97 protein-coding genes and 7 tRNA genes (2 of these 104 running past the window's edge) are annotated in these 114,336 nt (G+C 67.0%); 40 read left to right on the top strand and 64 right to left on the bottom strand.

Features of this window, described 5'->3' with window-relative positions:
* From DIS04_RS07985 to DIS04_RS07935, 11 genes are all read right to left on the bottom strand, one after another.
* Positions 1-1,363, bottom strand: partial view of a SpoVR family protein gene (locus tag DIS04_RS07985; RefSeq protein WP_111413233.1) — the 5' portion only. It extends 194 nt beyond the left edge of the window; 1,363 of the gene's 1,557 nt are visible here — the first part of the coding sequence; it begins with the start codon at positions 1,361-1,363; its stop codon lies beyond the left edge, outside the window.
* A gap of 17 nt (positions 1,364-1,380) precedes the next feature.
* Positions 1,381-2,664 (bottom strand): YeaH/YhbH family protein, encoded by a 1,284-nt coding sequence (locus DIS04_RS07980; protein ID WP_111413232.1) that lies wholly within the window; start codon positions 2,662-2,664, stop codon positions 1,381-1,383.
* Positions 2,665-2,687: 23 nt separating this feature from the next.
* Positions 2,688-4,610: a PrkA family serine protein kinase gene (locus tag DIS04_RS07975; RefSeq protein ID WP_111413231.1), complete on the bottom strand. Its 1,923-nt coding sequence runs from the start codon at positions 4,608-4,610 to the stop codon at positions 2,688-2,690.
* A gap of 404 nt (positions 4,611-5,014) precedes the next feature.
* Positions 5,015-6,958, bottom strand: a complete 1,944-nt coding sequence (locus DIS04_RS07970; protein WP_479688582.1) for an oxidoreductase — start codon at positions 6,956-6,958, stop codon at positions 5,015-5,017.
* Between the two features lie 287 nt (positions 6,959-7,245).
* A tRNA-Asp gene (locus DIS04_RS07965) sits at positions 7,246-7,322 on the bottom strand.
* Between the two features lie 3 nt (positions 7,323-7,325).
* Positions 7,326-7,402, bottom strand: a tRNA-Val gene (locus DIS04_RS07960).
* Between the two features lie 72 nt (positions 7,403-7,474).
* Positions 7,475-7,551, bottom strand: a tRNA-Asp gene (locus DIS04_RS07955).
* 28 nt (positions 7,552-7,579) lie between these two features.
* Positions 7,580-7,656 (bottom strand) — tRNA-Asp (locus DIS04_RS07950).
* A 28-nt stretch (positions 7,657-7,684) separates the two neighbouring features.
* Positions 7,685-7,761, bottom strand: a tRNA-Asp gene (locus DIS04_RS07945).
* Between the two features lie 38 nt (positions 7,762-7,799).
* Positions 7,800-7,875: transfer RNA gene (locus tag DIS04_RS07940), tRNA-Val, on the bottom strand.
* Positions 7,876-7,997: 122 nt separating this feature from the next.
* Complete coding sequence (locus tag DIS04_RS07935) at positions 7,998-8,684, bottom strand: alpha/beta family hydrolase (RefSeq protein WP_340148167.1); 687 nt, start codon at positions 8,682-8,684, stop codon at positions 7,998-8,000.
* A 222-nt stretch (positions 8,685-8,906) separates the two neighbouring features.
* Between DIS04_RS07935 and ccoN the strand changes: the two genes are divergently transcribed.
* The 11 genes from ccoN (at position 8,907) to fnr (ending at position 20,039) form a co-directional block, all read left to right on the top strand.
* Entirely contained in the window at positions 8,907-10,334 is a 1,428-nt protein-coding gene (gene ccoN, locus DIS04_RS07930) for a cytochrome-c oxidase, cbb3-type subunit I (protein ID WP_111413228.1), read from the top strand.
* A gap of 22 nt (positions 10,335-10,356) precedes the next feature.
* Positions 10,357-10,965 (top strand): cytochrome-c oxidase, cbb3-type subunit II, encoded by a 609-nt coding sequence (ccoO, locus tag DIS04_RS07925; RefSeq protein WP_111413227.1) that lies wholly within the window; start codon positions 10,357-10,359, stop codon positions 10,963-10,965.
* Between the two features lie 2 nt (positions 10,966-10,967).
* Entirely contained in the window at positions 10,968-11,207 is a 240-nt protein-coding gene (locus tag DIS04_RS07920; RefSeq protein ID WP_111413226.1) for a cbb3-type cytochrome oxidase subunit 3, read from the top strand.
* Entirely contained in the window at positions 11,204-12,133 is a 930-nt protein-coding gene (gene ccoP, locus DIS04_RS07915; protein ID WP_111413225.1) for a cytochrome-c oxidase, cbb3-type subunit III, read from the top strand. The genes DIS04_RS07920 and ccoP overlap by 4 nt, the downstream gene beginning before the upstream one ends.
* A gap of 129 nt (positions 12,134-12,262) precedes the next feature.
* Positions 12,263-13,702, top strand: coding sequence for a cytochrome c oxidase accessory protein CcoG (ccoG, locus tag DIS04_RS07910; protein ID WP_111413319.1), 1,440 nt, complete (start codon positions 12,263-12,265; stop codon positions 13,700-13,702).
* Between the two features lie 5 nt (positions 13,703-13,707).
* A complete protein-coding gene (locus tag DIS04_RS07905) occupies positions 13,708-14,217 on the top strand; it encodes a FixH family protein (RefSeq protein ID WP_422667664.1) in 510 nt (169 codons plus the stop codon).
* 35 nt (positions 14,218-14,252) lie between these two features.
* Positions 14,253-16,727, top strand: a complete 2,475-nt coding sequence (locus DIS04_RS07900; RefSeq protein WP_111413223.1) for a heavy metal translocating P-type ATPase — start codon at positions 14,253-14,255, stop codon at positions 16,725-16,727.
* Positions 16,724-16,954, top strand: a complete 231-nt coding sequence (ccoS, locus tag DIS04_RS07895) for a cbb3-type cytochrome oxidase assembly protein CcoS (RefSeq protein WP_111413222.1) — start codon at positions 16,724-16,726, stop codon at positions 16,952-16,954. Before DIS04_RS07900 ends, ccoS begins: the two co-directional genes overlap by 4 nt.
* Positions 16,954-17,655, top strand: coding sequence for a sulfite exporter TauE/SafE family protein (locus DIS04_RS07890; protein WP_111413221.1), 702 nt, complete (start codon positions 16,954-16,956; stop codon positions 17,653-17,655). The genes ccoS and DIS04_RS07890 overlap by 1 nt, the downstream gene beginning before the upstream one ends.
* A gap of 103 nt (positions 17,656-17,758) precedes the next feature.
* Positions 17,759-19,174 carry an oxygen-independent coproporphyrinogen III oxidase gene (gene hemN / locus DIS04_RS07885; protein WP_245904520.1) on the top strand — a complete coding sequence of 472 codons (1,416 nt, stop codon included), beginning with the start codon at positions 17,759-17,761 and terminating at the stop codon, positions 19,172-19,174.
* 118 nt (positions 19,175-19,292) lie between these two features.
* Positions 19,293-20,039 (top strand): fumarate/nitrate reduction transcriptional regulator Fnr, encoded by a 747-nt coding sequence (gene fnr, locus DIS04_RS07880; RefSeq protein ID WP_111413219.1) that lies wholly within the window; start codon positions 19,293-19,295, stop codon positions 20,037-20,039.
* A gap of 79 nt (positions 20,040-20,118) precedes the next feature.
* Here fnr and ttcA read toward each other — a convergent pair whose 3' ends face one another.
* The 3 genes from ttcA to DIS04_RS07865 all read right to left on the bottom strand — a co-directional run bounded on the left by ttcA (position 20,119) and on the right by DIS04_RS07865 (position 23,655).
* On the bottom strand, positions 20,119-21,054 hold the full coding sequence (gene ttcA / locus DIS04_RS07875) for a tRNA 2-thiocytidine(32) synthetase TtcA (RefSeq protein WP_111413318.1): 936 nt from the start codon (positions 21,052-21,054) through the stop codon (positions 20,119-20,121).
* A gap of 90 nt (positions 21,055-21,144) precedes the next feature.
* Complete coding sequence (locus DIS04_RS07870; RefSeq protein ID WP_111413218.1) at positions 21,145-21,774, bottom strand: 3'-5' exonuclease; 630 nt, start codon at positions 21,772-21,774, stop codon at positions 21,145-21,147.
* 48 nt (positions 21,775-21,822) lie between these two features.
* Complete coding sequence (locus tag DIS04_RS07865; protein ID WP_111413217.1) at positions 21,823-23,655, bottom strand: putative nucleotidyltransferase substrate binding domain-containing protein; 1,833 nt, start codon at positions 23,653-23,655, stop codon at positions 21,823-21,825.
* Positions 23,656-24,355: 700 nt separating this feature from the next.
* Here DIS04_RS07865 and DIS04_RS07860 point away from each other — a divergent pair.
* The 4 genes from DIS04_RS07860 to DIS04_RS07845 all read left to right on the top strand — a co-directional run bounded on the left by DIS04_RS07860 (position 24,356) and on the right by DIS04_RS07845 (position 31,070).
* On the top strand, positions 24,356-24,616 hold the full coding sequence (locus DIS04_RS07860; RefSeq protein ID WP_111413216.1) for a DUF4212 domain-containing protein: 261 nt from the start codon (positions 24,356-24,358) through the stop codon (positions 24,614-24,616).
* A 6-nt stretch (positions 24,617-24,622) separates the two neighbouring features.
* Positions 24,623-26,419, top strand: coding sequence for a sodium:solute symporter family protein (locus DIS04_RS07855; protein ID WP_111413215.1), 1,797 nt, complete (start codon positions 24,623-24,625; stop codon positions 26,417-26,419).
* Between the two features lie 92 nt (positions 26,420-26,511).
* Complete coding sequence (locus DIS04_RS07850; protein WP_111413214.1) at positions 26,512-27,027, top strand: hypothetical protein; 516 nt, start codon at positions 26,512-26,514, stop codon at positions 27,025-27,027.
* A 95-nt stretch (positions 27,028-27,122) separates the two neighbouring features.
* Positions 27,123-31,070, top strand: coding sequence for a hybrid sensor histidine kinase/response regulator (locus DIS04_RS07845; protein ID WP_111413213.1), 3,948 nt, complete (start codon positions 27,123-27,125; stop codon positions 31,068-31,070).
* A gap of 70 nt (positions 31,071-31,140) precedes the next feature.
* On the opposite strand, the gene DIS04_RS07840 is transcribed toward DIS04_RS07845, so the two are convergent.
* Complete coding sequence (locus tag DIS04_RS07840; RefSeq protein WP_111413212.1) at positions 31,141-31,803, bottom strand: response regulator; 663 nt, start codon at positions 31,801-31,803, stop codon at positions 31,141-31,143.
* 324 nt (positions 31,804-32,127) lie between these two features.
* Here DIS04_RS07840 and DIS04_RS20995 point away from each other — a divergent pair, with 324 nt between their 5' ends.
* From DIS04_RS20995 to DIS04_RS07825, 3 genes are all read left to right on the top strand, one after another.
* Entirely contained in the window at positions 32,128-32,421 is a 294-nt protein-coding gene (locus tag DIS04_RS20995; RefSeq protein ID WP_111413211.1) for a con-10 family general stress protein, read from the top strand.
* A gap of 149 nt (positions 32,422-32,570) precedes the next feature.
* Positions 32,571-33,407 (top strand): manganese catalase family protein, encoded by an 837-nt coding sequence (locus DIS04_RS07830; protein ID WP_111413210.1) that lies wholly within the window; start codon positions 32,571-32,573, stop codon positions 33,405-33,407.
* A 39-nt stretch (positions 33,408-33,446) separates the two neighbouring features.
* The gene (locus DIS04_RS07825) at positions 33,447-33,965 is read left to right on the top strand and encodes a ferritin-like domain-containing protein (protein ID WP_111413209.1); all 519 of its coding nucleotides are present in this window, start codon (positions 33,447-33,449) and stop codon (positions 33,963-33,965) included.
* Positions 33,966-34,119: 154 nt separating this feature from the next.
* Here the strand turns inward: DIS04_RS07825 and DIS04_RS07820 are convergent, their stop codons facing one another.
* Entirely contained in the window at positions 34,120-36,162 is a 2,043-nt protein-coding gene (locus DIS04_RS07820; RefSeq protein ID WP_179951237.1) for a CocE/NonD family hydrolase, read from the bottom strand.
* 17 nt (positions 36,163-36,179) lie between these two features.
* Positions 36,180-37,469: an ATP-grasp domain-containing protein gene (locus DIS04_RS07815; protein ID WP_111413207.1), complete on the bottom strand. Its 1,290-nt coding sequence runs from the start codon at positions 37,467-37,469 to the stop codon at positions 36,180-36,182.
* A gap of 290 nt (positions 37,470-37,759) precedes the next feature.
* Here DIS04_RS07815 and ligD point away from each other — a divergent pair, with 290 nt between their 5' ends.
* From ligD to ku (DIS04_RS07795), 4 genes are read left to right on the top strand one after another with little or no spacing between them, the layout of a single operon-like run.
* Positions 37,760-40,309 (top strand): DNA ligase D, encoded by a 2,550-nt coding sequence (gene ligD, locus DIS04_RS07810; protein ID WP_111413206.1) that lies wholly within the window; start codon positions 37,760-37,762, stop codon positions 40,307-40,309.
* Between the two features lie 25 nt (positions 40,310-40,334).
* Positions 40,335-40,520 (top strand): hypothetical protein, encoded by a 186-nt coding sequence (locus DIS04_RS07805; RefSeq protein WP_111413205.1) that lies wholly within the window; start codon positions 40,335-40,337, stop codon positions 40,518-40,520.
* Entirely contained in the window at positions 40,520-41,296 is a 777-nt protein-coding gene (gene ku / locus DIS04_RS07800) for a non-homologous end joining protein Ku (RefSeq protein WP_111413204.1), read from the top strand. The genes DIS04_RS07805 and ku (DIS04_RS07800) overlap by 1 nt, the downstream gene beginning before the upstream one ends.
* A complete protein-coding gene (ku, locus tag DIS04_RS07795; protein ID WP_111413203.1) occupies positions 41,289-42,485 on the top strand; it encodes a non-homologous end joining protein Ku in 1,197 nt (398 codons plus the stop codon). The genes ku (DIS04_RS07800) and ku (DIS04_RS07795) overlap by 8 nt, the downstream gene beginning before the upstream one ends.
* Positions 42,486-42,566: 81 nt before the next feature.
* On the opposite strand, the gene acs is transcribed toward ku (DIS04_RS07795), so the two are convergent.
* Together acs and DIS04_RS07785 are read right to left on the bottom strand one after the other, a co-directional pair.
* On the bottom strand, positions 42,567-44,513 hold the full coding sequence (gene acs, locus DIS04_RS07790; protein WP_111413202.1) for an acetate--CoA ligase: 1,947 nt from the start codon (positions 44,511-44,513) through the stop codon (positions 42,567-42,569).
* 151 nt (positions 44,514-44,664) lie between these two features.
* Positions 44,665-45,234, bottom strand: a complete 570-nt coding sequence (locus DIS04_RS07785; RefSeq protein ID WP_111413201.1) for a SprT family zinc-dependent metalloprotease — start codon at positions 45,232-45,234, stop codon at positions 44,665-44,667.
* Positions 45,235-45,318: 84 nt separating this feature from the next.
* Between DIS04_RS07785 and DIS04_RS07780 the strand changes: the two genes are divergently transcribed.
* Positions 45,319-45,969, top strand: coding sequence for a YecA/YgfB family protein (locus DIS04_RS07780; RefSeq protein ID WP_111413200.1), 651 nt, complete (start codon positions 45,319-45,321; stop codon positions 45,967-45,969).
* Between the two features lie 77 nt (positions 45,970-46,046).
* Here DIS04_RS07780 and DIS04_RS07775 read toward each other — a convergent pair whose 3' ends face one another.
* Positions 46,047-47,168, bottom strand: a complete 1,122-nt coding sequence (locus tag DIS04_RS07775) for a phospholipase D-like domain-containing protein (RefSeq protein WP_111413199.1) — start codon at positions 47,166-47,168, stop codon at positions 46,047-46,049.
* A gap of 124 nt (positions 47,169-47,292) precedes the next feature.
* On the opposite strand from DIS04_RS07775, the gene plsB reads away from it, so the two are divergent.
* Positions 47,293-49,737, top strand: coding sequence for a glycerol-3-phosphate 1-O-acyltransferase PlsB (gene plsB, locus DIS04_RS07770; protein ID WP_111413198.1), 2,445 nt, complete (start codon positions 47,293-47,295; stop codon positions 49,735-49,737).
* Between the two features lie 33 nt (positions 49,738-49,770).
* On the opposite strand, the gene DIS04_RS07765 is transcribed toward plsB, so the two are convergent.
* The 6 genes from DIS04_RS07765 to ampD all read right to left on the bottom strand — a co-directional run bounded on the left by DIS04_RS07765 (position 49,771) and on the right by ampD (position 57,815).
* On the bottom strand, positions 49,771-50,466 hold the full coding sequence (locus DIS04_RS07765; protein ID WP_111413197.1) for a class I SAM-dependent methyltransferase: 696 nt from the start codon (positions 50,464-50,466) through the stop codon (positions 49,771-49,773).
* Positions 50,463-51,164, bottom strand: coding sequence for a tRNA (adenosine(37)-N6)-threonylcarbamoyltransferase complex dimerization subunit type 1 TsaB (gene tsaB / locus DIS04_RS07760; protein WP_111413196.1), 702 nt, complete (start codon positions 51,162-51,164; stop codon positions 50,463-50,465). The genes DIS04_RS07765 and tsaB overlap by 4 nt, the downstream gene beginning before the upstream one ends.
* A 120-nt stretch (positions 51,165-51,284) precedes the next feature.
* The gene (gene adk, locus DIS04_RS07755; protein WP_111413195.1) at positions 51,285-51,941 is read right to left on the bottom strand and encodes an adenylate kinase; all 657 of its coding nucleotides are present in this window, start codon (positions 51,939-51,941) and stop codon (positions 51,285-51,287) included.
* A gap of 235 nt (positions 51,942-52,176) precedes the next feature.
* A complete protein-coding gene (aceF, locus tag DIS04_RS07750) occupies positions 52,177-54,186 on the bottom strand; it encodes a pyruvate dehydrogenase complex dihydrolipoyllysine-residue acetyltransferase (RefSeq protein WP_111413194.1) in 2,010 nt (669 codons plus the stop codon).
* 61 nt (positions 54,187-54,247) lie between these two features.
* A complete protein-coding gene (gene aceE, locus DIS04_RS07745) occupies positions 54,248-56,920 on the bottom strand; it encodes a pyruvate dehydrogenase (acetyl-transferring), homodimeric type (RefSeq protein ID WP_111413193.1) in 2,673 nt (890 codons plus the stop codon).
* 298 nt (positions 56,921-57,218) lie between these two features.
* Entirely contained in the window at positions 57,219-57,815 is a 597-nt protein-coding gene (ampD, locus tag DIS04_RS07740; protein ID WP_111413192.1) for a 1,6-anhydro-N-acetylmuramyl-L-alanine amidase AmpD, read from the bottom strand.
* A 77-nt stretch (positions 57,816-57,892) separates the two neighbouring features.
* Between ampD and nadC the strand changes: the two genes are divergently transcribed.
* Positions 57,893-58,747: a carboxylating nicotinate-nucleotide diphosphorylase gene (gene nadC / locus DIS04_RS07735; protein WP_111413191.1), complete on the top strand. Its 855-nt coding sequence runs from the start codon at positions 57,893-57,895 to the stop codon at positions 58,745-58,747.
* A 21-nt stretch (positions 58,748-58,768) separates the two neighbouring features.
* On the opposite strand, the gene DIS04_RS07730 is transcribed toward nadC, so the two are convergent.
* The gene (locus tag DIS04_RS07730) at positions 58,769-59,305 is read right to left on the bottom strand and encodes a GNAT family N-acetyltransferase (protein WP_111413190.1); all 537 of its coding nucleotides are present in this window, start codon (positions 59,303-59,305) and stop codon (positions 58,769-58,771) included.
* Positions 59,306-59,394: 89 nt separating this feature from the next.
* Between DIS04_RS07730 and tsaA the strand changes: the two genes are divergently transcribed.
* A complete protein-coding gene (gene tsaA / locus DIS04_RS07725) occupies positions 59,395-60,129 on the top strand; it encodes a tRNA (N6-threonylcarbamoyladenosine(37)-N6)-methyltransferase TrmO (protein WP_245904519.1) in 735 nt (244 codons plus the stop codon).
* Positions 60,130-60,143: 14 nt separating this feature from the next.
* Here tsaA and DIS04_RS07720 read toward each other — a convergent pair whose 3' ends face one another.
* The 13 genes from DIS04_RS07720 to dapA all read right to left on the bottom strand — a co-directional run bounded on the left by DIS04_RS07720 (position 60,144) and on the right by dapA (position 74,456).
* The gene (locus DIS04_RS07720; RefSeq protein WP_111413188.1) at positions 60,144-61,019 is read right to left on the bottom strand and encodes a helix-turn-helix transcriptional regulator; all 876 of its coding nucleotides are present in this window, start codon (positions 61,017-61,019) and stop codon (positions 60,144-60,146) included.
* A 106-nt stretch (positions 61,020-61,125) separates the two neighbouring features.
* Positions 61,126-61,722, bottom strand: coding sequence for a nucleotidyltransferase family protein (locus tag DIS04_RS07715; protein WP_111413187.1), 597 nt, complete (start codon positions 61,720-61,722; stop codon positions 61,126-61,128).
* Complete coding sequence (locus DIS04_RS07710; RefSeq protein ID WP_111413186.1) at positions 61,712-62,686, bottom strand: XdhC family protein; 975 nt, start codon at positions 62,684-62,686, stop codon at positions 61,712-61,714. The genes DIS04_RS07715 and DIS04_RS07710 overlap by 11 nt, the downstream gene beginning before the upstream one ends.
* A gap of 39 nt (positions 62,687-62,725) precedes the next feature.
* Complete coding sequence (locus DIS04_RS07705; RefSeq protein ID WP_111413185.1) at positions 62,726-64,003, bottom strand: benzoate/H(+) symporter BenE family transporter; 1,278 nt, start codon at positions 64,001-64,003, stop codon at positions 62,726-62,728.
* A 41-nt stretch (positions 64,004-64,044) separates the two neighbouring features.
* Positions 64,045-64,848: an enoyl-CoA hydratase/isomerase family protein gene (locus DIS04_RS07700; RefSeq protein WP_111413184.1), complete on the bottom strand. Its 804-nt coding sequence runs from the start codon at positions 64,846-64,848 to the stop codon at positions 64,045-64,047.
* A 26-nt stretch (positions 64,849-64,874) separates the two neighbouring features.
* Complete coding sequence (locus DIS04_RS07695; protein ID WP_111413183.1) at positions 64,875-66,404, bottom strand: AMP-binding protein; 1,530 nt, start codon at positions 66,402-66,404, stop codon at positions 64,875-64,877.
* Positions 66,397-66,924 (bottom strand): (2Fe-2S)-binding protein, encoded by a 528-nt coding sequence (locus DIS04_RS07690; RefSeq protein ID WP_111413182.1) that lies wholly within the window; start codon positions 66,922-66,924, stop codon positions 66,397-66,399. Before DIS04_RS07690 ends, DIS04_RS07695 begins: the two co-directional genes overlap by 8 nt.
* Entirely contained in the window at positions 66,908-67,753 is an 846-nt protein-coding gene (locus tag DIS04_RS07685) for an FAD binding domain-containing protein (RefSeq protein ID WP_111413181.1), read from the bottom strand. Before DIS04_RS07685 ends, DIS04_RS07690 begins: the two co-directional genes overlap by 17 nt.
* Positions 67,750-70,740, bottom strand: coding sequence for a xanthine dehydrogenase family protein molybdopterin-binding subunit (locus DIS04_RS07680; RefSeq protein WP_111413180.1), 2,991 nt, complete (start codon positions 70,738-70,740; stop codon positions 67,750-67,752). The genes DIS04_RS07685 and DIS04_RS07680 overlap by 4 nt, the downstream gene beginning before the upstream one ends.
* 242 nt (positions 70,741-70,982) lie before the next feature.
* Positions 70,983-71,696 (bottom strand): phosphoribosylaminoimidazolesuccinocarboxamide synthase, encoded by a 714-nt coding sequence (gene purC, locus DIS04_RS07675; protein WP_111413179.1) that lies wholly within the window; start codon positions 71,694-71,696, stop codon positions 70,983-70,985.
* 45 nt (positions 71,697-71,741) lie between these two features.
* The gene (locus DIS04_RS07670) at positions 71,742-72,548 is read right to left on the bottom strand and encodes an MBL fold metallo-hydrolase (RefSeq protein ID WP_111413178.1); all 807 of its coding nucleotides are present in this window, start codon (positions 72,546-72,548) and stop codon (positions 71,742-71,744) included.
* Entirely contained in the window at positions 72,548-73,519 is a 972-nt protein-coding gene (locus DIS04_RS07665; RefSeq protein WP_245904518.1) for a lipoprotein, NlpB, read from the bottom strand. Before DIS04_RS07665 ends, DIS04_RS07670 begins: the two co-directional genes overlap by 1 nt.
* A 52-nt stretch (positions 73,520-73,571) precedes the next feature.
* Positions 73,572-74,456, bottom strand: a complete 885-nt coding sequence (gene dapA, locus DIS04_RS07660; RefSeq protein WP_111413176.1) for a 4-hydroxy-tetrahydrodipicolinate synthase — start codon at positions 74,454-74,456, stop codon at positions 73,572-73,574.
* A gap of 183 nt (positions 74,457-74,639) precedes the next feature.
* On the opposite strand from dapA, the gene DIS04_RS07655 reads away from it, so the two are divergent.
* On the top strand, positions 74,640-75,116 hold the full coding sequence (locus tag DIS04_RS07655; protein WP_111413175.1) for a peroxiredoxin: 477 nt from the start codon (positions 74,640-74,642) through the stop codon (positions 75,114-75,116).
* Positions 75,117-75,164: 48 nt separating this feature from the next.
* Here the strand turns inward: DIS04_RS07655 and DIS04_RS07650 are convergent, their stop codons facing one another.
* Both DIS04_RS07650 and DIS04_RS07645 read right to left on the bottom strand, forming a co-directional pair.
* Positions 75,165-76,274, bottom strand: coding sequence for an AI-2E family transporter (locus tag DIS04_RS07650; RefSeq protein ID WP_111413174.1), 1,110 nt, complete (start codon positions 76,272-76,274; stop codon positions 75,165-75,167).
* Positions 76,271-76,519 carry a sulfurtransferase TusA family protein gene (locus DIS04_RS07645; RefSeq protein ID WP_111413173.1) on the bottom strand — a complete coding sequence of 83 codons (249 nt, stop codon included), beginning with the start codon at positions 76,517-76,519 and terminating at the stop codon, positions 76,271-76,273. The genes DIS04_RS07650 and DIS04_RS07645 overlap by 4 nt, the downstream gene beginning before the upstream one ends.
* A 149-nt stretch (positions 76,520-76,668) precedes the next feature.
* Between DIS04_RS07645 and DIS04_RS07640 the strand changes: the two genes are divergently transcribed.
* Positions 76,669-78,123 (top strand): M48 family metalloprotease, encoded by a 1,455-nt coding sequence (locus tag DIS04_RS07640; protein ID WP_111413172.1) that lies wholly within the window; start codon positions 76,669-76,671, stop codon positions 78,121-78,123.
* A 219-nt stretch (positions 78,124-78,342) separates the two neighbouring features.
* Here the strand turns inward: DIS04_RS07640 and nadA are convergent, their stop codons facing one another.
* The 6 genes from nadA to radD form a co-directional block, all read right to left on the bottom strand.
* Positions 78,343-79,371 (bottom strand): quinolinate synthase NadA, encoded by a 1,029-nt coding sequence (nadA, locus tag DIS04_RS07635; RefSeq protein WP_111413171.1) that lies wholly within the window; start codon positions 79,369-79,371, stop codon positions 78,343-78,345.
* Between the two features lie 264 nt (positions 79,372-79,635).
* Positions 79,636-79,711: transfer RNA gene (locus DIS04_RS07630), tRNA-Lys, on the bottom strand.
* Between the two features lie 77 nt (positions 79,712-79,788).
* Entirely contained in the window at positions 79,789-80,646 is an 858-nt protein-coding gene (rluB, locus tag DIS04_RS07625; protein ID WP_111413170.1) for a 23S rRNA pseudouridine(2605) synthase RluB, read from the bottom strand.
* Entirely contained in the window at positions 80,643-81,506 is an 864-nt protein-coding gene (gene scpB / locus DIS04_RS07620) for an SMC-Scp complex subunit ScpB (protein ID WP_111413169.1), read from the bottom strand. Before scpB ends, rluB begins: the two co-directional genes overlap by 4 nt.
* Positions 81,503-82,474 carry a segregation and condensation protein A gene (locus DIS04_RS07615; RefSeq protein WP_111413168.1) on the bottom strand — a complete coding sequence of 324 codons (972 nt, stop codon included), beginning with the start codon at positions 82,472-82,474 and terminating at the stop codon, positions 81,503-81,505. Before DIS04_RS07615 ends, scpB begins: the two co-directional genes overlap by 4 nt.
* A gap of 94 nt (positions 82,475-82,568) precedes the next feature.
* Entirely contained in the window at positions 82,569-84,353 is a 1,785-nt protein-coding gene (radD, locus tag DIS04_RS07610) for a DNA repair helicase RadD (protein WP_111413167.1), read from the bottom strand.
* 656 nt (positions 84,354-85,009) lie between these two features.
* On the opposite strand from radD, the gene DIS04_RS07600 reads away from it, so the two are divergent.
* A complete protein-coding gene (locus DIS04_RS07600; RefSeq protein WP_162623038.1) occupies positions 85,010-85,507 on the top strand; it encodes a hypothetical protein in 498 nt (165 codons plus the stop codon).
* A 113-nt stretch (positions 85,508-85,620) separates the two neighbouring features.
* Here the strand turns inward: DIS04_RS07600 and purL are convergent, their stop codons facing one another.
* Positions 85,621-89,556 (bottom strand): phosphoribosylformylglycinamidine synthase, encoded by a 3,936-nt coding sequence (gene purL / locus DIS04_RS07595; RefSeq protein ID WP_111413165.1) that lies wholly within the window; start codon positions 89,554-89,556, stop codon positions 85,621-85,623.
* A gap of 155 nt (positions 89,557-89,711) precedes the next feature.
* On the opposite strand from purL, the gene mltF reads away from it, so the two are divergent.
* Entirely contained in the window at positions 89,712-91,178 is a 1,467-nt protein-coding gene (mltF, locus tag DIS04_RS07590) for a membrane-bound lytic murein transglycosylase MltF (RefSeq protein ID WP_111413164.1), read from the top strand.
* Positions 91,179-91,253: 75 nt separating this feature from the next.
* On the opposite strand, the gene tadA is transcribed toward mltF, so the two are convergent.
* A complete protein-coding gene (gene tadA / locus DIS04_RS07585; RefSeq protein ID WP_111413163.1) occupies positions 91,254-91,745 on the bottom strand; it encodes a tRNA adenosine(34) deaminase TadA in 492 nt (163 codons plus the stop codon).
* Between the two features lie 63 nt (positions 91,746-91,808).
* Between tadA and DIS04_RS07580 the strand changes: the two genes are divergently transcribed.
* Positions 91,809-92,621, top strand: a complete 813-nt coding sequence (locus DIS04_RS07580; RefSeq protein WP_111413162.1) for an acyl-CoA thioesterase — start codon at positions 91,809-91,811, stop codon at positions 92,619-92,621.
* A gap of 73 nt (positions 92,622-92,694) precedes the next feature.
* Here DIS04_RS07580 and DIS04_RS07575 read toward each other — a convergent pair whose 3' ends face one another.
* On the bottom strand, positions 92,695-94,407 hold the full coding sequence (locus tag DIS04_RS07575; RefSeq protein WP_111413161.1) for a methyl-accepting chemotaxis protein: 1,713 nt from the start codon (positions 94,405-94,407) through the stop codon (positions 92,695-92,697).
* A 624-nt stretch (positions 94,408-95,031) separates the two neighbouring features.
* On the opposite strand from DIS04_RS07575, the gene DIS04_RS07565 reads away from it, so the two are divergent.
* Entirely contained in the window at positions 95,032-96,720 is a 1,689-nt protein-coding gene (locus tag DIS04_RS07565; RefSeq protein ID WP_340148166.1) for a methyl-accepting chemotaxis protein, read from the top strand.
* 56 nt (positions 96,721-96,776) lie between these two features.
* On the opposite strand, the gene DIS04_RS07560 is transcribed toward DIS04_RS07565, so the two are convergent.
* On the bottom strand, positions 96,777-97,649 hold the full coding sequence (locus DIS04_RS07560; RefSeq protein ID WP_245904517.1) for a bifunctional nuclease domain-containing protein: 873 nt from the start codon (positions 97,647-97,649) through the stop codon (positions 96,777-96,779).
* A 154-nt stretch (positions 97,650-97,803) separates the two neighbouring features.
* On the opposite strand from DIS04_RS07560, the gene DIS04_RS07555 reads away from it, so the two are divergent.
* Positions 97,804-99,087 (top strand): MgtC/SapB family protein, encoded by a 1,284-nt coding sequence (locus DIS04_RS07555; RefSeq protein ID WP_111413159.1) that lies wholly within the window; start codon positions 97,804-97,806, stop codon positions 99,085-99,087.
* On the opposite strand, the gene DIS04_RS07550 is transcribed toward DIS04_RS07555, so the two are convergent.
* The 3 genes from DIS04_RS07550 to DIS04_RS07540 are packed head-to-tail and all read right to left on the bottom strand — an operon-like array spanning position 99,084 to position 101,104.
* A complete protein-coding gene (locus DIS04_RS07550) occupies positions 99,084-99,446 on the bottom strand; it encodes a DUF1428 domain-containing protein (RefSeq protein ID WP_111413158.1) in 363 nt (120 codons plus the stop codon). The two genes, DIS04_RS07555 and DIS04_RS07550, sit on opposite strands and share 4 nt — an antisense overlap.
* 43 nt (positions 99,447-99,489) lie before the next feature.
* A complete protein-coding gene (locus DIS04_RS07545; RefSeq protein WP_218938136.1) occupies positions 99,490-100,737 on the bottom strand; it encodes an RNA polymerase sigma factor in 1,248 nt (415 codons plus the stop codon).
* 7 nt (positions 100,738-100,744) lie between these two features.
* The gene (locus DIS04_RS07540) at positions 100,745-101,104 is read right to left on the bottom strand and encodes a YciI family protein (RefSeq protein ID WP_111413156.1); all 360 of its coding nucleotides are present in this window, start codon (positions 101,102-101,104) and stop codon (positions 100,745-100,747) included.
* Positions 101,105-101,320: 216 nt separating this feature from the next.
* Here DIS04_RS07540 and DIS04_RS07535 point away from each other — a divergent pair, with 216 nt between their 5' ends.
* A complete protein-coding gene (locus DIS04_RS07535; RefSeq protein WP_162623037.1) occupies positions 101,321-101,632 on the top strand; it encodes a cupin domain-containing protein in 312 nt (103 codons plus the stop codon).
* Here the strand turns inward: DIS04_RS07535 and DIS04_RS07530 are convergent.
* Positions 101,629-102,270, bottom strand: a complete 642-nt coding sequence (locus DIS04_RS07530; protein ID WP_111413154.1) for a nitroreductase family protein — start codon at positions 102,268-102,270, stop codon at positions 101,629-101,631. The genes DIS04_RS07535 and DIS04_RS07530 overlap by 4 nt on opposite strands.
* A gap of 15 nt (positions 102,271-102,285) precedes the next feature.
* A complete protein-coding gene (locus DIS04_RS07525) occupies positions 102,286-103,224 on the bottom strand; it encodes a DMT family transporter (protein ID WP_111413153.1) in 939 nt (312 codons plus the stop codon).
* A 70-nt stretch (positions 103,225-103,294) separates the two neighbouring features.
* Between DIS04_RS07525 and DIS04_RS07520 the strand changes: the two genes are divergently transcribed.
* Entirely contained in the window at positions 103,295-103,786 is a 492-nt protein-coding gene (locus DIS04_RS07520; RefSeq protein WP_111413152.1) for a MarR family winged helix-turn-helix transcriptional regulator, read from the top strand.
* Positions 103,787-103,799: 13 nt separating this feature from the next.
* Here DIS04_RS07520 and ogt read toward each other — a convergent pair whose 3' ends face one another.
* Both ogt and DIS04_RS07510 read right to left on the bottom strand, forming a co-directional pair.
* Positions 103,800-104,327, bottom strand: a complete 528-nt coding sequence (gene ogt, locus DIS04_RS07515) for a methylated-DNA--[protein]-cysteine S-methyltransferase (RefSeq protein WP_111413151.1) — start codon at positions 104,325-104,327, stop codon at positions 103,800-103,802.
* Positions 104,311-105,225: a DNA-3-methyladenine glycosylase family protein gene (locus DIS04_RS07510; RefSeq protein WP_162623036.1), complete on the bottom strand. Its 915-nt coding sequence runs from the start codon at positions 105,223-105,225 to the stop codon at positions 104,311-104,313. Before DIS04_RS07510 ends, ogt begins: the two co-directional genes overlap by 17 nt.
* Positions 105,226-105,440: 215 nt before the next feature.
* On the opposite strand from DIS04_RS07510, the gene DIS04_RS07505 reads away from it, so the two are divergent.
* Genes DIS04_RS07505 through DIS04_RS07495 form a run of 3 tightly spaced genes read left to right on the top strand, consistent with a single transcriptional unit; the run spans position 105,441 to position 107,278 of the window.
* Positions 105,441-105,905, top strand: coding sequence for a GNAT family N-acetyltransferase (locus tag DIS04_RS07505; protein ID WP_111413149.1), 465 nt, complete (start codon positions 105,441-105,443; stop codon positions 105,903-105,905).
* Between the two features lie 12 nt (positions 105,906-105,917).
* Positions 105,918-106,529: an FMN-binding negative transcriptional regulator gene (locus DIS04_RS07500; RefSeq protein ID WP_111413148.1), complete on the top strand. Its 612-nt coding sequence runs from the start codon at positions 105,918-105,920 to the stop codon at positions 106,527-106,529.
* The gene (locus DIS04_RS07495; protein ID WP_245904516.1) at positions 106,526-107,278 is read left to right on the top strand and encodes a GNAT family N-acetyltransferase; all 753 of its coding nucleotides are present in this window, start codon (positions 106,526-106,528) and stop codon (positions 107,276-107,278) included. The genes DIS04_RS07500 and DIS04_RS07495 overlap by 4 nt, the downstream gene beginning before the upstream one ends.
* A 4-nt stretch (positions 107,279-107,282) precedes the next feature.
* Here DIS04_RS07495 and pdxR read toward each other — a convergent pair whose 3' ends face one another.
* The 4 genes from pdxR to DIS04_RS07475 form a co-directional block, all read right to left on the bottom strand.
* Positions 107,283-108,812 (bottom strand): MocR-like pyridoxine biosynthesis transcription factor PdxR, encoded by a 1,530-nt coding sequence (gene pdxR / locus DIS04_RS07490; protein ID WP_111413147.1) that lies wholly within the window; start codon positions 108,810-108,812, stop codon positions 107,283-107,285.
* Positions 108,796-109,743: a GGDEF domain-containing protein gene (locus DIS04_RS07485; protein ID WP_245904515.1), complete on the bottom strand. Its 948-nt coding sequence runs from the start codon at positions 109,741-109,743 to the stop codon at positions 108,796-108,798. Before DIS04_RS07485 ends, pdxR begins: the two co-directional genes overlap by 17 nt.
* Positions 109,744-109,877: 134 nt before the next feature.
* Entirely contained in the window at positions 109,878-110,372 is a 495-nt protein-coding gene (locus DIS04_RS07480; protein WP_111413145.1) for an SRPBCC family protein, read from the bottom strand.
* 17 nt (positions 110,373-110,389) lie between these two features.
* On the bottom strand, positions 110,390-111,013 hold the full coding sequence (locus DIS04_RS07475; RefSeq protein ID WP_111413144.1) for a LolA family protein: 624 nt from the start codon (positions 111,011-111,013) through the stop codon (positions 110,390-110,392).
* Positions 111,014-111,128: 115 nt separating this feature from the next.
* On the opposite strand from DIS04_RS07475, the gene nfo reads away from it, so the two are divergent.
* Together nfo and DIS04_RS20455 are read left to right on the top strand one after the other, a co-directional pair.
* Complete coding sequence (nfo, locus tag DIS04_RS07470; RefSeq protein WP_111413143.1) at positions 111,129-111,977, top strand: deoxyribonuclease IV; 849 nt, start codon at positions 111,129-111,131, stop codon at positions 111,975-111,977.
* 194 nt (positions 111,978-112,171) lie between these two features.
* A complete protein-coding gene (locus DIS04_RS20455) occupies positions 112,172-112,330 on the top strand; it encodes a hypothetical protein (RefSeq protein WP_162623035.1) in 159 nt (52 codons plus the stop codon).
* Between the two features lie 3 nt (positions 112,331-112,333).
* Here the strand turns inward: DIS04_RS20455 and DIS04_RS07465 are convergent, their stop codons facing one another.
* A protein-coding gene (locus DIS04_RS07465; protein ID WP_111413142.1) for a DEAD/DEAH box helicase crosses the window boundary here: on the bottom strand, positions 112,334-114,336 show its 3' portion. It continues 2,335 nt past the right edge of the window; 2,003 of the gene's 4,338 nt are visible here — the last part of the coding sequence; its start codon lies off the right edge, out of view; the stop codon is at positions 112,334-112,336.

Raw genomic sequence — 114,336 nt, 5'->3', positions numbered from 1 at the left:
TGTTGGCCTCGTAGACCTGGATGTTGGGCTCACGCAGCGACAGCGCATACTGCTGCGCCAGCGCCTCGCGGATCCGGCGATAGCCACGCTCGTCGTGGATGGCCGTGACCTCGAGCATCTCCTCCTGATCGTCGTCGACGATGCTGAACAGCTTGAGGTCGCGCATCACCTTGGGTGACAGGAACTGCTGGATGAAGGACTCGTCCTTGAAGTTGCGCATGGCGAAGTGCACCGCCTCGAGCCAGTCGCTGCCCGCGGTGTCGGGGAACCACTCGCGGTCCTCGTCGGTGGGGTTCTCGCACATGCGCTTGATGTCGCTGAACATGGCGAAGCCCAGCGCGTAGGGATTGATGCCGCTGTAGAAGGGGCTGTCGAAGCCGGGCTGGCTGACCACCGCGGTATGCGACTGCAGGAACTCCAGCATCAGCCCCTCGTCGACCAGCCCCTCGTCGTAGAGCCGGTTCATCAGCGTGTAGTGCCAGAACGAGGCCCACCCCTCGTTCATCACCTGGGTCTGGCGCTGGGGATAGAAGTACTGCGCCAGCTTGCGCACGATGCGCACGATCTCGCGCTGCCAGGGGGCCAGCAGCGGCGCGTTCTTCTCGAGGAAGTAGAGCAGGTTCTCCTGCGGCTCGGGGGGATAGCGTCCCCCCGCATGCAGCCCCAGCGGATCGTCCTCGCTGTCGGCGCTGCCGGCCAGGAGATCCGACTGCGGGCGCCCCGGGATGGTACGCCACAGGGTGTTGACCTGGGCCTGAAGATACTCCTCGCGCTCCGCCTGGCGCCGCACCTCCTCCTCGGCGGAGATCGGCGAGGGGCGTTTGTAACGGTCGACACCGTAGTTCTGCAGCGCATGGCAGGCGTCGAGCAGTTGCTCGACGGCAGTGACGCCGTGGCGCTCCTCGCATTCGGCCACGTAGCGGCGGGCGAACACCAGGTAGTCGACGATCGAGCTGGCGTCGGTCCAGGTGCGAAACAGGTAGTTGCCCTTGAAGAACGAGTTGTGGCCGTAGCAGGCGTGGGCCATCACCAGCACCTGCATCATCAGCGTGTTTTCCTCCATCAGGTAGGCGATGCAGGGGTCGGAGTTGATCACCAGCTCGTAGGCCAGCCCCATCTGGCCGCGCCGATAGGCCTGCTCCACCGCCAGGAACTGCTTGCCGAACGACCAGTGGTGGTAGCCCACCGGCATCCCCACGCTGGCGTAGGCGTCCATCATCTGCTCGGTGGTGATGATCTCGATCTGGTTGGGATAGGTGTCCAGCCGGTACTCATCGGCCAGCCTCGCCAGCTCATGCTCGTACGCCTCGAGGATCTCGAAATTCCAGTCGGAACCGGTGGCGATCGGCTTGCGTCGGGTCATGATGCCTCCTCGTCGCGTCAATGGGCGGCACGGCGCTTGAACAGCTCGCGGAACACCGGATAGATATCGCCCGCCTCGACAATCTGGCGCATGGCGAAGCGGTCGGGGAACTCGGCGGCCACTGTCTCGTACTCCTCCCACAGCGCCTGGTGGGCATGGGGGGTGATCTCCACGTAGGTGTAGTACTGCAGGCGCGGCATCAGCGACTTCATCAGCCGTTCGCGGCAATTCACCGAGTCGTCGTCCCAGTTGTCGCCGTCCGAGGCCTGGGCCACGTAGAGGTTCCACTGGGTCGGCGGATAGCGCCGGGTGATGATCTCGTCGACCAGGGTCAGGGCACTGGAGACGATGGTGCCGCCGGTCTCGCGCGAGTAGAAGAACTCCTCTTCGTCGACCTCCTTGGCCGCGGTGTGGTGGCGCACGAAGACCAGCTCGACCTTCTCGTAGTTGCGCTCGAGGAACAGGTACAACAGCAGGAAGAAACGCTTGGCGATGTCCTTGTGGGCCTGGGTCATGGAGCCCGAGACGTCCATGACGCAGAACATCACCGCCTTGCTCGAGGGTTGCGGCTGGTTGATCAGGTTGTTGTAGCGCAGGTCATAGGTGTCGATGAAGGGCACCGCCTCGAGCCGCTTCTCGAGGCGCTCGATCTCGGCCTTGAGTTCGGCGATGCGAGATGGGTTGCGCAGCACCGGGTCCTTGCGCTCCTCCTCGTCCAGCGCCTCCTGTGCAGCGCGCAGCGCGCGGCGCAGGGGCGCGCGCATGGCGATGCGCCGGGCATAGGCCTCGCGCATGGAGCGTACGATGTTGATCCGCGCCGGCACGCCATCGCGGGTCACCCCGGCGCGTACCGGCTTCACTTCGTCCAGGTCCTTGAGCGCCTTGCGCTCGAGGTGCGGCAGCTCCAGGCCGTCGAAGACGAAGTCGAGGAACTCCTCACGGGTGAGGCTGAAGGCGAACTCGTCCATGCCCTCGCCCTGGTTCGAGGCCCCGCCCTCGCCGGCGCCATCCCCGCCGCCGCCGCCGCTGGGGCGGCGCAGGCGATCGCCCTCGACGAACTCCTTGTTGCCGGGGCTGACGATGGTGCGCTTGCCGCCCGGGCCGTGCTGGAACACCGGCTCGGAGATGTCGCGCGTCGGGATCGAGACCTTCTCGCCGCGCTCCATGTCGGTGATCGAGCGGCGGTTGACGGCTTCCTCGACCGAACGCTTGATGTGCGTCCGGTAGCGATCGAGGAAGCGCTGACGGTTCACGGCGCTCTTGTTCTTGGCGTTGGCGCGTCGATCGATGAAATAGGTCATGTTGACCTCCTGGCTCGCGCCACTTATTGCGATTTACGCACCCGCAGATACCACTCCGAGAGCAGCCGCACCTGCTTCTCGGTATAGCCACGCTCCTTCATGCGCGCCACGAAGTCCTCGTGCTTCTTCTGGTCCGCGGTCGAGGCCTTGGCGTTGAACGAGATCACCGGCAGCAGTTCCTCGGTGTTGGCGAACATCTTGTGCTCGATCACCCCGCGCAGCTTCTCGTAGGACTGCCAGCTCGGGTTCATGCCGTTGTTCTGGGCGCGCGCGCGCAGCACGAAGTTGACCACTTCGTGGCGGAAGTCCTTGGGGTTGGAGATGCCGGCCGGCTTCTCGATCTTCTCCAGTTCCTCGTTGAGCGCCTGGCGGTTGAACAGCTCGCCGGTCTCGGGGTCGCGGTACTCCTGGTCCTGGATCCAGAAGTCGGCATAGGTGACGTAGCGGTCGAAGATGTTCTGGCCGTACTCGGAGTAGGACTCGAGATAGGCGGTCTGGATCTCCTTGCCGATGAAGTCGACGTAGCGCGGCGCCAGGAACTCCTTGATGTAGCGCAGGTAGCGCTCGAAAGTCTCCTTCGGCAGGTGCTCCTGCTCGAGGCGCTGCTCCAGCACGTAGAGCAGATGGACCGGGTTGGCGGCGATCTCGTGGTTGTCGAAGTTGAACACCTTCGACAGGATCTTGAAGGCGAAGCGGGTGGAGAGCCCGTCCATGCCCTCGTCGACCCCCGCCGCGTCGCGGTACTCCTGGATCGACTTGGCCTTGGGGTCGGTGTCCTTGAGGTTCTCGCCGTCGTAGACGCGCATCTTTGAGTAGATGCTGGAGTTCTCCGGCTCCTTGAGGCGCGAGAGCACCGAGAACTGCGCCAGCATGCGCAGGGTATCCGGGGCGCAGGGCGCCTCGGCCAGCGAGGAGTGCTCGAGCAGCTTCTTGTAGATGTTGATCTCCTCGGTCACGCGCAGGCAGTAGGGCACCTTGACAATGTAGACGCGATCGAGGAACGCCTCGTTGTTGCGGTTGTTGCGGAATGCCTGCCACTCGCTCTCGTTGGAGTGGGCCAGCACGATGCCCTCGAAGGGGATCGCCCCCATGCCCTCGGTGGGGTTGTAGTTGCCCTCCTGGGTCGCGGTCAGCAGCGGGTGCAGCACCTTGATCGGCGCCTTGAACATCTCGATGAACTCCATCAGGCCCTGGTTGGCCTTGCACAGCCCGCCGGAGAAGCTGTAGGCGTCCGGGTCGTCCTGGGAATAGAGTTCGAGCTGGCGGATGTCGACCTTGCCCACCAGCGAGGAGATGTCCTGGTTGTTCTCGTCGCCCGGCTCGGTCTTGGAGATGGCGATCTGGTTGAGCCGGGAGGGGTACAGGCGTACCACCTTGAACTGCGAGATGTCGCCGCCGTACTCCTTGAGTCGCTTGGCCGCCCAGGGCGACATCACGCTCTTCACGTAGCGGCGCGGGATACCGTACTCCTTCTCGAGCAGCTCACCGTCCTCCTCGGGCGAAAAGAGCCCCAGCGGCGACTCGTAGACCGGCGAGCCCTTGATGGCATAGAACGGGATCCGTTCCATCAGCAGCTTGAGCCGTTCGGCCAGCGACGACTTGCCGCCCCCCACCGGGCCCAGCAGGTAGAGGATCTGCTTGCGCTCCTCGAGCCCCTGGGCGGCATGCCGAAAGTAGGCCACGATCTGCTCGATCGCCTCCTCCATGCCGTAGAACTCGGAGAAGGCCGGATAGCGACGAATCACCTTGTTGGAAAAGATACGGGAGAGCCGCGGATCCTTGGCGGTGTCGATCACCTCGGGTTCGCCGATGGCCTTCAGCATCCGCTCGGCGGCGCTGGCGTAGGCCATGGGGTCCTCACGACACAGCTCCAGGTACTCCTGCAGGCTCATTTCCTCCTGCTGGACACGAGAGAAGCGGTTCTGCACATGATCGAAGATGCTCATCGAAGCCTCCTGTTTGCCTACCCCGTTGGCCACCCGGTCGGAGTAGCCGCCGTGGGTTACTCATCAGCCTAGACACTTCGGGCCAGAGTGGGTGGCAAAGAATCAACGCAAGGTAAGGATAATCATGAGAACGCCGGAGGCGACAAGGGTTCGATCGCTGCGCGGCCGGGGATTAAACGTTGTTAGGACGCAGCGCGACGTCGCCGCGCTGCGCCCTAGCGAGGGCAGGGCTGTCGGCAGCGCTGGGGCCAGCGCGGCCGCAGTCTCGCCAGCCCCCCAGCACCGGTGAACAACGGCACTCCGACCGGCAGGGCATGCGACCAGCGGGACGACTGAAGGGAAAGCGGCCAGCAGCAGATCCCTTCAGCGTAGCTGCCCGGGGGATTTCACGGTCAACGCTGGCGCTAGAGCCCGGCCGCCACCCTTGTGCCCTGGTCGATGGCCCGCTTGGCGTCGAGCTCGGCGGCTTCGTCGGCGCCGCCGATCAGGTGCACCGCCACGCCGGCCTCCTGAAGGGGCTCGAGCAGGTCGCGCACCGGGTCCTGGCCGGCGCAGATCACCACGCTGTCGACCGCGAGCAGGCGCGGCTCCTCGTGGTGGCGAATGTGCAGCCCCTCGTCGTCGATGCCGACGTACTCGCAGCCGGCCAGCGCCTCGACGCCGCGATGGCGCAGCGACGCCCGGTGCACCCAGCCGGTGGACTTGCCGAGCCCCTTGCCGGGCTTGGAGTGCTTGCGCTGCAGCAGGAAGACCTGGCGCGGCGTGTCGGGACGCTCGGGCGGCCGCAGGCCACCGCGCTCGGAGACGGCGAGGTCCACGCCCCATTCGGCGCACCACGCCTCGCGGTCGAGCGAGGGATGGCCCACGTGGGTGAGCAGCTCGGCCACGTCGAAGCCGATACCGCCGGCGCCGATGATGGCGACGCGCCGGCCGACCCGCTCGGGGTGCCGGATCGCCATGGGATAGCTCAGCACCTTGGGGTGCTCGATACCCGGCAGCTCGAGGCGGCGCGGACGCACGCCGGAGGCCAGGATCACCGCGTCGAAGCCGCGCAGGGTCTGCACGTCGGGCTCGCTGCCGAGCCTCACCGCCACGCCGTGCTTGTCGAGCATCACCTTGAAGTAGCGCAGGGTCTCGTCGAACTCCTCCTTGCCCGGGATCTTGCGTGCCAGGTTGAACTGGCCGCCGAGCTCGCCGGTGCGCTCGAACAGCACCACGTGGTGGCCGCGCCGGGCGGCGGTGAGCGCCGCCGCCATGCCCGCCGGGCCGCCACCGATCACGGCGACCTGGCGCGGCGTCTCGGCCGGTTCGATGACCAGCTCGGTCTCGTGGCACGCCTGGGGGTTGACCAGGCAGGAGGTGAGCTTGCCCTGGAAGGTGTGATCGAGGCACGCCTGGTTGCAGGCGATGCAGGTATTGATCTCGTCGTCGCGCCCTTCCGCCGCCTTGGCCACCCAGGCCGGATCGGCGAGGAAGGGGCGTGCCATGGAGACCATGTCGGCATGCCCTTCGGCAAGCACCCGCTCCGCCACCTCGGGCATGTTGATGCGGTTGGTGGTGATCAGCGGGATGCTGAGTTCGGCCTTCATGCGCCGGGTCACCTCGGTGAAGGCCGCTCGCGGCACGCTGGTGACGATGGTGGGTACGCGCGCCTCGTGCCAGCCGATGCCGGTGTTGATCAGGCTCGCCCCGGCGGCCTCGATGGCGCGCCCCAGGGTCACGACCTCCTGCCAGGTGCTGCCCTCCTCCACCAGGTCGATCATCGACAGGCGGAAGATGATCAGGAAGTCGTCGCCCACCGCCGCGCGAATGCGCGAGACGATCTCGACCGCAAGGCGCATGCGGTGCTCCAGCGGCCCGCCCCAGCGGTCGTCGCGCTGGTTGGTGCGCAGGCACAGGAACTGATTGATCAGGTAACCCTCGGAGCCCATCACCTCGACGCCGTCGTAGCCGGCCTCGCGAGCCAGGGAGGCGCAGCGCACGAAGTCGTCGATCTGGCGCTCCACCTCGGCATCGCTGAGCTCGCGCGGCACGAACGGGTTGATCGGCGCCTGGATCGGCGACGGTGCCACCAGTTCGGGAGAGTAGGCATAGCGCCCCGCATGCAGGATCTGCAGACAGATGCGACCACCCTCGGCATGCACCGCCTCGACCACACCGCGATGATCGGCGACCTGCTCGGCCCGCTCCAATGTGGCGGCGCCCTGGAACACGGCCCCCTCCTTGTTGGGCGCGATGCCGCCGGTGACGATCAGCCCGACGCCCTGGCGGGCACGCTCGGCATAGAAGGCGGCCAGGCGCTCGAAGCCGCCCGGCGCCTCCTCGAGGTTGGTATGCATGGAGCCCATCAGCACGCGATTGGGCAGCGTCAGGTGACCCACCTCGAGCGGACGGAAAAGATGAGGATAGCGCACGCCGAACTCCTCCTTGGTCGAGTCCCGGGAATTTCAAACAACTGTATGATAGCCAGGCGGCAGGCGCAAAGGGAAAGCGCGCCTTTCGCCCAAAGACGAAGTGCGCTTTGCTCTCGCTACGGGAGACGCCGCGACGCATGCATGCCGGGCAAAGGCAAGACGGAGGGAGTATAGACGATACGAAAAGGCCCCGAGCCTGAAGCTCGGGGCCTGAAATCGAATGGCGGACCGGACGGGACTCGAACCCGCGACCTCCGGCGTGACAGGCCGGCATTCTAACCGACTGAACTACCGGTCCGCGTGGTGGGTGATACCGGACTCGAACCAGTGACCCCCAGCATGTGAGGCTGGTGCTCTAACCAACTGAGCTAATCACCCACGGATATCGCATCGGAAGACAAATGCGAAGTGATCTTGCAAACGTCGGCAAGACCTTGTGCCAGGCCATCGTGGCGGACCGGACGGGACTCGAACCCGCGACCTCCGGCGTGACAGGCCGGCATTCTAACCGACTGAACTACCGGTCCACAACAAATGGCACAGCGACGGAAACGATGGCGGACCGGACGGGACTCGAACCCGCGACCTCCGGCGTGACAGGCCGGCATTCTAACCGACTGAACTACCGGTCCACAACAAATGGCACAGCGACGGAAACGATGGCGGACCGGACGGGACTCGAACCCGCGACCTCCGGCGTGACAGGCCGGCATTCTAACCGACTGAACTACCGGTCCGCTGCTGCTTCCTACGTGATCAAGGATCGCTGACGCGATGGTGGGTGGTACAGGGTTCGAACCTGTGACCCCCAGCTTGTAAGGCTGGTGCTCTCCCAGCTGAGCTAACCACCCCTGGTCACGTGGCGCTGAATTCTACAGGGATCGGCTTGGTTGTCAATGCCCTTGGCCGCTTATCGCCCTCGGCGGATGCCCGCCGCGCCGCGCCTGACGGCACGAGGGCGTCGCACCCCGCGTCATCTGTGAGGTTGCTCGTTCGCCGCTCGCTGCGCCCGCATGAAGGCCGCGATCACGACCGCCCCCTCCTCGATCAGTTCCGCCTGGGTACGCCCCGAGCGCTGACGCGGTTTCCAGTCGTGATCGCCATCCTCCAGCCAGTGTATCCGCCCCCGCACCGCCAGCTCATACTGGGCCACCTCGTCGCGGGTACCGAAGGGGTCGCGACTGCCCTGCACCACCAGGGTGGGGCAGGCGATCCGCGGCCAGTGCGCGAGGCGCAGGTCGTCGGGCCGGCGCGGCGGGTGGAAGGGGTAGCCGCACAGCACCAGGCCGGCGGCCTGTTCGCGGGCCGCCAGCAGGCTGGCCACACGCCCGCCGAGGGACTTGCCGCCGAGCCACGGCGTACCTTCTTGGGGATGAGTCAGAATGTCGCACCACTGGGACAATTCTTCTACCAGGCGGTCGACGGGCGGCGGCGGGATTCGCCTGCCTTCGCGCTGCATCCGCTGCATGTAGGCGAACTCGATGGCCAGCGTCTGCACGCCCTGCCCCGCGAGCGCATCACGCAGTTCACTCATATAGGGCGAATGCTGGCCAGCCCCCGCGCCATGGGCGATCAGCAGGCGTCCCGCGCTTCCATCCCCCTGCGCTTCCAACGGCCCGAGCCCGTCGACGAGCCAGCGCCCGGGTCGCCCGGTGAACACCTGTTCGCGCAATGGGATTAAGCCAATGGCTGCCGCCTCTAATCGAGCAAAGTTGGACACAAGTCAATTTCCCATACGAGTTTCGCTCGTATCCTTGTTTCAGTCTGTCAGGCGGCTGCGCTAGAATCCGCCCTGCTTTCTAACCTGCATCACCCTCAACCGGGAATCTTGCCGTGGCCAGCCCACCGCGAGTTCTCGATTCGCGTTCGACGGGAACCTGACATGAGCACAGCACTAGAGCATCCGACCTACAACTACAAGGTAGTTCGGCAGTTCGCGATCATGACAGTGGTGTGGGGCATCGTGGGCATGCTCCTCGGTGTCATCCTTGCCGCACAACTGGTCTGGCCGCAACTCAACCTCGACCTGCCTTGGACGAGCTTCGGCCGCCTGCGCCCGCTGCATACCAACGCAGTCATCTTCGCCTTCGGCGGCTCGGCGCTGATGGCCACCTCCTACTACGTGGTGCAGCGCACCTGCCAGACGCGGCTGTTCTGCGACCGGCTGGCCGCCTTCACCTTCTGGGGCTGGCAGGCGGTGATCCTGTCGGCGGTGATCACCCTGCCGCTGGGCTTCACCACCGTCAAGGAGTACGCCGAGCTCGAGTGGCCGATCAACATCCTGATCGCGGTGGTCTGGGTCAGCTATGCCATCGTCTTCCTGATGACCATCAAGCGGCGCAAGACCTCCCACATCTACGTGGCCAACTGGTTCTTCGCCGCCTTCATCCTGACCGTGGCGGTGCTGCACATCGTCAACAACGCGGCGATCCCGGTGTCGTGGATGTACTCCACCTCGATCTACGCCGGCGCCATCGACGCCATGGTGCAGTGGTGGTACGGCCACAACGCGGTGGGCTTCTTCCTGACCGCCGGCTTCCTCGGCATGATGTACTACTTCGTGCCCAAGCAGGCCGAGCGTCCGGTCTACTCCTACCGCCTGTCGATCGTCCACTTCTGGGCCCTGATCATGATCTACATGTGGGCCGGCCCGCACCACCTGCACTACACCGCCCTGCCCAACTGGGCGCAGTCGCTGGGCATGGTGATGTCGATCATCCTGCTGGCCCCCTCCTGGGGCGGCATGATCAACGGCATGATGACCCTCTCCGGCGCCTGGCATAAGCTGCGCACCGACCCGACCCTGCGCTTCCTGGTCGTGGCCCTGTCGTTCTACGGCATGTCCACCTTCGAGGGTCCGATGATGGCGGTGAAGACGGTCAACGCGCTGTCTCACTACACCGACTGGACCATCGGCCACGTGCACGCCGGCGCCCTGGGCTGGGTGGCGATGATCACCATCGGCTCCATGTACCACCTGATTCCGCGCCTGTTCGGTCGCACCGAGATGTACTCGGTCGGGCTGATCGCCGTGCACTTCTGGCTGGCCACCATCGGCACCGTGCTCTACATCGCCTCGATGTGGGTCAACGGCATCCTGCAGGGCCTGATGTGGCGCGCCATCAACCCGGACGGCACGCTGATGTACACCTTCATCGAGGCCGTCGAGGCCAGCGGACCAGGCTATGTCGTGCGCCTCATCGGCGGCTTGTTCTGGGTCGTTGGCATGCTGATCATGGCATACAACGTCTTCATGACCGTCAAGCGCAGCGAAGCCGTCAGCCAGCAGCCGATTCCGCAGTCTGCCTGAGTAACCGGGGAAACCGACACCAATGAAACACGAGATCGTCGAAAAGAACGTTGGCCTACTCGCCGTGCTGATCCTGGTGGTGATCAGTTTCGGCGGCCTGGCCGAGATCGTTCCGCTGTTCTTCCAGAAGCAGACCACGGAGCCGGTCGACGGCCTGCGCCCCCTCTCCGCTCTCGAGCTGGAGGGGCGTGACATCTACCGCCGCGAGGGCTGCGTGGGCTGTCACTCGCAGATGGTGCGGCCGTTCCGCGCCGAGACCGAGCGCTACGGCCACTACAGCGTGGCCGGCGAGTCGGTCTACGAGCACAATTTCCTGTGGGGCTCCAAGCGTACCGGCCCGGACCTGGCCCGTGTCGGCGGCCGCTACAGCGACGACTGGCATCGTGCCCACATGTACAACCCGCGCGACGTGGTGCCCGAGTCGATCATGCCGGCGTATCCCTGGCTGTTCGAGAACACCCTCGACGGCAAGGACACCCCGCGCAAGATGGAAGTCCTGCGCAGCCTCGGCGTGCCCTACACCGACGAGGACATCGCGAACGCCACCCGCGAGGTGCGCGGCGAACAGGAGATCACGGCCCTGGTCGCCTACCTGCAGCAACTGGGGACCGTGCTCGAGGGCACGCGCTGATCATGGATACCGGTACCTTTCGCGGCATCATCACCGGGCTCTTGATCCTCGCCTTCCTCGGCATCGTCTGGTGGGCCTTTTCCCGGCGTCGCAAGCCGGACTTCGACGAGGCGGCCCAGCTGCCCTTCGCCGATGAAGACGAACAATCGAACCGAGACCGCAGCGCCTCGCAGCAGGGCTCGCACCGCGAGCAGGCAGGCGAAGCCGATTCCCGTAAAGACAGGGGAGACGAAAACGCATGAGCAATCTATGGGATGACTCCCTTTCCGGGTTCTGGAGCGCCTGGATCATCTTGATAACGCTGGGCTCCATCGCCTTCGCCTTCTGGATCCTGTACGCCAACCGCAAGACCGACAAGGTGCCCGATGCCGAAGGCAACGTGGAAACCACCGGCCACGCCGCCGACGAGATCGAGGAGTACGACAACCCGCTGCCGCGCTGGTGGTTCCAGCTGTATGTCGCCACCGTGGTGTTCTCGCTCGGCTACCTGCTGCTCTACCCGGGGCTCGGCAACTTCGCCGGCCTGCTCGGCTGGACCCAGGAGAACCAGTGGGAGGAGGAGATCGCCCGGGCGGAGGAGCGCTTCACGCCGATCTTCTCCCAGTACGAGGAGGTGCCGATTCCCGAACTGGCCGAGGACGCCGAGGCGATGCAGGTGGCCGAGCGGATCTTCCTCAACAACTGCGCGGTGTGCCACGGGGCCAACGCCCAGGGCGGTTACGGCTTCCCCGACCTGACCGACGACGACTGGCTGTACGGCGGCGAGCCGGAGCAAATCCTGACCACCCTGGTGCGCGGGCGCAACGGCCTGATGCCCTCGTGGCAACAGCTCGGCGAGCAGAATATCGAGAACGTGGCCAACCACGTGCTGTCGCTCTCCGGCCTCGAGCACGACGCCGAGCGCGCCGAGCAGGGTTCGGCGGTGTTCAGCTCGGTGTGCGCGGCGTGCCATGGCCCGGACGGTACCGGCAACCAGGCCCTGGGGGCACCGGACCTGACCAACGACACCTGGCTCTACCAGGCGCCTGGACAGAGCGTCAAGGACTCGGTGATCCAGACCCTGCGCAACGGCCGCAACGGTCACATGCCGGCCCAGGAGGCCTACATCGGTGAAGAGCGCGTCCATCTGGTCGCCGCCTACATCTACAGCCTGCGTCTGCGCGACTGACGGCTCCTCCCGGGGCGGGCAGTGCGACCCACCGTCGCACTGCCCCGCCGCGCCACGGACGCCGGATACAATGAAGCCCTCTTCATTGCCTTCCCCATGCGGGCCAGCACGGCCCGCCGCGAGTCCGACATGAGCGACAAGATTCCCACTCGAGACGTGACCCCGGAAGCCGTGGGCCACCCTACGCCCCAGACGGCGGTCCGGCAGGAGATGTACGCCAAGCGGCGGCATATCTACGTGCGCGAGATCAAGGGGCTGTTCCAGCGGGTACGCCGGGGGACGAACTGGCTGCTGATGCTGGCCTTCTTCGGCCTGCCCTGGCTGACCTGGGGCGACCGCCCGCTGATCTGGTTCGACCTGCCCGGGCGCGAGTTCCACATCTTCGCCGCCACCTTCTATCCCCAGGAGTTCATGCTGCTCTCCTGGCTGTTGATCATCTGCGCCTTCGGCCTGTTCTTCATCACCGTGTTCGCCGGACGCGTCTGGTGCGGCTATACCTGTCCGCAGAGCGTGTGGACCTTTCTCTACATCTGGGTGGAGCATCGCCTGGAGGGCTCGCGCAACCGCCGCATCAAGCTCGACCGCGAACCGCTTAGCCTCGACAAGGCCTGGCGCAAGGCGGCCAAGCACGTCATCTGGCTGGCCATCGCGCTGGCCACCGGGGTCACCTTCGTCGGCTACTTCACGCCGATCCGCGACCTCGTCGTCGAGCTGCCCACCCTCGAGGCCCACGGCTGGTCCTACTTCTGGGTCGGCTTCTTCCTCGTCTTCACCTATCTCAACGCCGGCTGGCTGCGCGAACAGGTGTGCATCTACATGTGCCCCTACGCGCGCTTCCAGTCGGTGATGTTCGACGCCGACACCCTGATCGTCTCCTACGATGCCGCCCGCGGCGAGCCCAGGGGGTCGCGCAAGAAGCACCTGAGCCACGCCGAGGCGCGCGAGGCCGGCCATGGCGACTGCGTCGACTGCGACCTGTGCGTGCAGGTCTGCCCCACCGGCATCGACATCCGCGACGGGCTGCAGTACGAGTGCATCACCTGCGCCGCCTGCATCGATGCCTGCGACAGCGTGATGGATCGCATGAACTATCCGCGCGGCCTGATTCGCTACACCACCGAGAACGCCCTGGAGGGTAAACGGTCACACATCCTGCGCCCCCGCCTGCTCGGCTACTTCGCCGCCCTGGTGGTGATGATCGGCCTGTTCGCCTGGGCCCTGGGCGATCGCATGCCGCTCGACTTCGAGGTCGAGCGCGAGCGTGGCCAGCTCTACCAGATGACGCGTGACGGACGCATCAGCAATGTCTATACCTTGACGGTGCGCAACCTCGACGACCGGGACCACGACTACCGACTCGACGCTCGCGGCCTGCCCGGCCTCGAGCTCGACACCGACACACTGCGGGTGCCGGCCGGCAGCTCGCGGCTGTTCGCCGTGCAGGTCACCGCCGAGCCCGCCGAGCTGGAGCTGCCCAGCCACCCGATCGAGCTGCTGCTGCAGTCGCAGCATGACGAACGCATTGCGCTCGAGCGAGAAGCCCGCTTCATCGGCAACATCCGGAGATGACCGACATGACCTCCCCCTCCCCCTGGTACAAGCAGTTCTGGCCGTGGTTCATGATCGGCCTGCTGTTCTCGGCGATCGCCGTCAGCTCGACCTTTGCCGTGCTCTCGGTGCGCTCCTTCGACGGCATGGTCCAGGAGGATTACTACGAGCACGGCCGCGCCATCAACATGGTGCTGGCCAAGCAGCAGCGTGCCAACGAGCTGAACCTGGGCGCCGACCTGCGCATCGACCCGCTGACCAGCGACATCATCGTCCAGCTCGACGGCGACGACCGCCCCGAGCGGCTCCACCTGCGGCTGATCTTCCCCACCCAGGACAACCGCGACCAGGACCTGACGCTGGAGCACGTGCGCGACGGCCGCTACCTGGGCCAGGCCCCCGACAACCTGCGCCATCGCTGGTACCTGCAACTGCAACCCAGCGCCGAATCGCCCGAGTGGCGCCTGGTCGGCGAGGCACGCTTTCCCAGCGAGGAGAGCTTCAGCCTCACGCCGGGCGTCGAGCGGCACGGCTGACACGAGCGTAGTGACGACCCTTGACGCATAACGACATGAGCGTGACCGCCGACCCGGCGCTGCCAGACCTGAGCTGCTACCACTGCGGCAGCCAGGTGCCCGCCCAGGCCCCCTGGTCGATCACCCTCGACGAGACCCGCCACCCGCTGTGCTGTCCCGGCTGCGAGGCGGTGGCCCACGCCATCGTCGACGGCGGGCTCGCCAGCTACTACCGCTTCCGTACCGAGCTGCCCGAGCGCCCCGACGAGCGCCAGGCGGTCAAGGCCGAGACCTGGGCGGTGTTCGACGACCCGGGCCTGCAGCGCCAGTTCGTGCATGCCGACGGCGACGACGGAGAGGTCCACGCGACGCTGGCGGTCGACGGCATCACCTGCGCCGCCTGCGCCTGGCTCATCGAGCATCGCCTCAACGCCCTGGAGGGTGTCTCCTCCAGTGCCGTCAACCTCAGCCATCACCGCGTGCGGGTGGCCTGGGATCCGGCACGCCTCAAGCTGTCGCGCCTCCTCGCCGAGATGGCCGCCATCGGCTACAGCGCCCAACCCTACGAACCCGACGCGGCCCAGCAGCGGCTGCAGTTCGAGGAGCGCATGAACATCCGCCGGCTGATCGTGGCCGCGGTGGGCATGGCGCAGGTGATGATGTTCTCGATCCCCATCTACGTGGCCGGCCCCGGCGAGATCAGCGAGGACTTCTACGCGCTCTTCCACTGGCTGTCGTTCGCCCTGGCCACGCCGGTGGTGTTCTTCTCGGCCATGCCCTTCTTCCGCAATGCCGCACGCGACCTGCGCGCCCGCGTGCTGGGCATGGACGTGCCGGTCTCGATCGCCGTCGGGGGCGCCTACCTGGCCAGCGGCTACGCCGTGCTCTCGGGCACCGGCGAGGTCTACTTCGATTCGGTGACGATGTTCACCTTCTTCCTGCTCTTCGGCCGCTATGTGGAGTCCCGCGCGCGGCGACGCAGCGGGCATACCGGCAATGCCCTGGCCGGCGCCCTGCCGCTCTCCGCGGTGCGCCTGGAGGAGAACGGCGAGGAACGCATCCTGCCCGCCAGCGAGCTCGCCGCCGGCGACCGCGTGGTGGTCAAGCCCGGCCACGGTGTCCCCGCCGACGGCGTGATCGAGGAGGGCGAATCGAGCCTCGACGAGTCGATGCTCACCGGCGAGTACCTGCCGGTGACCCGGCGCATCGGCGACAGCGTCACCGGTGGCAGCCAGAACATCGAGAGCCCGCTGGTGATGCGGGTCACCCACCCCGGCAAGCAGGCGCGGGTGGCGAGCATCGTCGACCTCACCGACCGCGCCTTCGCCAGCCGTCCGCGCCTGGCCCAGATGGCCGCGCGCATGTCGCACCTGTTCGTGCTGCGCCTGCTGCTGGTGACCGCCTGCGTGACCACCGCCTGGTGGTTCATCGACCCCAGCCGCATGCTGTGGGTGATGCTCTCGGTGCTGGTGGTGACCTGTCCCTGCGCCCTGGCGCTGGCCACGCCCACGGCGCTCACCGCCGGCCACGGCCAGCTGCGTCGGCGCGGCGTGCTGATCACCCGCGCCGACGCCATCGAGTCGCTGTCCCAGGTCGACCGGGTGATCTTCGACAAGACCGGGACCCTGACCGGCGGCGAGATGCAGCTGGTCGACACCCGCCCCCTCGGCGGGTTCCCGGCGACGCGGGCCCGGGTCATCGGCGCGGCGCTGGAGGCCCACTCGGAGCATCCCATCGCCCGCGCCTTCCGCCCCTGGCGCGAGGCCACGCCGGTAGCCAGCGAGCGTTCCAGCCGTACCGGCCAGGGCGTCGAGGGCGTGATCGACGGCCAGCGCTGGCGCCTGGGACGCGCCGACTTCGCCGCCCCCGGGCATGCCCTGACCGCCCCGGGCGACGGCCAGTGGCTGCTGCTCGCCGAGGAGGGCGAGCCGCGCGCCTGGTTCGCCCTGCGCGATCGCCTGCGCGAGGATGCCGCGGCAACCGTGGCGGAGCTGCAGGCCCGCGGCATGCGGGTGGAACTGCTTTCGGGCGACAGCGTCGATGCCGTGCGCCGCATGGCCGAGCAGCTCGGCATCGATACCTGGCACGCCGGGGTCAGCCCGGAGGACAAGCTCGAGCGCATCCGCGAGCGGCAGGCGGCGGGCGAGAAGGTGGCCATGATCGGCGACGGCATCAACGACGTGCCGGTGCTCGCCGGGGCCGACGTGTCGATCGCCATGAACGGCGCCACCGACCTGGCCCGCACCAGCGCCGATGCCGTGTTGCTCAGCCCGCGCCTGATGCGTATCGTCGAGGCCATCGAGATCGCCCGGGCCACCCGGCGCATCATGCGCCAGAACATGATCTGGTCGGTGTGCTACAACTTCTCGGCGCTGCCGCTGGCCGCCATCGGCATCGTGCCGCCCTGGGTCGCGGCGCTGGGCATGTCGGGCAGTTCGCTGGTGGTGGTGGGCAACGCCCTGCGGCTCAACCGCTTCCGCCTGCGCCCCGGCCCCGCCTCGGGCCCCGACACGCGACTGGTGAGTGCATGACCATCCTCTACCTGCTCATTCCGCTCTCGCTGATCCTGCTCGGACTGGCCGTGTGGGCCTTCTTCTGGGCGGTCAAGAACGACCAGTTCGAGGACCTCGAGGGCCCCGCCCATCGCATCCTGTTCGACGAGGACGAGAACGACCTGCCCCCGGCCGAGCGGGAGCGGCGGCGTCAGGCCCAGCGCAAGCCGGCCGCAGAGGGTGACGACGACCCGGCGGAGCGCTGATGGACCCCACCGGACTCGGCCTGCCGCCGCTGCTGGCGGCCTTCGTCTTCGGCCTGCTCGGCGGTGCCCACTGCATCGGCATGTGCGGCGGCATCATGAGCGCGCTGACCTTCGCCGTGCCTCCCAGCATGCGCAGCCCCGCCCGGCTCTCGGGGCTGCTGCTCGGCTACAACCTGGGCCGTATCCTCAGCTACACGATCGCCGGCGCCGCGGCCGCCGCGCTCGGCACCGTGGTGGCCCTGACGCCGGCCGCCCGCCTGGGGCTGCAGCTGTTCGCCGCGGTGATGCTGATCCTGATGGCGCTCTACATCGCCAACTGGTGGAAGGGGCTGCTGCGGGTGGAAGCGCTGGGCAGGCACCTGTGGCGCCACCTGGAGCCGGTCGGCAAGCGGCTGATGCCGGTGGTCAAGATTCCCCAGGCCATCGGTCTCGGTGCGGTGTGGGGCTGGCTGCCCTGCGGGCTGGTCTACTCGATGCTGGCCTGGAGCCTGGCCATGGCGGAACCGCTGCGCGGCGCGGCGCTGATGGCGGCCTTCGGCCTCGGCACCCTGCCCTCGCTGCTGGTCACCGGCCTTGCCGCACGCCAGCTCGGCACGCTGATTCGCCACCCGGCGACCCGCACCCTGGCCGCCCTGGCGATCATCGCCTTTGCCCTGTGGCAACTGACCACACTGTTGCCGCACGGCGCCTCGGGCCACTGAACGACCGGACGATGCACGACCTTCACTTCGTTTGACGCAGCTCAATCCACCTCGGGCAGCGTACCGCTACATTGTCTCCATGTTAGCCTTTCGGAGTGCCATCATGTCCGTTCCCGCGATGTCCGTGCATCGAGCGATGGCCGATCCTTTCGCCTGGGACGAGGCCCTGTTGCGGCGCTACGATAGCCATGGGCCACGTTATGCGTCGTACCCCACCGCCCGGTCGTTGCGTGACGACTTCGGCACCCCGGCCTACCAGGACGCCCTCGCGCGCAGCAATGCCGACGGCAGGCCGCTGTCGCTCTACGTGCACATCCCGTTCTGCCGCAAGAGCTGCCACTATTGCGCCTGCCACAAGATCGCGACCAAGGCCACCCGGGTGGCGGAGCCCTACCTCTCGAGGCTGGATCGCGAAATGGTGCTGATCAAGCGGCACCTGGATACGCGACGGGAAGTGGCCCAGCTGCACTGGGGCGGCGGCACGCCGACCTTCCTCAGCCTCGACCAGATGAGCGACCTGATCGACCGCCTCGACGCCCGCTTCGGGCTTTCCAGCGCCCGCGACCGCGACTACGCCATCGAGATCGACCCGCGCGAGGCCGACGTCTTCACCCTGCGCCACCTGCAGGCGCTGGGCTTCAACCGCCTGAGCCTCGGCGTCCAGGACCTCGACCCCCGGGTGCAGCGAGCGGTGAACCGGATCCAGCCGCGCATCCTCACCGAGGCGCTGCTCGACGAGGCCGACCGCCTCGGCTTTCGCTCGCTCAACATCGACCTGATCTACGGCCTGCCGCTGCAGACCCGCGACAGCTTCGCCGCCACCCTGGAGCAGGTGATCGCCATGGCGCCGGCGCGCCTGTCGATCTTCAACTACGCCCACCTGCCCGAGCGCTTCGCGGCCCAGCGCCGCATTCGTGCCGACGACCTGCCCGGGCCCGAGGAGAAACTGGCGATCCTGCGCACCACCATCGCCATGCTGACCGAGGCCGGCTACGTGCATATCGGCATGGACCACTTCGCCCGCGCCAGCGACAGCCTGGCGCTCGCCCAGCGCGAGGGCACCCTGCAGCGCAACTTCCAGGGCTACTCGAGCCATGCCCAGTGCGACCTGGTGGGGCTCGGCGTCTCGGCCATCTCCTGCCTCGACGACGTCTACGCCCAGAACCACACCAGCCTCGCCGCCTACGAGGCCGCTCTCGACAGCAGCCAGCTGCCCACCGCGCGAGGCCTTCGGCTGACCTTCGACGACCGGGTCAGGCGGCATGCCATCGAGCGCCTGATGTGCGACATGACGCTCGACTTGGACGAGCTCAGCGAGACCTTCGGCATCGAGGCCCCCCGCTACCTGGCCGATGCCCTGTCACGGCTGGAAGCGCTCCAGCGCGATGGCCTGGTCAGCGTGGAGGGGCACCGGGTCGTTGCCACCCCGATCGGCCGGCTGTTGATCCGGCACATTGCCATGGCCTTCGACGCCCGGCTGCCGCCGCAGCCCGGCCCGCAGTTCTCGCGCATCGTCTGAGCGGTCGGCATCGCTCGAGCCGACCTAATCGAATTGCGGCCAAAGGTCGCAAGGGGCATTTCACCTGCTTCATTAATGTTCCATAATGCCTCCATGACGATGATCAAGGAGGTGGAGCATGCCGGTCAACGCGGCCAATGCGCTCGGCAAGCGGCGTTCGCTGCTGCATGAAACCCGTTGCCAGAACTGCAGCCTGAGTTCGTTGTGCCTGCCTCTCGCGCTGGAACTCGAGGACATGGAGCAGTTCGACGCCATCATCCGGCGTCGCTCGCCGCTGAAGAAGGGCGAGTCGCTGTTCCGCCAGGGCAGCGCCTTCAGCAGCGTCTTCGCGGTGCGCTCCGGTAGCCTCAAGCAGATCACCACCGAGGGTTCGGGCGAGGACCAGGTCACCAATTTCTACCTGCCCAGCGAGCTGGTCGGCCTCGACGGCATCGACGAGCAGACCTATCCGGGCAGCGTGGTCGCGCTCGAGACTACCACCGTGTGCGAGATCCCCTTCGACCGGCTCGACCACCTCTCCGAGCAGTTGCCGGAGCTGCGCGGTCAGCTCTACCGCAGCATGAGCAAGGAGCTGCGCGACGACCGCAAGATGATGCGCCTGCTGTCGCGCAAGACCGCCGACCAGCGCCTGGCCAGTTTCTTCTCGAGCCTGTCGGACCGCTTCCGCCGACGTGGCTACTCGCCCTACAGCTTCCGCCTCTCCATGTCGCGGGCCGACATCGGCAACTACCTGGGGCTGGCGGTGGAAACGGTCAGCCGCATCCTCGGCCGCTTCCAGCAGCAGGGGCTGGTCGAGGTCTCGGGTCGCGAGGTGAACATCCTCAACCTGGAAGCCCTGGTGGCCCAGGCCCAGGACGAACACTGAGCCCATAACCGCCCCCGAACGAAGAGACCCGCCCGGCATTGCCGGGCGGGTCTCTCTGTGGGCAGGACGAACCGGCCGGTCAGCTGTTGCGCGAAAGATCCAGTGCGTCGATTCGGCGCTCGCGCATCCTGGCCTGTCTGGCCTCGAGCCCCGCGAAGTCGAACAGCTCGCGATCGGCCAGCTGCGACGGCGCCACGTTGGTCACCGCCTTGAACATCGACTCGATGCGCCCGGGATGCTTGCGCTCCCATTCGGCCAGCATCTCCTTCACCACCTGGCGCTGCAGGTTGGGCTGCGAGCCGCACAGGTTGCAGGGAATGATGGGAAACGCCATCAGCCGCGCGAACTCGGCAATGTCTGCCTCGCGGCAGTAGGCCAGGGGGCGGATGACAATGTTCTTGCCGTCATCGGAGAGCAGCTTGGGCGGCATGGCCTTGAGGCTGCCGCCGAAGAACATGTTGAGGAACAGCGTCTCGAGGATGTCTTCGCGGTGGTGCCCCAGCGCCACCTTGGTCGCGCCGATCTCCTCGGCGAAACCGTAGAGCGAGCCGCGCCGTAGCCGCGAGCAGAGGGCGCAGGTGGTCTTGCCTTGCGGCGTCTTCTCCTTCACCACCGAGTAGGTGTCGCGCTCGAGGATGTAGTACTCGACGCCGGTGGACTCGAGATACTCGGGCAGGACGTGCTCGGGGAAACCGGGCTGCTTCTGATCGAGGTTGACCGCCACCAGCGAGAAGTTCACCGGCGCATTGCGCTGCAGGTTGCGCAGGATCTCGAGCAGGGTGTAGCTGTCCTTGCCCCCCGACAGGCAGACCATCACCCGATCGCCCTCGTGGATCATGCCGTAGTCGATGATGGCATTGCCCACCTGACGCCGCAGGCGTTTCTGCAACTTGTTGAACTCGCGCCGAGCCTTGGCGTCGAGCGCCTCCAGCGGCGAGGTCGCGTTCGCCTCGCCCGAGGCCTGGGAAGCACCGGGGTCGACGGCATGGGGTTCGAAAATCGTGGCATCTTGCATGGTCACGGGCAGCCAGGACAGGGTGAATGACGGGGGCCATCCTACCACTGCCGTTGCCCGGAGGCGACGCCGCCGGGGCGAACTGCCGCGTCACGCCTCGCGGCGGTGCGGCATTCCGGCCCGCTCCAGGCGCAGGTACATCAGCGCCGTGGTCACGGCATCGCCCAGCGCGGTATTGCGCCCCATGACCGGCACGCCGAGCGCCTCCGCCACCGCCTCGAAGCGCTGCGTGCGCGGTTCGGGCTCCATCACGCTGCGCCGCAACTGGCGGTGATACAGCTGGGCCACGTCGATGCCGCTGTTGGGCAGGTCGAAGCCGAAGCGGGGCCGGATCTGGCGATTGAGGATGGCCAGGTCGAAGTCGAGCCGCCAGCCCAGCAGCGGGCGGTTGCCGATGAAGTCGAGCAGCGTCACCAGTGCCTCGTCCAGGCTGACGCCATCATCGAGATCGACACCACGCAGGCCATGCACGCGGATGGAGGCGCCGGTCAGCGAGGCGGGACGCCTGAGACGCAGGTCCAGCGATTCGCTGGTCAGCACCCTGTCGCCGCGCACCTTGACCGCGCCGATGGACACCGGCTCGGCGCTGCGCGTATCGACCCCGGTGGTCTCGCAATCAATGGCCACCAGCTCTTCCCCGGTATAGGGACGGAACAGCCAGCCATACTCGCCGTCCGCATGGCGACGACGATCATTGGCCCGCCGCAGCGCTCGAAACATGCCGTTTCTCCTTTGCTCCTTGTCGGCCTTTCGCCGCGTCGTGTCGCCTCACGAGTACTCGAGGTGATAGCGCTGCGACAGGCTCTGCTTGAAGTCCTTGACGATATGCAGCGCTTCCCGCAGCAGGTCGCGCTCCAGCGACGACAGCTGCTGGACCACGACCCGGTCCGGGCTCTGGCCGTCGCCATCTCCCCCCAGGCGCTCGAGCTGCTGCTTCAGGCGCAGTTCGGTGAACAGCGACAGCGCCTCGGCCAGGTTCTCGGCGACCCGCTCCTCGAGCCTGCCATCCGCCGCCAGGGCCTCGAGACGCTCCAGCGTCGAGGTGGGCTTGATGCGCCGCTCCAGCGCCATGGTGCGCACCCCGTGCACGATGGGGAAGATGCCGCCCTTCTTGATGTCGATGCCGTGCTGGGGCTTCTTCAGCGAGCCGAACAGGGTCAGCGGCGTGGAGAAGCGCAGCGCCGTGCGAGCGAAGTAGGAGAGCAGGATCTCGTCACGCGAGCACTGCTCGAAGAGCGCTTCACGCACCCGTTCGAGCAGCGCCGCATTGCCCGCCACGGCGTGGGAATCGAGCATGATGGCGAGCTTCATCAGGCTGTCGCCGTCGCGCTTCTCGGCCCAGCGGGCGATCCGCTCGCGCCACTGGGAGACGCTCCCTACCCACTCGGGGTTGCTGACCATGATGTTGCCGGGACAGGGCGGGTAGCCCAGCTCGATCAGTGTCTCGGTGAACCGCTGCATCCGTTCGCCCACGTCGGGCCAGTCGAGCCCGTCGGCGAGGATCAGGCCGTTGTCCTGGTCGGTCTTGAGGATCTGCTCGCCGCGTCCTTCGCTGCCCATGACCATCAGGCAGCTCTCCTGGTGATAGCGCGCGTCGACCAGAAAGCCCCACGCCTTGGCCATGATCCGCCCGTTGAGTGCCGCCAGCAGGCCCATGGCAAAGCGCAGCTTGACGCCCTGGGCCATCAGCGCCTTGACCAGCTCGGGGGTTCGGCGGCTGGCACGGAACAGGGCCTCGAGGCTGTCCGCCTGCTCGACCTGCAGGCTGACCACATAGCTGCGGCTGGAGAAGTAGCTGAGCACGTCGGTAAGCTCCACCACGCCGCTCGGCGGGCCGCGCTCCTGGCCACGCTCCAGCACCACGACCCGCTCCACCTTGTGGCGGGTCATCATCACCAGCACCTCGAACAGGTACTGGTCGGGGCTCACCGTGACCAGCTCGAAGTGGGCGATGTCACGTAGCGGGCTCTGCTTCTCACGGCCCTGGAGCACCAGCGCTTCGAGCAGGTCGGTCTTGGTGACCATGCCGGTTCCCTGCTCGCCCTCCACCAGCAGGCTGTCGGCGTGGCTCTCGTGCAGCCTCGCCACCGCCTCGGCGATGGTGGTCTCGGCCCCCATGCACAGCGGCGGCCGCATGCATTCGCTGACCTTGGCCAGCATGAAGCCGGCCATGGTCACACCCCCCTCGGCGCGCTGCTCGGTCAGCAGGCGTGTCTTGTGCGCCAGGGTCTGGCGGAAGAATTCGGCAAAGGCGGGATAGTCGTCACACAGCTGCAGGAACAGCACCTTCGGCATCAGGTAGCAGAGGCACTCCTGCTCGGCGCGAAACCGGTAGCGACTCTTGCCGTTGAGAATACTGATGGCGCCGAACAGGTCCCCGGCCGTGTAATGGCCGATTCGCTCGCGTGCCCCCGGCTGGGTGGTGTCCAGTTCGGCCACCTCGCCCTTGTGGATCAGGAAGACATACTCCCCGGGCTGGCCGGCTTCCAGGATGACCTCGTCGCGGTCGAAGTAGGCCAGGTCGATGCCGTTGCGGACACGCTCCCGCCCCTCTTCATCGAGAAAGGAGAACGGGGGTTGGGAGAGATCGACATCGACCATGGTGTAGCCCTCGTTGTGCGGCCGTCATCACCGTCAGCACCCGAACGAGTCCGAAAGGAGGCCTGGCGAGCAGGTCGCATTACCAAGGGAAAAACCCGAGCCCGGGCCACGCACGTCCCTGTCGCCTGAAACAATAAAGAAACTTTCCCGCTCCGTTCGATGCCGCCCGCATCGAACAGGATTACCCAGGCAGAATAACAGTCTCGACTTTCAAGACATAACCTAGACCAACGTCAAAGAGAACGGCCTTCGAAAACCGGCAAAGAACACTAGACAATGGTCGTACGAGCAAGGGGCATAGACAAAAGTCCTATGCTAGACAATCGTCCTATCGCCACAAGGAGGCCTTCGGCAATACTCGATCACGCCACATTCAACTTACTGATATGAAAGGAAATACAAGAGGATAAGTTCATTATAGTATGCTCATGATACCAAAGTCTGGGATTTTAATTTCTTGATTTATTGACCACTATTGCCCGTGAGTCATTCGGGGAAAACGCGCCTTGTTAACGCGGCTCGACGATAGGCAACCAGACACGGTGGGAAGTGCGGTTCGTCCGCAGGGATCTTGGGATCATCAGGTACTGGCCGGCCTCATCGTCCTTATCGCCCGACTCGCATAGGGCGCCCCCCCTGATGAAGCTTGGCAACTCTCTTGGCGACTTCCCAACCTTTACAACAAGTGGAGAGCATCACCATGGCAGATGATAAAACCAATGCTGCTGAATACTGGAAGGCGAACGTACGCCTGATAACCGGGTGCCTGATCGTCTGGGCCTTCGTCTCCTACGGCTGCGCCATCCTGTTTCGCCCCCTTCTTTCCGGCATCCCGGTCGGCGGCACCGACCTCGGGTTCTGGTTCGCCCAACAGGGGTCCATCCTGACCTTCATCGGCCTGATCTTCTTCTATGCCTGGAAGATGAACAAGCTCGACCAGAAGTTCGGCCTCGGGGAGTAAGCCAGCATGAGTCAGTTTGCCATCAACCTTCTCTTCGTGGGCGGCTCCTTCGCCCTCTATATCGGCATCGCCATCTGGGCGCGAGCCGGTTCGACCAAGGACTTCTACGTCGCCGGCGGCGGCGTGCATCCGGTCACCAACGGCATGGCCACGGCGGCCGACTGGATGTCCGCGGCCTCCTTCATCTCCATGGCGGGTCTGCTGGCCTCCGGCGGCTATGCCAACTCGACCTTCCTGATGGGCTGGACCGGCGGCTACGTGATCCTGGCCATGCTGCTTGCGCCCTACCTGCGCAAGTTCGGCAAGTTCACCGTACCCGACTTCATCGGTGATCGCTTCTACAGCAAGACGGCCCGCATCGTTGCCGTCATCTGTCTGATCGTGGCGTCGGTAACCTACGTCATCGGCCAGATGACCGGTGCCGGCGTGGCCTTCTCGCGCTTCCTCGAGGTGCCCAGCAGCTTGGGTATCTGGATCGCCGCGGCCATCGTCTTCCTGTATGCGGTATTCGGCGGCATGAAGGGCATCACCTATACCCAGGTAGCCCAGTACATCGTGCTGATCATCGCCTATACCATCCCGGCGGTCTTCATCGCCCTGCAGCTGACCGGCAACCCGATCCCCATGTTCGGCATGTTCAGCACGCATAGCGAATCGGGCGTGCCGCTGCTGGCCAAGCTCAACGATGTGATCAATGCGCTGGGCTTCCAGGACTACACCGCCGATGTCGACAACAAGCTCAACATGGTGCTGTTCACCCTGTCACTGATGATCGGCACCGCCGGCCTGCCCCACGTCATCATCCGCTTCTTCACCGTGCCGAAGGTGGCCGACGCCCGCTGGTCCGCCGGCTGGGCGCTGGTGTTCATCGCCCTGCTCTACCTGACCGCTCCCGCCGTGGGCTCCATGGCACGTCTCAATCTCGCCACGACCGTCTTCCCCGAAATGGCCGGTCAGGTGGAAGACTACGATGCGGCAGCCGAGGAAGCACTGGTCTATGAAGAGCGTCCGGACTGGATCCGTACCTGGGAAGAGACCGGGCTGCTCACCTTCGAGGACCTGAACGACGACGGGCGCATCCAGATGTACAACGATGCCAACCCCGAGTTCGAGTCAGAAGCCGAGGAGCGTGGCTGGGAAGGCAACGAGCTGACCGTCAACAACGACATCCTGGTGCTGGCGAACCCGGAAATCGCCAACCTCCCGGGCTGGGTCGTGGGTTTGATCGCGGCTGGCGGTATCGCGGCGGCACTCTCTACTGCAGCGGGCCTGCTGCTGGCGATCTCCTCGGCCATCAGTCATGACCTGATCAAGAATACGATCAATCCCAACATCACCGAGAAGGGGGAAATGCTGGCGGCGCGTATCTCCATGGCCGGCGCCATCCTGCTGGCGACCTATCTGGGCCTCAATCCGCCCGGGTTCGCCGCCCAGACCGTGGCACTCGCCTTCGGTATCGCCGCCGCCTCGCTGTTCCCGGCGCTGATGATGGGCATCTTCTCCACTCGCATCAACAGCAAGGGTGCCATTGCCGGCATGCTGGCAGGCCTGATCGCCACCCTGCTGTACATCTTCACCTACCTGGGCTGGTTCTTCGTTCCCGGCACCAACATGCTGCCGAATACCCCGGAGCACTGGATCATTGGCATCTCGCCGCTCTCCTTCGGCGCCGTGGGTGCGATGATCAACTTCGCCGTGGCCTATGCGGTCTCCACCGCCACCGAGGAGCCGCCGCAGGAAATCCAGGACCTGGTACATAGCGTGCGCTACCCGAAAGGCGCTGGTGCTGCGGTCGATCACTAAGCCATAATGGCCTCCCGGTCCGCTGTGGGCCGGGAAGACAACCTGATCGGGCTTCCCTGCGGGAAGCCCGATTGCTTTGAGAAGGTAGCGTTATGATTTGGCACTTGATTGCGGCGGTCTTCGCCGGCCTGGGTGCTGCCGGCATCGGCCTGTTGTTGCGCCTGGCAAGCGGCAAGCGGCTCCCGAAATGGATCATTCCGGCGTGTGCCGGCCTGGGCATGCTGGGCTACCAGATCCACTACGAGTACTCCTGGTACGACCACAAGCGCAGCCAGCTGCCCGCCACGACCCGGGTGGTGGACACCCAGCAGGACAGCATGGTCTGGCGCCCCTGGACCTATCTCTACCCGATGACGGTGGGCTTCAGCGTCGTCGACCAGAGCAGCATGGTGCCCCGCCAGGCCGATGACAACGAGCTGGTCGAGTTCATCCTCTACCGCTTCGACAAGGAGTACGTGGACCAGATGCATCACGAGCCGTACCTGATGAACTGCTCCTCGGCCGAACTGGTGCCTCTCACCAGCGGCAGCCGCCAGCCGCGCATCGATGCCCTGCGGGAGCTGGACCGGGAGTCCAGCCTCTACCAGGCGGTCTGCTCGCCCGAGTGAGACTCTGCGCCCCGCACGCGACGCCACCCCCAGACCCGAGTGCCCTCGGGCCGATATCCCTTTAGAATGGACGGCACTTGCCGGGGGGAGGAATCATGTTTGCCGGTTGGCTGCTGATCGCCGTTTCGCTGCTCTACATCGCCATCCTGTTCGGCATCGCCTGGCTGGGAGATCGCAATGCGCGCCGACGCGGCGCCAGCCGGCAGCGTCCGGTCATCTATATCCTGGCGCTGGCCATCTACTGCACCTCCTGGAGCTTCTACGGCGCGGTCGGTCAGGCCGCCACCGCCGGCTGGTCGTTCGCCAGCATCTACGTCGGGCCGATCCTGACCTTCCTGCTGTTCTGGCCGGTGCTGGCCAAGATGATCCGCGTGGCCAAGCGGCAGAACGTCACATCGATCGCCGATTTCATCGCCTCGCGCTACGGCAAGACCCAGTCCCTGGCGGCCTTCGCCAGCCTGGTCGCGCTGATCGGCACGCTGCCCTACATCGCCCTGCAGTTGAAGGCCGTGTCGACCTCGTTCGCCGTGCTGACGGATGCCGCGGACATTACCCATACCCCGCTGTTCGCCGATACGGCCTTCTTCGTGGCCATCGTGATGGCGGCCTTCGCCATCCTGTTCGGGACCCGCCACACCGACGCCACCGAGCACCACGAGGGCCTGATCCACGCCGTCGCCTTCGAGTCGATGGTCAAGCTGCTGGCTTTTCTGCTGCTCGGTGCCTACGTCACCTGGGGCATGTTCGATGGCCTCGGCGAGCTGATGACACTGGCCAATACCCAGATGGAGCTTCAGCGCCAGCTCGCCGCCCAGGACTTCGGTCGCGGTTTCTGGGCCCAGACGCTGCTGGCGATGCTGGCGATCTTCTGCCTGCCGCGCCAGTTCCACGTCGCCGTGGTCGAGAACACCCACCCCAACGACGCCGCCAAGGCGCGCTGGCTGTTCCCGCTCTACCTGGTGGCCTTCGCCTTCTTCATCCTGCCCATCGCCGCCGCGGGGCTGGCGCTGTTCCCCGACGGCTCGGTGGAGCCCGATACCTTCGTGCTGGCGCTGCCGATGGCCGCCGGCCAGCAGTGGCTGACCCTGCTCACCTATATCGGCGGCTTCTCCGCCGCCACCGGCATGGTCATCGTGGCCACGGTGGCGGTCTCGATCATGATCTCCAACGAGATAGTGATCCCGCTGCTGTTCCGCCTGCGCTGGCTCGATGCGCGGCCGCGCGACTACGGCCGCCTGGTGCTCCAGGCCCGCCGCATCACCATCGGCGTGATCCTGGCGCTGGCCTACGGTTTCTACCGCTTGATCGGCGAGTTCACCTCGCTGGCCTCGATCGGCATGCTCTCCTTCGCCGCCGCGGCCCAGTTCGCCCCCGCCCTGCTCGGCGGGCTCTACTGGAAGCGCGGCAACCGCCTCGGGGTGGTGGTGGGCATGAACGCCGGTTTCGCCATCTGGGCCTACAGCCTGCTGATGCCGGGGATGATCCAGGCCGGCGTGCTGCCGAGCGACTGGCTTGACGGCGGCCCCTTCGGCCACCCCTGGCTGACGCCGACGGCGCTGTTCGGGCTCAACTTCGGCGACTCCTTCACCCACGGCGTGATGCTCTCGCTGGGTGTCAACCTGTTCTGCTACATCTTCGTTTCGCAGATCACTTCACAGCGGGTGGTCGAGCGCATCCAGGCCTCGCTGTTCGTCGACAGCGTCGAGACCCGCCAGACCTCGGTCAACCGCCCCTGGACCGGCGCCACCACCGTCGGCGATCTCAAGGTCCTGTGCGAGCGTTTCCTCGCCGCCGGCCAGGTGACCCGCGCCTTCGACGACTACGCCCGGCGCACCGGCAAGCCGCTGGAGGACGGCAACCGCGCCTCCATCGACGTGATCCAGTTCACCGAGCGCTTCCTGGCCTCGGTGCTCGGCGCCTCCTCGGCGCGCATCGTGGTCAACTCGGCGCTGCAGGGACGCGGCATCGGCATCTCAGACGTGATCTCGATCGTCGACGAGGCCTCCCAGGTGCTCGAGTTCAACCGCGCCCTGCTGCAGGCCACCATCGAGAACATCAACCAGGGCATCAGCGTGGTCGACCAGAACCTGCGCCTGGTGGTGTGGAACCAGCGCTACCTGGAGCTGTTCCGCTTCCCCGATCACCTGATCCGGGTCGGCGCGCCGATCGACAAGATCTTCCGCTACAACGCCCACAACGGTGAATACGGCCCCGGCGATCCGGAAGAGCACGTCCAGCTGCTGATCGACAACATCCGCGAGGGCCAGCCCCACCGCTACGTGCGCTACCGCCAGGATGGCAGCGTGCTGGAGGTCCAGGGCAATCCCATGCCCGGCGGCGGCTTCGTCTACACCTATCAGGACATCACCCAGCAGAAGCGTATCGAGGAAGCGCTGATCCGCTCCGAGAACAATATCCGCATCTACACCGACAACGTGCCGGCGCTGATCGCCTACTTCGACAAGGAGTGCCGCTACCTCTTCACCAACCGCGCCTATGAACAGGCCTTCGGTATCGACCGCAACGAGGTGATCGGCAAGCACGTCGAGGCGGTGATCAGCGAGGCGATGGCCCGCGAGCGCGAGCCTTGGATCCGCCGCGCCCTGGCCGGCGAACGGGTCAGCTTCGAGGTCTCGATGCGCATCGCCGACGACCTGCGCTACATGCTGGTGACCTATACCCCGCACTTCGGCGACAGCGGGGCCATTCTCGGCTTCTTTGCGCTCTACCAGGACATCACCGAGCGGCGCCTGGCGGAGATCGCCCTGAAGGAGACCAACGAGACCCTGGAGGAGCGCGTGCGCGAGCGCACCCAGGCGCTGTCCGAGGCCAACACCGCCCTGCGCCAGGAGAACCGCGTGCGCGCCGAGGCCGAACAGGCCCTGCGCCAGGCCAAGCAGGTAGCGGAGGATGCCAATGCCTCCAAGACCCGCTTCCTAGCCGCCGCCAGCCACGACCTGCTGCAGCCGCTCAACGCCGCGCGCCTGTTCACCTCGGCGTTGTCCGAGGAGATGGAGGCCGAGGACATGAGGCGTACCATCGGCCATATCGACAACTCGTTGCAGGCCGCCGAGGAGCTGCTCGGCACCCTGCTCGACATCTCCAAGCTCGATGCCGGCGCCCTGACGCCGCGGCGCAGCCACTTCGCCCTGGCCGATATCTTCCAGCCCCTGCGCGCCGAGTTCGAGGTGATGGCCGAGGATCGCGGCCTCGACCTGGTGGTGGTCCCGACCCGCCAGTGGGTCGACAGCGACCCGCAGATGCTGCGCCGGATCATCCAGAACTTTCTTTCCAATGCCCTGCGCTACACCCAGGAGGGGCGCGTGCTGCTGGGCTGCCGGCGCCGCGGTACGCGCCTGACCATCGAGGTATGGGACTCGGGGCCGGGCATTCCCGAATCCAAGCAGGCCGAGATCTTCCAGGAGTTCCGCCGCCTTGATCAGGCCACCCGTCACAAGGAGAGCGAGAAGGGCCTGGGGCTCGGGCTCTCCATCGCCGACCGCATGAGCCGCGTGCTCGACCACCCGATCAAGGTCCTCTCCCGCGAGGGAGTCGGCACGATGTTCTCGGTCAACGTGCCGGTGGTAGCCGCACGCAGCGAGGCCGAACGCGCCGAGCAGGCCGCCTCGCCGCGCCGCGTGGGCAACAAGCTGGTGGGCACCCGCATCCTGTGCATCGACAACGAGACGCTGATCCTCGAGGGCATGCGGGCGATGCTCTCGGGCTGGGGCTGCGAGGTGTATACCGCCACCACCATCGGCGGCGCCAAGTCGGTGCTACGCAATCTCGACGGCGAGCCGGATGCCATCCTGGCCGACTATCACCTCGATAACGAGGTGACCGGCCTGATGGCGCTGGAGGCACTCAGCGAGCGGCTGCAAAGCGCCGTGCCGGGCATCGTGATCACCGCCGACCGCACCGAGGAGGTGGCCGAGGAGATCCGCCGCAGCGGCTACCACCTGCTGCAGAAGCCGGTGCGCCCCGCCGCCCTGCGCGCCCTGCTGACCCGCACGCTGCAGGCCAGCCGGGCGCCCAGTGCCTAACGCAACGGGCAACGGGCAAAACACGAGGGGCCCACGACATGGTCGTGGGCCCCTCGCTCGTCGCTCGTCGCTAGGATTCGACCTTGGGCGGCTCCACCTCGAGCTTCTGGGCGGCGATGACCGCCTGGGTCCGCGAATGCACGCCGAGCTTGCGCAGGATGGCGGTGACGTGGGCCTTGATGGTGGCTTCGGAAACGTTCAGCTCGTAGGCGATCTGCTTGTTGAGCAGCCCTTCGGTGAGCATGTTGAGCACCCGGAACTGCTGCGGCGTCAGCGAGGCGATGGCCTCGGCGAAGCGGGTCTCCTCCTCGTTGGCATCGCCCATCGCATCGGCCAGCTCCTGGGGCAGCCACACCTCGCCGTCGAGGATCTCGCCGACCGCCTCGGCGATCAGCTGCAGCGAAGAGGACTTGGGGATGAAGCCTGAAGCGCCGTAATCGATGGCACGTCGCACCACGTGAGGCTCGTCGCTGCCGGACACCACCGCCACCGGGATGTCCGGGGTCTGGCCGCGCAGCTGGATGAGGCCGGAGAAGCCATGGGCGCCCGGCATGTGCAGGTCGAGCAGGATCAGGTCGGCATCCGGATGACGCGTGACGACCTCGCAGGTGGCTTCCATGGTGTCGGCTTCGACGATCTCGGCCTGGGGCGCCAGCTGGCGCAGCGCCTGCGTCAGCGCTGCACGGAACAGCGGATGGTCATCGGCGACGATGAATTTCTGGGCAAAGGCCATGGATTCTCCTCCGGTTCCTCGAGCTCGGGGCCTGGGCCGCCACGTCGGGCTCATCGATTGTTCCCCGCATGTTACCCCATGCCAGGGCGCTTCCCAAGCATGCGGCCAACGTTGTCGACAACGATCCGACGAGGATGTGACGCTGCGCAAGGCGCAAGCGAACCGGGACAACTTTCTTTTCACACGGAAACAGCAACCTCCTTGATGGCCGTTTAAGGCGGCTTCTATCTTCAAGGACGATGGCAGACGCCAGCAGTGCCGGATTCCCGGTAAATGGAAGTACATGCATGGGCGACCATGCGGAAAGGATTCAAGGAGATTGACATGGCACAGCGCAACCAGAACCCCGGTAACTTTGCCAACGACCCGCAGAAGGCCTCCGCGGCCGGCCAGAAGGGCGGGCAGCGCAGCAGCGGCAACTTCGCCAACGACCCGCAGAAGGCCTCCGAGGCCGGCCAGAAGGGCGGGCAGCGCAGCAGCGGCAATTTTGCCAACGACCCGCAGAAGGCCTCCCAGGCCGGCCAGAAGGGTGGTCAGCACAGCGGCGGCAACTTCGCCAACGACCGCCAGAAAGCCTCCGAGGCCGGACGCAAGGGTGGCAAGAGCCAGGGGCACTAAGCGCCCTTCCCCATAGAGGGCTGCCGGTCATGCCGGCAGCCCTCTCCTTACCACACGTTTCCACTCGATCATGCGCGGCAGGCGTGGCCGGACAGGCAGGCGATGCCGTGCGATGACGATGGTTCTCGTCACGAGAAGCGGGAGGCGTCATGTTCCATCACTCATCCAACCTGCAGTACCCGGTCAAGGTCGACAAGCCCAACCCGGAATTCGCCATGCTGCTGCAGCAGGCGATCGGCGGCGTCGAGGGCGAGATCCGCGTGGCCATGCAGTACTTCTTCCAGGCCATGGGCGCCCGCGGCGACGAGCGCATCCGCGACCTGCTGATCTCTACCGCCACCGAGGAACTGGGCCATATCGAGATGCTGGCCCATGCGGTCGCGCTCAACCTGGAAGGCGCCCCGGTCTCCTACCAGGAGGCGTCGGCCAAGGATCCGGTCGTCGGGGCCATCCTCGGCGGCACCAACCCCCGACACCTGCTCTCCTCGGGCCTTGCCGCCCTGCCGGTGAATGCCAATGGCGTGCCGTTCGACATGAGCCACATCTATGCCACCGGCAACGTGGGGGCCGACATGCTGGCCAACGTCACGGCGGAGGCAAGCGGCCGCGTGCTGGCATCGCGTCTCTACAACTGGACCGACGATCACGGCATGAAGGATTTCCTCTCCTTCCTCATCGCCCGCGACACCATGCACCAGCAGCAGTGGCTGGCGGTCATCGAGGAGATGGGCGGCATGGAGGCCCAGCTGCCGGTACCCAACGCTACCCCACAGGATCACGAGGCCACGCAGCACTCCTACTACTATCTCAACACCCTGCTCGACAAGGAGGCGCCGAAGGGCCGTTGGGGTGAAGGTCCCTCGTTCGACGGCCGCAGCCAGTTCTCGGTCAGGAACCAGCCGGCACCGGAGGGACAGGAACCCAGGCTGGGGCCGGCCAAGCCCCACTCGGGCGCGCAGCAAGAGCAGATCAACCCGTCGAAGTGAACGGATTCCCCTTCGATCGCAACCGCAAGGAGTCAGCATATGGGCACTCAACCGCAAACCCCGAAGCACCTGGAAGATTGGCTACGCGATGCCCACGCCATGGAAAAGCAGGCGGAGAAGATGCTGGAAGCCCAGGCCAGCCGGCTCGAGCACTATCCGCAGCTCAAGGCACGCATCGAGGAGCACCTGAGCGAGACCCGCGGCCAGGCCGAGCGGATCGAACAGTGCCTCTCGCTGCTGGGCGCCGACCTCTCGGCCATGAAGGACCTCGGCGGCAAGCTGGCGGCGTTCGGCCAGGCCATGGGCGGCATGATGGCCGGTGACGAGGTGGTCAAGGGCAGCATGGCCAGCTACGCCTTCGAGCACTTCGAGATCGCCAGCTACAAGGCCCTGATCCAGGCGGCGGAGAAGATGGGCAAACCCGAGATCGCTCGCATCTGCGAGGAGATCCTCCGGGAGGAGGAGGCCATGGCCGAGTGGCTCGGGCAGCACCTCGACGCCACCACGCGCCACTACCTGGAGCGCTCGGAGGATGGCGAGCTGCGCGCCAAGACCTGAGCTGACTCCCGTTTCATCGCGAACGCCTTCCGTAGGCCCCTCGCTTCCCCGGCATCCGCCGGGGTTTTTTTCGCTGCCAGGCGCGCCCGGGGCAGGCCCCTCGTATGCAAAAGCAAACGCCGCCCACTACGGAGCGGCGCCGACTGGGCCTTGGCTACATGTGATCGCGGGGAATCACCTTCTCCCAGTTCTTGGAGAAGACGCGGTAGTCGTCCTCGTAGGCATCGAGCTGGGCGTGGACGTAGAAATTGCTCTCGTCGCAGCTCAGGATGCTGCGCGTGTAGACCTCCACGTTCCAGTCGTCGCGCCTGAAGGAGCGCTCGGTATAGGTCTCGCCGCGCGCCGAGGTGAAGTCGTCGTTGACGGTGCTGTACCACTCGCGGGTGCTGCGGCGAATCTCGGTGCCGATGTCCTCGATGCGGAAGTGCCCCTGGTCGTTGATCACTTCCAGGGTCGACTCCTTGCTCGCCAGGTCGCGATGCAGCAGCCAGTTGTGCTCGCTGGCGGCGAAGGTATGGACCTCGAGGGGTGGCGCCTCCTCGGGCGGCGAGAATTCCGGCAGGCGGTCGTCCTCCGGGCCTGACGTGCGTTCCGGCAGCAGCAGGGCGCAGCTGCCGGGGTACAGGTCGACCTGGGCCGGCTCCGGCGGCAGCCAGGCCAGCGGCCAGTAGGACGTCGAGATCGACAGGCGCAATCGATGCCCGGCCGGGAAATGCTGGGCGATGCCGTTCATCGAAATGCATACGCGGTAGCGCCTGTGCGGCACCAGCGGTTCGGGGTCGGCATCGCTGTCGCGATGCGACAGGTTGAGCAGGCCGTAGGTGACCCGGGTCGACTTGCCGTCCGGCGCCACGTCGGAGAGGCGCACGGCGAGCATCGCCTGCGGCTTGTCGCTGGCGAGCTCGAGCTCCACTTCCGGCGTGCCGAAGATATCGAGCGGCTCGGTCAACGGCGGGCTGCTGAAGATCAGCGAGCCACCGTCCTCCTCGCGCTGGTCGCCCGGCAGGTCCGGCGTGGCGGCGTAGGAGCACCACTTGCCGGCCGCGAGGCCAACGCTGAGCGGCGACTGCAGCGACAGCGAAGCCTCGTGCTCGTCGCGCTGATGCGCCCCGCCGGGCCCCTCGCCCATGGCAATGGTATAGGGGGCCAGGCCGTAGCGCCGTCTCCTGATATTGTCCGAGGGCCAGCTCGCTTCGCCGATCCAGCGGCCGGGGCGTTCGGCATAGGAGGTATCCGGCGGTATGCTGTCCTGCTCCCAGGCGCGCAGCATGGGCTCCTCCATGATGCCGGTGTCGCGCCCCTTGAGCCAGTGGTCCCACCAGCGCAGCGCTTCCTGAAGGAAGCCGATGGCTGGCCCGGGAATGCCCTGGTGCGGGTACTTGTGCCCCCAGGGCCCGATCAGCCCCTTGCGCGGTACCTCAAGGTGCTGCATCAGGCGCAGCACCGTGTTGGTGAAGCCATCGGCCCAGCCGCCGATGGCATACACGGGGCACTGGATCGCCGCGTAGTCCTCGTTGACCGAACTCGCCGACCAGTAGCCGCTGCGCCGCTGGTGCTGGACCCACTGCTCGAGCCATAGCCCGCTGTTCTGCATGCGGTCGAACCACATGTCGCGCCAGCGGTTGCCGACGATCTCGGGATCCGGCGGCAGGGTATTGAAGGCGAGCATCACGGTAGCCTCGGAGAGATTGTCGCCGAGCAGGCAGCCACCCATGTAGTGCATGTTGTCGGCATAGAGGTCGTCGCTCGAGCAGATGCTGATGATCGCCTTCAGCGCCGGCGGCTGCTTGGCAGCGACCTGCAGGCTGTTGAAGCCCCCCCAGGAGATCCCCATCATGCCGACATTGCCGTCGCACCAGGGCTGCTCGGCAAGCCAGGCAATGGCGTCGACGCCATCCTCCTGCTCCTGCTGGGTGTACTCGTCGGTGAGCACGCCGTCCGAATCGCCGCTGCCGCGCATGTCGACCCGGACACAGACGTAACCGTGGCCGGCCAGGTAGGCATGGTTGGTGGCATCCCGCCCGCGGGTGATGTCGCGCTTGCGGTACGGAATGTATTCCAGGATCGCCGGCAGCGGCGTGCGCTCGGCCTCCTCCGGCAGCCAGATCCTGGCGGCCAGCTGGGCCCCGTCGCGCATCGGAATGAAGACGTTCTCGATCTCGCGGACCTGGTACGGAAACGATTCTACGACACTCACGATTCCTCCTTTCGGGCTCATGCGATGGGTGCTATCTCGAAGTGAAGCCCTTCCAGGCACGCCTTGTAGCGCTGGTCGACTTCTTCGTGACTCTCCCCCGCCACATAGAGGGTTCCCAGGCGATAGCTGAAGCTGTCCTGGTGCATGAGATCGCTTAGCCGATCGCCCGGCTGCACGTCGAGGCGCACCATGGTGCCGGGAAAGCGCTCGGCAAGTGCCGCGATCTCCTCCTCGCTCGGTACCCGTCGCACGATGCCATCCTCGTGCTTGTAGGGGATGAAGCACTTGGCGGCGACGGCGTGATCGCCCTGCCGGTTGGCCAGGGAGGGACGCTCGCCGAGGGCGATGTCGACGGCGACCTCATGGTTCGACATGCCGTCGACCATGATGAAGATCTCGCTGTGGGACTGGGATATCCGCGTGTTGACCTCGATCAGCCACAGCTGTTCCCTTGCTTCATCCCACAGGAACTCGGCGTTGAAGCAGCCGTTGTCATAGCCGATATGCTCGAGAAATTTCTTGGAAACGTCGATCATCTGCCGATGGATCGGTTCCGGCAGATGGCTGGGGTACTCGATACGATCATAGGGTGCGTCACTCATTTCCGTGCTGGGCTGGGAAATGATGCCATGGACGTTGAATTCCCCCCTGTAGACGGTTCCTTCCGGCGCGCCCTGCACGCCTGCCACGAGTTTCTCGACGATGCACGAGTTGCCGTCCATGCGCTGGATCTCCGACGGCAACTCGGCGTGGTTCAGCGCCTCGTTGAACGGATCGCCCAGCTTGCGAATGCCCTGGCGAATCTCCTCGATCGCCGCGTGGAACTGCTCGTCGTTCTCGATCTTGAAGCCCAGGTGCGACGAGAAGGCCTTGACCGGCTTGATCCAGAAGGGGTAGTCGAGCGTGACCTGGGAGAGCGGGTCGTCGGAGAAGGGATCCACCGCGCAGAAATCGGGCACCACCTCGGGCACGACCTTCTGCTGCTCGAGGCGGCTCCAGTACTTGTGCTCGCACTTGAGCACGCTCTCCACCGTGGGCGAGGGGATGCCGTACTCGCGACACAGGATGGGCACCAGCACGCTGGTGGGAAAGTCCCACTGCGCCACGATGGCATCGATGGAGCCGTCGAAGGCCTCGAGCTTGCGGCGCGCCTCGTCGAGCAGGGCATTGAAGGAGAAGTGAGGGGACTCGACGGCCCTTCTGACCGACAGCAGGTTGTGGACACTGATCTTATCGGCGTGGCGCAGTGTTTCCAGCTCCTGGCGCTGATGGTCTTCCAGCGCCACGACAAAGATGTTTCGCTTCATCCGTCTATCTCCATGACAGTTTCGTTGGAGAGCCAGGTCGGTTGGCCCCCCTATCCTTTCCTACACTCCTCAAGATAAGTAGGCCCCGCCCAAGGTTCCATGGGGAAGACGATTCTTTACCGTTCCGAACCCCGGGAAACAGAACGGTACTCGAAGATCAATGACATGGGTGCCAGGCGGCCTGACAACGGCGACATGCGTTGCCATGCGCGATGAATTTGGTGCCCGCGCCAAGCGCGGCTAGTCTGAAAGGCGAGGCCTTTTGGAGCCGACGGCCAAGGATGGAGCCGATGGAACGACTCGAGGAGTACCGCCGCAAGCGCGACTTCACGCGAACCCGGGAGCCCGCCGGCGACGCCAGCGGCCCGGCCACGTCGGGCCACCTCTACGTGATGCACAAGCATGCGGCGAGCCATGACCACTTCGACCTGCGCCTGGAGCAGGATGGCGTGCTCAAAAGCTGGGCCCTGCCCAAGGGGCCGAGCCTGGAACCCGGCGAGAAGCGCCTGGCGGTCGAGGTGGAGGACCACCCGCTGGAGTACGGCGAGTTCGAGGGCGTCATCCCGGCGAAGGCCTACGGCGGCGGCACCGTCATGCTGTGGGATCGCGGTTCCTGGCGGATCCGCGGCAAGGCCAAGGCCGATCGCCTCGACATCGAGCTCGACGGCGAGCGGCTCAAGGGCCACTGGACCCTGACCCGCATGAGCGGCAAGCGCCAGGACAAGCACGGGCGCAACTGGCTGATGATCAAGCGCCACGACGATAGCCGGCGCATGGACCCCTCGCTCTCCGTCGAGGATGACGCGAGCATCGTCAGCGGACGCAGCATGCGCGAGATCGCCGAGGCGCGCGATGCCACCTGGTCGAGCGGCGGCGACGACCGCGGCGCCCCCTCCCCGCCCGACCCCGGCGCCCTGGCGGGTGCGCGCAAGGCCAGGCTGCCGCAGGAGGTGAAACCCCAGCTCGCCACCCTGGCCCGCGAGGTACCGAGCCGGGGCGACTGGATCCACGAGATCAAGCTGGACGGCTACCGCCTGCTGGCCCGCATCGAGCAGGGCGAGGTGCGCCTGATCACGCGCAACGGCAAGGACTGGACCCATCGCTTCCCCGAGATCGCCCGCGCCCTGGCGCCGCTGCCGGTGGCTTCGGTGCTGCTCGACGGCGAGGTGGTGGCCATGGGCCAGGACGGCATCAGCCGCTTCGGCGAGCTGCAGGAAGCCCTCTCCCGCGGCCGCACCGCCGCCCTCGTCTACCAGCTCTTCGACCTGCCCTATCTCGAGGGCCACGACCTGTCCAACGTGGCACTGCGCGAGCGCAAGCGCACCCTCCGGGCACTGCTCGACGTCGCGGACGTGCCGGCGGCGACCATCCGCTATTCCGACCATATCGAGTCCCAGGGAGCGGCGTTCCATGCACGCGCCTGCCAGATGGGCCTCGAAGGCATCATCTGCAAGCGTGCCGACAGCCGCTACCAGCAGAAGCGCAGCCGCGACTGGCTCAAGGTCAAGTGCGTCAGCCACGAGGAGTTCGTGGTCGGCGGCTACACCGATCCCGGCGGCTCGCGCAGCGGCTTCGGCTCGCTGCTGATGGGGGCCTACGGCAAGCAGGGGCTGGTATACGCCGGCCGCGTCGGCACCGGCTTCACCAGCCGCCAGCTCGAGCAGCTTGGCGCCACTCTGGAGAGCATCGAGGTGCAGCGCTCGCCCTTCCACGGCAGCGTGCCGGACGGCCGCTCGGTGCACTGGGTGCGCCCCGACCTGGTCATCGAGGTGGAGTTCACCGAGCGCACCCGAGACGGACGCCTGCGCCATCCCGCCTTTCGCGGCCTGCGCGAGGACCGCAATCCCGAGGAGATCCGCATGACCCCGACCAAGGAGCTGGCAGCCGAAGGCACGCCGGAAGCGCACGACAGCCCGAGCAAGCCGGCGACCCGCAAGCGCAAGGACGAGACCTCGCTGCGCGGCGTCCGCCTGACCCATCCCGACCGCGTGCTGTTCCCCGAACAGGGCCTGACCAAGCTCGACCTGGCGCGTTTCTACGAGCAGATCCATGAGTGGGTCCTGCCCCACCTGGCACGCCGCCCGCTGTCGCTGGTGCGCTGCCCCCAGGGGCGCGACGACGAGTGCTTCTTCCAGAAGCACCCGCGCCGCGCCATTCCCCCCAGCGTGCCGCGCATCAACGTGCCGGAAAAGAAAGGCAGCGCCGAGTATGTCTACGTCGAGAGCGCCGCCGACCTGGTGGGCCTGGTGCAGGCCGGTGCGCTCGAGATCCACCCTTGGGGCAGTCGCATCGATCACCTCGAGCAGCCCGACTGCCTGGTGTTCGACCTCGACCCCGACGAGGGCATCGCCTGGAAGGAGATCCTGCGCGTTGCCGGCACCCTGCGCGAACGCCTCGAGGCGCTGGGCCTCACGCCGTTTTTGCGCACCACCGGCGGCAAGGGGCTGCACCTGGTCGTGCCGCTCGAGCCCAGCGTCGAGTGGGAGCAGGCCAAGGCCTTCGCCAAGGGAGTGGCCGAAGCGCATGCCAAGGACGATCCGAAGCGCCTGACGACCAACATGTCCAAGGCCAAGCGCGAGGGGCGTATCTTCATCGACTACCTGCGCAACGGCCGCGGCGCCACCGCAGTGGCCTCCTACACCGTGCGCGCCCGCGAGGGCGCCCCGGTGGCCGTGCCGCTCCGCTGGGACGAACTCAATCCCGCGCTGCGCTCCGATCGCTACAACGTGGGCAACCTGCGGCGGCGGCTCTCGGCGCTGGGGGAGGATCCCTGGGAGGATTTTGCCGAGGCGGCGCGACCGCTGGAGGCCGAGCTGCTCAAGCGCGTCGGTGTGACGTGAACGGCAGCAAAGCGGAGGGAACGTCATGAGCGAAGCCCCGTGGTGGCTCGAGTCCGGCCCCGAGACCTGCCAGTTCTGCCTGCGCACCTTCCACTACGAGGCAGGCTACCACTGCATCTACTGCGATCGGCCGATCTGCCCCGTATGCGTGGCGGAGCGCTTCGAGAGCCGTGAGACGGTCTGTCCCGAATGTCGAGAGGAGGAGGACTGATGGGCGCACGGGCGATGTGGAAGGGCGTGATCCGCTTCGGCGAGGTGGAGGTCCCGGTCAAGCTCTACTCGGCGGTGCAGGATCGCAGCGTACACTTCCGCCTGCTCCACGAGAAGGACCGCTCCCCGGTCAAGCAGGCCATGGTCAACCCCGACACCGACGAGATCGTGCCCCACGCCGAGACCCGCCGCGCCTATCGCACCGACGAGGGCAGCCTGGTGGTGTTCGACAAGCAGGAGCTCGAGGCGCTGGAGCCGGACTCGGGACGCGACATCGAAGTGATCCGCTTTCTGCCGCCACAGGTGATCGATCATCGCTGGTACGACCGCCCCTACTACCTGGGCCCGGATGGCAGCGAGTCGCTCTACTTCACCCTGGCCGAGGCCCTGGCAAACAGCGGCAAGGAGGGCCTGGCGCGCTGGGTCATGCGCAACAAGAGCTATGTCGGCGCACTGCGCCTGCATCGCGGCGTGCCCATGCTGATATCGTTGCGCCACGAGGAGCAGGTGGTACCGGTAGACGCCCTGGAACCACCCAAGGGCAAGGCGCTTGACGCCAGGGAACTCGACATGGCGCGCCAGCTGATCGGCATGCTGGAGGCGAAGTTCGACCCCGAGGAATATCACGACGACTATCGCGAGCGAGTGCTGGAACTGATCGAGGCCAAGCGGCGCGGCAAGCGCGTCAAGGTCACGCCCATTCGTCGCCGCGAGGCTTCCGATGACCTTTCCAAGGCGCTCGAGGCCAGCCTGAAGAAGGAGCGCAAGCGTGCCTAGCCCAGGATCGAAAGCCAAGCCCAAACAAAAGCCGAAGGAAAGGGGCAAGACGAAGGGGAAGGACGAATCGGCCCAGGGCGAGGAGAAGCGGCGCTTCCACGCCAGCGGCCCGCGCCCGCTGTGGTCGGGCACCATCACCTTCGGCCTGGTCAGCCTGCCGGTCAACCTCTACCCGGCCAACCGTCCCAAGCCGGTGTCGCTGCGCATGGTCGATCGCGACGGCACGCCGCTGGCGCGGCGCTACTTGTGCGAGAAGGAGGAGCGTGTGCTCGACTACGACGAGCTGATCCGCGGCTACGAGGTCGAGAAGAATGAGTTCGTGGTGGTGGAGGATCGCGAACTCGAGTCGCTGGCGCCGGAGAAGTCCCAGGAGATAGACCTCAAGCGCTTCGTCGGCCTCGACGAGATCGACCCGATGTACTTCGAGCGCGCCTACTTCATGACCCCCGACAAGGGCGTGACCAAGGCCTACCGCCTGCTGGCCGAGAGCATGGAAGCCACCGGACGAGCCGGTATCGCCACCTTCGTCATGCGCGGCAAGGAGTATTTGGTGGCGATCATCGCCGAGAAGGGCATCCTGCGCGCCGAGACGCTTCGCTTTGCCGAGGAGCTGCGTACTCCCGACGACATCGCCCTGCCCGAGTCTCCCAAGGCCGACAAGAGCAGGGTGAAGGCGATGCAGCAGGCCATCGACGCGCTGGTCGAGGAGGACCTCGAACGCAAGGCGCTGCAGGACCGGCAGAGCCAGCGCCTCATCGCCCGCGCCAAGGAGAAACTGAGCCGAGGCGAGGATGTGATCGCCCTGGGTGAGGAGGACGAGCCCGAGGTCGAGCCGGAACAGGGCGGTGAAGTGATCGATCTGATGCAGGTGCTCAAGCAGAGCCTGGCCGAAGGCCGCCCGCCCGGCCAGGAGGCGCGCAGCGACGCCGGCAAGAGCCAGCCGGATAAGCGCGGCAAGCCGACGGCCAAGCGCAGCGAAACAAAGCAGCGCCCATCAGGCCAGCACGGCACGGACACCAAGGCCGCCGATCAGGCCGCACCACGCGGCAAGCGCCGCAGCGCTGAGCTGGCCGAGCTGGAAGAGCTCTCCCGCGACGAGCTCTACGCACGCGCCCAGCAACTCGACCTGCCCGGCCGCAGCCGCATGAGCAAGGCCGAGCTGGCCAAGGCCATCGCCGGCGCCCGCTGAGACGAAAAAACCGGCCCGAAGGCCGGCGAGATTCGATCTTTCGGCTGGCCGTACCTGCCAACCAATGAGGTGCTGGACAAATCAGCGGTTGGCGCGATTCTCGATCAGGTCATCCACCACGCTCGGATCGGCCAGGGTGCTGGTATCGCCCAGGCCATCGGTCTCGTTGGCGGCGATCTTGCGCAGGATGCGGCGCATGATCTTGCCCGAGCGGGTCTTGGGCAGGCCCGGTGCCCACTGGATGACGTCCGGCGAGGCGATCGGCCCGATGTCCTTGCGCACCCACTGGGTCAGCTCCTTCTTGAGTTCGTCGCTGGGCTCGACGCCATCGGTCAGGGTCACGTAGATGTAGATCCCCTGCCCCTTGATGTCATGCGGGAAGCCCACCACGGCGGCCTCGGCCACGGCCTCGTGGGCGACCAGCGAGGACTCGATCTCGGCGGTGCCCATGCGGTGGCCGGAGACGTTGAGCACGTCGTCGACACGCCCGGTGATCCAGTAGTAGCCGTCCTCGTCGCGGCGGCAGCCGTCGCCGGTGAAGTAGTAGCCCTTGTAGGTCGAGAAGTAGGTCTGCACGAAGCGCTCGTGATCGCCCCAGATCGAACGCGCCTGACCGGGCCAGGAGTCGCTGATCACCAGGTTGCCGTCCACGGCGCCCTCGAGCTCGTTGCCCTCGCTGTCGAGCAGCGCGGGGCGGACGCCGAAGAACGGCAGCGTGGCCGAGCCCGGCTTGAGGTCGATGGCACCCGGCAGCGGCGCGATCATGATGCCGCCGGTCTCGGTCTGCCACCAGGTGTCGACGATCGGGCACTTGGAGTTGCCGATCACGCGGTAGTACCACTCCCACGCCTCGGGGTTGATCGGCTCCCCGACCGAGCCCATCACGCGCAGCGTGTCGCGCTGGCTCGAATCCATCACGCCGTCGCCGTGCGCCATCAGCGCGCGAATCGCGGTCGGCGCGGTGTAGAGGATGTTGACCTTGTGCTTGTCGACGATCTCGCCCATGCGGCCGTGCGTCGGGTAGCTCGGCACGCCCTCGAACATCAGCGTGGTGGCGCCGTTGGCCAGCGGCCCGTAGACGATGTAGCTGTGGCCGGTGACCCAGCCCACGTCGGCGGTGCACCAGTAGACCTCGCCATCCTGGTAGTCGAAGATGTACTGGTGGGTCAGGCTGGCGTAGACCAGGTAGCCCCCGGTGGTGTGCTTGAGCCCCTTGGGCGCCCCGGTGGAGCCGGAGGTGTAGAGGATGAACAGCGGGTCCTCGGCGTTCATCTCCTCGGCCGGGCAGTCGGTCGCCTGCTTGTCGACCAGCTCGTGGTACCAGAGGTCGCGCCCCTGCTGCCACTCGATCTCGCCACCGGTGCGCTTGACCACCAGCACGTTCTCGCAGACGTCGGTGCCCTTGCGGGTCAGGGCGGCATCGACGTTGTCCTTGAGCGGCACCTGCTTGCCGCCGCGCACCGACTCGTCGGCGGTGATCACCAACCGGGAGTCGGCGCCGATGATGCGCTGGGCCAGGGCGTCGGGCGAGAAACCGCCGAACACCACCGAATGCACGGCGCCGATGCGGGCGCAGGCCAGCATGGCCACGGCCGCCTCGGGGATCATCGGCATGTAGAGGGTGACCACGTCGCCCTTGCCGATGCCGAGTTCCTTGAGCGCGTTGGCCAGCTGGCAGGTCCTGGCGTGCAGCTCACGGTAGCTGACCTGCTTGGAATCCTTGGGATCGTCGCCTTCCCAGATGATCGCGGTCTGGTCGCCGCGCGTCTCCAGGTGCCTGTCGAGGCAGCTCACGCTGGCGTTCAGGGTGCCGTCCTCGTACCAGCGGATGTCGACGTTGTGCGGGTCGTAGGAGGTGTGCTTGATCTTCGTCGGCGCCTTGAACCATTCGATGCGCTTGGCCTGCTCGGCCCAGAACCCCTCGGGGTCGTCGACGGACTGCTTGTACAGGGCCTGATATTTCTCGCGATCGATCCAGGCGTTGGCGGCGATGTCGTCGCGTACCGGATAGACTTTCTGATCGGTCATTGGCTAGCCTCTTCCAGGAGATGCACCCTCTCGGTGGATGTTACCGGCTGCCTTGTTGTCGTGTGCGCCGGCATCAGATTCGCCTTCCAGCATATACCCTCGGCGCGGGCCTTCCTCTTAGACATTGGTATCAGGATTTTTTCTTTTCTAATCAGTAATTTGTAGCATCTTTTTCATGCGCTACAAAGGACTGATAGACCAACGTCTGAGCGCACGACAGGCAGCGGTAGCGGCGCCCCCGGCGCGCCAGCGAGTGGCGTCGCGCGGTGAAGAAGTGCGCCTGGCAGCCACAGTGGTAACGGTAGGGCGTGGGGCTCGCCCGGCGCGTGTCGAAGCAGTGCGTCACCCTGGCCTCGATGCCGAACAGGCGCTCCATCACGGTGCGCCACTCGCGCCCGTGGGGCTTTGCCTGGCGCCCATCGCTGAGGTGGCGGACCAGCCAGTGAGCCATCTCGTGCGGCACCACCTCGGTCAGGAAGGCGTGGCGGTTATCGCGATAGAGCACCGGGTTGAAGCGTAGCCCGCCGCGCCCGTAGTGGGCCTGGCCGGCGCACTTGCCTTTCAGGTCGCACCACACCTTGGGCCGGGGCAGCTCGGGGTGATAGGCGCGGCACAGCTGCCAGGCCGCCTCCACCCGCGCCAGCAGGGCTTGGCGAAGCGCTGTATCGTCGAGGCTCGTCAGCCACTCGGGGCAGGGATCAGGGAGCGCGGGTCGTTTCATGGGTGCTAAAATGACGTCCCGCCACGGCGCTGTCCAGCCCAGTGCGGCCACGAACCGCCTTCACGATGCCATGCGAGAGGCCCGATGTCCGATACGCCCCTGCCCCAGCCCCTGCTCGAGGACGAAGAACTCGAGCGCCTCGACGAGTACCTCGACTCCGAGCGCGTCGATGCCGACGCCCTGGACCTGATCTCGGCCCATGGTTTTCTCGTCGCCCTGGCCGTGGCGCCACGCGAGATCGAGGCCGCTGCCTGGGTGGCCGAACTGTTCCACGGCGAGCCGAGCTTTACCGACGACGCCGAGCGCAGCGAGATCCTCGGCCTGCTGGAAAAGCTGCGTGGCAACGCCATCGACACCCTGGAGCAGGGCGGCCTGCCCGAGCTGCCCTTCGAGCTCACCCTGGACGGCACGCCCCCGGAGGAGACGCCCGTCGGCGACTGGTGCGCCGGTTTCATGGAGGGCGTGTTCCTCGACGAAGCGGCCTGGTTCGAGCAGGACGAGGAGAGCGTCGCCACCCTGCTGCTGCCGTTCATGGCGCTCTCGGGGCTGTTCGACGACGAGCCGGACATGGCCGAGATGGTGGCCGACACCGCGCGCCTGGAGTCGCTGGCCGCCCAGCTGCCCGACCTGGTGCTGGATCTCTACCTGCACTATCGCGTACCGCCCGAGACGCCCAAGCCCATGCCGCGCCGCAAGAAGCCGGCCGGCCGAGGCCCCGGCAAGGGCAGGCGGTAAACGCTTCAGGCTTCGGGCTTCGGGCTTCGGGCTTCGGGCTTCGGGCTTCGGGCAGCAGTTTAGCTCGTGGCTCGTGGCTAGCGCAGCCGCGTCAGCCAGGCATCGAAGCTGCCGAACAGCCACTCCTTGAAGCGCTGCCAGCGGGGACGCTGCAGCCACTCCCGATAGGTGATCTCGCGGCTGGCGGCGAAGTTGCGCTCGAACAGGGCCGCCACTTCGCCGGCGAAGCGGGCGTCGTCCACCTCCTGGTTGGCCTCCAGGTTCCAGTGCAGGCTCCAGTGATCGAAGTTGCACGAGCCCAGGCTCGTCCACTGGTCGACCAGCGAGAACTTGGCGTGGATGAAGGTGGGCTGGAATTCGAAGATGCGCACGCCGGCGCGCAGCAGGCGCCGGTAGAAGCGCTGGCCGGCGTAGCGCACCCAGGGATGGTCGTGGCCTCGGCCGGGCAGCAGCAGGCGCACGTCGACACCACGACGCGCGGCGCGCGCCAGGCGCATGCGCAGGCTGAAGGTAGGAACGAAGTAGGGCGTGCACAGCCAGATGCGGCGCTGGGCCGACGACACCCGCGCATAGAGGGAGTGGCGAATGGCCTGGTAGCGATAGCCCTGGCCCCATACCACCCGGCCGCGCATGCCGCGGTAGTCCTCGTGGAGATGCAGCTCCAGCTGCAGGTGGCGCACCAGCGCCGCCTCGCCGATGCCGCGCGTCATCGGCGAATCCCAGACCCGCGAGAACAGCCGTACCCAGTCGGCGACGACGGGCCCCTCGATGCGCACCGCCACCTCGTACCAGGCTTCGAGGAACTCATCGACGGCGCCGAAACCGCCGGTGAAGGCGACGCAACCGTCGATCACCACCAGCTTGCGGTGGTCGCGGGTCAGGTTGCGGGCCAGCGAGTGCAGGCCCAGCGGGTTGAACAGCCGCAGTGCCACACCGGCCTGTTCCAGGCGCCGCCGATCCTCGCCGCCCAGCCCCATCGAGCCATAGGCATCCAGCATCAGCGCAACCGTCACGCCGCGCTCCGCGGCCCGGCACAGGGCATCGATCAGCGCCGTGGCGAGATGGCCCGACTCCATCAGGTAGAGTTCGATGAGGATCGAGCGGCGCGCCTGCTCCATGGCCGTGAACATCGCCGGCAGGAAGCGCGACGACTCCGCCAGCAGCTCGAACCGATTGCCATCCCGCCACACGCCATGCATGGCACGCCTCCCCGTCTCCTCGCCTGCGGTGATTGACGCATGTTTGTGCGTCGAGGGAAAGCACCTGACCCCAACGTGGCGGCATGGCTATACTGGCCCCTCGGATCGACGTCGAGGCAACCGGATGGCCCTAGCCCACACTCTGCTCGCTGCACTGCATGCCCCGCTGAAGGGCTTGATCCAGGCCTGGGTCGAGACCCGCCTCATCGAGCCCGACCCCGGCGACCTGCCCCTCGACCCCGCGCGACCCACGCTCTACGTGCTGCCCCATCCGGCACTCTCCGATGCCCTGCTGCTCGATGTCCTGACCCGGCGCCACGGGCTACCGCCGGCACGCGGCAGGCTCCGACTGGAGGGGCTCGACCTGCCGGCCAGCGTCGCGTTGCCTGCCCGACAGCGCCGCCTGTGGCGAGGCAGCCGCGCGCTGGAGGCCCCCTTCCGCCAGGCCCTTGATTACCTGGCCGAGCATCCCGGGGCCGACATCCAGCTCGTCCCGGTGAGCGTGTTCTGGGGGCGTGCGCCGGGTAAGCGCTTCGGCTTCTGGCGGCTGCTGGCGGCCGATAGCTGGCAGTTGACCGGCAGGCTGCGCCGGGCGCTGTCGGTACTGATCAACGGCAAGAACGTGGAGGTGCACTTCGGCGCGCCGCTCAGGCTGCGCGACCTGCTCGACGCGCGCGGCCCCGCCGTCGCCAACCGCAAGAGCGCCCGGCTGCTGCGCGTCCACTTCCGGCGCATGCGCACCCGCGTGCTCGGGCCCGATCTCTCACATCGCCGCACCCTGATCGAGGGCGTGGCGGCCAGCCCCGAGGTACGCCGGGTCATCGACGAGCTGGCGGCAGCCGAGAAGCGCTCGCCCGAGCGGCTCCAGCGGCGCGCGCTGCGCTATGGCCGCGAGATCGCCTCCAACATGACCTACCCCGTGCTGCGCTTCATGGACGGCCTGCTGCGCCGGCTGTGGAACCGGCTCTACGACGGCGTCGAGGTCCGCGGCCTGGAGCGGGTCAAGGCGCTGGCCGGCGACCATGCGCTGGTCTATGTGCCCTGCCACCGCAGCCATATCGACTACCTGCTGCTCTCCTACGTGCTCTACCGCGACGGCCTGATGCCGCCGCACATCGCCGCCGGGCGCAACCTCGACATGCCGCTGATCGGCCCGCTGCTGCGCCGTGGCGGGGCCTTCTTCCTGCGCCGCAGCTTTCGCGACAAGCCGCTCTACGCCGCGGTCTTCAATGAATACCTGCACCGCCTGCTGGAACGCGGCCATCCGCTGGAGTACTTCATCGAGGGCGGCCGCTCGCGCAGCGGCCGCATGCTCTCGCCGCGCCCCGGCATGCTGGCGATGACGCTGCGCTCGTACCGCCGCAGCGCGGCCGGCACCAGCCCGCCCCGGCTCGCCTTCGTGCCCGTCTATGTCGGTTACGAGCGCATCATCGAGAATGCCAGCTACCAGCGTGAGCTACGCGGCGGCAAGAAGCGCAAGGAGTCGCCGCTGGCGCTGCTGCGCGTGCTCGGCAAGCTGCGCCAGCCGTTCGGCAAGGTCGCGGTCAACGTCGGCGAGCCGCTCAGGCTCGGCGCCTGGCTCGACGATGCCTCGCCGGGCTGGCGGGACGACCTCGCCCAGGCCAGGCCGGCCTGGCTGAACCAGGCCGTGCCGCGGCTCGGCGACGAACTGGCCCGGCGCATCAACGCCGCGGCGGCGCTCAACCCGGTCAACCTGGTGGCGCTGGTACTGCTGGCGACGCCACATCACGCCATCGAGGCCAGCCTGATGTCGCGCCAGCTCGCCCTGCTGGCCGCCCTGCAGCGCCAATGTCCCGGCGGGGCGCACGTCAGCCTGCCCCAGGGAGAACCCGACGCGTGGATCGATCAGGTGGTGGCGCTGGGGATGATCGAGCGTCGCCCCCAGGCGCTGGGCGACATACTGACGGCGACGGCGGAACAGGCGAGCCTGCTGGTGTGGTACCGCAACAACGTGCTGCATCTCTTCGCCCTGGCCGGCCTGACCGCCTTCGCCTTCCGTCACGCCCCGCGCCACGACCTCGAGAGCCTGCAGGCACAGCTCGGCCCTCCCTGGCCGATCCTGGCCCGCGAGCTGTTCCTCGAGCCCGCGGCGCTGGCACGTGACCTGCCGACGATGCTGGAGGCGTTGTGCCAGCAGGGCCTGTTGCAGCCCCAGCCGGACGGCTGGCAACGCCCCGGCGCGCTGGAAGCCGGCGAGCAGCTGCGCCTGCTGGCAAGGCTGATGCAGCCCTCGCTGGAGCGCGGCTACCTGCTGCTGGCGATCCTGCTCGACCAGCCGCCCGGTACCCTGGGTCGCGAGGCCCTGGCCGAACGCAGCCGACAGCTGACCGAGCGACTGGCGCTGCTCACCGGGCGCGATGCCCCCGAGTTCTTCGACCGCAAGCTGTTCGCCAGCCTGATCGAGAGCCTGGAGGCGGAAGGCTGGATCTGGGAGCGGGAGGAGCGGCTGTGGTTCGACGAACGGCTGCGCAGCGCCGCCCAGCGCACCGGCCAGCTGTACGACCCGGCACTGCGCCATCGCCTGCAGCTGATCAGCCAGGGCGAGTAGCGGTTTCGGCGGCGGCGACAACGAACGGGCGACTCAGCCCTTGAGAGAGCGGTGCACGTAGAGATCGTAGCGGCTGGTCTTGCCTTCGATGACGTGCTGCGGCGCCGGGCCCGCAATGGGCGGCGCCCTGCGCGGCCGCTTGACCGCCACGCGATGCGTGGCCACGTCCAGCGCCGCCTCGAGCAGGCGCGGCGCGTCATCATCGTCGCCGGCGAGCTCGCGGAACAGGCGCATCTCCTTCTTCACCAGCGCCGACTTCTCGCGGTGGGGAAACATGGGGTCGAGGTGGATGACCTGGGGCGCCAGCGTGCTGGCGGCGACCAGCGAGGCGAGCTCGCGGGCGGCGTCGCCCCGCACCAGCTGCATGCGCGCGACGATCGCCGCCACCTCCGGGTCGCGGGCCGCACGCGCCAGGCCGTCCTCCAGCAGGGCGTGGATCGCCGCCACGCGCTCGATCAGCAGCACCTCGGCACCGAGGCTCGCCAGCACGAAGGCGTCGCGCCCCAGCCCGGCGGTGGCATCGATCACGCTCGGGGTAATGCCTGACGCAAGGCCGCAGGCGCGTGCGATGAGCTGACCGCGGCCGCCGCCGAAGCGGCGCCGATGGGCGGCCCGCCCCTCGGCGAAATCGACCCTGAGCGGCTTGCCGTAGCGCGCCGGATCACCGGCCAGCACCAGGGCGCCCTCCTCTTGCCGCAGGACGAGCGCCGCGCCATCCACGTTGCTCATCCGCCCTTCTGCCACGCCACCTGATCGCGCAGATAGATCGGCTGCGCTTCGTGAGGGGCGGTTCGCTCGCCGGCGGCGTATTGACGTGCCGCCAGCAGCACCATCTCTTCCGCGGCCGGCTCGGCCTCGCTATCGCACCGGCCCACCACGGCCTGTACCTCGGCCGGCATCGCCTCCCACAGCGTCCAGCCGGAGCCGATGCCGTACCAGCCGTCCGCTCCCGCTGGCGGCAGCTGCAGTCGCTGCGGTGACATCACTGCCTCCGCGAGCAGCGCTTCGACGTTGCCGTCCCGGCAGCGCCAGGCGCCGGCGTAGATCTCGCCCATGCGCGCGTCCAGCGCGGTGGCAACGTACTCGACGCCATGATGTCGATGTGCCGCCAGCGCCAGCGCTTCGAGGGTGGAGACGCCCAGCAAGGGACGCTCAAGCCCGTAGGCCAGCCCCTGGGCCGCGCCGGCGGCAATGCGCAGCCCGGTGAAGGAGCCGGGACCGCGCCCGTAGGCCACGGCGTCCAACTGAATGGTGGAAACCCCCGCTTCGGCCAGCACCTCGTCGACCATCGGCAGCAGGCGGCGGGTATGTTCGCGGGGGGTCAGGGCAAAGCGGGACACGAGCCTCGGCGCGCCGCCGCCATGCTGGATCAGCAGGGCGGCGGAGCAGGCGCTGGAGGAGGCGTCGAGGGCCAGCAGAGTCGGCATAGGTGGATTCGCGTCAGAACATGGGCGAACCATTATACGCCGCCGCGCCGCACGCGACGATGGCCCAGGACGACGATGGCCCGCCGAAGGGGGCCATGACAGAAGCGACCTGAGGAGGGGTCAGCCGTCCAGCGCCTCGACCACCTTGCGGGTGATCTCGTCGACGCTGCCGACCCCCTCGACACGATGGTAGGCCGGGGCCGTGTCAGGCTCCTCCCGGGCCCACTGCTGGTAGTAGTCGACCAGCGGCGCGGTCTGCTCGTGGTAGACCGCCAGGCGGTTGCGCACGGTGGCTTCGCGGTCGTCGTCACGCTGAATCAGCGGCTCGCCGGTGATGTCGTCCTTGCCTTCCTGCTTGGGCGGGTTGTACTCGACGTGGTAGACCCGGCCGGAGCCCGGATGCACGCGACGCCCGGCCAGGCGCTTGACGATCTCCTCGTCCGCCACGGCGATCTCGAGCACGTGGTCGATCTTGACCCCCGCCTCCTTCATCGCATCCGCCTGGGGAATGGTGCGCGGGAAGCCGTCGAACAGGAAGCCGTTCTCGCAATCGGGCTGGGCGATGCGCTCCTTGACCAGCGAGATGATGAGATCGTCGGACACCAGGCCACCGCTGGTCATGATCTCCTTGACCTTCAGCCCCAGTTCGCTGCCCTCCTTGACCGCCGCACGCAGCATGTCGCCGGTGGAAATCTGCGGAATCTTGTAGCGCTCGCAGATGAACTGGGCCTGGGTACCCTTGCCGGCACCCGGCGCGCCCAACAGGATCAAACGCATCTAGCTGCTCCTCGAGAGAGTGGGAATTCTTGTGGGTAAACGGAATGTCATGAACGATAACCGCGCCAGCGGCGGCAGACAACCACGGGCTACCGCAAAGCCTCGCCTGACGCCTCAAAGCGACTGCATTTTCAGCCAATTAAGGCCGGGTTGCACTTTGGTATCCCGCCGAAGGTGGATACCCAAACATCGACGGCGCCCCGCAGGGCGCCGTCGATGACGTGGCGGGCGATGGTTACATCAGCAACCGTCGGATATCGCTCAGTGCCGCGGCCAGGAAGGCGGTAAAGCGCGCGGCATCGGCGCCGTTCACGGCCCGGTGGTCGTAGGAGAGCGACAGCGGCATCATCAGCCGCGGCTCGAAGTCGGCGCCGTTCCACACCGGCTTCATCTGCGCCTTGGAGACGCCGAGGATGGCCACCTCCGGGGCGTTGACGATGGGCGTGAAGGCGGTGCCGCCGATGGAACCCAGGCTCGAGATGGTGAAGCAGCCACCGGTCATCTCCTCGCGCTTGAGCTTCTTCGACTGCGCCTTGCCGGCCAGCTCGACGCTCTCCTTGGCCAACTCGATCAGCGACTTCTTGTCGGCGTCGCGGATCACCGGCACCATCAGCCCGTCCGGGGTATCGACGGCGACGCCGATGTGGACGTACTTCTTCCACACCAGGGTCTCGCCGTCGCTCTTGAGGCTGACGTTGAACTGCGGGTACTTGCGCAGGGCGAAGGCGCACGCCTTGATCAGGAACGGCAGCGGCGTGAGCTTGGCGCCCTGGGCCTCGGCCTCGGCCTTCATCGACTTGCGGAAGGCCTCCAGCTCGGTGATGTCGGCCTCGTCGAACTGGGTCACGTGGGGCACGTTGAGCCAGCTGCGGTGCAGGTTGGTCGCGCCCATCTTGAGCAGGCGCCCCATCGGCTTCTCTTCCACCTCGCCGAACTGACTGAAGTCCTGGTCCGGCACCGGCGGGATGCCGGCACCGCCGGTCGCCGCCGGCGCGGCGGCCGGCGCCTTGGCCTGGCCCGCCATCACCTGCTTGACGTAGGCGTGGACGTCCTCCTTGAGCACGCGCTCCTTGGGGCCACTCGGCTTGACCCGCCCCAGGTCGACGCCCAGCTCGCGGGCCAGCATGCGCACCGCGGGGCCGGCGTGGACCAGCTTGCCGTCGCGCGGCTTGTGGGCCGCCATCTGCGCCTCGGGGCTCGGCGTGCCGGATGGCGTCGGCTTGGCCTGGGTCGACGAGGCCGGCTGCTCGCTCGCCTCGCTCGGCGCCTGGCTGGCCTTGGGCGTCGCCGCCCGCGGCTTGGCGCCCGCCACCTCGATATAGCCGATCAGGTCGCCCTCGGAGACGGTGTCGCCCTCCTTGACGGTGAGCTCGATCAGCTTGCCCTTGTAGGGGCTCGGCACGTCCATCGAGGCCTTGTCGGACTCCAGCGTGATCAGCGGGTCCTCCTCGTTCACCTCGTCGCCGGCGCTGACGGCGATCTCGATGATCGGCACGTCGCTAGAGCCGGAGAGATCCGGCACGCGGATCTCCTTGCGCTCGGGCTCGCCGCTCGTCGCCTCTTCCTCGGCCGGGGCCTCGGCCTGTTCGGCGGGCTCCGCGGTGGACTCGACGGCTTCCGGCTCGGTCTCTTCGCCGCCTTCGCCGGCGATTTCCATGGTGCCGATCACGTCGCCCTCGGAGACGGTATCGCCCTCCTTGACGGTGAGGGACACCAGCTTGCCGGTGTAGGGGCTGGGCACGTCCATGGAGGCCTTGTCCGACTCCAGGGTGATGAGGGTGTCTTCCTCGCCCACCTCATCGCCCTCGGCAACGGCCACTTCGATGATCTCGACGTTCTCCGAGCCACCCAGGTCGGGCACCCTGACCTCGACGGTGCGCTTGCCGCCGCCGGAGGCCTTCTTCGCCGCCGGCTTCTCTTCGGCGGCCCGTTGCGCGGCGGGGGCCTCGTCGCGCTTGGGCTCGGCCCTTTCGGCCTTCTCCTCATCGCCGCCGCCGCCACCGCTACCCTCCACCTCGAGCTCGACGATGTCGTCGCCCTCGGAGACGGTGTCGCCCTCCTTCACCAGCACGCGAACGACCTTGCCGCCCTTGGGCGACGGCACGTCCATGCTGGCCTTGTCGGACTCCAGCGTGATCAGGGTGTCCTCGGGCTGGATCACGTCCCCCTCGGACACCGCGATTTCGATGATCTCGACGTCTTCGCTGCCGCCGATGTCTGGAACTTTTATGATTTCGCTACTCAAGGTCGCGCTCCTTCCAAATCGTGCCTGGAACAGGCGGGCTCGTGCCCGCCTGGCCACCGGATCAGCTCGTCAGCGGGTTGGGCTTGTTGGGATCGATGCCGTACTTCTTGATCGCCTCGGCGACGACCTTGCGATCCAGCTCGCCGCGGTCGGCCAGCGCCTTGAGCGACGCCACGGTGACGAAGTAGCGATCGACCTCGAAGAAATGGCGCAGCTTCTCGCGGGTATCGGAGCGGCCGTAGCCGTCGGTGCCCAGGACATGGTAGTCGGTCGGCACCCAGGCGCGGACCTGGTCGGCGAACAGCCGCATGTAGTCGGTCGAGGCGATGGCCGGCCCCTTGCGCCCTTCCAGGCAGCGGGTGACGTGGGGCTTGACCGGCTCCTCGGCGGCGTTGACGAAGGCCTCGCGCTCGAGCAGCAGCGCCTCGCGACGCAGCTCGTTGAAGCTGGTCACGCTCCACACGTCGGCGCCGACGCCCCACTCCTCGGCGAGCATCTTCGCGGCCGCCTCCACCTCGCGCAGGATGGTGCCGGAGCCGAGCAGCTGCACGTGGCCCTTGTCGCCCTGGTGCTCGCGCAGCAGGTACATGCCCTTGATGATGTCCTCGGCGGGAACGTCCTCGAGCTCGGGGTGCTCGTAGTTCTCGTTCATCACCGTCAGGTAGTAGAAGCAGTTCTCCTTGTCGGCGAACATGCGCTTCAGGCCATCCTGGACGATCACCGCGACCTCGTGGGCGTAGGTCGGGTCGTAGCTGCGGCAGTTGGGGATGGTCGCCGCCTGCAGGTGGCTGTGGCCGTCCTGGTGCTGCAGGCCCTCGCCGTTGAGCGTGGTGCGCCCGGCGGTGCCGCCGACCAGGAAGCCCCGCGCCTGCAGGTCGCCGGCGGCCCAGGCCAGGTCGCCGATGCGCTGGAAGCCGAACATCGAGTAGTAGATGTAGAACGGCAGCAGCGGCAGGTTGTGGTTGCTGTACGAGGTGGCCGCGGCGATCCACGCCGACATCGCGCCGGCCTCGGTGATGCCCTCCTCGAGGATCTGGCCCTTCTTGTCCTCGCGGTAGAACATGATCTGGCCCTTGTCGACGGGCTCGTACTTCTGGCCTTCGGAGGTGTAGATGCCGAGCTGGCGGAACATGCCCTCCATGCCGAAGGTGCGCGCCTCGTCGGGCACGATCGGCACCACCTGCTGGCCGATCTTCTTGTCCTTCACCAGGCCGTTGAGGATGCGCACGAAGGCCATGGTGGTGGAGATCTCGCGCCCCTTGGAACCGGCCAGCTGGGTGGCGAAGGTCTTGTCCTCGAGGCTGGGGATCGTCAGCGCCTCGAAGTCGCTGCGGCGCTGCGGCAGGTAGCCGCCCAGGCGCTCGCGCTGCAGGTGCATGTACTTGAGCTCGGGCGAGTCGTCGTCCGGCTTGTAGTACGGCACCTCCTTGAGCTGCTCGTCGGTCAGCGGAATGCCGAAGCGGTCGCGGAACTTGCGCAGCGCCTCGTATTCCATGGTCTTGACCTGGTGGGCTTCCATGGAGGCCTCGCCCTCGCCGCTGCCCATGCCGTAGCCCTTGACGGTGTGCGCCAGGATCACGGTGGGACGGCCGTTGGCGTTGTTCACCGCCTCGTGGTAGGCCGCGTAGACCTTGAACGGATCGTGGCCGCCGCGGTTGAGTCGCCAGATGTCCTCGTCGGACATGTCCTTGACCATCTCGGCGGTTTCCGGGTACTTGCCGAAGAAGTGCTCGCGGGTGTAGCCGCCGTCGATGGCCTTGTAGTTCTGGTACTCGCCGTCGACCGCCTCGTCCATGCGCTTCTGCAGGATGCCCTTCTTGTCCTTCTCGAACAGCGGGTCCCACAGCCGGCCCCAGACCACCTTGAGCACGTTCCAGCCGGCACCGCGGAAGACCCCTTCGAGCTCGTCGATGATGCGGCCGTTGCCGCGCACCGGGCCGTCCAGGCGCTGCAGGTTGCAGTTGACGACGAAGATCAGGTTGTCGAGCTTCTCGCGGCTGGCCAGGTGAATGGCGCCCAGCGATTCCGGCTCGTCGCACTCGCCGTCGCCCATGAAGCACCAGATCTTGCGATCGTGCATGCTCCTGAGCTCGCGCGAATCGAGGTACTTCATCACGTGGGCCTGGTAGATCGCCTGGATCGGGCCGAGGCCCATGGAAACGGTGGGGAACTGCCAGAAGTCCGGCATCAGCCAGGGATGCGGATAGGAGGAGAGGCCGTCACCGTCGACTTCCTGGCGATACTTGTCCATCTGCGCCTCGGTGAGGCGTCCTTCCAGGTAGGCGCGCGCGTACACGCCCGGCGCCACGTGGCCCTGGATGTAGACCAGGTCGCCCTCGAAGTCGCCGTTGGGCGCGCGGAAGAAGTGGTTGAAGCCGACGTCGTAGAGCGTGGCGGCGGACATGAAGCTCGCGATATGGCCACCCAGGCCCGGATTGGCGCGGTTGTTGCGGATGACCTGAGCGATGGCGTTGTAGCGGATCAGCGAGCGGATGCGTCGCTCCATGAACAGGTCGCCCGGCATCGGCGCTTCACGATGCACCGGGATGGTGTTGCGATGCGGCGTCGTCACCGAGAAGGGTGCCTGCATGCCGTCGCGGCGCAGCCGGTCGGCCAGGCGTGACAGCAGGAACCGGGCGCGTTCCTCGCCCTCACGATCCAGGACCGACTCCAGGGAATCCAGCCATTCCGTGGTTTCGACCGGATCGAAATCTTCTCTTGCCTCCAGACTCATAGACGTCTCTCCGAGTGACAATGTGATGTCAGGTCGCCCCATGCGGGTGAGCACGGGACAGGTCGATGCAACTGACGATCAGGGGAATGTCAGGCCGCGACGCGGCTGTTGTAGTCATTTTACAGAAGCGCATACAACGAATGGCGTAGAACATACCGTAAAGTGGCCTCCCTGCCAATCTCGGAGGAATGGAATTCTTTTCCACAGGCACAATATTGCATTGCAACACAAGATGTTACGACAACTATTCCCGCCTCACTCACGGCCGCGCCCGAAATGTAATAAAACTACCGTATGATTACCGACCCTCCTTCGACCTGGCTTCCCCCCCCCTGGCTCCCAACGCCTTGAGACACTGGCGAAAGTAGGCCCAGTCGAAGGCGGGGCCGGGGTCGCTCTTGCGCAGCGGCGCGATTCGCGCGTGGCTGGTGATGCGCGCGGGCTTCACCTCAGGGTAGCTCACCATCAGCGCCTGCATGACCTCGGCCAGGGTCCGATACTGGGCATCGCGATAGGCGTGGACCTCGTCCCCTTCCAGCTCGATGCCCACGGTGAAGTCATTCAGCGCGCGACGCGCTCGCCCCTCGTCGATCCAGCACGAGCGACCGGCGTGCCAGGCGCGCCGCTCGAAGGGCACGAACTGCACGCACTCGCCGTCGCGGCGAATGAGCAGATGGGCCGACACCCGCAGCTGGACGATGGCGCTGAAGAAGGGGTGGGCCGTGGCATCCAGCGCATTGGTGAACAGCCGCTCGATGTGCTCGCCGCCGAATTCGCCGGGCGGCAGGCTGATCGAATGCAGCACGACCGCCGAGATCTCTTCCTCGGGCCGCGCATCCTGGTTGGGTGACGGTACGTGCCGGGCACCGGCCAGCCAGCCTTGCTCGATTCTCATCTCGTTCCCCTGACGTCCTGGAGCTGGATTCCCTATAATGACCCTCCCGACGCTCCATGAACATGAAAAGGCCTGCCATGCACTATCAGGACGCCCTTGCCGAAGCGATCCGCGAAGCCGCCGCCCACCTGCTGGCCGAAGACGTCGGCCCCGGCGACATCACCGCGCAACTGATCCCCGAGTCGAAGTGGGCCACCGCGCAGGTGATGACGCGCGAGCCGGCGGTCCTGTGCGGCGTGGCCTGGGTCGAGGAGATCTACCGCCGCCTCGATCCGAGCATTCGTCTGCGCTGGAGCGCCGCCGACGGCGACCGCCTGGAGGCCGACCAGTGCTTCCTCGAGATCGAGGGCCCGGCACGCCGCCTGCTGACCGGTGAGCGCGCCGCGCTCAACCTGCTGCAGACGCTCTCCGCCACCGCCACCCGCACGCGCCACTACGTCGACCTGCTCGCCGGCACCGGCGTGCGCCTGCTCGACACCCGCAAGACCCTGCCCGGCCTGCGCCTGGCGCAGAAGTACGCGGTGACCTGCGGCGGCGGGCACAACCACCGCATCGGCCTCTACGACGCCTTTCTGATCAAGGAGAACCACATCGCCGCCTGCGGCAGCATCGCCGCCGCGGTCAAGGAAGCGCGCGGCATCGCCCGGGACCTGCCGGTGGAGGTGGAGGTGGAGAACTTCGAGGAACTCGACCAGGCGCTGGCCGCCGGCGCCGACATCGTCATGCTGGACAACTTCAGCCTCGAGGACATGCGCGAGGCGGTGCAGCGCAATGCCGGCCGCGCCACCCTGGAGGCCTCGGGCAATGTCGACGAATCGACCCTGCGCCGGATCGCCGAGGCCGGCGTCGATTGCATCTCCAGCGGCGCCCTGACCAAGGACGTCAAGGCGATCGACCTGTCGATGCGCATCACCCAGCTGCGCGACGCCTGAGCCGGGCCGTCGCGGGTAGCGTTACGTCTCTATCGCCGACAGGCGCCTCTCCAGGCGCCTTCGCTCGAGCTTCACTCCCTCCCGCGTGATCCATTCCACGCCGAGGTCGTGCCAGCCGCGGCGCGACAGGCTCTCGGCCAGCATGCGGCTGGCATCGAGGGTGACGCGCCCATGGCCATGCTCCAGCAGCAGCCGCTCGGCGTGCACCAGCAGGGTCGAGCCGATGCCCCGCCGCGCCAGCGAAGGCCAGACATAGAGGGTCTGGACATGGCCCTTGGGAAGGTCCAGTTCCAGGAACCCCACGCAGCGCCCGTCGCAGGCGGCGATCAGCGTCGTGTAGAGCGCCTGGCGCGCGGCCCACACGCTGCCCTCACGCGGCATCGTCGCCGCCCATGCCTCGCGCTCCTCCACGCTGTAGTGAGCGGCCGCGCCCTGCATCACGGCGTGATGGAAGACCTCGGCCTGATCCGCCCCGTCGCGCGCCCGGGCCTGACGGTAGAGAATCCGTGGCGCGCCGGACGTGGGAGATGGCGTATCGTTCGTCGTCATTGGTTCCATCCTGCCTGCCCATGCCTCGCGTGACCCGACTCGGCATGCAGGGTACACAAGCTCGCCGCCGGGGCCAATGGCGGGCATAATGCAACGCCATGACCAGCCCATCGTCACCCGCCGCCGGCTACCCGATGCAGCCCGTCGGCCGCATCGAGAGCGACTTTCCCGACAAGTTCGGCGTGCCGCGCCAGCCCGGGCTGGCCTCGGCTGCCCACGCTGAGCTGATGCTTCTTCCTCCCTACGACGACCCCCTGACGGTGCGCGGTCTCGACGCCTTCAGCCACCTGTGGCTGACCTTCGTCTTCCACCACAGCCCCGAGCGCTGGACGCCGCTGGTGCGCCCTCCGCGACTCGGCGGCAACGCCAGGGTCGGGGTGTTCGCCAGCCGCAGCACGCACCGCCCCAACCGCCTGGGGCTGTCGTTGGTGGAGCTCCTCGAGATCGATACCCGCCGGGGGGTGCGCCTGGTGCTGGGCGGCTGCGACCTGGTCAGCGGCACCCCGGTGCTCGACATCAAGCCCTACCTGCCCTGGGTCGAGGCGCGGCCCGAGGCACGCGCCGGCTACGCCCCCGAGGCGCCACCGCAGTTGGAGGTGCGCTTCAGCGCCGAGGCCGAGGCGGCGCTGGCCGCACGCGACGACGCCGCCTCGCTGCGCGAACTGATCCGCCAGGTGCTGGCCCAGGATCCGCGCCCGGCCTATCGCCAGGGGGCGGAAGAAAGACTCTATGGCGTGCGCCTGCGCGATGTCGACGTGCGCTTCCAAGTAGAAAGCCCAGCACTAGCGGGCAGGCCGAGAATGCACGTGATCCAAATCGTCAGCGAGAATTAGCATTTCACGGTCATTTACATGCCGCGATCGCTCATGCTCTTGGAATGATAATTGTCGATAACCTTTCGGTATTGACTCGGTGAGGCCCCGATATGGCGGCGAAAGAAGCGGGTGAAGTGCCCCTGTTCAGAGAAACCCAAGGATTCCGACAAGTTACCCAGGGTGCCAGAGCGATTGTCTGAGAGGCAGCGGAACGCCATCTGCATCTTGCCGATATTGGCAAACATCTGCGGTGTCATGCCGGTGTTCTGCTTGAACAGGGTAAAGAAATGCGCCCGGGAAAGACCGCACTGGCGGGCGATGCCTTCCATGTCCAGCTCCCCCTGGGGATGGTCGAGAATGAACTGACTCGCCTGGCGGATTCGGCCATCGTAGAAATCACTGGCAACACCCACTCGTAGCCTGGCAAGGTGGCGCAGTTCGGAATGTTTCTCGGTGATCCCGATAAGCAAATTAAACAGCAGCTCTTCCAGAGTATTCTGGGGCACCAGCCCGAAGGAGAACATGGCATCGATCAGCAAGTCGGCATGATGCCGCATGTGGGGGGTGAGTTCGATGCAGGGGCTGGAGAAGAAGTCGGGCCGGCCGCTGAGCGCCAAGCCGCGCTGCAAGGCCGCCAGCCAGCTCGGTTCGATGTAGAGAGCCAGGATCAGAGTATCAGCGGCACCGCTCTGGTGAGCGTAGAAATGCGGCTCCCAGGCATTGATGAGCACCGCCGTCCTGTCGGTCAGCGGCAAGCGGTGATCACGCACGGAAAAGTAGGTATCCTCCCCGTAGACCTTGAGCAGTACATGGCATTCGGAATGCGCGTGGGGCACCAGCGACTCATCCATGTCCAGCAGGGCAACGCGACCAAACTCGCCATGCAAGATGCGGTGGGCACTCGACATGACGTCCTCGTCAGTGGAAGGTTATATGCATCCTGGTAACCAGTCAGCCTACCATCTCTTCCTCGTGCAACGGCTGTAGCCAGACCAAAGTCGCATGGCAAGCCCCTCAGCGGCCATTACGCCTTGCCCAGTCGAGATCCCATGGACGGTCCACATCCTGCACGACGCCCGGGTCCTGAACCGCGATCTCGATGCAGTCAGCCCGATGTCGCCGCACCACGCTGCGAGCTCCCTCGTCGTCGGTCAGCGGCTCGAGCGAGCCCCAGAAACACCGGCCGAACAGTACCGGGTGCCCACCCTGCCCGCGGTAGAAGGGCCGCACGATCGCCCGTTCACTGGCCCTTGAGCACAATAGCGCCAAGGTATCCCCGCTCAACCAAGGCATATCGCCCAGCATCACCGCCACCGCAAGGGCTTGGCTCTCGCTGCTCAGTGCGCGGATACCGGCGGCGAGGCTGGCCCCCATGCCCTGTTCTGCCGTCTCGGCGACAACAGTGCCGACATCCTTGGCAATGCCCAGATGGACGGGATCGTCCTCGATGCCCACCACTACTCGAATCTCGCCGAAATGTGGCCGGAGACTCGCCAGCGTGGCGGCCAGCAGCGGCCCACGCCGTGGCAGGTGCGCCAAGCGCTTGTCGTTGCCGAAGCGGCGCGCCCGACCGGCTGCCAGCACCAGGGCAACGACGGCGTCAGAGCGCATCGCGCGCTTTCCCGTGGTAGACCCGCACGATATCGGCCATCACGGCCAGGGCGATCTCGGCCGGGGTCTTGCTGCCGAGATCGAGGCCGATCGGCATGTGAATGCGATCGATGTCGGCCTGGGACAGTCCTCCGGAACGCAGCAGCCGCGTGGCGCGGGCATCCGAGGTCCGGCGCGAGCCCATCACGCCGATATAGAAAGCCTCGGTACGCACTGCCTCGATCATGGCCAGATCATCGATGCGCGGATCATGGGTCAAGGCCACCACCGCGGTTGCCGCATGGCAGCCTCCGGCGCCGATGTAGGCCGACGGCAACTGCGGCACCACCGTAACTCCCTCTGCCACGAAGTCTTCACGCATTTCGGGGCGGGGGTCGCAGACGATCACCTCGTGGCCCAACGCCTGGGCGAAGCGAGCACAGGCCTCGGCCACCGGCGAGAGGCCGGCCAGCAGCAGGCGCAGCACGGGTCCGATACGGATGTCGACGGACGCTGGCCGGCGCACCACGCCGGGCCCCTCGGCAACGTCATCATCGCGAGCCTGAAAGGCGCCGGCCTCGACATCGACACGCCGCACCAGTCGGCGCTGTCCGTGCAAAGCCTGGTGCAGCACCTCGAGGTGCGCCAGCCAGGCGGCGTCGGGGGCCCGGTGCTCGATCAGTATCTCGAGCACGCCGCCACAGGGCAGGGCGAGGCGTCGACTCTGCTCACGACTTTCACCGTAGCGACGCAGGGTCACCACCCGGCAAAAATCGCCGGCGATGAGCTCCTCGAGGAAGGCCTCCTCGACACAGCCACCGGACAGCGAGCCGACATACCGACCGTCGCGACGCGCCACCAGCATGGCACCGGGACCACGTGGCGCCGAGCCATAGGTCGACAGCACGGTGCACAGCCAGATCGGGTGGCCCTCGCGGACCCAGGCCAGTGCCTGGGTGATCACCTGATGATCGAGGTCACGCATCGCTCCGCCCTCTCATGGCCACCGATGATGCAGCCGCGTTCAATCGGCCACCTGGGTCGTCTCGGTGTCGGGATCCAGCGTCTTCTCGCCCAGCAGCAGGGAGATCGCGATACCGCAGACCAGTGCCCAGAAGGGGGAGCTGATCCCCAGCAGGCTGATGTTGCTCATCGCCACCACCAGCGCCACGAAGGCACCGACCTGATGGCCGCGATGCCGGGAGAAGGCATGCTGGAAGGCTGCCAGCAGCACGCCGATCATCGCCAGGCCGGCCACGCTGCCGATAAGGGCGCTAGGCAACGCCAGGATGAAGGGCACCGCCGCACCGGCAAAGAGCCCGAAGGCACAGAACAGTACGCCGTTCACCAGGGTGGCACCGTAGCGAGTGCTCTTGTCGTCGCCGGCCTGTTCGGAGGAGCAGATGGCGGTCATCGGCCCGGCGATGTTGGCGTTGTGGCCGCCGAAGAGGCCGGCGAGCATGCCACCGATGCCGCTGATGATGGTCATGGCGTTGACGGGAGGGCGGTACTCCTCGGCCAGCAGCACCCCCGTGGCCTGGGCATTCTCGGCCCCGATCACCAGTGCCGCCAGCGGTACGGAGATGGCCAGGAAGGCACCCAGGGTGAAGCTCGGCGCGGTGAACTGCGGCGCGACGAAGGCGATGTCCACGTCGGCAGGTTGCACGGCCCCCATCGCCAGGGCGACGCCGAGGCCGACTACCGCCGCCACCAGCACCGGGGGCACCGCCTTGATGAAGCGCGAGCTGAGGAAGAAGGCCACCACCGCCGTGCCGGCGATCCAGGGGGCCGCACCCACCGCGTTCACCGCGCCGATGCCGAAGCGGATCAAGGCGCCGGCAATCATCGCCATGACGATCGGCATCGGCAGCCAGCGCATGATGCGCCCGACCACCCCGCTGATGCCCAGCGCCAGCACGATCGCCCCGCTCATGATGAAGGCGCCGACCGCCTCGTTGAAGGGAATCGCCGCCAGGGCGGTGATCAAGATCGCCGCCCCGGGAATCGAGTAGGCGCCGGTGATCGGCTGACGATAGCGCAACGCCATGATCAGACTGATCAGGCCACCGAGAAAGTAGATGGCGAACAGCCAGGCCACGGTCTGGCCATTGCTCAGGTTGCCGGCCTCGGCGGCACTGATCACGATCAGCGCCGGCCCCGAGCAACCGAACAGTGCGGCGACGACGCCCGCACTGATCGACTTGGCCGTGAAGACCCGGGGCAGGTCCTTGAGCAGCGGACGCTTGGCGTCCACGACTGCACCTGGCATCGGGCCGGCCCCGTTGTTGTCGTGTGCTTGCATGGTATTTCTCCAGGTGATTGTTGTTATGTCTTGGGGTAGGGTCATTTACCGGTGAAGACGGCCTGGCGCTTGGCATGGAAGGCCTCGACACCCTCGCGGAAGTCGCTGGAGGTGCGCAGCCGGCTGTAGCAGTGGCCTTCCATCTCGATGGCCACCGACAGCGGTGCATCCTCATTGTCGTTGATCAGGCGCTTGGCGGTGCGCTGGGCGAGCGGCGAAAAGCCGCGCAGTTCATCCACCAGCGCCTGGGTAGCGCTCTCCAGCTGGGCATCGGGCACGCACTCGGTGGCGATACCCCACGCCAGTGCCTGGGCGCCGCCGATGCGCTTGGCGCGCATCACCATGTGCTTGGTCCGGGCGATGCCGATGATCTTCTGCAGGCGGGCAGAGCCTCCCGAGCCCGGGATCTGCCCCAGTTTCTGCTCCGGCAGGGCATAGAGGGTCGTCTCGGAGGCGATGCGGAAATCGCAGGCCAGCGACAGCTCGAAGCCGACACCGAAGGTGTAGCCGCGATTGGCGGCGATCACCGGCTTCGAGCAGCGCGCCGGGGCGGCCACGTTGTCGGCGAGCATCGAGACGTGTTCCGGCGAGGCCTCGAGGAACCCCCTGATGTCGCCACCACTGGAGAAGTGCTCGCCCTCGGCGCGCAGCACGATGACGCGCACGCCGTCATGGGCATCCAGCGCCTCGAACACGCGGCGCAGCTCGTCGCGCTGGGGCATCGAGATCACGTTGAGCGGTGGACGGCCGAGGATGATGTCGGCGCGCTCGGCCTCGGCGTCGACCTGGACCCTGAAGCCGTCGAAGTCGCTGGCCAGGATGGTATTCACGTCGGTGGTAGTCATGTCTTGGTTCCTTGTCGGTTTGCTGGTCAGTGGGGTTGTGAGCTGGGGGTATCCTGTTCGCGCAGCACGCGGCGCAGGATCTTGCCCACGGGTGACTTGGGAATCTCGTCGACGAAGACGTAGCGCCGCGGGCGCTTGAAGCGGGCCAGGCCGGAATCGACGCAGTGCCGGTCGAGTTCGCTTTCATCGATGGCCTGTCGGGCCTTGACGAAGGCGGTGACCACTTCCCCCCACTGCTCGTCGGCCAGCCCCACCACCACGACCTCTTCCACCTGGGGATGCACCGAGAGCACATTCTCGATCTCCACCGGGCTGACGTTCTCGCCACCGGTGATGATCAGGTCGTCGACCCGGCCGGTGACGAACAGATCTCCTTCGGCGTCGAAGTAGCCGGTATCGCTGGTGAAGTACCAGCCCTCCTTGAGCGCCTTGCGGTCGGCATCGGGGCGGTGCCAGTAGCCCTGGAATGCCTCGTCGCCGGCCATGTCGGCGATGATCTCGCCCTCTTCCCCCACGCCCAGGATCTCGTCCGGCGACTCGGCGCCCACCCTGACCACCCGGATGCGCTGGTTGAGCGCAGGCCGGCCCGACGAGCCCGGCTTGTCACTGGCCCGCTGGTCGATGGTGAAGGTATAGATCTCGGAACTGCCGTAGTGGTTGACGAACAGGCTGGGCTGGAAGGCCTCCTGAACCCGGGCCATCAGCCCCGCACTCATCGGCGCGCCGGCGAAGCCCAGCTTGTCGACGCTGGCCACCCGTGACGGTGAGAACGCGGGGTGCTCGATGAGCATGTGGTAGAGGGTCGGCACCAGGTAGAGGTTGGTCACGCCCTCACGCTCGATGGCGTCGAGCGTCGCCGCAGGATCGAACTTCGGCACGCAGACGAAGTGGCCGTCGATCAGCGCCATCGACAGCAGCGAGCGCACGCCCATGGTGTGATAGAGCGGCATCACGCCGAGGGTGCACTCGTCGTGGCGATAGAGGTTCTGGGCCACATGGGCCAGCGCGGCGGTGCGCTCGGCGCGATGCAGGCGTGGCACGCCCTTGGGCTTGCCGCTGGTGCCCGAGGTGTAGAGCATCAGCGAGACATCCTCGGCGCCGGCACGTAGCACCAGTTCACCGTCCACACCGAGCAGGGCGTCGAAGTCATGGGCACCGATGTCCTCGACCCCGCCGGCAGTGATGCGTGGCAGCCGCTGCGCCTCGGGACAGCCGTTCACCGCTTCGGCCGCCGAAGCGTCATAGGCGAGCGCCTTGACCTCGGCATCCTCGATGCAGTAACTCAGATCCCGGGCCGTGGATCGCCAGTTGAGGGGAGTGACCACGATCCCGGCGAATTGGCAGGCCCAGTGCAGGGTCGCCATCTGCCAGCGGTTCTGCATCACCACCAGCAGACGGTCCCCCTTGGCCAGGCCCATCGCCTCGAGGCTCCTGGCCACGCTCTGGATATCGCCGAGCCACTCGGCATAGGTCTTGCGAAACTCGCCATCGGAAATGGCGATCGCCCGCGGGCGACGCTCCACCGAGGCAAGAAAACTGCGACCAAGATCAAACATCGTTGTTCTCCAATTGACTGTCGGGCGCGGCCGCCCCGCGGCGCGTCCGGGCCACGTCGAGTACCGCCTGGACCATGCCGGTATAGCCGGTACAACGGCACAGATGACCCGACAGCATGTCGCGCACCTGGGCTTCGCTGGGGTCGGCCACACGGTCCAGGAACTCCTCGCAGGACATCAGAATGCCTGCGGTGCAGAAGCCGCACTGCAGGGCGTGATGACGCCGGAACGCCTGTTGCAGATCGGAAAGACCCTCCGCTCCTGCCAGCGACTCGACGGTGTCGAGCCGTCGACCCTCGGCCTGTACCGCGAGCATCAGGCAGCTGCGGCTGGCGCGACCGTCGACGCGCACCGTGCAGGCCCCGCACACGCCGTGCTCGCATCCCACGTGCGTGCCGGTGGCCCCCAGCTCGTGGCGCAGGAAGTCGCACAGCTGGGTACGGGGCTCGGCATAGCCGCTGCGCTCGCGGCCATTGAGGGTCAGGGTCACGCGAATGCGCTGTTCAGCCCTGGCGTGCATGGGCGATCTCCTCGTTACTTGGCCCGCCGGCGATCAACTCCCGGCCGAGCTCACGGATCAACTGGCGGCGATAGGCCGCCGTGGCATGGGCGTCGTCCTCGGCGCCCAGGGACCAGGCGAGGGCGTTGAGGGCCTCGCTCGGGTCATCCTGGCGGGCGAGCTCGCGACTCACTGGGCGGTCGGCGACGCCACCCACGCCGAGGGTGACGCGGTCGCTGTCGATCACCGCCGCCAGCGCGACAATGGCGAAGTCGCCATGGCGCATGGCCACTTCGCGGAAGCGGTACTCCGCGCCCGGTCTCGCCAGGGGAAAGCGCACCTCGGTGATCAGCTCGTCCTGACGGCGATCGGTGGTCAAGACCCCCAGGAAGAAGTCCCCCGCCATGACCCGGCGCGACTTGCCGCGGCGGTTCTCGAGCACCACCTGTCCTCCCAGGGTGGCCAGGCACAGCGGCAGCTCGGCGCTGGGATCGGCGTGCGCGATCGAGCCGCCTACCGTGCCGCGGTTACGCGTCTGCCAATGGCCGATCCAGGGCATCGCCTGTGCCAGCAACGGGACCGCCTCGGCGAGGCCGGGGTACTCGAGCAGCTCGGCCTGGGTCACCCCGGCACCCACCGCCAGATGATCGTCACGACGCTCGATATGGTGCAGGTCCTCGATGCCCGCGATATCGATCAACCGCTTGGGCTGGGCCAGGCGCATGTTGAGCACCGCCATCAGCGACTGCCCCCCGGCGATCAGCCGAGCGTCGTCTCCCGCCTCATGCAGCAGCTCGCAGGCCTCGCGACGGCTCGACGGGCGCAGATAGTCGAAAGCAGCAGGTTTCATGAGCGACCTCCCCGGCCGGCGAGCAGGACCTTGAAGCGTTGCCACAGCGACAGACGTGGTGCGGCGCCGCCCATGCGCTGGGCCAGGCGCGCGAAGATCTGGCCGATGATCATCCGCGAGGCGCTCTGCAGCATGCGCCCGCCCACCGAGGCGACCTTGCCGCCCACGGCGGCGTCGTAGTCGTAGTCGAGTCGTGTCTGGCCGCCCTCGATCTCGGTCAGCCGAATTTGCGCGCTGCCCTCCGCCGAGCCCATGGCGCTGGTGCCGGCCCCGGAGAGACGCAGGCCGTGCGGAGGGTCGAGGTCGGAGAGCGCCACCCGCGCATCGAAGCGCGCGCGGATCATCCCCACACCGACGGTGACGTCGGCGCGGTAGGCGTTGTCGCCGGTGAGTTCCAGGGCATGGCAGCCAGGGATGATCGCTTGCAGGGTCTCGGGATCGAGCAGGGTGTCGAAGACCGCCTGGGGGCTGCCCGGCAGCGTCACCGAGTCGCTGGCGGTGAGCCGAGAGCCGCCACCGGCTGCGGGTGCCGCCTGATCCTCGCCCACGCCCTGGGGCCGCGGAGGCTCCTCGATGCCGATCAGCGTGCGCACCTTGGACGGCGTCAGCGGCAGCTCGATGTCCGCGATGCCCAGCGCGTCGGCCACGGCATTGGCGATGCACACCGGGGTGCTCATGTTGTTGCCCTCGCCGACCCCCTTGGCACCCAGCGGGGTGAACGGCGACGGCGTCTCCCTGTGCAGGATCAGCGGCTCGGGGACCTCGACGCTGGTCGGGACCAGGTAGTCGGCGAAGGTGCCGGACTGGAAGCTGCCATCGTCGGCGTAGGCAAACGCCTCCATCAGCGCCGCGCCGAGTCCCTGGGCGAAGGCCCCGCGCACCTGGCCGTCGACCAGGTCGGGGTTGAGCAGGCGGCCGGCGTCGTGCAGGGTGACATAGCGGTCGAGCCTCACCTTGCCGGTGACGCGGTCGACCTCCACGCCGCAGTAGTCGAAGATGAAGCCGTAGCAGAGCGAGCTGTTGATACGATCGTCATCGTCCGGCGCCTCGAGCTGGGGCGGCGACCAGAAGGCCGTCTCGCGCAGCCCGCCCGGCTCGCCGTCGGGCAGTGTGCCCGGCGCCCAGTGCGTGGCACCGGCCAGGCGGCCAAAGGGCATCGTCAACTCGCTGTCGACCACCCTCACCTGCCCCTCGGCGAAGCGGATGCGGGCGGCTTCCACCTGCCACTGGGCGGCGGCGATGCCGGCCAGGCGATCGCGCACCTTCTCCGCCGCCAGGTAGACCGCCCCGGCCACGGCACCGGAGAAGCGGCTGGAATAGTTGCCCGAGGCGATCGACCAGGCATCCTTGCCGGTATCGAGCTCGACATTGACGCTGATCGACTCCAGCGGCACCCCGAGCACCTCGGCGATCACTTGGGCGACCACGGTGCGGTGCCCCTGCCCTTGCGGCGTCGACGAGACATGGGCGCTGACGTCGCCCAGCGGACCGACGCTGATCGTCGCCGTGCTCACCGCCCCGTTCTTGGGACCGGCCTTGCGCCGCTCCTCGGGCGTCATGGCGGTGGTGATGTAGCCCATGTTGGAGATCGAGGGTTCCACCGCCACGGTGTAGCCGATGCCATACAGCCGCCCCTCGCGGCGGGCTGTCTCACGACGCGCCAGCAGTTCGTCCAGTCCCCCTTCGCGAATGCCCTGCTCCACGGCAGCGGGGTAGTCGCCGGAGTCGAGCAGCGCACCGGCGGCGGCCCGGTAGGGAAAGCTTCCGGCCGGCACCAGGTTGCGACGTATGACGTCGAGAGGCTCGAGGTCGAGCTCGATGGCGATCCGCTGCATCAAGCGCTCGAGGGCGAAGTACACCTGGGGACCGCCGAAACCACGGTTGAGCCCGGTGGGCGTCTTGTTGGTCAGTGCGACGCGGTTGCGCACGACAAGATGGCGGATCGCATAGGCACCGGTCAGGTTGCCGTGCATGCGGTAGAAGGTGGCCGGTTCCGGTGCCCGCAGGTAGGCGCCGCAGTCATCGACCTGATCCCAGCGCAGGGCCATGACACGCCCGTCGCGGGTCACCGCGGCCTCGATCTCGGTCACCCGATTGGTGGCCGAGGAAGCTCCCTGCAGGTGCTCGAGGCGGTCCTCCACCCACTTGACCGGAGCACCGGCCTTGCGCGCGGCCAGGCCCATCATCACCACATAGGGAAACACCCCCTGCTTGATGCCGAAGCTGCCACCGGAGTCCGGCGGGGTACGCAGGCGCAAGCGGTTGCCGGGGACCTTCAAGGCGCGAGTCATTACCGAGTGCAGCGCATAGGGCCCCTGGAAGTTGGAGAGCACGTCGTAGCTGTCGCTGGAGGCGTCGTAGTCGGCAATGACCACGTAGCACTCCATCGGCGTACAAGAACTGCGCGGCACGCGCACCTTGAGCGCGACCCGATGCTCGGCCTCGGCGAAGGCCTGCTCGGGGTCGCCGTAGCGGAAGTGGCGTTCGCTGACCACGTTGCTGCCGACGCCCTCGTGGAGTACCGGGGCGTCGGCTGCGATGGCCGCCTCGGTATCCACCGCGACGGGCAGCGTCTGGTAGTCGACGCGAATGGCATCGAGAGCGTCCTCGGCGAGGTAGCGGCTCTCGGCCATCACCACGGCAACCGGCTCACCGACATAGCGCACCTTGTCGACGGCCAGGCACCAGTGCTCCATGGGCTGGCGCACGCCGACCGGAAAGGGCCGCGCCCAGCGCTGGATATCCTCGCCGGTGAGGACGGCGTGCACGCCGGGCATGGCCAGCGCCGGCGAGGCGTCCAGGTCGACCAGCCGGGCATGGGCATGGGGTGAACGCAGCACGGCGGCATGCAGGGTGCCCGGCGCCACCGCCAGGTCGTCGGCATAGCGGCCATGCCCTCGCAGCAAGGCGTCATCCTCGACGCGCGGCTGCCGGCGGCCGATCTGGCCCGACTGCCCCTCCCGCATGGCTGGCTCGAAAGCGTTCATTCACTCCTCCGCGATGGCCGTGTCGGAATCGGTTGCCATCTGGAGAGGAGTCTATGGAGTTGCTCGCCGACCGGCATTGCCCGGCGGGATGGAGTTTGACCCTGGCATCGGCTGATTTACCCGAGAGTCTTAATTGCGACCAAAGGATAAGGAACCGTCGCCAGAGCAGATTCACGCCTTTCGAACGCAGGAAGGCGGCCCAAGGGCCGCCTTCTGGAAGAAAATGAAGCTCGTCATAACGCTCAGTCGAAAACGATACCGATGCGTCGGCCCACCTCCTCGTAGGCCTCGATCACGCCGCCCAGGCCCTGGCGGAAGCGATCCTTGTCCATCTTGTCGCGGGTCTTGGCGTCCCACAGCCGACAGCCGTCCGGGGAGAATTCGTCCCCCAGCACGATGCGGCCCTTGAACAGGCCGAATTCCAGCTTGTAGTCCACCAGCAGAAGGCCGCCATCGGCGAACAGCTGCTTGAGCACCTCGTTGACGCGGAAGGTCAGCGCCTTCATCTCGGCAAGCTGCTCGGGCGTGGCCCAGCCGAAGGTCTCGGCCAGCGACTCATTGATCATCGGGTCGTGCAGGGCGTCGTTCTTGAGGAACAGTTCGAAGGTCGGCGGGGTGAGTTCACGCCCCTCCTCCACGCCGAGGCGCTTGACCAGGCCACCCGCGGCGAGGTTGCGCACCACGCACTCCACCGGAATCATGTCGAGCTTCTTGACCAGGCTTTCGGTCTCCGAGAGGCGTTTCTCGAAGTGGGTGGGAATGCCCGCCGCGGCCAGCTGCTCCATGATGAAGGCGTTGAAGCGGTTGTTGACCCTGCCCTTGCGCGCCAGCGACTCCATGCGCTCGCCGTCGAAAGCGCTGGTGTCGTCACGGAAGTGCAGCACGAGCAGATCGGGGTCGTCGGTGGCGTACACCGACTTGGCCTTGCCGGCATAGAGTTCTTGGCGCTTTTCCATGGGGGTCTCCAGAGAGGGTGAAGGCATGACCAGAAGAATGGCAATTCAGGTGATCGCCTGCCACTTGAGCCCGCTGTCCTGGGCGGCGATGGTCAGGCGTGAGGCATCGCCGTCGAGCAGCGGCGCCAGCGCCTCGAGGGCGAGCTCGGGACGGTTGTTATGTTCGGAGAGGTGCGAACAGACGATGCGCTGCAGCCGGTCGAGGCCCAGGCGCTGGAGCAGCGCTGCCGCCTGACTGTTGGCCAGGTGCCCCCAGTTGCCGCCGACGCGACGCTTGAGCCGCGGCGGGTAGGGCCCGACCTCGAGCAGGTGGCGGTCGTGGTTGCACTCGAGGATCAGCGCGTCGCAACCACGGAACGCCTCGACGACATGGTCGGTCGGGTGCCCCAGGTCGGTCAATACGCCGAGATGTCGGCCGTGCGACTCGAAGCGGAACTGGACCGGCTCGCGAGCGTCGTGGGGTACCGTGAACGGGTCGATCACAAGGCTTTTCACCGCAAAGCGCGACTGCGGCGTGATCCAATGGCGGCAAGGCACCTCGCCCAGGCGACCGGAGAGCCAGGTACCCGGCGTGATATAGACCGGCACCGCGTGGCGCCGTGCCAGGGGGCCCACGCCGCGCAGGTGATCGCCATGTTCATGGGTCACCAGCACGGCGTCGAGCTGGCGCGGATGCAGGCCGAGACGCGCCAGGCGTCGTTCGGTCTCGCGCAGGCCGAAGCCGCAGTCGACCAGGACCGTGGTCTCGCCGTCGCTGACCAGGGTGGCGTTACCCTTGCTGCCGCTGCCGAGCGAGGCGAAGCGAAGCTTGCCCGTCTCCGGCAGCGGCACGCTGGCCTGCCCCTGCAGCATCAGCGCAGCAGGCCCGATACCCGCTCGAGCAGCTCGCGGGCGTCCTCTTCGGTGAAGCGCCGCTCGCTCTCGTTGACCGCACGCAGCGTGGTGCTCTCGGGGCCGTCGGACTCGAGCACCAGGCGAATCTCCTGGGGCATCTGGCGCACGTCGGGACTCAGGATGATCTGCAGCATGCCCCGGCCTCGCTCGGAGACGGTCATGTAGCTGACCAGGAAATCGTGCCGCTCGGGATTCTGCTCAAGCAGCTCGCGCCGGTTCTCCACGCTGAAGTCGGCCTCGAGCTGATGATTCAGCTCGGCCCAGACGCGGTCGATCTCGAGCGGAATGCGCACGACCCATTCGCCGCTGTCGACCTGCTCCAGGCGCAGGCGATCCTCGCGGGAGATCTGCTGCCCCGCCAGCGATGCGGCGCTGGCGCTCTCGCTGCGCGCGCTGAAGTGCTGCTCCAGTGCATCGAGGCAGGCCGCCACCGGCTGCCCGTTCTGGTCGCAGCGAATCTCGCTGTCACCGGCACGCAGCCCCTGGCGCACGCTCAGGCGCCCCTGGGCCGTCTCCATCACGCCGCGGGAGTCGTCGCTGGACTGGACCTGCAAGCCGCGCGCGCGGGCGAAGTCCTGCAGCTGCGGCCAGACCATACCCGGGTCGGCGCCGACCACCAGCCAGCGGTCGCTGCCCACCTCACGACGCTCGACGAACTCGCGCTCCACCGCGCCTCCCGAGGCCAGGCGCTCCGGGCTCGGCGCTTCGAAGCCGTCGTCGCCCCGGTTCAGCGAGCCGCTGGCTTCCGGTACCGGCATGGCATCACGATAGCGCTGCTCGTTGCGCCCCTGCGGCAGCACCAGGGGCGCACTGCGCTCGGCCTCCACATAGTCGATGTTGCGATCGTCGTAGAAGCCTTCGCGGGCGCAGCCAGCGGTGGCCAGGGCAGCAACCGCCACCAGCGGCATCCATTTCAGCGCAGAATTCATGCATTCACCTTGCAGTCAGAGTATCGGGGCGGTGGAAGCGTTACGCACCGCCTCAATCGTCGATTACGCCGGCCAGTTGCAGCGCCTCGTCCACCGTCGCGTGGTACTTGCCGGAGAGCCAGGTGAGCGGCAGGCGAATGCCCTGCTCGATCATGCCCATGCGGTGCAGCGCCCACTTGACCGGAATCGGATTGGACTCGATGCCGAGGTTGGTATGCAGCGGCATCAGCCGGGTGTTGATCTGGTGAGCGCGATCGGCGTCACCGGCGACCGCGGCGACGCACAGCTCGTGCATGGCCTTGGGCGCCACGTTGGCGGTGACCGAGATGTCGCCGTGGCCGCCCATCAGCATGAACTCGCAGGCCGTGCCGTCGTCACCGGAGTAGAGCATGAAGCCGCTGCCCTTGAGCCGGGCGATGAGGTCCTCGGCGCGCTCCAGGTTGCCGGTGGCATCCTTGAGCCCGACGATGTTGTCGACCTCGGCCAGGCGCAGCACGGTTTCGTTGTAGAGGTCGGAACAGGTGCGGCCGGGCACGTTGTAAAGGATCACCGGCAGGCGGCTACCCTCGGCCACCGCCTTGAAGTGGCGGTAGAGCCCCTCCTGAGTCGGCTTGTTGTAGTAGGGGCATACCGACAGGCAGTAGTCGGCCCCCACTTCGCTGGCGTAGCGCGCCAGCTCGACGGCTTCGGAGGTGGCGTTGGCGCCCGTGCCGGCGATGACCGGTATCCGGCCGTTGACCTCTTCCACCACGGCACGAATCACGTCGAAGTGCTCGGCGAAGGACATGGTGGTGGGCTCACCGGTGGTACCGGCCGCGACGATGCCGTCGGTACCGTTCTCCAGGTGGAAGTTCACCAAACGGCGCAACGCCTCCCAGTCGATATCGCCATTGGCCTTCATCGGCGTCGCCAGGGCGACGATACTGCCAGTGATCATCCTCTTTTCCTCTACGCAAAAGCCGCTCATGCCGCGCTCGGAGGTCGCTTCGCAGGACCGCGAGCAAAGGGTAAATGGTACTCAGGCGGCACAGGCCTGTACAGCACGGCCGACGCGCACTTTGACAGCACCCGCCGAGCTGCGTGTAATGATACGCCTTCCACCTCGTCAAGGAGCTTCCCAATGACACTCGCCATCGGTCAAGCCGTGCCCAATTTCAGCGCCACCGCCACCGGCGACCTCGCTGTCACGCTCTCCGAGCTCAAGGGCCGCCAGGTGGTGATCTACTTCTACCCCAAGGCCAGCACCCCCGGCTGCACCACCGAGGGCGGCGACTTCCGTGACCGCAAGGCGGATTTCGACGCGGCCAACACGGTGATCCTCGGCGTCTCCCGCGACGGCCTGCGTGCCCAGGAGAACTTCAAGGCCAAGCAGGCGTTCAATTTCGAGCTGATCTCCGACAAGGACGAGGCGATCTGCAAGCTGTTCGACGTCATCAAGTTGAAGAAGTTGTACGGCAAGGAGCACCTCGGCATCGAGCGCAGCACCTTCCTGATCGACGCCAATGGCAAGCTTGCCCGTGAGTGGCGCGGGGTCAAGGTCAAGGGACACGCCCAGGAAGTGCTCGAAGCCGCCCGGGCGCTGCACGCCTCCGACTGAGCCTCGACCGAGGCTCGCGCATCGCCCGGCTGGCTGCCGGGCGGTCCGTCACTCCTCGGCCTGGTGCTCAAGCTCGGCGGGCTGAAGCGAGTCGTGGTACTGCCTGATGCCCCTCGGCCAGGCATAGACCAGCGCCTTGAGCAGGGTCGCCAGGGGAATCGCGAAGAAGATGCCCCAGAAGCCCCACACCCCGCCGAAGAACAGCACCGCCAGGATGATCGAGACCGGATGCAGGTTGACCGCCTCGGAAAACAGGATCGGCACCAGCACGTTGCCGTCCAGCGCCTGGATCACGCCATAGGCGACGAGGACATAGACGAACTGGTCGCTCATGCCGAAATGGAAGCCCGCCACGGCGGCCACCGGCAGGGTCGCCACCGCCGCACCGATGTAGGGTACCAGCACCGAGAACCCCACCAGCACCGCCAACAGCGCCGAGTAGGGCAGGCCGAAGAAGGCGAAGGTGAAGAACGACACGGTGCCGACGATGATGATCTCTATGACCTTGCCGCGCACGTAGTTGGCGATCTGGGCGTCCATCTCCTGCCAGATCCGCGTCATCAGCGTGCGCTGCTGGGGCAGCAGGGACAGGGTGAAATCGACCAGTTGCTGGCGATCCTTGAGCAGGAAGAAGACCAGGATCGGTACCAGTACCAGATAGATGATCAGCGCCAGCATGTTGCCCAGCGACGCCAGCGAGAGGGTCAGCGCACGCTGGCCGACCTGGGTCAGTTCGCGTCCGGCCACGGCGATCCACTCCTGAACCTGGTCCGGCGTGACGAAGTTGGGATAGCGCGCCTGCAGGTCGTCCAGCCAGCGCTGGCCGCTGGCAACGATGCGCGGCGTCTCCTGGACCAGGCCCACCAGCTGGTTCCATATCAAGGGCATCAGGATGAAGGCCAGCGCCAGCAGCACGCCGATGAAGGCCAGGAACACCAGCGTCACGGCCAGCAGGTGAGGTACGCCGTGCCGGGTCAGGGCCGTGACCCCGCCCTGCAGCAGGAAGGCGATCACCAGGGCGGTGAAGAAAGGCGCCAGCATGCGCCCGAACAGGATCACCGCGGCGAAACCCAGCACCAGCAGCACCAGCAGGATCACCGCCTCCTCATCGGAAAAGTAGTGCTCGACCCAGCCCTTGAAGACCTGGCGCAGGGTCATGGAGTCGGCTCCTCGCCCTTGCGCAGCCAGTAGTGGTAGACCTCGCCCCGCTCTTCCCTGGCGATCAGCTCGTGGATGCTGTGATCGGCAAAGGTCTCGAAGTCGTGCCAGGAGCCGGCGTCGGTCGCCTGGATCTCGAGCACGTGGCCGGGTTGCAAACGAGCCAGCGCCTGCTTCGCCTTGAGCAGTGGCAGCGGGCACGGCAGGCCGCGGGCATCGAGCACATCATCTGGTTGCACTGCCATGTCGTCTCCCGGGAAAATAACGAACGCGCCTGTGCATGAAGAAGCAATTTCTTGCAGCACAGCGCAAAACCACTGAGATTTAAAGGCACTTTGCGGGCCGAATCAATGTCGGAAAGAGAACCGACCGCCGCTTCGAACGAGACTGGCACATGCTGCGCAAGACCCGAACCTGCCTGACCACCGGTGCCATCGCCCTGACCCTGGCCCTGGGCTCCCCGCCCCCGGCCGGCGCCACGGAAGACTACGGCCTGCCTAGCCTGACCGGCAACAGTCAGGCCATGACCGGCGAGGAATTCCGCCTGGGCCGCGCCTGGTTGCGCCAGTTCCGTGCCCGCGTATCCACCTGGCAGGACCCGATCGCGCAGGAGTATGTCGAATCGCTGGTATCGCGCCTGTTGCCGCACAGCGGACTCTCGGATACCGACACCGTGGTGACGCTGGTGGAGAATCGTGCCCTCAACGCCTTTGCCGTGCCCGGCGGCGTCATCGGTGTCAATGCCGGCCTGTTCGCCTTCGCCAGCGAGGAGGACGCCGTCGCCTCGGTGCTGGCCCATGAACTGGGGCACCTCTCCCAGCGCCACTATTCCCGTGGCCAGGCGCGCGCCGAGCAGACCCAGCTGCCGGCCATGGCGGCGATGCTGGCCGGCATGCTGATCGCCGCCAGCGGCGGCGGCGATGCCGGCATCGCCGCCGCCATGGGCTCCCAGGCTGCCTTCGTCCAGGATCAGCTGGCCTACTCGCGGCGCTTCGAGCAGGAGGCCGACCGCCTCGGCCTGCAGACCATGGCCCAGGCCGGTTTCGACCCCGATGCCATGGTCAGGATGTTTCGCGCCATGCAGCGCCAGGTGAGCCTGCAGGGTGGCAACCCCCCGGAGTTCCTGCTCACCCACCCGTTGACCGAGTCGCGCATCAGCGATGCCGAGTCGCGCGCAACGCAGCTCGAGCCCATGCGCCCGCGCGAGGGCGACCCGACCTATCATCTGGTCCGCGCCCGGGCACTGCTGGCGGTGAACCAACGCGACCCGCAGCAGGCCGCGACGCGCCTGGCGCAGGATGACACCCCGGCAGTGGCCAGGCGCTATCTCGATGCCCTGATCGCCGCCCACCAGGGCCAGACCGACACCGCCCTGAATCAGCTCGACGGCCTGGCGCGAGAGCTGCCCGACCTGGCCCTGCTGCCGGTCAGCGCCGCCGAGGTCGCCTTCGAGGCCGGCCGCTACGATGAAGCCATCGAGCGCAGCCGGCGCCTGCTGCGGCTGATGCCGGGCCACGTGCCGGCCACCCGCATCCTGGGCGAAGCCCTGCTGCAGCGCGACCCCGGCGAGGCCTATCGAATCCTGAACGAGCTCGCCAGCCGACGCTCCGAGGACCCGCAGATCTTCACCCTGCTCGCCGAAGCCGCCGGGCGCAGCGGCCGCGAGGCCTGGGGCCACCTGGCCCGTGCCGAGCAGATGCAGCTCACCGGGGAGATCGATCGCGCCATCCGCCAGCTCGACGTGGCCCGCCGAGTGGCGGAACAGAGCGGGGAGACCAACGCCCTGGCACGCATCGAGCAGCGCCGGGAGGATTTCGTCGGCTATCGCGAGACGATGGAGAAGTTCTAGCCTCGATACGGAGAGAAGCGGCATGGGAGCGATTTAGCCGGGACGCTGACGCAAACGAGCCGGGCAGCGTCAATCGACAGGGATGTCGATTGAGGACGTGCGCGTCTGCGACTGGCAAGAGGGACCTTGTTCCAGTCCGACGCGTCGCCCGGCTCGTGGAGCGTCAGGGTTTCATCACGGCGCAAGCGAGCATGCCTGCTTCGAATCCCTTTTCGATGACTACTTCTGAAAGTTGAGCATGCGCTCCAGCGGCTTGAGTGCCTTCAGGCGCAGCTCGGCGTCGACGACGATCTCGCCGCTGCCCTCGCGCAGGGCGCCGGCCAGGTTGTCCAGCGCGTTCATCGCCATCCACGGACAGTGGGCGCAGCTGCGACAGGTGGCGCCGTTGCCGGCGGTGGGTGCCTCGAACAGGGTCTTCTCGGGCACCATCTGCTGCATCTTGAAGAAGATGCCACGGTCGGTAGCAACGATCAGCTTGTCGTTCGGCAGCTCCTTGGCCGCCTTGATCAGCTGCGAGGTCGAGCCGGCCACGTCGGCCAACGCCACCACCGACGCCGGCGATTCCGGATGCACCAGCACGGCGGCGTCGGGGTAAAGCCCTTTGAGATCCTCGATCCCCTTGGCCTTGAACTCCTCGTGCACGATGCAGGCGCCGTCCCACAGCAGCATGTCGGCGCCGGTCTGCTGCTGGATGTAGCCGCCAAGGTGCTTGTCCGGGGCCCACAGGATCTTCTCGCCGCGTGCCTGCAGGTGCTCGATGACGTCCACCGCGATGGAAGAGGTCACCACCCAGTCGGCGCGCGCCTTCACCGCCGCCGAGGTGTTGGCGTAGACCACCACGGTACGGTCGGGATGCTGGTCGCAGAAGGCGCTGAATTCGTCTGCCGGGCAGCCGACGTCGAGCGAACAGGTCGCTTCCAGCGTCGGCATCAGCACGCGCTTCTCGGGCGACAGGATCTTGGCCGTCTCGCCCATGAAGCGCACGCCGGCCACCACCAGGGTATCGGCATCATGACGCGCGCCGAAGCGGGCCATTTCCAGCGAGTCGGCGACACAGCCACCGGTCTCCTCGGCCAGCTGCTGGATGGCGTCGTCAGTATAGTAATGGGCCACAAGCACCGCATTGTGCCGCTCGAGCAGACGCTTGATCTCGTCGATGCGAGCCTCGTCCTCGGCCGGAATACGGGTCGGGCAATAGGCGCGGGCGAGATGCTCGCGCACCTCGACGCGGGAAGTCATGATCGTCATCGTGTCTACCACCGTGACTGGCAGGGGCTCCCCCTGCGTGTACCGGGTGCATCGCCGACCGCACGCTCCGTACGGGCGATACGCCTGGGGCCGAAACGACGTCTCTCGCCAACTCGGCCCATCCCGTTATCTTACACCACATCGCGGCGTCCGTGGCTATACCGCAGCGCCGCCCCGGCCTGCCCGGACGCGACCCGAGGGTGTGTGCGGGCCGGGCCCCATAGCAGAACGCCCCCGCCTCTCAGGAGGCGGGGGCGTCGAATCTGGTGGGTCGTGTAGGATTCGAACCTACGACCAATTGGTTAAAAGCCAACTGCTCTACCAACTGAGCTAACGACCCTTCCGAACGGGTGCAGATATTACTGATCGCACCCTTGGCTGGCAAGGACTTTTTGACTTTCGTCCTGCCTGCCTTCGCTATCTGCCCTTGGAATTCCTGGGCTTGCGCATCGCCTGAACCGGGCGACGCTTGTGCTTGTCCCGGCTCCAGCGGTTCTTCTCGTCCGGCGTCAGCTCGGGAACCTTGCGCGGCGCCAGGCCGGCGGACTGCGCCAGGTCGTCGATCTCGTCCTGGGAGAGTTCCACCCATTCCCCTGCCTTGGCACGCTTGTCGAGGAAGATGTTGCCGTAACGCACCCGCTTGAGCCGGCTCACCGTCAGCCCCTGGGACTCCCACAGGCGACGCACCTCGCGATTGCGTCCCTCCATGATCACCACGTGGAACCAGGTGTTGATGCCCTCGCCACCGAACTCCTGCACGTCGGTGAAGCGCGCCGGGCCGTCCTCGAGCATCACGCCCTCGACCATGGCCACGATGTGCTCCTTGCGCACCTCCCCCATCACCCGCACGGCATACTCCCGCTCGATCTGGGTGGAGGGGTGCATCAGGCGGTTGGCCAGTTCGCCGTCGGTGGTGAACAGCAACAGTCCGCTGGTGTTGATGTCGAGGCGGCCGATGGCGATCCAGCGCTCGCCCTTGAGGCGCGGCAGGCGCTCGAACACGGTACGCCGCCCCTCCGGGTCCTTGCGCGTGCACAGCTCGCCTTCCGGCTTGTTGTACATGATCACCCGACGCGGCGTCTCCTCGGCGCCACGCAGGGTCACGGGGCGGTCGTCGAAGGCGACCCGGTCGCGCATCTCGATGCGGTCGCCCAGGGTGGCAACCTTGCCGTTGACCTTGACGCGACCGGCCTCGATGGCCGCTTCCATCTCGCGGCGCGAGCCCAGCCCGGCCCGGGCCAGGACCTTCTGCAGTTTTTCGGTGTTGCTCGTCATGTGTCGTCAGACTTCTCGTCGTCGGTGGATTCCGCCCCCGCACCGCCGTCATCGTCGACGCTGGTGCGGGCACGTTCGGCCAGGCGCGCTTCGAGATCGGCGAAGCTCAGCCCTGGCCTGTCGGACGCCTTCCCGGCGTGTGCTACGTCGGCCGTCCCGGCCGTCGTGTCGGCATGCGGCGCATGCCCCTGTTCCGGCGCCTCATCGCACTCCGACGCCTCATCGAATTCCGGCGCCGCCTCGCCGTCGTCGTCCTCCGCGTCGTCCTGCGTCAGCAGGGTGCTGGGCGGCGGCGGGGCCTCGTCCTCGAAGATCGGCTCCGCCATGCCCTTGAGCTCGTGCATGGGCGGCAGCTCGTCCAGGGTCTTGAGGCCGAAATCATCCAGGAACTGGCGGGTGGTGGCATAGACCGCGGGGCGCCCCGGCACGTCGCGATGGCCGACCACGCGGATCCAGCCGCGTTCGGCCAGGGTGCGCATGATCGAGCTGCTCACCGCCACCCCGCGCACCTCCTCGATATCGCCGCGGGTCACCGGCTGACGATAGGCGATCAGCGCCAGGGTCTCCAGCAGCGCCCGCGAGTAGCGCTGCGGTCGCTCGTCCCACAGCCGCGAGACCCAGGGCGACAGGCGCGGACGAATGCGCAGCTGGTAGCCCGAGGCGGTCTCGATCAGCTCCATGGCGCCGCGATCGTGACGCGCCGCCACACGTTCCAGGGCCTCGCGCAGGCTGCGACGCCGGGGCCGCTCGTGGTCGTCGAACAGCGCCTCGAGCCGCTCCAGCGACAGCGGCTCGGCCGCCGCCAGCAGCGCCGCCTCGAGGATCTCGTCGAGGATGTCGGGCAGCTCCATGGCGGTCATTCGGTGTCCTCCCCCCGGGCCAGGCCCTGCTCCCCGGCCAGCGGCGCTTCGACGAAGGGTTCCTCGGCGAAGGGACTTTCGACATCGACACCGTCGTCGTCGCCATAGGCCTCCTCCCCCTCCTCGCGTGGTGCCCGGGCGCGCACGTGGATCGGCGACAGCGGCGCGTTCTGCACGATCTCGATCATCGCCTCCTTAGCCAGCTCGAGGATGGCCATGAAGGTAACGATGACGCCGGCGCGTCCCTCCTCGAGGGTGAACAGCGCCTCGAACGGCGTGTAGTGCTCATGGTCGAGCCGCGCCATGATCGCCAGCATGCGTTCGCGGGTGGAGAGTACCTCGCGCCCCACCTGGTGCGCCTGGTTGAGTTCGGCGCGACGCAGGATGCCGGCCAGCGCACCGAGCAGCTCGTCGAGCTCGACGTCGGGGTGGATCACCCGCGCCTGCAGCGGCGGCAGCGCCGCCCGCGCCGGGAACCAGTCGCGCCCCACCCGCGGCAGCTCGGCCAGCGCCTCGGCGGCACTCTTGAGCTGCTCGTACTCCTGCAGGCGGCGGATCAGCTCGGCGCGCGGGTCGTCCTCGTCGTCCTCACCGCCCTCCCGGGGCGGGCGCGGCAGCAGGGTGCGCGACTTGATCTCGGCCAGCATCGCCGCCATCAGCAGGTACTCGCCGGCGAGCTCGATCTCCATCGCCTTCATCAGCTCGACGTACTCGATGTACTGGCGGGTGATGGCGGCCACGTCGATGGCCAGGATGTCGAGGTTCTGGCGGCGGATCAGGTAGAGCAGCAGGTCGAGCGGGCCCTCGAAGGCCTCGAGGAAGATGCGCAGCGCTTCCGGCGGGATGTAGAGATCCTCGGGCAGCTCGGTGATCGGCTCGTCGAACAGCCGCGCCAGCACCGCTGACTGGCTCTCGGCGTCGCTCGCGACCGGCGGCTCGGCAACTGCCGTGGGGGGCGTCTCGCTCACGCGGGGCTGGCCTCTCGGGAATGCTCGATCAACGGGCCAGTCTAGCAAGTTGGCGCAGTGAGAAACAGCGTTTCCGCCAACGCGGCGCTCCCCTCTACTCCGCGGTTTCCGCCCTGCGGTAGCGCCCGGCATAGTCGAACAGCTTCTCGCGCACCTGCCAGTGACGCCCCACCTTGCGCCCCACCACGAAGTCGGGATGGCGCAGGCGCCGGTGCTCGTCGACGACCTCCTGCGCGCTGCTCGGCCGCCAGCGGCTGCCCGGCGCGCGCAGGTGGACGCGCAGGAACACCGCAGCGAAGGCGGCACGCTGGGCCGGGGTCTCCAGCGCAAACCACTCGGACAACGTGGTGCCGTCCTCGTCGTGATAGGTGACCTTGAGCCGCGGCAGCCCGCGGCCGTTGACGGTGGCCTCGAGCTGCATGCCGGCCACCCGCAGCACGCGGGCATCCCGAAGGCGCAGCGCCTCCTTGAGCTTGTCGTCGGCATCCACCAGCAGGGTCTGGCAGCCGTGACAGCGCCGCGCGGCGATATCGTTCTCGGCGCCGCAGTCGCCACACACCTTGAAGCGGAAGCGAAAGTCGCACTGCCGACGCCTGCCCGATTCGTCTTCGACCAAGCCCTGACAGCGGCGGCCGAAGTGCTCGATGACGAGCTCCCCCTCCTTGCGACCCCAGAACAGGTTGGCATGCCCGCAGGCGGGACACTCGACCTGCACCGGCTCGGTGTCCGAGGCCGGCCGCGGGCTACCCACCTCAGGCGCGTAGAGATCCCAGGGGTTGCCGGCGTAGTCGAGGACCAGGCAATCGCGCTTGCCCGGCGCGGGGCGCAAGCCGCGGCCGACGATCTGCTGGTAGAGGCTGACCGACTCGGTGGGGCGCAGGATCGCGATCAGGTCGACGTGGGGTGCGTCGAAGCCGGTGGTGAGCACCGCCACGTTGACCAGGTACTTGAGTTCGCGGGACTTGAAGGCGGCGATGAGGCGCTCGCGCTCGCGCGATGGCGTCGCACCAGTGATCAGCGCCGCCTCGGCCGGCGGCAGGTAGCCGAGGATCTCCTCGGCGTGGGCCACCGTGGCAGCGAACACCATCACGCCCCGGCGCTCGCTGGCGCGCTCGACGATCTCGGCGACGATGCCCGGCGTGGCACGGTTGCCCGCCACCACCCGGTTGAGCTCCTCCTCGCGAAACAGGCCGCCCGCGGCAGGGGCGAGCCGCGAGAAGTCGTAGCGTTCGACGGCGGCGTCCACGCGCCTTGGCTCGGCCAGGTAGCCCTGCCTGACCATCAGCCGCAGCGGCTGCTCGAACACGCAGTCGCGAAAGAAGCAGTCCTCTTCGCCGCGCACCATGCCGTGGTGATGTCGATGGTAGATGAAGCCCTGGCCCAGGCGGTATGGCGTGGCGGTCAGCCCCAGCACCTTGAGCCGGGGATTGGCCCGCTTGAGCGCGTCGATGACGCGGCGGTAGCTGGCGTCCTTGTCCGGCGTGACACGGTGGCATTCGTCGATCACCAGCAGGGTGAAATTGCCGTCGTCGAAGCGCGCCAGGTGGCGCACTACCGACTGCACCGAACCGAACACCACCTGGCGCGCGCTCTCCTTGCGCCCCAGCCCGGCGCTGAAGATGTCGGCCTCGAGGCCGTAGGCCAGGTACTTGGCGTGGTTCTGCTCCACCAGCTCGCGCACGTGGGCCAGCACCAGCACCCGCCCGCGTGCCAGGCGTGCCAGCTCGGCGATCACCAGCGACTTGCCGCTGCCGGTGGGCAGCACCACCACCGCCGGCTCGTCGCCGGCGCGGAAGTGTTCCACCACGCGTGCCACGGCCTGCTGCTGGTAAGGGCGCAGCGTCGCAGCGGTCGGCTTGGTTTCGGGTGCGGTTCTCATGGGCAGGCAGCCAGCGATCGTCGGCCGGCCATGTTACCCGTCCCGGCGCCCAGCGTCAGGTGAGGCGCGGCTCGCACCCGGCCATCCGGGGCGCTCGGGTCGGGACAGGATCGCGGCCATGTCGAGGCCGGCGCAGAAACTCTCGCCCTCCCCCACGAGTACTACGGCGCGCAGCCCTGCCAGCTCGCACGGGCGTCGCTCGGCTGCGTGCAGGGCGTCGTTCATCGCCCAGTCGAGGCCGTGGTGCTCGGCGGTCGCGCCCGGGCGACCACGGCCACCTGGTCCTGAAACGTAAGTGTCACTCGCTCATGAAAAACTTGCGTCGTCATCGCGGCCGCCTCGTCACCTTATCCAGCGCAGTCTGGCGCGAAGACTACAGTTGTCAAACATTCGTTTCTTTTTGCTTCGATGGTTTCTTCCGCGCTTCGTCTATAGTGAAGGTTCAGTGCCGTGTCGGACGAGGCCACCTCAGGGCAACGGGGAAGCAGTGTGGTTTTCGTCATACCGGTGGATGGAATCACTGGTTCATCAGACCTAAATATCGCAGAACTTGATGAAGGTCATGCAAACCGGGGGCATTGTCCGAGCATCATGAAAAGCCGCAGGCGATGCGGGGAAGCGGCTGACGCTCGGCCTTCGAAAAAGAGGACACTGCCATGCCAGAAAAACCAACAAGGATCACCAGGCTGGCCCTGGTGCTGGATGAGCTGTTGACACTCGCCGAGGCGCACGAACGCGCCGAGGTGGCGCGCTACCGACGACTCGCCTTCAGCTTCCTGCCCTACGACACTGCCGTGAGCCGGCTGATGGCCTCGCTCGGTATCCAGTGCGAAATGCGAGTCGAGGAGCTGCAACGCGTCTCGCGCCAGTTGAACCTCTCGGAATCCTCTTCCCCCCAGGCACAACTGAACGCCAACCCGGGCCCACCTTTCTTCGTCAACTCCCCGGTGATGGCCTTCGACGTACTGACCCAGGCGGTGACCGACGCGGGCTACTCGCTGCATTTCCACGAGCACCTGCGCGATGCCAGCACCGTGCCGGCGCTCTACCCCGCCTTGACGGCGGTCATCAAGCAGAAGCGGGCCGAATACGCCGTGCTCGAGGGCTTCCTCGCTTCACGCAGCGGACTGACCCAGATGGAGCAGCGCGCCTGAGGGCGACGTCTTCGCCGACCAGCAGCGTCACGCAGCGGCAGGGATGAGCCAAGACAGCATGAAACGAAGAGGCGGCCCGCACGGGCCGCCTCTTTCATTTCCCCCGCGCCGCGTCAGCCTAGCCACACGCGGGCGTTGCGGAACAGCCGCATCCAGGAACCGTCCTGGCGCCACTCCGCGGGGCGCCAGGAATTGGTCACCGCGCGCACCACTCGCTCCGGGTGGGGCATCATGATGGTGACGCGTCCGTCGGGGGTGGTCAGGCCGGTGATGCCGGAGGGCGAGCCGTTGGGGTTGGCCGGGTAGTGGGTGGTCACCTGGCCATAATTGTCGACGTAGCGCAGGGCGACCTGGGCGCTGCCCTGCATGCCGCGCAGGTGGGCGCTGTCGCGGAACTCGGCGCGACCCTCGCCGTGGGCCACGGCGATCGGCAGCCGCGACCCCGCCATGCCGGAAAGCAGGATCGAGGGGCTCTGTTCCACCTGGACCATGGCGACGCGGGCCTCGAACTGCTCGGACTCGTTGCGCACGAAGCGCGGCCAGTTCTCGGCGCCGGGAATCAACTCCTTGAGCTGGGCGAACATCTGGCAGCCGTTGCAAACGCCGAGGCCGAAGCTGTCGTCGCGCGCGAAGAAGGCCGCAAACTGCTCCCGGGCACGGGGATTGAACAGCACCGACTTCGCCCAGCCGCCGCCGGCGCCGAGCACATCGCCGTAGGAGAAGCCGCCGCAGGCCACCAGCCCCTTGAAGCCGCCGAGATCGACGCGCCCCTCGAGGATGTCGCTCATGTGCACGTCCACCGCCTCGAAGCCGGCGTGGTCGAAGGCCCAGGCCATTTCCAGATGGCCGTTGACCCCCTGTTCCCGCAGGATGGCGACCGCCGGCCGCGCCGCATGGACGAACGGCGCGGCGATGTCCTCGTCGACCTCGAAGGTGGGACTGGCCGAGAGCCCTGGGTCGCGGCCATCGAGCAGCCCGTCGAACTCGCTCTTGGCGCAGTCGGGGTTGTCACGCAGCGCCTGCATGCGGTAGCTGGTCTCGGCCCAGGTGCGCTGGGTCAGCATCCGGGTGGTCTCCAGCAGCGGCTCCTCGAACAGGGTCACCCGCACCTGGTCGTCGTAGCGCGGCCGGGCGATCACGCCGCAGGTCTCGATGCCGGCCGCGGCGAACTGGGCCAGCACCTCCTCGGTATGCTGTCGATTGACCTGGATCACCGCGCCGAGCTCTTCGGCGAACAGGACATCGACCGCCTGGGCCGGTTCGTCGATCAGCCAGTCGAGCTTGATCTCGAGACCGGCACGCGCGGCGAATGCCATCTCCAGCAGCGTGACCAGCAGGCCGCCGTCGCTGCGGTCGTGGTAGGCGAGCAGCTTGCCGTCGGCATTGAGGCCCTGGATCACGGCGAAGAAGGCCCTGAGGTCCTCGGGGTCGTCGAGGTCGGGGCACTCGTTGCCGAGCTGGCCGTAAACCTGCGCCAAGGCCGAGCCGCCCAGGCGGTTCTTGCCGCCGCCCAGGTCGATCAGGATCAGGTCGGACTCGTCCTGGTCGAGATTGATCTGCGGCGTGAGTGTCTTCAGCGCATCGGTCACCGGGGCGAAGCCGGTGATCACCAGCGACAGCGGCGCGGTAACGCTCTTCTCGTCGTCCCCTTCCTGCCAGGCGGTGCGCATGGACATGGAGTCCTTGCCCACCGGGATGGCGATGCCGAGCCGGGGGCAGAGCTCCATGCCCACCGCATGGACGGCGTCGTACAGCGCCTGGTTCTCGCCGACGTGGTCGGCGGCGCTCATCCAGTTGGCCGAGAGCTTGATGTCGCCAAGCTTGGCGATGGGCGCGGCCGCCAGGTTGGTGATGGTCTCGGCCACCGCCAGCCGGGCGCTCGCCGCCGGGTCGATCAATGCCACCGGCGGGCGCTCGCCCATGGCCATCGCCTCGCCGGCGTGGGTGTCGAAGCTCGCCGTGGTGACGGCGACGTCCGCCACCGGCACCTGCCACGGGCCGACCATCTGGTCGCGGGCCACCATGCCGGTGATGGAGCGGTCGCCGATGGTGATCAGAAAGCTCTTGGAGGCCACCGTGGGCAGGCGCAGCACCCTCTCCATCGCCTCGCGCAGGTCGAGGTTGTCGAGCATCACGCCGGGCAGCTCCAGCGACTCGCGCTGGAATTCACGCTGCATCCTGGGCGGCTTGCCGAACAGCACGCTCATCGGCAGGTCGACCGGCTTCGCGTCGAAGTGGCCGTCGCGCACCTCCAGATGATGCGCCTCGGTGGCCTCGCCCACCACCGCGTAGGGGCAGCGCTCCCGGGCGCACAGCGCATCGAAGGTATCGAGATCCTCCGGCGCCACCGCCAGCACGTAGCGCTCCTGGGCCTCGTTGCACCAGATCTCCAGCGGGCTCATGCCGGGTTCGGCATTGGGCACCGCGCGCAGCTCGAAGCGACCGCCACGGCCGCCGTCCTTGACCAGTTCGGGCAGGGCGTTGGAGAGCCCGCCGGCGCCCACGTCGTGGAAGAAGCGGATGGGATTGGCCTCGCCCAGCGCCCAGCAGCGGTCGATGACCTCCTGGGCGCGACGCTCCATTTCGGGGTTCTCGCGCTGCACCGAGGCGAAGTCGAGGTCGGCGCTGGAGGCACCAGAGGCCATCGACGAGGCCGCCCCGCCGCCCAGGCCGATCAGCATGGCCGGCCCGCCCATCACGATCAGCTTGCCGCCGACGGGGATCTCGCCCTTCTGCACATGGCCGGCGCGGATGTTGCCGTAGCCACCGGCGATCATGATCGGCTTGTGGTAGCCGCGCCGCTCGATGCCACCCGCCCCCAGGGAGTCCTGCTCGTAGGTGCGGAAGTAGCCGGCGAGGTTGGGACGGCCGAACTCGTTATTGAACGAGGCCCCGCCGATGGGCCCCTCGAGCATGATCGCAAGCGCCGACTGCATGCGCTCGGGCTTGCCGTAGTCGAACGCCTCCCAGGGCTGCACGAACTCGGGGATGCGCAGATTGGAGACGGCAAAGCCGGTGAGGCCGGCCTTGGGCTTGCCGCCGATGCCGGTGGCCCCCTCGTCGCGAATCTCGCCTCCGGCGCCGGTGGCCGCCCCGGGGTAAGGCGCGATCGCCGTGGGGTGGTTGTGGGTCTCCACCTTCATCAGGATGTGGATCGGCTCGCGCTGCGCGGCGTAGACGGCGCGCGCCGCGGCCCTGCCGGTCAGCGGCGCGGCGAAGAAGCGCCCCGCCGAGGCCCCCTCGATCACCGCGGCATTGTCGCTGTAGGCCGAGAGAATGTTCCCGGGCGACGCCTGGTAGGTGTTCTTGATCATCTTGAACAGCGAGTGCGTCTGCGGCTCGCCGTCGATCACCCAGTCGGCGTTGAAGATCTTGTGCCGGCAGTGCTCGGAGTTGGCCTGGGCGAACATCATCAGTTCGACGTCGGTGGGGTTGCGCGCAAGCTCCCGGAAGGCCTCGACCAGGTAATCGATCTCGTCCTCGGCCAGGGCCAGGCCCAGGGCGAGGTTGGCTTCCTCCAGCGCCGCCCGGCCGCCTTCCAGCACATCCACCTGCCCCAGCGGGGCCGGGGCGTGGTGGGCGAACAGCCGGGCGGCATCGGAGGCGTCGGTCAGCACGCTTTCGGTCATGCGGTCGTGGAGGGTCTCGCGAATCGCCATGAAGGCGGCCTCGGACATCGGCGCCTTGAGCGTCACGCGATAGGCGATGCCCCGCTCGATCCGGCGCACCTGGCCCAGCCCGCAGTTGCGGGCGATGTCGGTGGCCTTGGACGACCACGGCGACTGGGTACCGATGCGCGGCACCACCAGGAACAGCTGCCCTTCGCCCTCCCCTCCTCCTCGGGCGTCGTCGCTCCCGCTCCTGCTGCCGTAGTCGAGCAGCTGGCCGAGGAGGTCTTGCGCCTCGTCTGAGAATTCCGCGTCGTGATCCACGAAATGCACGTAGGCGGCGTGCAGGGACTCGACCTCGGGAACCCGTGCGCGCAGGGCAGCCAGCAGCTTGTCGTGACGGAAAGCGGAAAGGGCAGGCGCGCCTCGAAGTTCGAGCATGTCTTGAAGCCTCTGAAGCAAGCGGAGGAAGGGGGGCGCACGGCGGCGCAGAAAGGCGACATGATACTGGAAAGCGATGGGCAGACGAAATGCAACGGATGACAGCCGTGCCCCGGGCCGTTATCGTGAAGCCCCCATCGCCGATCATCACCTGAATGCCCGAGCTCGATAGTCGTGCCCTGCTGAGCCGCCTGCGCCTGGCCGCCCTGCTGCTGCTGGGTGTCGTGCTGTGCCTGGCGCCCTACCGCCACTTCACGCCGGCCAGCGGCCTGCTGGAAGCCGTCAAGCAACGCGACTTCATCAGCATCCACACGCGCAACACGCCGACCACCTACTACGAGGGGCGCCACGGCCCGACCGGCTTCGAGTACGAGCTGATGCGTCGGTTCGCCGACTTTCTCGATGTCAGCCTGGCGCTGGATTCGCGCCACCACATCCAGAGCGCGCTGGACGCGGTGCGTGAGGAAGGCGACCTGGCCGCGGCCTCCCTGCCGCTGGACCTGACCCAGCGAGACCTTATCTATAGTCGCCCCATCCTCGACCTGCAACCGCTGGTGGTGTATCGCCGCGGGTTGCCGCCGATCGATGCGCCCGAGGATCTCGCCGGACTCGAGGTCGGCACCATCCGCGGCTCGGGAACCGACCTGGTTCTACGCGAGCTGCAGGCCGATCATCCCGCGCTGGGCTGGCGCGAATCGCCCGAGGTGGAAGTGGCCGAGCTGCTCAGCCGGGTGGAGAGCGGCAGCCTCGATGCGGCCGTGGTCTTCGAGCACCAGTTCCGCATCAACCGGATCTTCTTTCCCGGCGTCGAGCGCGGCTTCCGGCTGGGCAAGCCGCTCAGCCTGGCCTGGGCCTTTCCGGCCGAGGGCGGCTTGAGACTCCAGCAGCAGGCCAACCGCTTCCTCGCCGACCTGCAGCAGGAAGGACAGCTGGACGAACTGGTCGCCCGCCACTTCGGACACGACGACTACCTGGAGTATGTCGGTGCACGTACCTTCATTGCCCACCTCAACGAACGCTTGCCCGACTACGCCGAACTGTTTCGCGAGGCGGCACGCGAGACCGGCTTCGATTGGAAGCTGCTGGCGGCACTGGGCTATCAGGAGTCGCACTGGGACCCCGAGGCCACCTCGCCCACCGGGGTACGCGGCCTGATGATGCTGACCCTGCCCACCGCCGGCGAGATGGGCGTAAGCGATCGGCTCGACCCGGCCCAGAGCGTCAACGGCGGGGCGCGCTACCTGCGCCAGATCGAGGAACGCCTGCCCGAATCGATCCAGGGCGACGACCGGCTCTACATGGCCATGGCCGCCTACAACGTCGGCCTCGGCCACCTGTACGACGCGCGCACCATCGCCGAGGAGCGCGGCGGCGACCCGGACAGCTGGCGTGACGTGCGCGAGGCCCTGCCGCTGCTGCAGCAGCGCGAATGGCACAGCCAGACCCGCCATGGCTATGCTCGCGGCGGCGAGCCGGTGATCTACGTGCGCAACGTGCGGCGCTACCATGAGATCCTGACCTATGTCGATCGCAGCCAGCAGCAGTACCTGCAGCTCGACGCCTCACCGAACGGCGAGGAGGAGGATGCCCCGCTGTTCGACATCATCTCGCCGCTTCTCTAGCAGCGCGCGCCCAGGCATCGCCATGCCGCCCTGCTCGCCTGCCAGGCCATCGCGGCCTCGCCCCCGCTGCCGGACTTAGCCCCCGTCGAGAAGGCCAGACGAGGCTTCGCCGCGCTCGCGCCGGGCCTCGAAGAAGGCCTTGAGCAGCCGCGCCGCCCGCGCGGCGAGAATCCCCCCTTCCACCTCGACTCGATGGTGGTGCCAGGGCTGGGCGAACAGGTTGGCCTTCGACTCCACCATGCCGGTCCGCGGCTCGGCGGCGCCATAGACCAGCCGGGCAATGCGCGCATGAATGATCGCCCCGGTACACATCAGGCAGGGTTCCAGGGTGACGTAGAGGGTGCAGCCATCGAGGCGGTAGTTGCCCAGCCGGCCGGCGGCATCGCGCAGCGCGCGGATCTCGGCGTGGCCGCTGGGGTCGTGCTGGGAGATCGGCGCATTGTAGCCGACGCCGACGACCTCGCCCGCAGCATCCACGACAACCGCCCCCACCGGCACTTCGCCGGCGGCCAGCCCCTCGCGGGCTTGGTCGAGCGCCCGGTGCATGTAGAATTCGTCACTGCGCATCGGCACGGACTCCGTTATGCTGTGGCCTGAAACAACCGTATGATACGCCCGAGGGAGCCCCCCATGACCGATGCCCTGAACGAGCTCGTCGCCCTGCTTGGCCTGGAAGAGATCGAGGAGAACCTGTTCCGCGGCCGCAGCCAGGACCTCGGCCTGCCGCAGCTGTTCGGCGGGCAGGTGCTCGGCCAGGCGCTGTCGGCCGCCACCCACACGGTGGATGCCAGCCGCCAGGCGCACTCCCTGCATGGCTATTTCCTGCGCCCCGGCGACCCCCATCGCCCGGTAGTCTATCAGGTCGACGCCGTGCGCGACGGCGGCAGCTTTACCACCCGGCGCGTCACGGCCATCCAGAAGGGGCGCCCCATCTTCTTCTGCAGCGCCTCCTTCCACGGCCGCGAAGCGGGAATGACCCACCAGATGGTGCCCACCCTGACAAGCCCCGAAGACTTGGCCCAGGATCCGAGCGCCCGCCTGGAGCGCTTTCCCGGCCACCCCATCGAATTCCTGCACCTCGGCGACGAGGCCGAGCCGGGCCAGCCCTCGCGCAAGCGGCTGTGGTTCCGCCTCACCGGCGAGCTGCCCGACGATCCCGCCCTGCACCGCTACCTGCTGGCCTACAGCTCCGACTTCAACCTGCTCACCACCGCCCTGGTGCCGCATGGCATCACCTTCCGCGACCCCAGGCTGCAGATCGCCAGCCTCGACCATGCGCTGTGGTTCCACCACGATGTCCGTGTCAACGACTGGCTGCTCTACGACATGGACAGCCCCTGGGCAGGCGGCGCCCGCGGCTTCGCCCGCGGCAGTATCTACGACCGGGATGGCAGGCTGGTCGCCTCCACCGCCCAGGAGGGGCTGACGAGGCTACGCGAGTAATGACCCCGAAGAAGCGGGATCTGGAAGAGAGGACGGACGCTCCTTCATTTCGGAAGCGCCCGCTGGAGGCTTGTCAGAAGCTGTCCCATTCCGGTTCCAGGTGGCGACCGGCCGGGTTCTGCCGGGGGCTGCTAGACGACGCCGGCGACTGGGTCAGGGCTGGCGCATCGCCTGTGGAGGAAGTGCTCTGAACGCTCGGCATATGTGCCGGAGATGTATCGTTCTGCCCGATCTTGAAGAATGCCACTGCCTCGCTTAGCTCCCGGGCCTGTTGCTCAAGCGCAGCCGAGGCATTGGCGGTCTGCTCGACTAGGGCGGCATTGTCCTGGGTTACCCGATCCATCTGGTTCACGGCCACGCTGACCTGCTCGACGGCAGAATTCTGCTCATGGGAACCTCTCGCCACCTCATCCATCAGCGCCGACACCCGCTTCACGCCTGCTCCAATCGCCTCCATCGCCGCGCCCGCCTCATCGACCAGCAGGCTACCCTCCCTGACGATCTCCGCGTTCAGATCGACGCGTGACTGGATTTCCTGAGCCGCATCGGCACAGCGCTGAGCAAGGTTACGTACCTCCTGTGCCACCACGGCAAAGCCGCGCCCCTGCTCACCGGCACGAGCCGCCTCCACGGAGGCATTGAGTGCCAGAATATTGGTCTGAAACGCTATGCCATTGATGACTTCGATGATGCCACTGATTTTCTCCGAGCTCGCATTGAGCTCTTTCATCTTTCCCGCCACCAGCTCGGCCTTCTCGCCGCCCATCTCGGCACTCTTGTTCACCTCGCTAGTCAGCTGGTTCCCCTGCTCCGCATGTTCCGTGTTCTGCTTCACCGTGGCGGCGACCTCCTCCATGCTGGTTGCCGTTTCCTGAAGGCTCGAGGCCTGCTCCTCTGTTCGCTGGGAGAGGTCGATATTGCCCGAGGCAATCTGTCTGGAGCCGGTGGCGATACTGTCCGCTGACTGTTGAATGGAAACGATGAGCTTGCACTGCTGGTCCTGCATGGATGCAAGCGCACGCAGGGCAAGCCCCACCTCATCCTTCGTCCCTGTCTCGATGTGTTGGTCCAGTTTTCCCTTTGCCATGAGAGCGAAGTAATCCATCATCCGCCGGAGCGGCTGGCCGATAGAACGAATTAGCCACCAGCTCATCCCTGTAGAGGCGAGCAAGGCAAAAAGAAAAGCACCAATGATCAGATTACGCTCAATGACATAGAGATCCAGGGCACTATGGTACTCTTCAAGGGCAAGCTGCTCCTGCAGGTCGATGAGTTCATGGGCCACATCGTTAGCCTCCTGAAACAGCGGCAGCACCTGCTCCTGATAGGCCCGATGGCCGGCCTGGTAGTCGCCTTCGGCGTAATGGCTCATCGCCAATTGAAGGCCAGAGGTAACGAACTCTCCCCGGTTCCTTTGGAACGCATCGGCAAGCTGACCTCCCTCTTCCGACTGCTCGGTAGCCCTGAAGCGCTGCCAGATTGTTCCTATTTCCTCGATGTTATGCTCGACAAGAGACTGCAAGTCGCTAAACGATCGTGCCCCGCTGCTTTCTAGTTCCAGGTTTGGATCGCTCAGCACGAACTGGCTCATGGCTATGATATTCGCGCGCATGAGTTCGTCGATTCGAGTTAGCTGCCGCGTAGCCATGAGCCGGTCATCGTATATGGTCTGTATGGCACGGTTACTGTTATTCATGCCATTCAGACCAAATCCGCTGACGACAACAAGAATCGCAAGAAACAAGATACTGAACAGGATCAGCTTTGCTTTGATGGTTATATTCATTGACGCCTCCGCATCGATGCATTAGCACATATCGCCGGCAACTTTCTCTTTAAGTGAGCCATCCCCCCAGCAGGAAGCGTTTCGCTCATAACATCAACGTCACACTAGTGGCAGCAAGATCGCTCTCAGGAAAACCCTGATAAAATATTTTCCGTAAGAAATATCAGCGAGCCTCTATACCTATAGCGGCCGATAGCGAACCGACTTTAGAATAAATTGGTTAATTATAATTTGAATTCAGCAGGATAAAGAAGCATATTCCATGCTTATTGCATTCGAATACCGGGTACGTCGTGGCACGCTGATGCTTTCGCCCGCGGCAGCATCTACGACCGCAGCGGCCGGCGGGTCGCCTCCACCGCCCAGAAGGGACTGACCCGTCTGCGCGATACCCCCTGACACGATTCGTACGCCCCCACGAGGTCACTACCCAACGAACGTCGTAGTCACGGAGCGTCAGGATGACCTAAAGAATTGTAGAAATCGGCCGAAGTTAGTAAGTGCTTACGAGCGTATCAGTACACTTCCTTTCTTCGAGGTTTCGCAATGCACGCATCGGTTCCCACGGCCTCATTCTCCTTGAGGCTCCAGGCTCGCCTTCTGCTCCTGGTTCTACTACCCCTGTTGCTGACCACCCTCAGCCTGGTGGTCATCGATGCCTATACCCGCATCCAGGACAGCCGGGCCAATCTGGAGCAACAGCGTCAACTGCTCATCGATACCCGCAAGGCAGGGGTACGTGACGTGGTCGAGAGCGCCCACACCGCCATCGAACCCATCCTGCAAGCCAGCGACCTCAGCGACGCCGAGCGAAGTGAACGTGCCGCCGAGATTCTGCGTGCCATCAAATTCGAAGGCGGCAACTACGTCTTCGCCTATGGCTACGACGGGCTCAACGTGGTGACCGCGCCGATGCCCGAGCGCGAAGGCACTAACATGTGGGACCTGCAGGCCCCGGATGGCTCGTACATCCTTCAGGACCTGATTGCAGCGGCGCAGCGAGGCGGTGACTTCTATGAGTACCCCTGGGAGCATCCGAGCACAGGGACCGTCGAGCCCAAGTACTCCTACGCGGCGAACGTGCCGGAGCTGGGCTGGATGATCGGCGCTGGCGTCTATGCCACTGAAATCGATGCCGCCATGGCCAGCGCCCGGTCTCAGGCAGCCAGCGAACTGCGCCAGTCCATTCTGGCCTCGTCATTGCTGGGTCTGGGCCTGTTCGTCGGCGTGGCGGTCGTATCGATCTGGCTGGTGCGCCGTACCGTGCGCCCGATCCGCCGCACCGCCGAGGCCATGCGCGACATCGCCAAGGGGCAGGGCGACCTGACCCGCCGGCTGAAGGTCGAGAGCCGCGACGAGATCGGCGAACTGGCGAGCCAGTTCAACGCCTTCGTCTCGCGCATGCAGGACACCCTGCGCGACGTGCGCCGCAGCACCGCCAGCGTGAACCAGGCCGCCGAGGAGATCGCCCAGGGCAGCGACGAGCTCGCCACCCGCACCGAGCAGGCTGCCGCCAACCTGCAGGAGACCTCCGCCTCGATGGAGGAGATCACCGCCACGGTGAACCACAGCACCGAGTCCGCCGAACAGGCCAACCAACTGGTGGTGGCCACCTCCCAGGTCGCCCGCGACGGGGAGAGCGCCATGCAGCGGGTCGAACGCACCATGGCCGATATCGACGCCTCGTCGAGCCGCATCGCCGAGATCGTCGGCCTGATCGACGGCATCGCCTTCCAGACCAACATCCTGGCGCTCAACGCCTCGGTGGAAGCGGCACGCGCCGGCGAGCACGGCCGCGGCTTCGCCGTGGTCGCCCAGGAAGTCCGTACCCTGGCCAGCCGCTCCGGCGAAGCCGCCAAGGAGATCCGTGACCTGATCAACACCTCCGTGGCCCACGCCCGCGACGGCAGCGAGATCGTCCAGCGTGCCGGCGCCACCATGCAGGAGATCGTCTCCAGCGTGGCGCGGGTCAGCGACGTGATCGCCGAGATCAGCGCCGGCGCACGTGAGCAGAACGCTGGCATCGGCCAGATCAACACCGCCGTGGCCGAGATGGACACCATGACCCAACAGAATGCCGCCATGGTGCAGCAGACCTCCACCGCCGCCACCGAGATGCGCCGCCACGCGCAGCACCTCGGCGACCTGATCGGAACCTTCGTCCTTGGAGAGGATGGGGCCTCACAACCGAAGACGCAGCAACGGGGCGCTCCTGCGGCCCGGCCCGCCGCGCTGCCGCGCCCCGCCGCGGACCCCAGGCCGCGCAAGGCACAAGCGTCGCCCGCCGCCGAGGAGGAGTGGGAAACGTTCTGAAACAACCAGCGGCCAGCCAGGGGCCGGCCGCTCCTCGCTTGCCTTGGGTACCGCGATCAGGTGCGTATGCCGGGCACGTCATGGCGAAGCCGCGGCACGGGCTGTGGCGGAGGCACCTCGGTGGTGACCTCGAGCTCGCTCTCCTCGCCCTCCTGCCAGTAGCGCAGGTGGGCGTCCTCGTCCACGGCGGTATCACGCACCAGCTCGAGGTAACGTAGCGGCGTGACGGGTACCTCGCCGTTGACCTCGATCAGCAGCGCGCCGGGGCGCAGGCCGGCCTCGGCCGCCGGCCCGCGCACGTCGCTGACCAGCACGCCGGGACGATCCGGCAGGTCCAGCGCCTCGCGCAGGTCGTCGGTAGCCGGCGTGACGGTGATGCCCAGCGCCACCACCACTTGTTCGTCCAGCCCTTCGTAGTCGATGTTGCGGGCGGCCTCGAGCACCTGCGGCGAGACGTGGATGCTCGCTCCCACATGGATGGCCAGGGCAATGGCATCGCTGGGCCGGCTGTCGACGAGCAGCGTCCCCTTACCCCCTGGCAGGCTCAGCTCCAGCATGCCGAAGAAGGTGTTGTCGATGATGGCATCGACATAGACCCGCTCCAGGGTAACGTCGATCTCGCCCAGCACGTCGCCGAGCAGGTCATGGGTCATGGGCCGCGGCGGGCGTTCGCCGGCCAGCCCGCGCAGGATGGCTCCCGCCTCGCTGGGGCCGATGAAGATCGGGATCACCTCACGCACACCCGGCTCTCGCAGCAGCACCACCGGCGGGCCGCCGAAGCCGGCCAGCCCCACCGTGGCGACTTCCACCTCGACCATCTCGTCGACCTCGGCGGCGAGTTCACGTGTGTCCGCCAGCGGCGAGCCCGCCAGCAGCACGGCACCGCACAGCAGCGACAGCAGATAGCGCCAGCGAATGGGCAACGGCATCGGCCCCTCCCGCACACATGCAGTCAGTCTTCAGCATGGCACCCCGACCGCCTTCTCGCCATGCCATGCCTCGCCCGACCGATGCCATGCGGGCTTGCCGGAAGCCGTGCGGCGTTCCACGCTAGGAACATGCTTTCCAGGGAAGGGAAATGCCATGGAGGAAGTCGCCGGCGAGTTTCTGGCCACCAATACACGGCTCGTCGAACTGGCCGTGGCGCTGCTGCTGGGCGCGCTGATCGGTATCGAGCGCGGCTGGGTCGCCCGCGAGCGGGAATGGGGCGAGCGGGTCGCCGGGGTACGTACCCACGCGCTGGTGGGACTGTTCGGCGGCGTGGCGGCCCTGCTGTCGGAAGTACTCACGCGCTGGGCCTTTCCGCTGATCCTCGTGGCCGTGGCGTGCATCGCCCTGGTGGGCTATCGGGCGCGCCTGGAGCAGAGCCAGGACTACAGCATCACCGGGCTGATCGGGCTGCTGATGACCTTCTGCTTCGGCGCCCTGGCGGTGGCGGTGGACATTGGGCTGGCCACGGCCTGCGCGGTGGTCACGGCGCTGATCCTCGACAACAAGCGTGAGATCCACGGCCTGCTCAATAAGCTTCAGGCCAACGAACTCGACGCCGGGCTCAAGCTGCTGCTGATCAGCGTGGTGATGCTGCCGCTGCTGCCCAACGAGGACATGGGCCCCGGCGGCGTGCTCAATCCTCGGGAGATCTGGTGGCTGGTGGTGCTGATCGCCTCGATCTCGTTCGTCGGCTACTTCGCCGTGCGCCTCGGCGGCACCGAGAAGGGCATCCTGTTCACCGGGCTGTTCGCCGGGCTCACCTCCTCCACCGCCCTGACCCTGCAGTACGCCCGCCAATCGAAGCGCGAGCCGGAACTCGCGCCGATGCTGGCCGCGGGCATCCTGCTGGCTTGCGGCACCATGCTGCCGCGCCTGCTGCTCTATGCCGCCCTGCTCGGCCCCGCGCTGCTGCCGCGCCTGTTGGCACCGGTCGCTGCCATGGGCGTGACGCTCTTTCTGCCGGCACTGTGGCTATGGCGCCGCCATCGCCGCGACCTCAAGGCCGACCGGCCGATGACCCAGAACCCGCTGGAGCTGCGTGCCGCGCTGCTGCTCGGCGCCCTGCTGACGGTGGTCATGGTGCTGGGCGAGTGGCTGCGCACCTGGCTCGGCGATGCCGGCGTCTACCTGCTCGCCGCCGTTTCCGGCATGGCGGACGTGCATGCCGTTGCCCTGTCGCTGAGCCGCATGGCGGCGAGCACCATCGAACTCTCCACCGCCGTGCAGGGCATCGTGCTGGCAGCCTCGGTCAACAATCTGTTCAAGGTGGTGCTGTCGGTCAGCGCCGGCAATGCTCGCCTGGCCCGCTGCATTGCCGGCCCGACATTGGCTTCCGCGGTGGTGGGACTTGGCGTCGCCTGGCTGACCCCGGGCTAGGGCAGCCTCAGCGCCTCGCGGAACCCACCCCAGATCATGCGCTTGCCATCGAACGGATGGTTCGCAGGATCCATCATGCCGGCCATGCGCGGGTCCTCCATCACCTTGGCATTGATGCGGTCGCGCTCCTCGCGCGAGGCGTAGAGGATCCAGGCGAAGATCACCGTCTCCCCCGGTTCGAGCTTGACGCTCAGCGGGAAGGAGGTGTGCTCTCCCGGCGGGACGTCATCAGCCACGCACTCCACGTACTCCAGCGCGCCGTGATCGCGCCAGATCTCGCCAGCTTGCCGGGCCATGTCCAGGTAAGCGTCGAGGTTCCCTTCGGGAACCGGCACGACGAAACCATCAACGTAGCTCATGGGAATCTCTCCTGAGTAATGAACTTGGGATAGCCAAGAGGCCTCATCCCTCTTTCGAACCAGCCAACGGCAAATCGACATCGGCGGCGCTGGCCTGCACCTCGCCCAGGCGGCGTTCGAGGAATCGTCGCTCGGCGTCGTGCGTGACCAGTGCCAGCGCCTCGCGGTAGTGCACCGCCGCCTCGGCGTGGCGGTCCAGCCGGCGCAGCAGGTCGGCGCGCGTCGCCGGCAGCAAGTGGTAGTGGGGCAGGGAAATCTTCTCGAGCAGCTCGAGGCCCGTTTCCAGCCCATCGGCCATGGCGATCGCCACGGCCCGGTTGAGCGCCACCACGGGGGTGGGCTGAACGGCGTAGAGCAGGCTGTAGAGCGCGGCGATACGCCGCCAGTCGGTCTCCGCCGCTGTCGCGGCCCGGGCATGCAGCGCGGCAATGGCGGCCTGCACGGCGTAGGGGCCGAACGAGCCGCCACGCAGCGCCACCTCGACATGGGCGCTGCCCTCGGCGATCTCGTCGACGTTCCAGCGCGTGCGATCCTGCTCCTCCAGCAGCACGATGTCGCCGACCTCGTCGGTACGGCTGTCGCGCCGGGAGTGGTGCAGCAGCATCAGCGCCAGCAGACCACGCGCCTCGCGTTCCGCCGGCAGCAGCCGCACCAGCATCCGCCCCAGGCGAATCGCCTCGGCACAGAGGTCGCTGCGCACCCAGTCGTCGCCGAAGCTGGCCGCATAGCCTTCGTTGAAGATCAGGTAGATCACCGCCAGCACCGACTCCAGGCGCTCCCCCAGCGCCGCGTCGTCGGGCACCTCGAAGGGAATGCCGGCATCGCGGATCTTGGCCTTGGCCCTCACCAGCCGCTGGGCCAGGGTCGGCACCGGCACCATGAAGGCGCGGGCGATCTCCTCGGTACGCAGCCCGCCCAGGGTATGCAGCGTCAGTGCCACCTGGGCGGGTCGCGCCAGGGCCGGGTGACAGCAGGCGAAGATCAGGCGCAGGCTGTCGCGCGGCTCGGCCTCGAGGTCCTGATCGAGCAGCAGTTCCAGGTGCTGGCGCAGCTCGTCGCCCTTGCGCTCGCGCATCTGCTGATGCCGCAACTGGTCGACGACCTTGTGGCGTGCAGTGGCGATCAGCCACGAGGTCGGGTTCGGCGGCCAGCCCTGGGCCGGCCACTGCACCATCGCCGCCTCGAAGGCCGCCTGCACGGCATCCTCGGCCAGCTCGAAGTGGCCGAAACGGCGAATCAGGCTGGCCAGCACGCGGCCATACTCGCGGCGATAGAGTTCGTCCAGGGTCACTGAGGCCTCACAGTCGATAGGCGGGGTCCACCGGTCGCACCTCGACCGAACCGCCGACCCGCAGCGGCGGGATGCGTCGGGCCAGCCCCAGGGCCTCGTCCAGGTCGCGGCATTCCACTACGTGAAAGCCACCCAGTTGCTCGCGACTCTCGGCGAAGGGCCCGTCCAGCGTCACCACCTTGCCGTTCTGCTCGCGCAGGGTGGTGGCCGAATCCACCGACTGCAGCCGGGCGCCGCCGCGGTAGTGGCCGCTGGTGACCATCTCCTGGATCAGGGCGTTGTAGTCGTTCATGACCGAATCGCGCTCGGCATCGGGCAGGCCGTTCCACAGCGCTTCGTCGATACAGCACATCAGCATGTATTGCATGTCAGTTTCTCCTGGGTCGTTGACAAGACTAGCTCACTGGCCGTCATTGTTGAGTCGTGCGGGCGCCCTGGAAATCGACACGCCCCTCCTAGATCAACCCGGCCGCCACCAGCTCCTCGGCCACCGCGTGAATCGCCGCTTCACTAACTCGTGAATAGGAGTTGCTTATGCGCATGCCCTTGGTGTACTGAATGAAAATTTAAGGCAGGTATAAACATGCAAATCACCCGTAGCCGGGACTTCACCGCCGAGCGCGCCTGGGGCGCCAAGGACATCGCCAGCATGAACGGTATCACCACCCGCCTGCACTGGACCGACCGGCCCTACCGCTGGCACGTCAATGACGGCGAAGAGGTCTTCGTGGTGCTCGATGGCCAGGTGGAGATGCGCTACCGCAGCGCAGGCGTCGAGCATTCCCGACTGCTGGAGGTGGGCGACATCTTCTTCGCCTCGGTAGGCACCGAACATGTCGCCTGCCCGCTGGGAGAAGCCCGGGTACTGGTGGTCGAGAAGGAAGGCAGCATCTAGGCCCCGTCCCATACCAGCACGAAGCGCTCCCTGGGCCAGCGCACCTTGGCCTGCCCGGCCAGGCGATCTTGCGCCGTATCGCGATAGCCCAGCGCCAGCAGCACCACGCTACGCAGGCCCTGCTGCTCGAGGCCCAGCAGGGCGTCCAGGGCGGGCGGGTCGAACCCTTCCATCGGTGAGGCGTCGATCCGTTCCGCTGCCGCGGCGGTCAAGGCCGTGCCCAGGGCGATATAGGCCTGTCGCGCTGCCCATTGGTGACGTGCCTCGGGGGTGGCAAAGCCGGCAACGGCGGCATGGAGTGACTGCCGATACCCTTCCAGTTCCTCCGGGTCGATACCGCGGGCCGCGGCGGTCAACGCCACCAGCTCATCCACGTGCCGGCCGTCCACTTCGGCCCAGGCGGCGAAGATCAGCAGGTGGGAGCATTCGCTGACCTGGGGCTGGTCGCACGCAGCATGCCGAATCCGCTCGCGCAGCGTCGGGTCTTCCACCACCAGCACACTGTAGGGCTGAAGGCCGTAGGACGACGGCGCCAAACTCGCTGCCTCGAGGATGGTATCGAGCGTGGCCTGTGGCACTTCTTCTCCATTCATGCGCTTGGCCGCGTAGCGCCAGTGCAGGGCTTCCATGAGGGACATGAGATTCTCCTGTGGTCAGGCTTCCGCCGTGGCAGGCGGAGTCGTGTCACGGCGCGCAGCGCCGCGGTGGAAAAGAGCCGCACCGAGGATCACCAGCCCCCCCGCCAGGCCCAGGTAGGGCGGTACCGCCTCGCCCAGCAACGAGACGGCGATCAGCGTGCCGACCAGGGCCGCCACCATGCCGATCTGGCTGAGATAGACGGGGCCGGCAATTTTCTGCAGCACGAAGTAGAAGACGTAGAGCACGGTGAAGACGGCAACCTCGGCGAGCAGCAGGCTGAGCACCCCTGTCGAGCCGACCAACCGGCCGAACTGCTGCGCCTCGAACGCCAGCACGAAGGGGGCTAGCGCCAGGGCGCCCCCCAGCAGCATCAATGCAGCGAGGTAGATCGGCTCCGCCTCGTCGGGCCAGCGCAGGGTGCGATAGATGTTGCCCAGCGCGATGATCAGCGGAATCGTCAGCACCAGAGCCACCCAGCCCTGGGCCCCCTGCATGCCACCCGCCTTGGCCCACGCCAGCAACACCCCGCCCGCCAGACCCAGCAGCACGCCGGAAAGCCGCAGCGCTCTGATGCGCTCCATGCCGAGCCCCACCGCCAGCACCCAGGTGACGAGGATCGGGAAGGCAAAGCTGAGCGAGACGAATCCCGCCCCCACGTGGCGCACCGCCAGAAACCCCAGCGCATTGGGCAGCGCGAAAAGGGCGCCCGAGACCAAGGCATACTCGACGATGCGGCGGTCGAGCTTCATCGGCTGGCGCTGCAGGGCGGCGAGCGCCAGGAGCAGCACGCCGGCAACGAAAACGGCCACCATGAGAAAGCTCAGGCGCGGAGCACCGGCACCGTCGGCGAGCTTGGCCACGGCCAGCGACAGGGCCAGCAGGCTGCCGACCAGCAGCAGGCAACCCAGGGCGTACCAGCCGGTGCGGTTGCGTGACTTGGTTGAGTTGGTCATGATCGGCTCCTGTTCAGTGCGGGAAAAGATTCTCGACACAAAGTATCTTGATGGAAAGATAAATGCGCCTATGAACCGTGTCAAGCACGCCATTGCTCAATGGCAACAGGAGATGCCCGAGCTCGACCTCCTGCCGATGGAAGTAGTGGGCTATCTGAAGACCACCCAACAGCTCGCCCAGGAGCGCCTCCAGGCCTTTTTCAAGGAGTACGGCCTCCAGGCGGGCGAGTTCGACGTGCTGGCGACGCTACGCCGCTCGGGCGCCCCTTACCGTCTGGGGCCGACGCAGCTGTTCGAGACGCTGATGGTCTCGTCGGGGGGCATGACCAGCCGGCTCGATCGACTGGAGAAGGCGGGCCTGATCGTACGCTCGCCGAATCCCGAGGATCGACGTGGCACGCTGGTGTCGCTGACCGAGGAGGGCCTGGCGCTGATGAACCGAATGGTTCCCCGCCACGTGGAAAACGAAGCCGGGATGCTCGGCGCCCTCAGCCGCGAGGAGCAGCGAACGCTGAGCAGGCTGCTCGGCAAGCTGCTGGAGGGATTGTCCGAAGGAGACTGACCAGCCCCTGTCGCTAGGCGAGGGTGAACAGGTCTCCCTGCAAATGGCGCCGCTCGTGCTCCACCAGCCAACGCTTGCGCGGCAGCCCGCCGCCATAGCCGGTCAGGGTGCCATTGGCCCCGATCACTCGGTGGCAGGGCACCACGATGGCCACCGGATTGGAGCCGTTGGCCAGGCCCACGGCGCGACTGGCACCAGGCCGCCCTATTCTGGCCGCCAGCTCGCCGTAGCTGATCGTGGTGCCGGCCGGAATCCGTCGCAGTGCCTGCCATACCGCGCGCTGGAACTCGGTGCCGCCAGTGGCCACCGGCAGCCCATCGAGATGGGACGGATCGCCGTCGAAGTAGGCCTCCAGCGCCTGGCGGATGGCTTCGGGCGCCGCCCCTTCGACGAGCTCGTAATGCCGATAGTGGCGCCCCAGCAGACGATGCAGCCGTTCATCGTGGCTGTCGAATTCCAGCGCGCGCAGTGCCCCTTGGTCGTCGCCGACCAGCCTCAGCTCGCCCACGGGGGACGGCAGTCGATCAAGCCAGAGCCGCATCGCGTTTCTCCCGTTGCGGTTTTGCTGCCGTCGTGGTGGCCGCATCGGCATGCCACAGGTGCATCACGGCATAGGCACGCCAGGGCCGCCAGGCCTCGGCGCGCGCCAGCAGTTCGCGCGGCGTGGGGCGCCGGCCCTGCTCTGCCAGCGCCCGCTGCAGCGCCACGTCTCTCGGCAGGAAGGCGTCACTCTCCTGCAGGCCGCGCATGGCGATGTAGTGCGCCGTCCACTCGCCGATACCTGGCAGGGCGCACAGGTGTGCCACGGTCTCGTCGAGATCCTGGCGCCGTTCGAACAACCGTGGCTGCTCGCGGTAGGCAGTCGCCAGCGCTACCAGGGCGGTGGCGCGTGCGCCGGGCATGCCGAGCGCCTTGATCTCATCGAAAGTGAACCGCTCGGGCGCAGGGAATAGCCGCTCCAGGCCGGTGTCCTCCTGGCCTGACACGCGCTCACCCAGCCGTTCGACCAGCCTGGCGGCCAGCCGCGTGGCCGCATCGACGCTGACCTGCTGACCGAGGATGGCGCGCACGGCGACCTCGAACGGATCCCATCCTCCCGGCACGCGAAGCCCCGGGCGCTGCGCAACCAGCGGCGCCAGCGTGGCGTCGCGACTGAGCTTACGGCCTATTGCCACAGGATCGGCCTCGAGATCGAAGAGCCGCCGCAGTCGTTCGCCCATCTCCGGGAGGGCCTCACGCGAAGAGAGCCGGACCGACGCCCGCAGCGCATTCTCTTCAGGCGCGTGGCGCACCGTGACGCGACCTAGCGCTCCGCCCAGACGGAAGATTCGGTGATACCCCTCGCTGTCGATGCGCTCGAGCCCCGGGATCGTCCGCCGGGCCAGGAAGGCCAGCACCGCGTGCCAGTCATAGGGTGGCCGGTAAGACAAGCGCAACATCGACTCGGTCATTCGAGTCGCATCATTGGCGCGGTTGGTTTCGGTCGAGAGGTCCATGGCTCCATTCTAGCCTGGGCGCAGCCATCGTCTGCCGGTTTTCGGACCTGAATGGCAGAAAAAGTGGCTCTCCAAAACATCCTCGAAATGGCTCTTAGCAAGGAACCATCCTCGCTTCACACTGGGATGCCCCCTACCGCCAACGCGAGGTGCCCGCCATGCCCGTACGCCCTGCCACCCTCGACGACCTGGAGCCGCTCAGCGCGCTGCTCGATGGCTACCGTCAATTTTATCGCCAGGAGCCAAATCTCGAAGGCGCCCGGCGCTTCCTGCAGGCACGCCTGTCGCGCGGCGACTCGCATCTCCTGGTGCATGAAGGGCCGCAAGGAGAATTGCAGGGCTTCGTTCAGCTCTATCCGCTGCTCTCCACCGTCCGCCTGGCACCGCTGTGGCTGCTCAACGATCTGTTCGTCTCGCCCGAGGCGCGCCGCAGCGGTGTCGGCCGCGCCCTGATGCAAGCCGCCAGGGAACTGGCCGAAAGCCATGGCGTTGCTCACCTCAAGCTCGCCACCGAAATCACCAATCGCACCGCCCAGGCACTCTACGAATCGCTCGGCTGGCAGCGCGACACCACCTTCTACCACTACGGACTACTGTTCGCCACGCAAGCGAACCAAGGCTGACCCGGAGGCACCATGTACGCTCCCCCTTCAATGCAGCTCGGGCGCAATCAGGCCTGGGAATTGATCGAGCGCCACGGCTTCGCCGTCCTGGTCGGCGCCGACCTGCAGGCCACCCACCTGCCCCTGTTGCTGGAACGCAGCGAAGGCGAGCAGGGCACGCTCTACGGCCACTTCGCCCGAGCCAACCCGCACTGGCGAACGCTCGATGGCAATCGGGCGCTGGCGATCTTCAGCGGCCCCCATGCCTATGTCTCACCGGCCTGGTACGCCAGTCAGCCAGCCGTGCCCACCTGGAACTACCTGGCCGTACACGCCACGGGTACCCTCGAATTGCTGGGGACAGAGGCCACGCGTGAACTGCTCGATCGCAGCCTGGCTCACTTTGAGCCCGCCTTGCTCGATTCGCTGTCCCGTGAGCCAGGCTACCTGGAGAAGATGCAGACCGGCGTGGTCGGCTTTCGCCTGCCCATCGAGACGCTGGTGGGCAAGGCCAAGCTAGGCCGTCAGCGCTCTGAGGCTGACCAGGCCGGCGTCGAGGCAGCCCTGGCCGAGAGCCGCGACCCGCAGGCACGCCAGTTGTGGCGTTACATGCAACAACTGGCCAATGAGGAGGGCATGTCATGACCCTGGCCGACGTGAGCCACAACATGAGCCACAACGACTTTGGCCAACCGGTCGGCGCCGCCATGTCCGACTGGCAGCCGACACGCCGGCCGGATCGAATACCGCTGCTGGGCCGCAGGGTTCGCCTCGAACCGCTCGCGGCCGAACGCCATGCCGATTCGCTGCACGCCGCCTTCATGATGCCGGGCGAGGGCTTGCACGATGGCCCGGCGGCACGCTGGACCTACTCCGGCGGCATGCCGTTCACCGATGCCGGGCAGTGCCGTATCTGGCTGGCCGAACGGGCGCGCAGCGAGGATCCCCTCTTCTACGCCATCGTCGAGGTGGACTCCGATCGTGCCCTGGGACTGGCCAGCTACCTCAATATCGTGCCGGAGCACGGCAGCATCGAGGTCGGCCACATCCACTTCACCCCAGCGCTACGGCGCACGCCGGCGGCCACCGAAGCCATGCTGCTGCTGATGCGCCACGCCTTCGCGCTGGGCTACCGGCGCTACGAGTGGAAGTGCAATGCGCTCAATGCCGCCTCGCGGCGTGCCGCCGAGCGGCTGGGCTTTCGCTTCGAGGGAGTGTTCCGTCAGCACCGGGTGGAGAAAGGACACAGTCGCGACACCGCCTGGTTTTCCCTGCTGGACGGCGAGTGGCCTTCCGTCGAGTCATGCCTGGAGCGCTGGCTTGCGCCGGAAAACTTCGATGGAGAGGGCAGACAGATAAGCTCACTGTCGGCGCTGACGCAGACGTACCGCTGAACGACTAGGCGTCTGCCAATTCACACCACGCCTGAGCCAGCCAGTGGCCTGCCCTTTCGATCTCGGCCTCGACGGTACCGGCATAGCCCAGTACCAGGCCGGGCCGGCCGGGGGCGTTGAGATAGTAACTCGACAATGGGGACAGCAAGATCCCCTGCGCCGCGGCGTTCTCGACCAGGATGCGTTCGTGCTCGGGCTCGTCGAGCCAGGCGACCAGGTGCATCCCGGCCTGCCCGTCGGATAGCCGCAGGCCCCGCGCCGGCGCCAACGCCTTGCGCAGCAGCGCCTGACGCCGGCGGTAACAGTCGCGCATGCGCCGCACATGGCGCGAGAAATGCCCGCGGGCGATGAATTCCGCCACGGCGGCCTGCACGGCGTACTGCCCTTCGCGATGAAGCCGGGCATTGGCACGGCGGAAGGGCCCCACCAGCGCCTCGGGCAGCACCAGGTAGCCCAGCCGCAGGCCGGGATACATGACCTTGCTGAAGGTGCCGACGTAGATCACCCGCGAGTCGTTCACCAGGCCCTGGAGGGCGGCGATGGGCCGCTCCGCGTAGCGGAACTCGCTGTCGTAGTCGTCTTCCACGATCCAGGCGCCATGCCGTTCGGCGACCTCGAGCAGTGCCAGGCGCCGGGCCAGGCTCATGGTGGCCCCGCTGGGATACTGATGCGAAGGCGTGACGTAGATCAGCCGCGGTTGCCGGGGACCGGACATGCCATCGATGCACATGCCCTCGCCATCCACCGGCACCGGCGTCATGGCGAGACCGGCCGCCATGAAGCAGGCCTGGGCGCCGTGATAGCCCGGCTCTTCGAGCCATACCCCGTCGCCGCTGTCGCTCAGCAGCCGCACGATCAGCTCGAAGCCCTGCTGGGCGCCCTGCACGATGAGGATCTGTTCGGGGCGGCAGCGCACCGAGCGGGCGAGCGACAGGTAGTCGGCCAGCGCCTCGCGCAGTGCCGGCACGCCCCCCTGGGCCTGGTAGTCGAGCCAGTCCAACGGCATGCGCCGCTGGTGATGCCGCAGCAGCCGCTGCCACTCGGCATGCGGGAAGCGATCCAGCGCGGGCACGCCGGGAACGAAGGCGGAGTAGCGCCCCTCTCGCGAGTGGCAGAAGGCGAGCAGTGCCGTGCCGCGTGAGGAGAGCCACGGGGGACCAGCGCGCGGGGGAGAGGCTGGAGCGACACCGTCCGTCGCGGGCGCCTGCACGTGATGGAACGGCAGGTCGGCAACGAAGGTGCCCGCGCCATGGCGGGTGGCAAGAAACCCCTCGGCCAGCAGCTGATCGAAGGCGGCCAGCAGCGTGTTGCGCCCCAGACCCAGCTCGCGGGCCAGCTGCCGGGTGGAAGGCAGCCGCTGGCCGCTGGTCAGCCGACCCGCCTGGATCCACTCGCGCAGGGTGTGATAGAGACGGCTGGACAAGGGTTGGCTCGACGGCTCCCCCAGCGCCAGGCCCAGCGCATCGGCCAGCCAGTCGGCGCGTTCCAGGCGGGTCCTTGCTCGTGGCGCCGCGCCCTCAGCGACCCGGTTCATCCGCCACGACCCGATTGCGCCCGGCTCGCTTGCCTTCGTATAGATTCTGGTCGGCACGATGGAGAATCGCCTCCACCGTCTCCTCGGTGCCGTGGAATGCCGATACGCCACAGGTGATGGTGACGCCGAAGCGGTGCCCCTCCTCCGAGGTGAAGGCCTGCTCCTGCACCAGCTGGCGCACCTTTTCCGCCACGCCGACCGCCTCCTCGAGGCTGGTTTCCGGCAGCAGCAGGGCAAACTCCTCTCCGCCGAGCCGCGCCGGGATGTCGTTCGTCCGCAGCTTTTCGCGCAGCAGCTTGCCCACGTTCAGCAGCACCTGGTCGCCGGCGGGATGGCCATGCGTATCGTTGATGCGCTTGAAGTGATCGAAGTCGAACAGCACCACCGAAGCATGTCTGCCGTAGCGGCGGTAACGGGCCAGCTCCTGGAGCAGTCGCTGCATGAAATAGCGACGATTGTAGAGTGTCGTGAGTTCGTCGGTGCGCGACAACTGGCGCAGGCGCAGCTCGAGTTTCTTCTGCTCGGTGATATCGCGCACGGTGCCGATCAGGATCTGCTCGTCGCCCTCGGGAACGTAGTCTGCCAGCTCGTGAACCCAGCGAATCTCGCCATCGGGGCGGATGATGCGGTGCTCCACGTCATGGGTGCCGGTTTCCTGCGCGCGCCACATGCTGGCCTCGACGCTTTCCAGGTCCTCGGGATGGACCATGGCCTTGAAGCCACGGATGCTGGGGGTGAAGGTGCCGGGATCGACGCCGAAGATGTCGTAGGTCGTCTCGGACCAGAACAGCTCGTTCTCCTTGAGGCTGGCCTTCCAGTAGCCCAGCCGGGCGATCTGCTGGATCCGGTTCAGGGTGCGCTGGAGACGCCTGATCTCCTCGCGCGCCTGTTCGAGTTCGTTTCGGATCGCGCCGCAGGGGTCGGCTGGCAAGCGGCCAGCATGCGCTCCCCCGGATAGCCGCTCATGATCGATCCTGCCCTGCGAGCCCTTCATGGCATCTTTGCGACACTTTCGAGACAAGTTGGATGCAGCATACCGCTACTCACGCGTCTCTACCAACGCCCTCACGACGCTAACCGCCCTCCTTTGCACCTGGATGGAGCAAGCCTTGCAAAATACCGCACCAGCCCCGCGTGACCATCGCGCATCATGGCGTGATGGTTCCAGACCACCAGGGGACGTGCCATGCAGGCCAGCAGGCCCAGGCGGGGCGGTACCGTGCGGACCTGCCAGAGATAGCGAACCCGAGTGCCCGCCTTCTCTCCGTGCAGCTGCCAGCGGCCGAAACCGGCCACGTCGCCACTGGCTTCGCCCTCGATCAGGCTGGGTTCGCATACTCGCGTAATGCGAATGTCGAAGCGCAGGTAGTACCCCAGCCGACTCTTCCACACAAAGTGCTGGATACGTCCGATGCCCTGCTCGTTGCCGGCCTCGAGTTGGCGAGCTTCCACCAGCCCGGGCCACCAGTCGGGCCAGTGCAGCGGGTCGGCCAGGGCATCGAACACGGCCTCGACCGGGGCATCGAAGTCCCAGGTGGTGTCGAACGCGAATTTCGCCATGGCTGCGCAGCCGGGGTCTAGGGGGCGAAGTGATCGGGCGGGAAGGTCGGGTCGAGTTCGACATCCTCCAGATGCACGCTCTCGAGGCGCTCGCCCCGGCGGTCGTAGCTGATCACGCGACGCGGGAACAGCGTCTCGTCAGCCAGCCACAGATCGTAGCGCGCCACCTCGTGCACGGCCCGGCCGGGCTCGGCCTCCACCACCACGTGCTGCACCGGGTGCCCCTCGAGTTCCGTCGGCCCGAGCAGGCGTGCACTGCCGTGCTGCTGCAATCGCTGGACGTTGCGCAGCAGCGTGCCCACATCCGACTGGTCCACGCGATGGCCGCGCGAGCTGCGTACCATGCGGTTGGTGGGGCGCAGCGAGAGCCCCGGGCGCCTGCCGGGTGAACCGAAGGGCCAGAGTTGCACCTTGCCCGTATCGGGGCGGTAGATCAGCACCGCCCCGCGGTAGGGCGTCTCCATGTCCATGCGCACATAGCCGGGCCGCCGGTAGCTGTAGCGAATGATCTCCTCGCCGCCGCTGCCCTGGCTGCGCAGCGTCAGGCGATATCCCGCGAGTGCCTCGATGCGCGCCAGCGCCGCGGCGATCGGATCCTCCTCGATGGGGGCGCTCAACGCCACCAGCATGAGCATCAGCATACGGTTCTCCTCGGCCTCATGCCCTTGAGATTAGCAGGGCCCAGGCATCTGCGAGGCGGCACACGGATTGGCCGCGCATGCTATCGTTGTGGCACGCCAACCATGGAGAGGCCAGATGAAATACCTCGGAGCCCATGTCAGTGCCGCCGGCGGACCCGACCAGGCCGTCGTGCGCGCCGTCGAGATCGGTGCCGACGCCTTCGCCCTGTTCACCAAGAACCAGCGTCAGTGGCGCGCCAAACCCCTCGACGAGGCCACCGTCGAGGCCTTTCGCGCCGCCTGCGAGGAGCACGGCTTCGGTCCCGGGCAGATCCTCCCCCACGACAGCTACCTGATCAACCTGGGGCACCCGGACAAGGCGGGGCTCGAGAAGTCGCGGGCCGCCTTCCTCGACGAGATGCAGCGCTGCGAGCAGCTCGGTCTCACCCTGCTCAACTTCCACCCCGGCAGTCATCTCAAGAAGATCAGCGAGAGCGAGTGCCTGACCCGCATCGCCGACTCGATCAACCACGCCCTGGCCGAGACCCGCGGCGTCGTCGCGGTGATCGAGAACACCGCGGGCCAGGGCACCAACCTGGGCTGGCGCTTCGAGCACCTGGCCGAGATCATCGAACAGGTCGACGACAAGTCGCGGGTCGGCGTGTGCATCGACACCTGCCACGCCTTCGCCGCCGGCTACGACCTGCGCACGCCCGAGGCCTGCACGGCTACCCTCGACGAGTTCGGCAAGGTGGTGGGCTTCGAGTACCTGCGCGGCATGCACCTCAACGACGCCAAGAGCGAATACGCCAGCCGCGTCGACCGCCACCACAGCCTGGGCCAGGGCAACATCGGCCTCGATGCCTTCACCACCATCATGCGCGACCCGCGCATCGACGAGATCCCGCTGGTGCTGGAAACCATCGAGCCCGAGATCTGGGCCGAGGAAATCGCCTGGCTACGCGCTCAGGCGGCAGGAGACTGATAAACACCACGAGGGCTACCCTGTTCCGCTCACGTCACAACGATCTGGCGAAGCGTTAAAACTTAGTCCACTCCTTCGGGTCAAAGCATTTGTCGGCCGGCGAGAAAGCTGCCACCCTCAAGTGACAGGCACGCCTCTCGTAGGGACAGTGAGGTCCCGAGGGTCGCCCCATTCACCCACAGGAGGACATGCGCATGGGTATCATCGAAATGCTGACCGTGAGCGTGGCCGCCGTGGCGCTATTGGCTCTGGCCTACGCTGCGAGCGAGAAGCAGAGGCACCCCATCCGCAAGGAAGTGCGTATCGAGGAGCATGAACGCGATTCTTACCGGAATCGCTCGCGGCACGACTGAACGTCACCGCATCGATATCGCAGCCCCCGGCACCTCTGGTGTCGGGGGTTTTTCATGCCCCGGCCCGCGCCGCAGCAGCTGCTGCACCTGCCACTTCGCCTCGGTGGGAAGCGTCTCGAGGAAGTGAGTCTCGCCGTTCTGCAGCACCGCCTCGGGCACACCGTCGCGATAGAGCAGGCGATTGCCCGAGACCGCCGGCAGCCGCGTGCCGGGCGTGAGAATTCCCATCAGGTTGAGCGGGTCGGCGGCAGCCACCACCACGCGGGTGCCGTCCGGCTCCCGGCGGCGCATGGCCTTGAGCGCGCCCACCGCCTCGGCCAGGGCGAACTGCTCGCCGGCAAACTGCTGCACGAAGCGCCCGCCGCGGATCTCGCCGCGCGCCTCCAGGCGGCGGTAGACATACAGCAGCTCGCGCCAGGGCGGCAGCGCCGGCTCGCGCTCGATCACCCGGCGGAACACCACGCCGTAGCGCTCCAGCAGCACCCAGGCGATATGCTCCAGGCTCGCCATGTCCGTGGCGATGCGGCGCTTTTCCGGTGCAGCATCGCGCTCCGGCGCGGGCAACCACGACCAGCGCCCGGCAGCGTCCACCCCCGGCGCATGCCGCCTGCGCCGGCGCCCGCCCGCGGCGATGGGCGGACGCTTGCTGGCCGGGGCGATCAGCGCCCGCAGGCCGGTAAAGCTGTCGGAGGTGACCAGGCCCCAGGAGGCCAGCTCGCCCAGCGCCTCCTCCACCTGGGTGCGCAGCATGTGGGCGGGGCCGATCAGGTCGGCGAAGAACATCGCCCCGCCGCCCTGCAGCGCTTCCAGCACCCGGCGCGCGCCGCCGGAGAGCGGAAGTTCCTCCAGCTCGGGGGCCGGCGCCGCCTCGCGCCAGTCGTTCAACGCCTGGCGATCGATCAGCGCGATCGGCGTGTTGCGCAGCGGACCGGGACGCTGGCGTTCGTCGCCCTCGGCGATTCTGGGTGGCAGCAGGCGCAGCCAGATGAAGCGTCCGCTGGCGAGCAGCTGGTCGAGCATGTGCGGCGAGAAATCGGCCACCCGCGCCGGCAGCACGTCGCTCTCCCAGGCACCCGCCGCCACGGGAAAGCCCTCCAGCCGCTCCACCGCCGCGGCCAGCGCCTCTGGCCCTTCCGGCCTTTCGGTCAGACCGTGCCAGTCGAGCAGGAAACGCAGGTAGTGCTGGATGCTCACCGGCTCGATCTCGGCGCGACGGCGGTCGATGGCGTAGCGATGCAGGCGCGCCAGCAGGCGCCGCTCGCACCAGGCCACCTGGCTACCGCCGAGGAAGGCCCCTTGCAGCACGAAGCCCTCGACCTCGAGGCGCGCCAGCGCCGCCATGACGCGCTCCAGCGAGACGCCGAGCGGCGTAGAGAGACTTGCCGCCGTGACCGGCCCCAGCGTCTCGAGCCGCGAACGCAGCAGTTCTGTCAGTGCCTCGTCGGGGGTTTCCGGCGCCTCGCCCGCCGCCTCGATGGGCGGCTCGAGGCCTGCCCCGGGGTGGAGTGCCAGCAGCTCGCCGAGGCGCTCCGCAGCCGTCCACAGCGGCTCGCCGTCGGGTGGCACGACGACCGCGGCACGCCTGTCCTGGGCGAGTCCATCGAACCAGGGCCGCCACTCCTCTGCGGCTTCGCGCCCGGCGATGAAGCCGCTCACGACCAGCGCATCGTGCAGCTCGTCGGCATCGCGGGGGGCGGGCCAGGCCTCCTCGCGCACCCGGGCGACCACCTCCGGGGCGTAGCGCGCCGAGGCAGCAGCCTCGGCCACGTCGAGCGCGCCGCCGGTGCGCACGCTGAGGGTGCGCCGCTCCTCCTGGGCACCGTCGTCGAGGAAGGCGTAGGGGCGCGCGTTGACCACCTCCTCGGATAGCGGCGAAGGTACCGCCAGGTCGCGCCCGCTGACGGCGATCTCGCCGGCTTCGAGGCGCACCAAGAGGCTCTCGAGGCCGTCGATGTCCATGGCCTCGGTCAGGCAGTCGTGCAGGGTCTGGTCGACCAGTGGATGAT

This window comes from Billgrantia lactosivorans, from assembly GCF_003254665.1.
Lineage (GTDB): Bacteria > Pseudomonadota > Gammaproteobacteria > Pseudomonadales > Halomonadaceae > Halomonas > Halomonas lactosivorans.
This window is presented reverse-complemented; position numbering and strand designations above follow the sequence as displayed.

Excerpts from the sequence above, each read along its gene's own strand:
- ttcA (WP_111413318.1), bottom strand. The coding sequence starts at position 21,054 with ATGCAAGATGCCACGATTTTCGAACCCCATGCCGTCGACCCCGGTGCT.
- DIS04_RS07970 (WP_479688582.1), bottom strand. The coding sequence starts at position 6,958 with ATGGGCTCCATGCATACCAACCTCGAGGAGGCGCCGGGCGGCTTCGAG.
- DIS04_RS07830 (WP_111413210.1), top strand. The coding sequence starts at position 32,571 with ATGTTCCATCACTCATCCAACCTGCAGTACCCGGTCAAGGTCGACAAG.
- ccoN (WP_111413228.1), top strand. The coding sequence starts at position 8,907 with ATGAGCACAGCACTAGAGCATCCGACCTACAACTACAAGGTAGTTCGG.
- DIS04_RS07645 (WP_111413173.1), bottom strand. The coding sequence starts at position 76,519 with ATGGCAGTGCAACCAGATGATGTGCTCGATGCCCGCGGCCTGCCGTGC.
- dapA (WP_111413176.1), bottom strand. The coding sequence starts at position 74,456 with ATGATCACTGGCAGTATCGTCGCCCTGGCGACGCCGATGAAGGCCAAT.
- tsaB (WP_111413196.1), bottom strand. The coding sequence starts at position 51,164 with ATGCCGACTCTGCTGGCCCTCGACGCCTCCTCCAGCGCCTGCTCCGCC.
- DIS04_RS07500 (WP_111413148.1), top strand. The coding sequence starts at position 105,918 with ATGTACGCTCCCCCTTCAATGCAGCTCGGGCGCAATCAGGCCTGGGAA.
- ligD (WP_111413206.1), top strand. The coding sequence starts at position 37,760 with ATGGAACGACTCGAGGAGTACCGCCGCAAGCGCGACTTCACGCGAACC.
- purC (WP_111413179.1), bottom strand. The coding sequence starts at position 71,696 with ATGGAAAAGCGCCAAGAACTCTATGCCGGCAAGGCCAAGTCGGTGTAC.
- rluB (WP_111413170.1), bottom strand. The coding sequence starts at position 80,646 with ATGACGAGCAACACCGAAAAACTGCAGAAGGTCCTGGCCCGGGCCGGG.
- DIS04_RS07805 (WP_111413205.1), top strand. The coding sequence starts at position 40,335 with ATGAGCGAAGCCCCGTGGTGGCTCGAGTCCGGCCCCGAGACCTGCCAG.
- DIS04_RS07550 (WP_111413158.1), bottom strand. The coding sequence starts at position 99,446 with ATGAGCTACGTTGATGGTTTCGTCGTGCCGGTTCCCGAAGGGAACCTC.
- DIS04_RS07495 (WP_245904516.1), top strand. The coding sequence starts at position 106,526 with ATGACCCTGGCCGACGTGAGCCACAACATGAGCCACAACGACTTTGGC.
- tsaA (WP_245904519.1), top strand. The coding sequence starts at position 59,395 with ATGACCAGCCCATCGTCACCCGCCGCCGGCTACCCGATGCAGCCCGTC.
- DIS04_RS07785 (WP_111413201.1), bottom strand. The coding sequence starts at position 45,234 with ATGAAACGACCCGCGCTCCCTGATCCCTGCCCCGAGTGGCTGACGAGC.
- DIS04_RS07655 (WP_111413175.1), top strand. The coding sequence starts at position 74,640 with ATGACACTCGCCATCGGTCAAGCCGTGCCCAATTTCAGCGCCACCGCC.
- DIS04_RS07900 (WP_111413223.1), top strand. The coding sequence starts at position 14,253 with ATGAGCGTGACCGCCGACCCGGCGCTGCCAGACCTGAGCTGCTACCAC.
- DIS04_RS07705 (WP_111413185.1), bottom strand. The coding sequence starts at position 64,003 with ATGCAAGCACACGACAACAACGGGGCCGGCCCGATGCCAGGTGCAGTC.
- DIS04_RS07555 (WP_111413159.1), top strand. The coding sequence starts at position 97,804 with ATGGAGGAAGTCGCCGGCGAGTTTCTGGCCACCAATACACGGCTCGTC.
- pdxR (WP_111413147.1), bottom strand. The coding sequence starts at position 108,812 with ATGAACCGGGTCGCTGAGGGCGCGGCGCCACGAGCAAGGACCCGCCTG.
- DIS04_RS07730 (WP_111413190.1), bottom strand. The coding sequence starts at position 59,305 with ATGGAACCAATGACGACGAACGATACGCCATCTCCCACGTCCGGCGCG.
- DIS04_RS07765 (WP_111413197.1), bottom strand. The coding sequence starts at position 50,466 with ATGAGCAACGTGGATGGCGCGGCGCTCGTCCTGCGGCAAGAGGAGGGC.
- acs (WP_111413202.1), bottom strand. The coding sequence starts at position 44,513 with ATGACCGATCAGAAAGTCTATCCGGTACGCGACGACATCGCCGCCAAC.
- DIS04_RS07475 (WP_111413144.1), bottom strand. The coding sequence starts at position 111,013 with ATGCTGATGCTCATGCTGGTGGCGTTGAGCGCCCCCATCGAGGAGGAT.
- DIS04_RS20995 (WP_111413211.1), top strand. The coding sequence starts at position 32,128 with ATGGCACAGCGCAACCAGAACCCCGGTAACTTTGCCAACGACCCGCAG.
- ku (WP_111413204.1), top strand. The coding sequence starts at position 40,520 with ATGGGCGCACGGGCGATGTGGAAGGGCGTGATCCGCTTCGGCGAGGTG.
- DIS04_RS07695 (WP_111413183.1), bottom strand. The coding sequence starts at position 66,404 with ATGTTTGATCTTGGTCGCAGTTTTCTTGCCTCGGTGGAGCGTCGCCCG.
- DIS04_RS07715 (WP_111413187.1), bottom strand. The coding sequence starts at position 61,722 with ATGCGCTCTGACGCCGTCGTTGCCCTGGTGCTGGCAGCCGGTCGGGCG.
- ccoP (WP_111413225.1), top strand. The coding sequence starts at position 11,204 with ATGAGCAATCTATGGGATGACTCCCTTTCCGGGTTCTGGAGCGCCTGG.
- DIS04_RS07575 (WP_111413161.1), bottom strand. The coding sequence starts at position 94,407 with ATGAATATAACCATCAAAGCAAAGCTGATCCTGTTCAGTATCTTGTTT.
- DIS04_RS07540 (WP_111413156.1), bottom strand. The coding sequence starts at position 101,104 with ATGCAATACATGCTGATGTGCTGTATCGACGAAGCGCTGTGGAACGGC.
- DIS04_RS07890 (WP_111413221.1), top strand. The coding sequence starts at position 16,954 with ATGGACCCCACCGGACTCGGCCTGCCGCCGCTGCTGGCGGCCTTCGTC.
- DIS04_RS07920 (WP_111413226.1), top strand. The coding sequence starts at position 10,968 with ATGGATACCGGTACCTTTCGCGGCATCATCACCGGGCTCTTGATCCTC.
- DIS04_RS07855 (WP_111413215.1), top strand. The coding sequence starts at position 24,623 with ATGAGTCAGTTTGCCATCAACCTTCTCTTCGTGGGCGGCTCCTTCGCC.
- nadC (WP_111413191.1), top strand. The coding sequence starts at position 57,893 with ATGCACTATCAGGACGCCCTTGCCGAAGCGATCCGCGAAGCCGCCGCC.
- DIS04_RS07775 (WP_111413199.1), bottom strand. The coding sequence starts at position 47,168 with ATGCATGGCGTGTGGCGGGATGGCAATCGGTTCGAGCTGCTGGCGGAG.
- DIS04_RS07680 (WP_111413180.1), bottom strand. The coding sequence starts at position 70,740 with ATGAACGCTTTCGAGCCAGCCATGCGGGAGGGGCAGTCGGGCCAGATC.
- DIS04_RS07865 (WP_111413217.1), bottom strand. The coding sequence starts at position 23,655 with ATGGTCGATGTCGATCTCTCCCAACCCCCGTTCTCCTTTCTCGATGAA.
- hemN (WP_245904520.1), top strand. The coding sequence starts at position 17,759 with ATGTCCGTTCCCGCGATGTCCGTGCATCGAGCGATGGCCGATCCTTTC.
- ccoG (WP_111413319.1), top strand. The coding sequence starts at position 12,263 with ATGAGCGACAAGATTCCCACTCGAGACGTGACCCCGGAAGCCGTGGGC.
- ogt (WP_111413151.1), bottom strand. The coding sequence starts at position 104,327 with ATGCGGCTCTGGCTTGATCGACTGCCGTCCCCCGTGGGCGAGCTGAGG.
- DIS04_RS07710 (WP_111413186.1), bottom strand. The coding sequence starts at position 62,686 with ATGCGTGACCTCGATCATCAGGTGATCACCCAGGCACTGGCCTGGGTC.
- DIS04_RS07670 (WP_111413178.1), bottom strand. The coding sequence starts at position 72,548 with ATGCTGCAGGGGCAGGCCAGCGTGCCGCTGCCGGAGACGGGCAAGCTT.
- DIS04_RS07525 (WP_111413153.1), bottom strand. The coding sequence starts at position 103,224 with ATGACCAACTCAACCAAGTCACGCAACCGCACCGGCTGGTACGCCCTG.
- DIS04_RS07665 (WP_245904518.1), bottom strand. The coding sequence starts at position 73,519 with ATGAATTCTGCGCTGAAATGGATGCCGCTGGTGGCGGTTGCTGCCCTG.
- ccoS (WP_111413222.1), top strand. The coding sequence starts at position 16,724 with ATGACCATCCTCTACCTGCTCATTCCGCTCTCGCTGATCCTGCTCGGA.
- DIS04_RS07685 (WP_111413181.1), bottom strand. The coding sequence starts at position 67,753 with ATGAAACCTGCTGCTTTCGACTATCTGCGCCCGTCGAGCCGTCGCGAG.
- scpB (WP_111413169.1), bottom strand. The coding sequence starts at position 81,506 with ATGACCGCCATGGAGCTGCCCGACATCCTCGACGAGATCCTCGAGGCG.
- DIS04_RS07530 (WP_111413154.1), bottom strand. The coding sequence starts at position 102,270 with ATGTCCCTCATGGAAGCCCTGCACTGGCGCTACGCGGCCAAGCGCATG.
- DIS04_RS07825 (WP_111413209.1), top strand. The coding sequence starts at position 33,447 with ATGGGCACTCAACCGCAAACCCCGAAGCACCTGGAAGATTGGCTACGC.
- DIS04_RS07905 (WP_422667664.1), top strand. The coding sequence starts at position 13,708 with ATGACCTCCCCCTCCCCCTGGTACAAGCAGTTCTGGCCGTGGTTCATG.
- DIS04_RS07780 (WP_111413200.1), top strand. The coding sequence starts at position 45,319 with ATGTCCGATACGCCCCTGCCCCAGCCCCTGCTCGAGGACGAAGAACTC.
- DIS04_RS07520 (WP_111413152.1), top strand. The coding sequence starts at position 103,295 with ATGAACCGTGTCAAGCACGCCATTGCTCAATGGCAACAGGAGATGCCC.
- DIS04_RS07480 (WP_111413145.1), bottom strand. The coding sequence starts at position 110,372 with ATGGCGAAATTCGCGTTCGACACCACCTGGGACTTCGATGCCCCGGTC.
- nfo (WP_111413143.1), top strand. The coding sequence starts at position 111,129 with ATGAAATACCTCGGAGCCCATGTCAGTGCCGCCGGCGGACCCGACCAG.
- ampD (WP_111413192.1), bottom strand. The coding sequence starts at position 57,815 with ATGAGAATCGAGCAAGGCTGGCTGGCCGGTGCCCGGCACGTACCGTCA.
- DIS04_RS07840 (WP_111413212.1), bottom strand. The coding sequence starts at position 31,803 with ATGGCCTTTGCCCAGAAATTCATCGTCGCCGATGACCATCCGCTGTTC.
- purL (WP_111413165.1), bottom strand. The coding sequence starts at position 89,556 with ATGCTCGAACTTCGAGGCGCGCCTGCCCTTTCCGCTTTCCGTCACGAC.
- DIS04_RS07600 (WP_162623038.1), top strand. The coding sequence starts at position 85,010 with ATGCCAGAAAAACCAACAAGGATCACCAGGCTGGCCCTGGTGCTGGAT.
- DIS04_RS07510 (WP_162623036.1), bottom strand. The coding sequence starts at position 105,225 with ATGTTGCGCTTGTCTTACCGGCCACCCTATGACTGGCACGCGGTGCTG.
- fnr (WP_111413219.1), top strand. The coding sequence starts at position 19,293 with ATGCCGGTCAACGCGGCCAATGCGCTCGGCAAGCGGCGTTCGCTGCTG.
- nadA (WP_111413171.1), bottom strand. The coding sequence starts at position 79,371 with ATGACGATCATGACTTCCCGCGTCGAGGTGCGCGAGCATCTCGCCCGC.
- DIS04_RS07870 (WP_111413218.1), bottom strand. The coding sequence starts at position 21,774 with ATGTTTCGAGCGCTGCGGCGGGCCAATGATCGTCGTCGCCATGCGGAC.
- DIS04_RS07580 (WP_111413162.1), top strand. The coding sequence starts at position 91,809 with ATGACCGATGCCCTGAACGAGCTCGTCGCCCTGCTTGGCCTGGAAGAG.
- DIS04_RS07505 (WP_111413149.1), top strand. The coding sequence starts at position 105,441 with ATGCCCGTACGCCCTGCCACCCTCGACGACCTGGAGCCGCTCAGCGCG.
- DIS04_RS07720 (WP_111413188.1), bottom strand. The coding sequence starts at position 61,019 with ATGTCGAGTGCCCACCGCATCTTGCATGGCGAGTTTGGTCGCGTTGCC.
- DIS04_RS07640 (WP_111413172.1), top strand. The coding sequence starts at position 76,669 with ATGCTGCGCAAGACCCGAACCTGCCTGACCACCGGTGCCATCGCCCTG.
- ccoO (WP_111413227.1), top strand. The coding sequence starts at position 10,357 with ATGAAACACGAGATCGTCGAAAAGAACGTTGGCCTACTCGCCGTGCTG.
- DIS04_RS07650 (WP_111413174.1), bottom strand. The coding sequence starts at position 76,274 with ATGACCCTGCGCCAGGTCTTCAAGGGCTGGGTCGAGCACTACTTTTCC.
- DIS04_RS07535 (WP_162623037.1), top strand. The coding sequence starts at position 101,321 with ATGCAAATCACCCGTAGCCGGGACTTCACCGCCGAGCGCGCCTGGGGC.
- DIS04_RS07860 (WP_111413216.1), top strand. The coding sequence starts at position 24,356 with ATGGCAGATGATAAAACCAATGCTGCTGAATACTGGAAGGCGAACGTA.
- DIS04_RS07850 (WP_111413214.1), top strand. The coding sequence starts at position 26,512 with ATGATTTGGCACTTGATTGCGGCGGTCTTCGCCGGCCTGGGTGCTGCC.
- mltF (WP_111413164.1), top strand. The coding sequence starts at position 89,712 with ATGCCCGAGCTCGATAGTCGTGCCCTGCTGAGCCGCCTGCGCCTGGCC.
- DIS04_RS07700 (WP_111413184.1), bottom strand. The coding sequence starts at position 64,848 with ATGACTACCACCGACGTGAATACCATCCTGGCCAGCGACTTCGACGGC.
- aceE (WP_111413193.1), bottom strand. The coding sequence starts at position 56,920 with ATGAGTCTGGAGGCAAGAGAAGATTTCGATCCGGTCGAAACCACGGAA.
- DIS04_RS07815 (WP_111413207.1), bottom strand. The coding sequence starts at position 37,469 with ATGAAGCGAAACATCTTTGTCGTGGCGCTGGAAGACCATCAGCGCCAG.
- adk (WP_111413195.1), bottom strand. The coding sequence starts at position 51,941 with ATGCGTTTGATCCTGTTGGGCGCGCCGGGTGCCGGCAAGGGTACCCAG.
- DIS04_RS07560 (WP_245904517.1), bottom strand. The coding sequence starts at position 97,649 with ATGCCGTTGCCCATTCGCTGGCGCTATCTGCTGTCGCTGCTGTGCGGT.
- DIS04_RS07845 (WP_111413213.1), top strand. The coding sequence starts at position 27,123 with ATGTTTGCCGGTTGGCTGCTGATCGCCGTTTCGCTGCTCTACATCGCC.
- plsB (WP_111413198.1), top strand. The coding sequence starts at position 47,293 with ATGGCCCTAGCCCACACTCTGCTCGCTGCACTGCATGCCCCGCTGAAG.
- DIS04_RS07980 (WP_111413232.1), bottom strand. The coding sequence starts at position 2,664 with ATGACCTATTTCATCGATCGACGCGCCAACGCCAAGAACAAGAGCGCC.
- DIS04_RS20455 (WP_162623035.1), top strand. The coding sequence starts at position 112,172 with ATGGGTATCATCGAAATGCTGACCGTGAGCGTGGCCGCCGTGGCGCTA.
- DIS04_RS07975 (WP_111413231.1), bottom strand. The coding sequence starts at position 4,610 with ATGAGCATCTTCGATCATGTGCAGAACCGCTTCTCTCGTGTCCAGCAG.
- DIS04_RS07690 (WP_111413182.1), bottom strand. The coding sequence starts at position 66,924 with ATGCACGCCAGGGCTGAACAGCGCATTCGCGTGACCCTGACCCTCAAT.
- radD (WP_111413167.1), bottom strand. The coding sequence starts at position 84,353 with ATGAGAACCGCACCCGAAACCAAGCCGACCGCTGCGACGCTGCGCCCT.
- tadA (WP_111413163.1), bottom strand. The coding sequence starts at position 91,745 with ATGCGCAGTGACGAATTCTACATGCACCGGGCGCTCGACCAAGCCCGC.